Annotated in this window: 80 protein-coding genes and 1 pseudogene; 40 read left to right on the top strand and 41 right to left on the bottom strand. The window is 66.8% G+C overall.

Annotated elements, in window-relative coordinates; translation table 11 throughout:
- Nucleotides 1-95: 95 nt before the first annotated feature.
- The 11 genes and pseudogenes from VG543_RS18460 to ccmA all read right to left on the bottom strand — a co-directional run.
- Nucleotides 96-419, bottom strand: a pseudogene (locus tag VG543_RS18460) (DUF1294 domain-containing protein); the annotation flags it as partial.
- Nucleotides 419-1531, bottom strand: a complete 1113-nt coding sequence (metX, locus tag VG543_RS18455; protein WP_058981172.1) for a homoserine O-acetyltransferase MetX — start codon at nt 1529-1531, stop codon at nt 419-421. The gene metX and the pseudogene VG543_RS18460, both read right to left, overlap by 1 nt.
- Before the next feature lie 180 nt (nt 1532-1711).
- The gene (locus VG543_RS18450; protein ID WP_423178146.1) at nt 1712-2701 is read right to left on the bottom strand and encodes a c-type cytochrome biogenesis protein CcmI/CycH; all 990 of its coding nucleotides are present in this window, start codon (nt 2699-2701) and stop codon (nt 1712-1714) included.
- Entirely contained in the window at nt 2695-3144 is a 450-nt protein-coding gene (locus tag VG543_RS18445) for a cytochrome c-type biogenesis protein (protein WP_423178145.1), read from the bottom strand. Before VG543_RS18445 ends, VG543_RS18450 begins: the two co-directional genes overlap by 7 nt.
- A gap of 4 nt (nt 3145-3148) precedes the next feature.
- Nucleotides 3149-3766 (bottom strand): DsbE family thiol:disulfide interchange protein, encoded by a 618-nt coding sequence (locus VG543_RS18440; RefSeq protein ID WP_180832187.1) that lies wholly within the window; start codon nt 3764-3766, stop codon nt 3149-3151.
- An 8-nt stretch (nt 3767-3774) separates the two neighbouring features.
- Nucleotides 3775-5694, bottom strand: a complete 1920-nt coding sequence (locus VG543_RS18435; RefSeq protein ID WP_207049780.1) for a heme lyase CcmF/NrfE family subunit — start codon at nt 5692-5694, stop codon at nt 3775-3777.
- A complete protein-coding gene (gene ccmE, locus VG543_RS18430) occupies nt 5695-6156 on the bottom strand; it encodes a cytochrome c maturation protein CcmE (protein ID WP_100446247.1) in 462 nt (153 codons plus the stop codon).
- On the bottom strand, nt 6153-6341 hold the full coding sequence (gene ccmD, locus VG543_RS18425; protein ID WP_019660476.1) for a heme exporter protein CcmD: 189 nt from the start codon (nt 6339-6341) through the stop codon (nt 6153-6155). Before ccmD ends, ccmE begins: the two co-directional genes overlap by 4 nt.
- Nucleotides 6338-7108 (bottom strand): heme ABC transporter permease CcmC, encoded by a 771-nt coding sequence (gene ccmC, locus VG543_RS18420; protein WP_019660475.1) that lies wholly within the window; start codon nt 7106-7108, stop codon nt 6338-6340. The genes ccmD and ccmC overlap by 4 nt, the downstream gene beginning before the upstream one ends.
- A 43-nt stretch (nt 7109-7151) precedes the next feature.
- Nucleotides 7152-7847: a heme exporter protein CcmB gene (gene ccmB, locus VG543_RS18415; protein ID WP_006456616.1), complete on the bottom strand. Its 696-nt coding sequence runs from the start codon at nt 7845-7847 to the stop codon at nt 7152-7154.
- Nucleotides 7844-8473, bottom strand: coding sequence for a heme ABC exporter ATP-binding protein CcmA (gene ccmA / locus VG543_RS18410; RefSeq protein ID WP_171952839.1), 630 nt, complete (start codon nt 8471-8473; stop codon nt 7844-7846). The genes ccmB and ccmA overlap by 4 nt, the downstream gene beginning before the upstream one ends.
- Before the next feature lie 179 nt (nt 8474-8652).
- On the opposite strand from ccmA, the gene VG543_RS18405 reads away from it, so the two are divergent.
- From VG543_RS18405 to VG543_RS18395, 3 genes are all read left to right on the top strand, one after another.
- Nucleotides 8653-9801: a pyridoxal phosphate-dependent aminotransferase gene (locus VG543_RS18405; RefSeq protein WP_171952838.1), complete on the top strand. Its 1149-nt coding sequence runs from the start codon at nt 8653-8655 to the stop codon at nt 9799-9801.
- Between the two features lie 14 nt (nt 9802-9815).
- Nucleotides 9816-10622 (top strand): amidohydrolase, encoded by an 807-nt coding sequence (locus VG543_RS18400; RefSeq protein ID WP_171952837.1) that lies wholly within the window; start codon nt 9816-9818, stop codon nt 10620-10622.
- A gap of 103 nt (nt 10623-10725) precedes the next feature.
- Nucleotides 10726-11160 (top strand): hypothetical protein, encoded by a 435-nt coding sequence (locus VG543_RS18395; protein ID WP_423178144.1) that lies wholly within the window; start codon nt 10726-10728, stop codon nt 11158-11160.
- On the opposite strand, the gene VG543_RS18390 is transcribed toward VG543_RS18395, so the two are convergent.
- Together VG543_RS18390 and VG543_RS18385 are read right to left on the bottom strand one after the other, a co-directional pair.
- Nucleotides 11147-11440, bottom strand: coding sequence for a hypothetical protein (locus VG543_RS18390; RefSeq protein WP_019660470.1), 294 nt, complete (start codon nt 11438-11440; stop codon nt 11147-11149). The two genes, VG543_RS18395 and VG543_RS18390, sit on opposite strands and share 14 nt — an antisense overlap.
- Nucleotides 11441-11535: 95 nt before the next feature.
- Nucleotides 11536-12663 (bottom strand): MFS transporter, encoded by a 1128-nt coding sequence (locus tag VG543_RS18385; protein ID WP_423178142.1) that lies wholly within the window; start codon nt 12661-12663, stop codon nt 11536-11538.
- Between the two features lie 90 nt (nt 12664-12753).
- Here VG543_RS18385 and VG543_RS18380 point away from each other — a divergent pair, with 90 nt between their 5' ends.
- The gene (locus tag VG543_RS18380; RefSeq protein ID WP_423178141.1) at nt 12754-13542 is read left to right on the top strand and encodes an AraC family transcriptional regulator; all 789 of its coding nucleotides are present in this window, start codon (nt 12754-12756) and stop codon (nt 13540-13542) included.
- Between the two features lie 115 nt (nt 13543-13657).
- Here VG543_RS18380 and VG543_RS18375 read toward each other — a convergent pair whose 3' ends face one another.
- The 3 genes from VG543_RS18375 to VG543_RS18365 are packed head-to-tail and all read right to left on the bottom strand — an operon-like array spanning nt 13658 to nt 17073.
- Nucleotides 13658-15292 (bottom strand): pseudouridine synthase, encoded by a 1635-nt coding sequence (locus VG543_RS18375; RefSeq protein WP_021203003.1) that lies wholly within the window; start codon nt 15290-15292, stop codon nt 13658-13660.
- On the bottom strand, nt 15285-16154 hold the full coding sequence (gene scpB / locus VG543_RS18370) for an SMC-Scp complex subunit ScpB (RefSeq protein ID WP_019660466.1): 870 nt from the start codon (nt 16152-16154) through the stop codon (nt 15285-15287). The genes VG543_RS18375 and scpB overlap by 8 nt, the downstream gene beginning before the upstream one ends.
- Before the next feature lie 13 nt (nt 16155-16167).
- On the bottom strand, nt 16168-17073 hold the full coding sequence (locus VG543_RS18365; protein ID WP_019660465.1) for a segregation and condensation protein A: 906 nt from the start codon (nt 17071-17073) through the stop codon (nt 16168-16170).
- Nucleotides 17074-17446: 373 nt separating this feature from the next.
- On the opposite strand from VG543_RS18365, the gene VG543_RS18360 reads away from it, so the two are divergent.
- The 10 genes from VG543_RS18360 (at nt 17447) to VG543_RS18315 (ending at nt 31296) form a co-directional block, all read left to right on the top strand.
- Nucleotides 17447-17746 carry a YciI family protein gene (locus tag VG543_RS18360; protein WP_026347072.1) on the top strand — a complete coding sequence of 100 codons (300 nt, stop codon included), beginning with the start codon at nt 17447-17449 and terminating at the stop codon, nt 17744-17746.
- Nucleotides 17747-17766: 20 nt separating this feature from the next.
- Complete coding sequence (locus VG543_RS18355; RefSeq protein WP_032953611.1) at nt 17767-18018, top strand: BolA family protein; 252 nt, start codon at nt 17767-17769, stop codon at nt 18016-18018.
- A 149-nt stretch (nt 18019-18167) separates the two neighbouring features.
- Nucleotides 18168-19205 (top strand): LacI family DNA-binding transcriptional regulator, encoded by a 1038-nt coding sequence (locus tag VG543_RS18350; protein ID WP_019660462.1) that lies wholly within the window; start codon nt 18168-18170, stop codon nt 19203-19205.
- Between the two features lie 76 nt (nt 19206-19281).
- Nucleotides 19282-22338 carry a TonB-dependent receptor gene (locus VG543_RS18345; RefSeq protein WP_423178138.1) on the top strand — a complete coding sequence of 1019 codons (3057 nt, stop codon included), beginning with the start codon at nt 19282-19284 and terminating at the stop codon, nt 22336-22338.
- Nucleotides 22339-22581: 243 nt separating this feature from the next.
- A complete protein-coding gene (locus VG543_RS18340) occupies nt 22582-24186 on the top strand; it encodes a glucoamylase family protein (RefSeq protein ID WP_019660460.1) in 1605 nt (534 codons plus the stop codon).
- Between the two features lie 4 nt (nt 24187-24190).
- Complete coding sequence (locus tag VG543_RS18335; protein WP_423178349.1) at nt 24191-25531, top strand: sugar ABC transporter substrate-binding protein; 1341 nt, start codon at nt 24191-24193, stop codon at nt 25529-25531.
- On the top strand, nt 25528-26409 hold the full coding sequence (locus VG543_RS18330) for a carbohydrate ABC transporter permease (RefSeq protein ID WP_197605883.1): 882 nt from the start codon (nt 25528-25530) through the stop codon (nt 26407-26409). Before VG543_RS18335 ends, VG543_RS18330 begins: the two co-directional genes overlap by 4 nt.
- Complete coding sequence (locus tag VG543_RS18325; protein WP_111097843.1) at nt 26406-27242, top strand: carbohydrate ABC transporter permease; 837 nt, start codon at nt 26406-26408, stop codon at nt 27240-27242. Before VG543_RS18330 ends, VG543_RS18325 begins: the two co-directional genes overlap by 4 nt.
- On the top strand, nt 27239-30406 hold the full coding sequence (locus VG543_RS18320) for a discoidin domain-containing protein (protein ID WP_423178136.1): 3168 nt from the start codon (nt 27239-27241) through the stop codon (nt 30404-30406). Before VG543_RS18325 ends, VG543_RS18320 begins: the two co-directional genes overlap by 4 nt.
- Before the next feature lie 2 nt (nt 30407-30408).
- A complete protein-coding gene (locus VG543_RS18315) occupies nt 30409-31296 on the top strand; it encodes an endonuclease/exonuclease/phosphatase family protein (protein ID WP_019660456.1) in 888 nt (295 codons plus the stop codon).
- A 117-nt stretch (nt 31297-31413) separates the two neighbouring features.
- On the opposite strand, the gene rne is transcribed toward VG543_RS18315, so the two are convergent.
- Nucleotides 31414-34701 carry a ribonuclease E gene (rne, locus tag VG543_RS18310; protein ID WP_423178135.1) on the bottom strand — a complete coding sequence of 1096 codons (3288 nt, stop codon included), beginning with the start codon at nt 34699-34701 and terminating at the stop codon, nt 31414-31416.
- Nucleotides 34702-35108: 407 nt separating this feature from the next.
- On the opposite strand from rne, the gene VG543_RS18305 reads away from it, so the two are divergent.
- Entirely contained in the window at nt 35109-36083 is a 975-nt protein-coding gene (locus tag VG543_RS18305) for an RluA family pseudouridine synthase (RefSeq protein WP_423178134.1), read from the top strand.
- Nucleotides 36084-36622: 539 nt separating this feature from the next.
- Here the strand turns inward: VG543_RS18305 and zupT are convergent.
- From zupT to VG543_RS18290, 3 genes are all read right to left on the bottom strand, one after another.
- On the bottom strand, nt 36623-37432 hold the full coding sequence (gene zupT, locus VG543_RS18300; protein WP_019660453.1) for a zinc transporter ZupT: 810 nt from the start codon (nt 37430-37432) through the stop codon (nt 36623-36625).
- A gap of 98 nt (nt 37433-37530) precedes the next feature.
- Nucleotides 37531-37947 carry an energy transducer TonB gene (locus VG543_RS18295; RefSeq protein ID WP_423178132.1) on the bottom strand — a complete coding sequence of 139 codons (417 nt, stop codon included), beginning with the start codon at nt 37945-37947 and terminating at the stop codon, nt 37531-37533.
- Nucleotides 37944-38294 (bottom strand): 4a-hydroxytetrahydrobiopterin dehydratase, encoded by a 351-nt coding sequence (locus tag VG543_RS18290; protein ID WP_279937567.1) that lies wholly within the window; start codon nt 38292-38294, stop codon nt 37944-37946. The genes VG543_RS18295 and VG543_RS18290 overlap by 4 nt, the downstream gene beginning before the upstream one ends.
- A gap of 90 nt (nt 38295-38384) precedes the next feature.
- On the opposite strand from VG543_RS18290, the gene VG543_RS18285 reads away from it, so the two are divergent.
- Complete coding sequence (locus VG543_RS18285; protein ID WP_233653948.1) at nt 38385-38984, top strand: NfuA family Fe-S biogenesis protein; 600 nt, start codon at nt 38385-38387, stop codon at nt 38982-38984.
- Between the two features lie 10 nt (nt 38985-38994).
- Complete coding sequence (locus VG543_RS18280; RefSeq protein ID WP_423178130.1) at nt 38995-40761, top strand: hypothetical protein; 1767 nt, start codon at nt 38995-38997, stop codon at nt 40759-40761.
- 102 nt (nt 40762-40863) lie between these two features.
- Here VG543_RS18280 and VG543_RS18275 read toward each other — a convergent pair whose 3' ends face one another.
- Together VG543_RS18275 and VG543_RS18270 are read right to left on the bottom strand one after the other, a co-directional pair.
- Complete coding sequence (locus tag VG543_RS18275; RefSeq protein ID WP_019660448.1) at nt 40864-41277, bottom strand: barstar family protein; 414 nt, start codon at nt 41275-41277, stop codon at nt 40864-40866.
- Nucleotides 41277-41729, bottom strand: coding sequence for a ribonuclease domain-containing protein (locus VG543_RS18270; RefSeq protein ID WP_423178129.1), 453 nt, complete (start codon nt 41727-41729; stop codon nt 41277-41279). The genes VG543_RS18275 and VG543_RS18270 overlap by 1 nt, the downstream gene beginning before the upstream one ends.
- Nucleotides 41730-41948: 219 nt before the next feature.
- On the opposite strand from VG543_RS18270, the gene VG543_RS18265 reads away from it, so the two are divergent.
- Nucleotides 41949-42560 carry a superoxide dismutase gene (locus VG543_RS18265; RefSeq protein WP_005410310.1) on the top strand — a complete coding sequence of 204 codons (612 nt, stop codon included), beginning with the start codon at nt 41949-41951 and terminating at the stop codon, nt 42558-42560.
- Between the two features lie 131 nt (nt 42561-42691).
- Here VG543_RS18265 and VG543_RS18260 read toward each other — a convergent pair whose 3' ends face one another.
- Nucleotides 42692-43540 (bottom strand): endonuclease/exonuclease/phosphatase family protein, encoded by an 849-nt coding sequence (locus VG543_RS18260; protein WP_021203014.1) that lies wholly within the window; start codon nt 43538-43540, stop codon nt 42692-42694.
- Nucleotides 43541-43703: 163 nt separating this feature from the next.
- Between VG543_RS18260 and VG543_RS18255 the strand changes: the two genes are divergently transcribed.
- Together VG543_RS18255 and VG543_RS18250 are read left to right on the top strand one after the other, a co-directional pair.
- The gene (locus VG543_RS18255) at nt 43704-45269 is read left to right on the top strand and encodes an oligopeptide:H+ symporter (RefSeq protein ID WP_423178127.1); all 1566 of its coding nucleotides are present in this window, start codon (nt 43704-43706) and stop codon (nt 45267-45269) included.
- Between the two features lie 7 nt (nt 45270-45276).
- A complete protein-coding gene (locus VG543_RS18250; RefSeq protein WP_180846708.1) occupies nt 45277-45903 on the top strand; it encodes a rhomboid family intramembrane serine protease in 627 nt (208 codons plus the stop codon).
- 39 nt (nt 45904-45942) lie between these two features.
- Here the strand turns inward: VG543_RS18250 and VG543_RS18245 are convergent, their stop codons facing one another.
- On the bottom strand, nt 45943-46104 hold the full coding sequence (locus VG543_RS18245) for a hypothetical protein (protein WP_167692790.1): 162 nt from the start codon (nt 46102-46104) through the stop codon (nt 45943-45945).
- Nucleotides 46105-46313: 209 nt separating this feature from the next.
- On the opposite strand from VG543_RS18245, the gene VG543_RS18240 reads away from it, so the two are divergent.
- The 4 genes from VG543_RS18240 (at nt 46314) to VG543_RS18225 (ending at nt 49573) form a co-directional block, all read left to right on the top strand.
- Nucleotides 46314-46616: a GNAT family N-acetyltransferase gene (locus VG543_RS18240; protein ID WP_005417588.1), complete on the top strand. Its 303-nt coding sequence runs from the start codon at nt 46314-46316 to the stop codon at nt 46614-46616.
- A gap of 37 nt (nt 46617-46653) precedes the next feature.
- Nucleotides 46654-47535: a DUF3298 and DUF4163 domain-containing protein gene (locus VG543_RS18235; protein ID WP_134732265.1), complete on the top strand. Its 882-nt coding sequence runs from the start codon at nt 46654-46656 to the stop codon at nt 47533-47535.
- A 19-nt stretch (nt 47536-47554) separates the two neighbouring features.
- Complete coding sequence (gene cfa / locus VG543_RS18230; RefSeq protein WP_329842219.1) at nt 47555-48670, top strand: cyclopropane fatty acyl phospholipid synthase; 1116 nt, start codon at nt 47555-47557, stop codon at nt 48668-48670.
- Between the two features lie 150 nt (nt 48671-48820).
- The gene (locus VG543_RS18225; RefSeq protein WP_134732269.1) at nt 48821-49573 is read left to right on the top strand and encodes a hypothetical protein; all 753 of its coding nucleotides are present in this window, start codon (nt 48821-48823) and stop codon (nt 49571-49573) included.
- A 63-nt stretch (nt 49574-49636) separates the two neighbouring features.
- Here VG543_RS18225 and VG543_RS18220 read toward each other — a convergent pair whose 3' ends face one another.
- On the bottom strand, nt 49637-51802 hold the full coding sequence (locus VG543_RS18220; protein ID WP_019660438.1) for a M3 family metallopeptidase: 2166 nt from the start codon (nt 51800-51802) through the stop codon (nt 49637-49639).
- 130 nt (nt 51803-51932) lie between these two features.
- Here VG543_RS18220 and VG543_RS18215 point away from each other — a divergent pair, with 130 nt between their 5' ends.
- A complete protein-coding gene (locus VG543_RS18215; protein WP_423178125.1) occupies nt 51933-52412 on the top strand; it encodes a glutathione peroxidase in 480 nt (159 codons plus the stop codon).
- Nucleotides 52413-52506: 94 nt separating this feature from the next.
- Here the strand turns inward: VG543_RS18215 and VG543_RS18210 are convergent, their stop codons facing one another.
- The 4 genes from VG543_RS18210 to VG543_RS18195 all read right to left on the bottom strand — a co-directional run bounded on the left by VG543_RS18210 (nt 52507) and on the right by VG543_RS18195 (nt 57041).
- Nucleotides 52507-53286 (bottom strand): ferredoxin--NADP reductase, encoded by a 780-nt coding sequence (locus tag VG543_RS18210; RefSeq protein WP_019660436.1) that lies wholly within the window; start codon nt 53284-53286, stop codon nt 52507-52509.
- An 80-nt stretch (nt 53287-53366) separates the two neighbouring features.
- Entirely contained in the window at nt 53367-55238 is a 1872-nt protein-coding gene (locus VG543_RS18205) for an ABC transporter ATP-binding protein (protein ID WP_423178123.1), read from the bottom strand.
- A 420-nt stretch (nt 55239-55658) separates the two neighbouring features.
- Nucleotides 55659-56108, bottom strand: a complete 450-nt coding sequence (locus tag VG543_RS18200; protein ID WP_423178121.1) for a carboxymuconolactone decarboxylase family protein — start codon at nt 56106-56108, stop codon at nt 55659-55661.
- A gap of 36 nt (nt 56109-56144) precedes the next feature.
- Entirely contained in the window at nt 56145-57041 is an 897-nt protein-coding gene (locus VG543_RS18195) for an RNA polymerase sigma-70 factor (protein ID WP_180876618.1), read from the bottom strand.
- Nucleotides 57042-57189: 148 nt separating this feature from the next.
- On the opposite strand from VG543_RS18195, the gene VG543_RS18190 reads away from it, so the two are divergent.
- From VG543_RS18190 to VG543_RS18175, 4 genes are all read left to right on the top strand, one after another.
- Entirely contained in the window at nt 57190-58707 is a 1518-nt protein-coding gene (locus tag VG543_RS18190) for a fumarate hydratase (RefSeq protein WP_019660432.1), read from the top strand.
- 117 nt (nt 58708-58824) lie between these two features.
- Nucleotides 58825-59220 (top strand): hypothetical protein, encoded by a 396-nt coding sequence (locus VG543_RS18185; protein WP_423178120.1) that lies wholly within the window; start codon nt 58825-58827, stop codon nt 59218-59220.
- Between the two features lie 74 nt (nt 59221-59294).
- Nucleotides 59295-59630, top strand: coding sequence for a hypothetical protein (locus VG543_RS18180; RefSeq protein ID WP_019660430.1), 336 nt, complete (start codon nt 59295-59297; stop codon nt 59628-59630).
- A 56-nt stretch (nt 59631-59686) separates the two neighbouring features.
- On the top strand, nt 59687-60322 hold the full coding sequence (locus tag VG543_RS18175) for a glutathione S-transferase family protein (protein WP_423178119.1): 636 nt from the start codon (nt 59687-59689) through the stop codon (nt 60320-60322).
- A 100-nt stretch (nt 60323-60422) separates the two neighbouring features.
- Here the strand turns inward: VG543_RS18175 and arsC are convergent, their stop codons facing one another.
- The 3 genes from arsC to VG543_RS18160 form a co-directional block, all read right to left on the bottom strand.
- On the bottom strand, nt 60423-60764 hold the full coding sequence (arsC, locus tag VG543_RS18170) for an arsenate reductase (glutaredoxin) (protein WP_019337377.1): 342 nt from the start codon (nt 60762-60764) through the stop codon (nt 60423-60425).
- On the bottom strand, nt 60764-61918 hold the full coding sequence (locus tag VG543_RS18165) for a phospholipase A (protein WP_019660427.1): 1155 nt from the start codon (nt 61916-61918) through the stop codon (nt 60764-60766). Before VG543_RS18165 ends, arsC begins: the two co-directional genes overlap by 1 nt.
- A 119-nt stretch (nt 61919-62037) precedes the next feature.
- Nucleotides 62038-62523: a DUF456 domain-containing protein gene (locus tag VG543_RS18160; protein WP_019660426.1), complete on the bottom strand. Its 486-nt coding sequence runs from the start codon at nt 62521-62523 to the stop codon at nt 62038-62040.
- Between the two features lie 236 nt (nt 62524-62759).
- On the opposite strand from VG543_RS18160, the gene VG543_RS18155 reads away from it, so the two are divergent.
- Nucleotides 62760-62969 carry a cold-shock protein gene (locus VG543_RS18155; RefSeq protein ID WP_005410290.1) on the top strand — a complete coding sequence of 70 codons (210 nt, stop codon included), beginning with the start codon at nt 62760-62762 and terminating at the stop codon, nt 62967-62969.
- Between the two features lie 73 nt (nt 62970-63042).
- Here VG543_RS18155 and VG543_RS18150 read toward each other — a convergent pair whose 3' ends face one another.
- Complete coding sequence (locus tag VG543_RS18150) at nt 63043-63537, bottom strand: glycine zipper 2TM domain-containing protein (RefSeq protein WP_005410289.1); 495 nt, start codon at nt 63535-63537, stop codon at nt 63043-63045.
- 136 nt (nt 63538-63673) lie between these two features.
- On the bottom strand, nt 63674-64108 hold the full coding sequence (locus VG543_RS18145) for a hypothetical protein (protein WP_423178117.1): 435 nt from the start codon (nt 64106-64108) through the stop codon (nt 63674-63676).
- Nucleotides 64109-64187: 79 nt separating this feature from the next.
- Between VG543_RS18145 and VG543_RS18140 the strand changes: the two genes are divergently transcribed.
- Complete coding sequence (locus VG543_RS18140) at nt 64188-65015, top strand: tRNA threonylcarbamoyladenosine dehydratase (RefSeq protein WP_312544330.1); 828 nt, start codon at nt 64188-64190, stop codon at nt 65013-65015.
- 70 nt (nt 65016-65085) lie between these two features.
- Here VG543_RS18140 and VG543_RS18135 read toward each other — a convergent pair whose 3' ends face one another.
- Nucleotides 65086-65859: a TatD family hydrolase gene (locus tag VG543_RS18135; RefSeq protein WP_423178115.1), complete on the bottom strand. Its 774-nt coding sequence runs from the start codon at nt 65857-65859 to the stop codon at nt 65086-65088.
- A complete protein-coding gene (locus VG543_RS18130; protein ID WP_019660422.1) occupies nt 65856-66074 on the bottom strand; it encodes a DUF6116 family protein in 219 nt (72 codons plus the stop codon). The genes VG543_RS18135 and VG543_RS18130 overlap by 4 nt, the downstream gene beginning before the upstream one ends.
- A gap of 163 nt (nt 66075-66237) precedes the next feature.
- Between VG543_RS18130 and VG543_RS18125 the strand changes: the two genes are divergently transcribed.
- The 9 genes from VG543_RS18125 (at nt 66238) to VG543_RS18085 (ending at nt 75859) form a co-directional block, all read left to right on the top strand.
- Nucleotides 66238-67080 carry a glycine zipper 2TM domain-containing protein gene (locus tag VG543_RS18125; RefSeq protein ID WP_026347069.1) on the top strand — a complete coding sequence of 281 codons (843 nt, stop codon included), beginning with the start codon at nt 66238-66240 and terminating at the stop codon, nt 67078-67080.
- 123 nt (nt 67081-67203) lie between these two features.
- Entirely contained in the window at nt 67204-67746 is a 543-nt protein-coding gene (locus VG543_RS18120) for a GNAT family N-acetyltransferase (protein WP_019660420.1), read from the top strand.
- A 176-nt stretch (nt 67747-67922) separates the two neighbouring features.
- Entirely contained in the window at nt 67923-68579 is a 657-nt protein-coding gene (locus VG543_RS18115; protein ID WP_423178114.1) for a glutathione S-transferase family protein, read from the top strand.
- Between the two features lie 62 nt (nt 68580-68641).
- Nucleotides 68642-70921, top strand: coding sequence for a thiamine pyrophosphate-dependent enzyme (locus VG543_RS18110; protein WP_346473884.1), 2280 nt, complete (start codon nt 68642-68644; stop codon nt 70919-70921).
- Nucleotides 70922-70924: 3 nt separating this feature from the next.
- Nucleotides 70925-72868 carry an asparagine synthase (glutamine-hydrolyzing) gene (gene asnB, locus VG543_RS18105; protein ID WP_171952823.1) on the top strand — a complete coding sequence of 648 codons (1944 nt, stop codon included), beginning with the start codon at nt 70925-70927 and terminating at the stop codon, nt 72866-72868.
- 66 nt (nt 72869-72934) lie between these two features.
- Nucleotides 72935-73495: an NADPH-dependent FMN reductase gene (locus VG543_RS18100; RefSeq protein WP_423178113.1), complete on the top strand. Its 561-nt coding sequence runs from the start codon at nt 72935-72937 to the stop codon at nt 73493-73495.
- 212 nt (nt 73496-73707) lie between these two features.
- Entirely contained in the window at nt 73708-75138 is a 1431-nt protein-coding gene (locus tag VG543_RS18095) for a replicative DNA helicase (RefSeq protein WP_019660415.1), read from the top strand.
- Nucleotides 75139-75401: 263 nt separating this feature from the next.
- Complete coding sequence (locus VG543_RS18090) at nt 75402-75614, top strand: hypothetical protein (protein ID WP_021203037.1); 213 nt, start codon at nt 75402-75404, stop codon at nt 75612-75614.
- Entirely contained in the window at nt 75611-75859 is a 249-nt protein-coding gene (locus VG543_RS18085; RefSeq protein WP_134735836.1) for a hypothetical protein, read from the top strand. Before VG543_RS18090 ends, VG543_RS18085 begins: the two co-directional genes overlap by 4 nt.
- A gap of 145 nt (nt 75860-76004) precedes the next feature.
- Here the strand turns inward: VG543_RS18085 and lpdA are convergent, their stop codons facing one another.
- The 5 genes from lpdA to VG543_RS18060 all read right to left on the bottom strand — a co-directional run bounded on the left by lpdA (nt 76005) and on the right by VG543_RS18060 (nt 84088).
- On the bottom strand, nt 76005-77441 hold the full coding sequence (gene lpdA / locus VG543_RS18080; RefSeq protein ID WP_423178112.1) for a dihydrolipoyl dehydrogenase: 1437 nt from the start codon (nt 77439-77441) through the stop codon (nt 76005-76007).
- Nucleotides 77442-77504: 63 nt separating this feature from the next.
- Entirely contained in the window at nt 77505-78704 is a 1200-nt protein-coding gene (gene sucB, locus VG543_RS18075) for a dihydrolipoyllysine-residue succinyltransferase (protein ID WP_019660411.1), read from the bottom strand.
- A 41-nt stretch (nt 78705-78745) separates the two neighbouring features.
- Nucleotides 78746-81577, bottom strand: coding sequence for a 2-oxoglutarate dehydrogenase E1 component (locus VG543_RS18070; protein ID WP_019660410.1), 2832 nt, complete (start codon nt 81575-81577; stop codon nt 78746-78748).
- 187 nt (nt 81578-81764) lie between these two features.
- Nucleotides 81765-82661 carry a GNAT family N-acetyltransferase gene (locus tag VG543_RS18065; protein WP_423178111.1) on the bottom strand — a complete coding sequence of 299 codons (897 nt, stop codon included), beginning with the start codon at nt 82659-82661 and terminating at the stop codon, nt 81765-81767.
- An 11-nt stretch (nt 82662-82672) separates the two neighbouring features.
- Nucleotides 82673-84088 carry a JmjC domain-containing protein gene (locus VG543_RS18060; RefSeq protein WP_423178109.1) on the bottom strand — a complete coding sequence of 472 codons (1416 nt, stop codon included), beginning with the start codon at nt 84086-84088 and terminating at the stop codon, nt 82673-82675.
- Nucleotides 84089-84373: the final 285 nt, after the last annotated feature.

Raw genomic sequence — 84373 nt, 5'->3', positions numbered from 1 at the left:
ATCACCAAGGCGCAGGTTCTCGGCCACGCTGCCGGCAAACACCGGCGCGTTCTGCGGCAGCCACGCCAGTTGCCGGTGCCAGTCAGCCTGGGCGAAATCACGCAGATCGAGGCCACGTTGGCCAGCACGCACAACCAGAACACCCACTGGAACGCGGCCTTGCGGTGCTTGTGGCGGAACAGCGCCTGGCCCAGCAGCGCGCCCGGCCAGCCACCGGCAAAGGCCAGCAGCTGCAGGGTGCGTTCGGGAGTGCGCCACTGCTTTCGCTGCGCCGCGCGCTTGTCCTGGCCGTACAGCGCGAACGACACCGCGCTGGCCAGCATGCACCAGCCACCCAGCCACAGCGGCAGCACACCGCTGACCATCAGCGCGATCAACGCACCGAACGCGGCGAGCGCCAGGTTGCGCTGCCAAGCCACTACAGCGCGTCGAGGAAGCCGCGCACGGCCGGGCCGAAACGCTCGAAATCGACGAGGAAGGCGTCGTGGCCCTGCGGCGATTCCAGGCCGATGAAGTGCGCATCGGCACCGCCGGCTCGCAGGCCATCGGCAACCTGTTGCTGCTGCTGCACGGGGAACAGGATATCGGTGTTGGCGCCGATCGCCAGCGCCTTCTCCACCCGGATCTTCGCGAGCCCGGCCAGCACGTCGCCGTCGGCATACTCGGCCAGGTCGAACCAGTCCATCGAGCGGCTCAGGTACAGGTAGCAGTTGGGATCGAAGAAACGCACGAAGCGTCGTGCATGGCCTTCCAGGTAGCTTTCCACCTGGAATTCGAGGCCGAACGGATCGTCGTCGGTCTGGTCCGAATCCAGCCGCACGCGGCCAAAGCGGCCATCCCATTCCAGTGCCGAACGGTAGGTGATTACGCCCAGCTTGCGCGCCATGCGCATGCCGGACTCGGGATACGCGTCGTCGTCGTAGTGGCCGCCATTCCAGCGTGGATCAAGGCGGATCGCTTCGCGCTGCAGCGAGCGGATCGCGATGGAGAACGGCAGCGCCTGCGCGCTGCCGGAAATGTTGACGTGGCTGCGCGCAATGCCCGGGTGCAGCATCAGCACGGCCAACGCGGTCATGCCGCCCATCGAGTTGCCGACCACGCAGGCCAGCTGCTCGATGCCCAGCGCACGCACGACTTCGATGGCGGCGCGCGCGCCGTCTTCGATCGACAGCTCGGGGAAGTCGAGACGATACGGCTGGCCGGTGGCCGGGTTGAGCGAGGCAGGACCGGTCGAGCCCTTGCAGCTGCCCAGCGAATTCACGCACACCACGAACCAGCGGTTGGTATCGATGGGTTTGTCGGGGCCAACCATCGCTTCCCACCAGCCCGGTGCCGGGTTGGCCTCGTTGGCCGCTGCATGCGCGTCTGGGGACAGGCCGGTCACGATCAGGATCGCATTGCTGGCATCGGCCGCTAGCGTTCCCCAAGTCTCGTAGGCCACGCGCGCGCCGTGCAGGGCGCCACCGCGCTTGAACGGGAAGGGCGAAGGCAGGGCGTGGAAGCGGGTGCCGGGCGGGATGAATTCGGTCATGCAGCCATTCTAGCGGGGCCGCATGTGCAGCTGGCGACACGCTGGATTCCAGCAGCGGGTGGACGCGGACCGGACCGTCGTATCCACGCATGGCGTGGATCTGCTGTAGAGCCGAGCCGATGCTCGGCTGGCGGGCGCCGGCAAGCCAATCGCAGCCGAGCGTGGGCTCGGCTCTACAAGTCAGGGAAACCGCAGCTCAACCACGCCGTCATGCGGCAGCGTCACCCGCACCACGTCGCTTTGCAGGTCGCCCTCGCTGCGGTTGGCGCTGCCGGTGCGTGAGATGCGTGCCAGCACTTCCACTTCGCGATGGGCCGACAGCGGTGCGGTTGGCATCGGACTGTCACCGTCGCCCAGCCCGACCGTGTCCGGGAATCCGCTCAGCGGCAGCTTGCGAGCGGCCACCGGCATCGGCGGGCCGCCGACGGCACGGGCCAGCACGAACACCCGGGTGCTGGCGGGCCACTCGTCGTTGTTCAGTGCCGGCAGCTGCACGCGCACCTGCAGCAGCGCCGGTGGCGCCGCAACGCCAGCATCGGGCGCATGGCCGGCGGCCTCGCGGGCAATCGCGATCTGCGCCTGCAGCGCCTGCGCGGCACCCGGTTCCAGTCGCGGCAGCAGGCCGCTCCACACGTCCGCAGCCTCGGCATTCCTTCCGCGTTGCCGCAGGGCGATGCCCAGCAGCCAGCTGGCGCGCTCGGCGTCGGGGGCCTGTGTACGTGCCTGCTGCAACCAGGCCATCGCGGTGTCATCGAACTGCTTGCCGGCATCAGCCTGCGCGCGCGCCTGCGCGGCTTCCACCAGCACGCCCGGATCATCCGGTGCCAATTCGGCGGCCTTCGCGAAGGCGTCTGCCGCAGCTGAGGCATTGCCCAGTTCGGCCTGCGAACGCCCGAGCAATGCCCAGCCATCGGCACGCTGCGGGTCGCGCTTCAACGCGTCCTGCAGGGCCTGCACGCCATCGCGCAATGTCGCCACCGAGGGCGCCGGCTGCAGCTGTGCTGCACGCGGGTCACCAACCAGCAGATACAGGCAGGCGCCGGCCACGCCGAGCGCAAGCACACCCACCGCGAAACCGCGACGACCGTGGTGGCGCAACGGCCACAGCACCAGTGCTGCCATCAGCGCAGCAACCAGGCCGGCCAGCACCGGCAGCCAATGGTTCACCATTCGTCTCCTTCATCGGCCTTGCCGGCCGGCGCCGCGCCGACGATGCGTCCACGTCGGCGGACGATGCCCAGCACCACCAGTGCACCGGCGCCGAGCACCAGCAGGGGGCCACCCCACAGCAGCCAGGTGCCCGGCTGCAACGGTGGTTGATAGAGCACGAACTCACCGTAGCGGGCGACCAGGAACTGCTTGATCTGTGCGTCGTCGTGGCCCTGCTGCATCAACTGCAGCACCTCCCGGCGCAGGTCCTGGGCGATCTGCGCGTTGGAGTCGGCCAGCGACTGGTTCTGGCACTGCACGCAGCGCAGCTGCGCGGCCAGGTCATGGAAGCGGCGTTCCTCGGCACCATCGCGGAACTGCAGCGGCTGCGGATCGTGCAGCGGCTGCTGGGCCAGCGCGGCCAGCGGCAGCATCAGGAGCAGCAGCGCCAGCAGCCAGCGCATCGGCTCAGGGCGCCGTATGCAGGGTGTTGCCGGCACTGCCCTGGGCCTTCTCGATCTTCTCCAGTGCCGGGATCAGCTTCTCGTCGACCACGCGCTGGGTCATCGCTCCGCTGTACTTCCAGCGCACGATGCCACTGCCATCAACCAGGAAGGTTTCTGGCGCAGCGGTCACGCCCCAGTCGATCGCGGTGCGGCCCTCAACATCGCTGAGCACCACCATGAACGGGTTGCCCAGCTGCTCCAGCCAGTGCAGCGCGTCCTTCGGATCATCCTTCCAGTTGTAGCCGATCACGCGCACGCGCTTGCTTTCCGCGAAGCGGGTCAGCACCGGGTGTTCCTCGCGGCAGGCCGCGCACCAGCTGCCCCAGACGTTCAGCAGGTAGGGCGCACCGCGCAGGTCGTCGCTGTGCACGATCATCTCCGGATCGTGCAGCACCGGGAGCGCGAACGCGGGTGCCGGCTTGTCGATCAGCGCAGACGGCAGCACGTCGCGCTGCGGGTCACCCGATTTCATCACCCCGTAGATCATCAGCCCGAGCAGGCCGAAGAAAAACAGCACGCCGATCACGATGGCTACCGGCGGCAGCGGGCGGGAGGGGCGCGGGGCGGGGGACTCGGACATGGAAACTCCTACGGACGACGGAAACGGCGGTCGGCGGCGGCGATGAATCCGCCCAGGGCCATCAACAGCGCGCCCAGCCAGATCCAGCGCACGAACGGCTTGATGTGCACCCGTACCGCCCATGCATTGTTGCCCAGCGGCTCGCCCAATGCCACGTAGACATCGCCGTCGAAGCGTGCATCGATGCCGGCCTCGGTCATCACCTGGCCGCCGCTGGCGTACTGGCGCTTCTCCGGGTGCAGCAGGGCCAGTTCGCGGCCGTCGCGGAACACCCGCAGGTGACCGCGGTCGGCGATGAAATTGGGGCCTTCGCGATGGTCCACGCCCTCGAAGCGCACTTCGTAGCGACCGACCACCAGATGCTGGCCCGGTGCCAGCGCCACTTCACGCTGCACGTTCAGCGCTTCGACCAGCAGCGCGCCAGCCAGGAACACGGCGATGCCGGCGTGGGCGACGATCATGCCGAGCATCTCGGCGGTGAAGCGGCCATTGCCGCGCAGGCGCTGCCAGACGAAGCGTGCGGTGCCGAGTGCGACCCAGGCCGCAGCGGCGACGCCGATGCCGGCCTTCCAGCCGTTCTGCGGCGCCTGCCACCAGGCCAGCGCGCCCAGCAGCACGGCCAGCCCCAGCCATGGCGCCAGCAGCGCGAATGCACGCGAAGTTTGGTCGCGCTGCCACTTCACCAGCGGGCCGAACGGCAGCAGCAGGATCATCGGCGCCATCAGCAGCAGGAACAGACTGCCGAAGTAGGGCGGGCCGACCGAGATCTTGCCCAGCGACAGCGCATCGGCCAGCAGCGGGTACAGCGTGCCCAGCAGGACCATCGCGCAGGCGGTGGCCAGCAGCAGGTTGTTGGCCAGCAGCAGGGTCTCGCGCGAGGCGGCGGTGAAGCCACGGCGCGGATCGTCGGCGTCCACGCTCAGCTGGCTGGCGCGCAGCGCGTACAGCAGCAGGCTGCCGCCCACCAGTACCGACAGGAACACCAGGATGAACAGGCCGCGCGACGGATCGGCGGCGAACGAATGCACGCTGGTCAGCACGCCCGAGCGCACCAGGAAGGTCCCGAGCAGCGACAGCGCAAAGGCGGCGATCGCCAGCAGCAGGGTCCAGCTGCCGAACGTGCCGCGCTTTTCAGTGACGGCCTGCGAATGGATCAGTGCCGCACCGACCAGCCATGGCATGAAGCTGGCGTTCTCCACCGGGTCCCAGAACCACCAGCCACCCCAGCCCAGCTCGTAGTAGGCCCACCAGCTGCCCAGCGCTATGCCAAGAGTCAGGAAGCCCCAGGCGACGTTGGTCCAGGGCCGCGTCCAGCGCAGCCAGCGGGCGTCGACGCGGCCTTCCAGAAGCGCGGCCACCGCGAACGCGAACGGCACCGCGAAACCCACGTAACCGATGTACAGCATCGGCGGATGGATGATCAGCCCCGGGTCCTGCAGCAGCGGGTTGAGGTCGCGGCCTTCCAGCGGTGCCGGGTTCAGGCGCAGGAACGGATTGGAGGTGAAGATCAGGAAGGCGAGAAAGCCGACGCTGACAATGCCCATCACCGCCAGTACGCGCGCCTGCACCGGTGCTGGCAGGTGCCGCGAGAACAGCGCCACCGCGCCGGTCCACAATGCCAGCACCAGCGCCCACATCAGCAGCGAGCCCTCATGCGCACCCCACACCGCCGAATAGCGGTAGATCATCGGCAGCAGCGAATTGGAGTTCTCGGCCACGTAGCGCACCGAGAAATCCTGCTGCACGAACGCGGCGGTCAGCACCGCGAACGCGCCGGCCAACAGCAGCAGCTGCGCGAAGGCGGCAGGCCGCGCCACTGCCATCCATGCCGCGTTGTTGCGATGCGCACCGACCAGCGGCAGGCCGGCCTGCAGCAGCGAGGCCAGCAACGCACACAACAGCAGGATCTGACCCAGTTCGGGCAGCACTCAGCGCACCTCGGGGGCCGTCACCGGCACGTCGTGCTTGCGATGGGCATCGCCCATCTTGTCGGCCACTTCCTTCGGCACGTACTTCTCATCGTGCTTGGCCAGCACTTCGTCGGCGACGAAGACACCGTCCTGCAGGCGGCCACTGGCGACCACCGCGGTGCCTTCGGCGAACATGTCCGGCAGGATCCGCGAGGTGGTCACCGCCAGCTGTGCATCGCCGTCGGTCACTTCGAAGCGCGCCTCCAGCGAGCCGACCGGGCGGTTGAAGGAGCCCTTCACCACCATGCCGCCCAAGCGGAAGCGCGACTGCGCATCGACATCGCCGCGCAGCACTTCCGAAGGGGTGTACAGGTAGGCGATGTTGCGCTCCAGTGCCATCGCCACCAGCGCGGTGGCCAGGCCGGAGGCGAGCAGTGCCAGCAATACCCAGGCCAGGCGGCGGCGTTGTACCGGCGTCATCGTTCCAGCTCCGTCGACAGCGGCGTCGCTGCGTCCTGCCTGCCCGCCCGGGTCTGCTGGCGTTGCTGGCGGGCCAGTGCCAGCCGGCGTGCCACGCGCAGTCGCAGCCACGAACCGATGGCATCGGCGCCGAGCACCAGTACGAACACGGCGTAGGCGCCGATCACATAGGGAAGGTGGGTCATGGCTGGGCCTCCGGGACAGGGCGTTCGGCACCGACACGTCCACCGACCCAGGCCTTGCCGGCCTCGCGGTCGAGATTGTCAGAGCGCGCCTTGGCCAGCACCGAACCGGCAAACCAGAACTTGGTGCCGATCACCATCCACCACAGCGGCGCGATCATCGCGCTGCTGATCGCCGATTCACCGAACACGTTGATGGACTGGCGCTGGTGCAGGCCGCCCCACCAGTCCACCGAATAGCGGATCACTGGCAGCAGGCTGACACCGACGATGGCCAGCAGGCCGGCCGCGCGTGCGGCGCTGCGGCGGTCCTCGATGGCGTGGTACAGGCCGATCACGCCCAGGTACAGGAACAGCAGCACCAGCTCGCTGGTCATGCGCGGGTCCCAGTCCCACCAGGTGCCCCAGGTGCCCTTGCCCCAGATGCTGCCGGTCAGCAGGGTGATCAGGGTGAAACCGGCGCCCATCGGCGCGCAGGCCATGGCAAGGATCTCGCAGACCTTGATCCGCCAGATCAGCGCGATGGCGGCATACAGCGCCATCAGCGCGAACACGAACAGGCTCATCCAGGCACTGGGCACGTGGATGTAAAGGATACGGAAGCTGTCCAGCTGCTTGGCTTCCGGCGGAACCACCAGCAGCGCCTGCCACATGCCGACCAGCAGCACCGGCACTGCGGCGAGGTAGAACACCCGCGACCAGCGGGCGGCGAAACGGTCGAACGTGGGAGGCGAACCGAGTTGGTGGAACCAGCGGACAATCGGATTCATGCGTGGCGGCTATCCAGCAGGGGTGGATTGGCTCTCAGCTCGGTCAACTCAGAGAAATACGTATTGCAGCAGCAGTGGCCAGCGGAGCCAGCACCAGCGCGACCAGCAGGCCAGCGCCCAGCATCAGCAGCGCACCGACCGGATCCTGCCCGCGCCCGGCTGCCGCCAGGCTGCCTGCGCCGAACACCAGCACGGGCACGTACAGCGGCAACGACAGCAACGCCACGAGAATACCAGAGCGCCGGATGCCGACGGTCAGTGCAGCGACCACGCCACCGATCAGGCTCAGCAACGGCGTTCCCAGCAGCAACGATGCCAGCAACATCGGCAGCTGGTCATGCGGCAGATGCAGCATTTCGGCCAGCAGCGGGCTGACCACGATCAACGGCAGGGCGGTGGTGGCCCAGTGCAGCAGCACGCGTACCAGCACCAGCCAGGCCAGCGGCACCGGCGCCAGCAGCCATTGTTCCAACGAGCCGTCTTCGGCATCGGAACGGAACAGCGAATCCAGCGACAGCTGTCCCGCCAGCAGCACGGCCAGCCACAGCACCGCGCCGGCGGTGGCGGCCAACAGCTGTGGCTCGCGGCCCTGCGCCAGCGCGAACAGCACCACCACCAGCACCGCAAACAGCAGCGGCTGCAGTGCATCGCCACGGCGGCGCCAGAGCAGGCGCAGGTCGCGCTTGAGCAGGGCGCCTGCGGTCTGCCACAGGCCCGGTTCGGTACCCGGCGCGATCATGCGGCACCGCCGAGGTCGAGCTGGCGGGTACGCACCGGCGGTGCGGCATAGGCGCCGTGGGTGGTGACCAGCGCAGCGCCACCGGCGCGCAGGTGCGCCGAAATCATCCGGTTGACCAGGGTGATGCCCTCCAGGTCGAGGTTGGCATAGGGCTCGTCCAGCAGCCACAGCGGCGCCGGCGACAGCCAGATGCGCGCCAGTGCCAGCCGCCGCCTCTGCCCGGCCGACAGATGCCGCACCAGGGTGTCCTCGTAGCCGGCCAGGCCGACGATCGCCAGTGCGTTGCCGGGCATCTGCCGGGCACGCCGGCCATGCAGGCCGCACAGGAAGTGCAGGTTCTCCAGCGTGTCCAGGTCTGGCTTCAGGGCCGGCAGATGGCTGAGGTAGGCCACGTAGCGTGCACGTTCGGCGTTGCTCGCCGGCTTGCCGTCGATCCGCACCTGGCCGGCGCCGGGCCGGGCCAGGCCGGCCAGCACGCGCAGCAGGGTGGTCTTGCCGGCGCCATTGCCGCCCTGCACCAGCAGGGCTTCGCCGGCGTCCACATGGAAGTCCAGCGGGCCGAACACCGGCTCGTCATTGCGGGAGAAGCTCAGGCCGCTGGCGGCCAGCAATGCAGGGGTGTTCAAGGGGCAAAGGTCTTCATGCCGGAGTGCGATGGCAATTGTAGCGGTGAATTCACATGGTAGTGCCGGCCGCTGGCCGGCAATTTCGCCATCTGCCAGCCGAGGTTGCCGGTCAGCGGCCGGCACTACCGACGCGCGGATTGCGTAAACTCGGGGGCCCTTGTTCTCCACAGTCCAGGCCGATGCAACCCACCACCAAGCTGCCCAAGGTCGGTACCACGATCTTCACCGTGATGTCCCAGCTCGCTGCCGAACATGGCGCGGTCAACCTGGGCCAGGGGTTCCCGGACTTTTCCGCGCCGCAGCGCCTGATCGATGAAACGGCCAAGGCGATGGCTGCCGGCCTCAACCAGTACCCGCCGATGACCGGCGTGGCGCCGCTGCGCCAGGCCATCGCACAGAAGTCGCTGGACCTGTACGGCGCCACCATTGATCCGGACACCGAAATCACCGTCACCAGTGGCGCCACCGAGGCCATCTTCAATGCCATCCACGCGGTGGTGCGCGCCGGCGAGGAAGTCATCGTGCTCGACCCGGCCTATGACTGCTACGAGCCGGCGATCGAGCTTGCCGGTGCCAAGGCCGTGCACGTGCCGCTGGACCCGCAGACCTTCGCTGTGGACTGGGACCGCGTGCGCGCGGCAATCACCCCGCGCACCCGCATGCTGATGGTAAACACCCCGCACAATCCGTCCGGTGCGATGCTGGACGAGGCTGACATGCAGGCGCTGGCCGAGCTGCTGCGCGGCACGCAGATCTACCTGGTCTCCGATGAGGTGTACGAGCACATCATCTACGACGGTCGCCGCCATGAGTCGGCGCTGCGCTATCCCGAACTGCGCGAGCGCACCTTCGTTATCTCCAGCTTCGGCAAGACCTACCACTGCACCGGCTGGAAGATCGGCTACGCCGTGGCGCCGCCATTGCTGACCGCTGAATTCCGCAAGGTGCACCAGTACAACACGTTCACCAGCTTCGGCCCGGCCCAGTACGGCTTCGCCGCGATGATCCGCGACGAACCCGAACACCACCTGGAACTGGGCGCGTTCTACCAAGCCAAGCGCGACCGTTTCCGCGAGCAGCTGACCGGTACCCGCCTGAAGGCGCTGCCGGTCCCGGGCGGCTACTTCCAGCTGGTCGACTACTCGGCCATCAGCGACCTGCCGGACCATGAGTTCGTGAAGTGGCTGACCATCGAGAAGGGCGTGACCGCCATCCCGCTGTCGCCGTTCTACGAGACGCCGCCGGCCGGCCAGCGCCTGGTGCGCCTGTGCTTTGCGAAGAATGAAGCAACGATGGACGCGGCGATCGAACGCCTGCGCCTGCTCTGAGCGGAGGCGTGAACATGCAGGACCTGCGCATTTCCCTCGTCCAGGGTGACACCCGCTGGCACGATCCGGCCGGCAACCGCGCCTACTACGGCGCGCTGCTCGCACCGCTGGCCGGCACCACCGACCTGGTGATCCTGCCGGAGACCTTCACCAGTGGCTTCTCCAATGACGCCATTGCCCAGGCCGAAGGCATGGACGGCCCGACCGTGGCCTGGGCGCGCGAACAGGCCCGGGCCCTGGGTGCGGCGGTGATCGGCAGCGTGCAGCTGCGCGACGGCGAGGGCGTGTACAACCGCCTGCTGTTCGCCACCCCCGATGGCAACCTGCAGTACTACGACAAGCGCCACCTGTTCCGTTACGGCGGCGAGCACGAGCGCTATGCCGCTGGCCGTGAGCGCCTGAGCGTGGAATGGAAGGGCTGGCGGATCAATCCGCAGGTCTGTTACGACCTGCGCTTCCCGGTGTTCTGCCGCAACCGCTACAACGTCGAACGCCCGCAGCAGCTGGATTTCGACCTGCAGATCTTCGTGGCCAACTGGCCGTCGGCGCGCGCCTATGCGTGGAAGACCCTGCTGCGTGCGCGCGCGATCGAGAACCTGTGCTTCGTGGCGGCGGTAAACCGCGTCGGCGTGGACGGCAACCAGCTGCACTACGCCGGCGACAGCGCGGTGATCGACTTCCTCGGCCAGCCGCAGGTGGAGATCCGCGAACGCGAACAGGTGGTGACCACCACCATTTCGGCCGAAGCACTGGCCGCACATCGTGCGCGCTTCCCGGCGATGCTCGATGCCGATGCCTTTCGCCTGGACGAACAGGCCTGAGCCACGGCCTGAACACCGCCGCACCAGCGCGCGCGCCTGCATCCAATCTGCACGCGCGCGCTGCTAGATTCGCCGGCAGTCCGACCGAACTGGAAGTGCCGCCATGAACAAGCCTCTCTCCCTGCTGCTGGCCCTGTCTGCTGCAACGCTGGCCCCAGCTGCACACGCCGCCGGCAATCTCGATTGCCAGCTGCGCTACAACCTGTCCGGTTGGTCGCTGATCTACAAGACCGCTTCCGGCACCGGCACGGTCACCTGCGCCAATGGCGCCAGCATGCCGGTGCGTATCGAAGTGAAGGGCGGGGGCCTGACCGTGGGCAAGTCGAAGATCACCAATGGGCGTGGCAGCTTCACCGGTGCGGTCAGCGTCAACGAACTGCTGGGTACCTACGCGTCGGTGGGTGCGCATGCGGGTGCGGTGAAATCCAGCAACGCGCAGGTGATGACCAAGGGCGACATCTCGCTGGCCCTGTCCGGTACCGGCAAGGGCTGGGACCTGGGCGTGGACGGCGCCGCCTTCACCATCAGCCGGCGCTGAGGCGCGTCGGCTGGGCAGTTCCCCAGCTGATGCGGATGTAGTGCTGTTCGGAATCGCTCAACAGCCGTTCGACATCGAAACCATTTTTCAGCAATTGTGCGACCGCGTCTTCGACGAGCTGCTCGCTGGCCATTACCTGGCTGAAGCCGAACACGATGTAGCGACGGCCATTTTCCGAGCCGGCCTGGATGGCGTTGTCGAGGTCGCGGTAGAACAGTTCGATCGGGCGCTTGGCGGCGTCAGCGTTGGCGCGGGCCTGTTCGGCGGTGATGGTGATCATGGGCATCGGTCTTGTGTGGGACAGCGCGCACGATAGCCAGCGAATCAAAGCCGTTCCCGGAAGCCGCGCACAGTGCGCTGTTTTTGCAGCAATTCCTAGGTCGCAGCGGGACGCCGCCGCTGCAGCCAGAAGGCCAGCAGGCCACACACGATGAGCGTCGGGGCCAGCAGCTGCACTGCACCGACCAACGCCATTGCCGCACCGATCAACAGGTAGTAGAGCAGGCCGAACAGTGCGCCTGCGCTGCCAAGACAATGTGGGTAGCCGCGCAGGGCCTGGCCCAGCACATTGGGAATGGCAAGGCCGAAGCCCGTCACCACCGGCACCATCGCCGCGATCACGGCAGGGTGATCATGCAGCAGCGCAGCCAGCAGGCCTCCCGTCAGAACCAGGCCTGCGGCGGTGCGGATGCGCGTGGCCGCGGCAACGCCGGCACGCAACAGGCGGCCATTGCCCCATGCACCCAGTGCCGAGCCCAGTGCCAGCAACGCGCCGCTGGCGCCGAACCAGGCGGCGGGCCAGTGCAGGCGCGCAAATACGAAAGGACCGAGCGCGTACCAGCTGTACATCGCTACGTTGAAAGCCATCACCAGCAATGCGTGTGACCAGATCCAGCGATCGCACAGCAGTTGCCGCAGCAGCGGCAGCATGGGCGTGTGCGGGATATGTGCAGGGCGGCTTTCGCGCAGGCCAGCCAGGCATGCGACTGCCAGCACGACAGCGGTCAGCAGCAGGCCGGACTGTACGCCGACATAGCCATGGACGGCGACCAGCAGCGTGCCCAGTGCAAGGCCGATGGCCGGGCTCAGGGCCAGGGCCATGCCGATCCAGGAGAATGCCTGCGCCAACGCGGGTCCCTGCAGGTGGTCGCGCAGCACGGTCTGGGTGACCACCGAAGCGGCGGCGGCGCCAACCGCGGCCAGCGCTTGGGCCAGCAACACCTGGCCGAAGCTACCAGCGAGCAGGCCGCCCAGTGCAGCCACGGCAAAGACGCCCAAGCCACATAGAAGGGCCGGGCGACGACCGATACGATCGGCCAGGCGCCCCCACAGCAGCACGCCTGCAGCGAAGCCGAACAGATACAGGCTCATGGCCTGGCTGGCGGTACCCGGCGGCAGGGCGAAGCGTTTGGCCAGATCGGCCAGGGCCGGGCTGTACAGGGTCTGTGCCAACTGCGGAAACATCAGCAGTGCAATGGTGAGCAACAACAGGCGGCGCGACATGCGGGCGCTCCAGAAACGGGGCTGCGCATTGTGGTCGCGACTGCAATGACGCACCCTGTCTATCCTGTCATCGAATGTATGAAATCAGACATGGCCTGGTTGCAGCCGCACACGCACTTCGACGCCGATGCCTGGAGCGCTCCGGTGCTGGGGATCGCAGCCTCACTGGCGGATCACGACTCGGGTTGGCACCAGCATGCACGCGCGCAACTGCTCTACACCCGGCAGGGCTGCACGCGCCTCACCTACGGTGATCGCATCAGCCTGCTCCCGCCCGCGCGCGCCGCGTGGATTCCCGGTGGGCTACGCCATCGCGCGCAGATGCGCCAGGCGGTCGACTACCGTTCGTTGTACTTCGACGCCACCCTGTCAGCCCAGCTGCCCCGGCAACCAGCGATCATCGGCGTGGGGCCGCTGCTGCAGGCCTTGCTGGAGCCGATTGCGCAGGCGCCGTCCGACCATGACTGGCAGTCGCCGCGCGCGCACCACCAACTGGCGTTGTGCGTGCTGGAAATCGCTGCTGCACCGGTGGCGCCGATGGACCTGCCTTTGCCGCGTGATCCGCGCATTGCACGTTGCCTGCCGTTGGCCGAACAGCTGCCGCCCGAACTGCACGAACTGGCCACGCGTACCGGCCTGAGCGCGCGTACGGTTGGCCGGTTGATGCAACGCGATACAGGCATGGGCTATCAGGCCTGGCGCCAGCAATGGCGCCTGATGCGGGCCATGGAGCTGCTGTTGCTCGGTCATCGCGTCGTGCATGTGGCCCAGGACACCGGCTTCTCCGCCGAGAGCCCGTTCATCGCCTTCTTCCGCGGCATGACCGGCACCACGCCCGCCGCGTTCCAGCGCCACGCAAAAGGGGACGGAGGGGATTAAGTCGCTTTCGCCCCTTTGATACAGGCCGTGGCAAAAACGACTTAATCCCCTCCGTCCCCTTTTCAAAGAAAAACCCCGGCCGGAGCCGGGGTTTTCATTTCAGTCGTGCCGGTGATCAGCCGCCGCGCGGGCCGCTGCGGCGCGGGCCGCCCGGTCCGCGGTTGCCACCGGGGCCGCCCGGACCACGGTTCCCACCCGGGCCGCCAGGGCCGCGATTGCCGCCCGGGCCACGGTTGCCGCCGCCCGGACCACGACCGCCCGGACGCGCACCGTGCGCCGGCTTCGGGCTGCCGTAGGGGTTGAAGCCCGGCGTGGCGTGGTCGGACGGGAAGCTTGGGGCATTGCCCGGATGGCCGTACGGGTGCCTGTTGCCCTGGCCCTGCGAGCGGTTGCCGGCACCGGCCGGACGACCCTGGCCGCCTGCGCCGCCACGGCCTTCACCGCCGAAACCGCCACGGCCCTGCCCGCCACCGGCGCCTGCACCCGGACCCTTCGGCTTGCCATACGGACGGCCCTGGCCGCCTGCACCCGGACCACGGGCACCGGGGCCGCGCGCGCCCGGACCGGCGTTGCGATGGCCGCTCGGGCCGGTGCTCACGCCATCCGGCACGTACCAGGTGCGGAATGCCGCCGGATTGCCTTCCGGCAGCGAGCGATCATTCTTCGGGGCGCGCTGCTTGAACGGCTTCTGCGACTGCTTGGCTGCCGCTTCACCGCTGACCGTCAGGCCGCCCTTGAAGCCGCCACCCTTGCCGCCGCGACCACGGCCGCGGTCTTCGCGGACGTTGTCGAAACGGCGCAGCTCGCGACCTTCGTCAGCGGTGTTGTGGCCATTGACGTAGGCATTGCCGCGGCCACCTTCGCGCACGCGCACGGTGGTCTTGGCGGCGCGGCGCTGGCCGATCACCGGCTGCAGCGTCAGCGCCGACGGTGCGCCTTCTTCCAGCTTCAGCTGCGCACGCAGGGCTTCAACCTGGGCGGTGCCCAGTTCCACCGAATGGCCACGGGCCAGTTCGCGCGGCAGGCTAACCTTGCCGTAGCGGGTGCGCTTCAGGCGGCTGACCTGGCAGCCCTGCGATTCCCACAGGCGGCGCACTTCGCGGTTGCGGCCTTCCTTCACCACGACGCGGAACCAGTCGTGCGAATCGGTGCCGCCGATGCGTTCGATCTCATCGAACTTGGCCGGACCGTCCTCCAGCGCGACGCCACGGCTGAGGCGGTCGACGATGGCGTCGGAGACCTTTTCCTCGCCTTCCGGCGCACGCACGCGCACCACGTACTCGCGCTCGACCTCGAACGACGGGTGCATCATGGCGTTGGCCAGTTCACCGTCGGTGGTGGCCAGCAGCAGGCCGGTGGTGTTGATGTCCAGGCGGCCGATGGCGATCCAGCGCGCGCCCTTCAGCGGCGGCAGCGATTCGAACACGGTCGGGCGGCCTTCGGGATCTTCGCGGGTGGTCACTTCGCCTTCAGGCTTGTTGTAGACCAGCACGCGCGACGGTTCGGACAGGGCGGTGGCGACGAAGCCGCGACCGTCCAGTTCGATCCTGTCGCCGCTCTTGACCGACATGCCGGTCTGCGCGACTTCACCGTTGACCTTGACCAGGCCCTCGGCAATGCGCTGTTCCAGCGCACGGCGCGAGCCGAGGCCGGCCTGGGCCAGCACCTTGTGCAGGCGCTCTTCCAGCTTGAACTGTTCGGAGGTGGCTTCGCGCTTCAGCGAGAGCTTGTTACGGGGGGTGTCACTCATCAGTTTTGCTCCGGCCGACGGTTTCGAGGTCGGCCTCTGGTTCGGAATCGGCTTGGTCAACAGCCACGGTCGTCATCGCGACGGCGTTGTCTTCGCGTTCGTTCAGGGGCACCGCGCGCTCGCCCGGCGCGGAATCGGGGTGCCCATCATCGAGGGGCGAAGGTGCTTGCTCATCGGTGGCCGACGCAGGCGCTGCATCGGCGGAATCGGGGGTGTCACTGCCGGCCAGGCCGGCGTCGTCGTTGGCGGCAGCGCCGTCGGCCGAGACGTCCGGGCCGTCGGCGCCGGCAACGGCCGGAGCATCGCGGTCCAGCGCCAGCTGCGGTTCCAGCTCGCCCAGGTCCTTCAGTTCCGACAGCGGCGGCAGTTCGTCCAGCCGCTTCAGCCCGAAGTAGTCCAGGAAGCCCTTGGTGGTGCCGAACAGTGCCGGCTTGCCGGGCACGTCGCGGTGGCCGACCACGCGGATCCATTCGCGTTCTTCCAGTGCCTGGATGATGTTGCTGCTGACCGCCACGCCGCGCACCTGTTCGATCTCGCCGCGGGTGATCGGCTGCCGGTAGGCGATCAGCGCCAGGGTTTCCAGGGTGGCACGGGTGTAGCGGGTCTTGCGTTCGGTCCACAGCCGGCTGATCCAGCCATGCACTTCGCTGGTGACCTGGTAGCGGAAGCCCGAAGCGACCTCGACCAGCTCCACGCCGCGTCCTTCGCAGGCCTCGCGCAGCCGTTCCAGCGCACGTTCGATGCTGCCCGGCGGTGCGGGCTCATCTTCCGGGAACAGGTCCTTCAGCTGGGCCAGGGTGAGCGGCTGGCTGGAGGCCAGCAGGGCACCCTCGACAATGCGGTCGATCAGCGATTGATCCATCGGCACTCAGCGCTCACTCATTCGCATTGGCGGCGTCGTTGTCGTCAAACTCGCTGCTGAACTGCAGCGGGGCGTTGGTGTTGCCGGCCGCCAGCGACTTGACGTAGATCGGCGCCAGCGGTTCTTCCTGGACGATGTCCAGCAGCTGTTCCTTGGCCAGCTCCAGCACCGCCAGGAACGTGACCAGCACGCCCAGCTTGCCTTCTTCGGCCGTGAACAGCCCTTCGAAGCGATAGAACCTGCCGTCTTCCAGGCGGCCGAGTACCTCGCCCATGCGTTGCCGCACGCTCAGTGCCTCGCGCTTGATGGCGTGGCCGCTGAACAGCTCGGCGCGCTTGAGCACGTCGTGCAAAGCCAGCAGCATTTCCTTCAGGTCCACCGGCGGCGGCAGCTTCACCGTGGCGCGTTCGGGCATGAAGGCATGCGCCACCGTGGTGTCGCGGTCCTGACGGGGCAGGGCGTCGATGTCCTCGGCGGCCTGCTTGAAACGTTCGTACTCCTGCAGCCGGCGCACCAGTTCGGCGCGCGGGTCGGCCTCATCGCCTTCCTCGCTGACCGGGCGCGGCAGCAGCATCCGCGACTTCACCTCGGCCAGGATCGCGGCCATCACCAGGTACTCGGCCGCCAGCTCGAAGCGCAGCTCGCGCATCACGGTGATGTATTCCACGTACTGCCGGGTGATTTCGGCCACGGGAATGTCCAGCACATCCAGGTTCTGGCGGCGGATCAGGTACAGCAGCAGGTCCAGCGGGCCTTCGAAGGCGTCCAGGATGACTTCCAGCGCGTCCGGCGGGATGTACAGGTCCTGCGGGATCTGCAGGACCGGTTGCCCATGCACCACGGCCAGCGGCATTTCCTGCTGCTGGGGGGCGGGCGGCCGGGTTGGCGGGTTCGCGTCAAGCGCGAGTTCGGAAGTCATCTAATGGACATCAGGATTGCAACGGACCAGTCGCGGCACCGGGTTCGCCGGGCCAACGCCACGGCGCCCCAGGGCACCAGACACGCCGGGATCGGCGCGATTCCACACATATCAAACAGCAGGACGCGCCGCAGGAGACGGCAGCGACAGAACTACGGGGAGGTCGTCTACGTGGCCCGGCCGGATGGTCCGGTTTGAAGCAGCGGGACGGTCGTCGGGGGCTGCGTTGGCCGCAAAACCGACGGGCTGCTGCATCCACCACGTGCAATGGAGTCTAGGGTAAGCCTTTGTCGCGCCAGTGTCCAGCCGGGCCGGGGCAGGGAGCGCATTGGCTAGAATCTGCGCACCCGACAACGCAAGCGAGGAAATGCCGGTGTGGTATGTGATCGAAGGGTATGACGGCCAGGATGTGCTGGCGCAGCGGCTGCAGGCGCGGCCGGAACACCTGGCGCGCCTGCATGCGCTGCGCGACGAGGGGCGCCTGCTGCTGGCCGGGCCGTGCCCGGTGGTGGACAGCGAAGACCCGGGCCCGGCCGGCTTCAGTGGTTCGGTGGTGATTGCACAGTTCGAGTCGCTGCCGCAGGCCCAGGCCTGGGCCGATGCCGACCCGTACGTCGCCGCCGGCGTATACACCCATGTGCAGGTGCGGCCGTTCCGCAAGGTCCTGCCGTGAACGCGGAGCGGATCGAGCGGATGCGTGACGCACTGCAGCAGGCGCTGGCCCCCAGCGTGCTGGAAATCGAAGACGACAGCCATCGTCACGCCGGTCATGCCGGTGCACGCGATGGCCGCGGCCATTTCAACGTGCATGTGGTCAGTGAGCGCTTCGCCGGGCTGGGTCCGCTGGCCCGGCACCGCGCGGTCTATGCCGCGCTGGGGTCGATGATGGAGACCGATATCCACGCGTTGTCCATCCGCGCGCAGACCCCGTCAGAACAGGGCTGAGCCCTTGTCCCACGCTGCCCTGGCGGGTCCGTCATGGGCCTCGCCACGGACAGGTTTTCATGTCCATTTCGGGACATTCGCCTAACGGACTGTTTACAAGCCCAGATGGAAACGCTTACATTCCGCGCCAATGCTGGTAGGTCCAAGCCGTGGAGGGCGGCTTCGTGAACAAGGCAGCTATCACAATCAAAGACGTCGCACGCGAAGCCCGGGTCTCTGTGGCCACGGTTTCCCGCGCGCTCAACGGGCATGAAAATGTCGCCGAACCGGTCCGCCAGCTTGTGCTGGAGGTGGCCGCACGGTTGCGTTACACCCCGCACGCCGCCGCCCGCAGCCTGAGCAGCCGCCGCACCAATACGGTGGGCGTGGTGCTGCCTGACCTGTATGGCGAATTCTTCTCCGAGTTGATGCGCGGCATCGACGGCGTGGCCCGCAACCGCCGCCAGCACCTGCTGGTGTCCAGCTACCACGGCGACCAGGAACAGCAGGGCGCGGCCCTGCGTGCCATGCGCGGCCGCGTCGACGGCCTGCTTGTGCTCTCGCCCTACGCCGAGAGCCCGGGCTTCCTGACCGACAACCTGCCGCAGTCGCTGCCGACGGTGTTGATCAATACCTATCTGCCCGGGCAGGACCACCCGGTGCTGAGCATCGATGACCACGCAGGTGCGATGGCGATGACCCGCCACCTGCTGGACGCCGGCCACCGTCGCATCGCTTTCATTTCTGGCCCGGATCTCAACTTCGACGCGCGCGAGCGCCTGCGCGGCTTCCGTGACGCGCTGGTGGCTTTTGGCGGTGGCGCCGAAGGCATCGAGTTGCCCGGTGATTTCGACGAAGCTTCCGGCCATCGTGCCGGTCAGGAGTTGCTGGCAGCCGGAGCGCTGCCCGATGCCGTATTCGCCGCCAACGACATGATGGCCCTGGGGTGCCTGTATGCATTCACCCAGGCCGGCGTCCGTGTGCCCGCCGATGTTGCCTTGGCGGGTTTCGATGACATTCCACTGGCGCGTTTCGTCCACCCGTCGCTGACCACCATGCAGGTCAGCATCGCCGAGCTCGGCGACCGGGCCATGACGCGTCTGATGCAGTTGATGGACGGCACCTCCACGGATGGGGCAGGGGACAAGCAGACCCTGGTTCCCCGCTTGATTGTTCGCGATTCCACCACTCCGCCATCCGGCCGTTGAAGCCAGAGGCGTTCCTTCTTTTTTGATTGATCGCAGGGACCGCGCAAGCGGTTACCGCCACCCGGAGATTGAGTTGATGATGCATACCACCTTCCGCATGCCGGCGCGCCGGCTGCTGAGCACCGCACTGGTCAGCTGCCTGATGCTGGCTGCCGCCCCCAACGTCATGGCGCAGTCGGCCAACGCCAGCCTGCGCGGCCAGGTTGCCGGCGCCCAGGCAGGCACCGAAGTGACCGCCACCAACGTGGCCACCGGTACCGTCCGCCGTGGCACCATCCGCGCCGACGGCAGCTACTCGCTGATGGGCCTGGATCCGGGCACCTACAACGTGGTCGCCAACGGCCAGACCCAGAAGGTCACCGTCACCGTGGCCTCGACCGCGACGCTGAACTTTGCCGGTGCCGCCAGCAGCACCCAGGGTTCGACCGCGGCCACCAACCTGGACACCGTCAACGTTGTTGCGCCGACCCTGCTGCAGGAAGTGCGCACCTCCGAAGTCGGCAAGACCGTCAGCCTGCAGCAGATCCAGACCACCCCGCAGGTGTCGCGCAACTTCCTGGAGTTCGCCGACGCGGTGCCGGGCCTGATCTTCACCCGCGACGCCAAGGGCAACACCTCGCTGCGCGGCGGCGCCACCAATGCCGATGGCACCAATGTGTACATCGACGGCGTGGGCCAGAAGAGCTACGTCAAGGGCGGCGGCGTGGCCGGCCAGTCCGGCAGCGCCGGCAACCCGTTCCCGCAGCTGGCCATCGGCGAATACAAGGTCATCAGCGGCAACTACAAGGCCGAGTATGGCCAGGTGTCGAGCGCCGCGGTGACGGCTGCAACCAAGTCCGGCACCAATGAGTTCAAGGGTGAGGCGTTCTACCGCTACACCGATGAAGACATGCGTGCCAAGACCCCGGCCGAGCGCCAGGGTGGCAAGGAGAAGATGGTCTCGGCCGAGAAGGAATACGGCTTCGCCCTGGGCGGCCCGATCGTCCAGGACAAGGCGCACTTCTTCGTGACCTACGAAGCCAAGCGCTTCGACCTGCCGGTCACCATCGCGCCGGATGGCGCGGTCACCGGCGCTGCCGGTCTGCTGCCGCCGGCCGGCGCCGCCGGCCTTGGCCCGGCCAGCCAGCCGTTCCAGCAGGACCTGATCTTCGGCAAGATCGACTTCGAGCCGACCGACAACGACCGCATCGAGCTGACCTTCCAGGACCGCGACGAAACCCAGTCGCAGTTCAGTGGCCAGACCTCGCCGGAAGCCGGCCGTGAAGTGGTCAACACCGACCGTCGTTACGCCCTGCGCTGGAACCACAGCGGTGAGCGCTACTACAACGAGTTGATGGTCACCCACGAAGACTCGTTCAACAACCCGACCCCGCTGACGCTGGCCAACGGCATCACCTACACCGCACCGGACGGCCCCGAAGACCGCACCATCGTGAAGATCGGTGGCGCCTCGGCACTGGATTCGCAGGTGAAGGGCCAGAAGGGCTGGTCGATCGAAGACAACCTGACCCTGGATGGCATCCAGTGGGCCGGTGACCACACCATCAAGATGGGCGTGAAGTACAAGGCGATCGATCTGTACGCATCCGATGCGGCGCAGATCAACCCGACCTTCACCTACTCGCTGGGCGATCCGGACTTCCCCGATTCCATTCCGTACAAGGCGCAGTTCGTCAAGCCGGTGACCGGCGTGACCGGCGTGTCCGGCGAAGTGCGTTCGAAGTCCAAGCAGTACGGCGTGTTCATCCAGGACGACTGGCAGGTCAACGACCACCTGCAGCTGAACATCGGCCTGCGCTGGGACTACGAGAAGACCCCGTCCTACCTGGACTTCGTGACCCCGCAGCAGGTGGTCGACGCCATCTATTCGCAGGATCCGCGCGCCCCCGCCGGCCAGACCTATGCCGATTCGCTGGCACTGGGCGGCCTGGACATCAGCGACTACATCAGCAACGGCCACAACCGCAAGGCATTCAAGGATGCCTGGCAGCCGCGCCTGGGCTTCTCGTATGACATCAATGCCGACGAGCAGCACGTGATCCACGGTGGTGCCGGCCGTTCCTACGACCGTGACCTGTTCGACAACCTGCAGCTGGAAACCACCAAGCTGGCCCTGCCGCAGCCAACCATCTACTTCCGCAACCCGGCCACTGGCGCCTGCATCAACGGCCAGGCCGCCTGCTATGACTGGAACCCGAACCTGCTCAACGGCATCGGCAACCTGCAGGCACTGGTCGGCGCGACCAGCAATGCCGGGCTGGAGGTTGACCTGCTGAACAACAAGCTGAAGGCGCCGTACTCCGATCAGTTCAGCCTGGGCATGAGCAACCAGATCGGCGACTGGCTGACCGATGCCACCATCGCTCGTACCCTGAGCTACGACGGCTTCGCCTTCACCCTGGGCAACCGCTACCCGACCGGCCAGTTCTTCGATGATCCGCGCCTGTGCGGCGGCACCTCCGCAGGCCTGAGCCAGGCCTGGAGCTGCAACGTGCCGGGCTTCGGCAGCCTGATCATCGGCCAGCAGGGCATCAAGACCCGCGCCACCCAGGTCCTGTTGTCGGCACAGAAGCCGTTCACCAAGGAAAGCGGCTGGGGCACCTCGATCGCCTATACCTGGACCACTGCGCGCCATAACCGCGACATCAACGAGAAGTATGCGTTCGATCGCGGCCTGATCGGTGACTACCCGACCATCCGCTCCAACGGCGCGCCGCGCCACCGCCTGGTGGTGACCGGTTCCTACGCGGGCTTCTGGGGCATCACTTTCGGCGGCAAGATCACCCTGGCCACCCCGACCGCCGTCAACGACTGGTACCCGGTGATGCAGGCCAGCGGCTACACCCTGCCGACCCCGCAGGCGGCCGTGCCCAACGCCACCGGCAAGTTCCTGGTGGGTGGCAAGATCTTCGGCTACCGTTCGGTCGACCTGCAGGCGACGAAGACGTTCAAGCTGGCGGGCAACACCGAGCTGTACGCCCGCCTGGACATCATCAACGTGTTCAACTTCGACAACTTCTCCACCTACAACTACGTCAAGACCAACGGCAAGCTGCAGGCCAGCTACAACGAGACCGGCGACATCATCGGTACTCCGCGCCAGGTCAAGGCCGAAGTGGGCTTCCGCTTCTAAGCCCGGGCGGTGATGCATGACCCGATGCCGCCGGCTCGCTGGCGGCATCGGTCAAAACGGCAATGGCCGGCCCTGTGCCGGTCCATTGCCCACGCCGCTGCCGGCCAGGGGGCAGCGGCGTGGGCAATGATCGCGGTGTCAAGCCACGTTTTTCGTGGTTTTTTAAGAACGCACCTTGTAAACGATTTCAGATCATTGGACGTTATGCTTTCCCATCGATCAGACCACCGGAGGAACCGCGCCATGCAGGCACGCCATCTGTTGTCCGCCGCAGCGCTGAGCCTGGCCGTGGCCGCCTGCCAGCCGGCCCAGCAGGAACCTGCCAAGCCCCGCCCGCCGGTGATCCTGATCGAGGCCGACGCACCGCCGCGGCCGATGAAGCCGGAGCTTCCGCCGCTGTTCGATGACATCGAACGCCGCACCTTCCAGTTCTTCTGGGACACCACCAACGAAGTGAACGGCCTGACCCCGGACCGCTACCCGTCACGGCCGTTCGCCAGCATCGCCTCGGTCGGTTTCGCGTTGACTGCCTATCCGATCGGCATAGAAAACGGCTGGGTCAGCCGCAACCAGGCCATCGACCGCACGCTGACCACGCTGAAGTTCTTCCGCGATGTGCCGATGGGCCCGCAGCGCACCGGCAAGGCCGGCTACAAGGGCTTCTACTACCACTTCCTGGACATGCAGGAAGGCCGCCGCTACGACAGCTGGGTCGAACTGTCCTCGGTGGATACCGCACTGCTGATGATGGGCGTGCTGTTCGCGCAGTCGTACTACGACGGCGATGATCCGCGCGAGAAGGAGATCCGCCAGATCGCCGACACCTTGTACAAGAAGGTGGACTGGCCGTGGCTGCAGCAGCGTGCGCCGCTGATCTCGATGGGCTGGTTCCCCGAGAGCGGCTTCATCGACCACGACTGGATGGGCTACAACGAGGCGATGATGGTCTACATCCTTGCCCTGGGGTCGCCCACGCACCCGGTCAGCCCGGATGCGTGGACGGTGTGGACGCGCACCTACGACAACGACTGGGGTGTTTACCAGGGCCAGGAATACCTGTCCTTCGGCCCGCTGTTCGGCCACCAGTACAGCCACGTCTGGATCGACTTCCGCGATATCCAGGACGCATACATGCGCGAGCGCGGCAGCACTTATTTCCTCAACAGCCGCTCGGCTGCGCTGGCCCAGCGCGAATACGCCATCGCCAACCCGATGCAGTGGAAGGAGTATGGCGAGAATGTGTGGGGCCTGACCGCCAGCGATGGCCCGCAGAACACCACGCAGGAGTACCGCGGCGAGCAGCGCCAGTTCCGCCATTACTCCTCGCGCGGCGCTGGGCTGCGCGAGAATTTCGATGACGGCACCATTGCCCCGACTGCTGCGATCGCCTCGGTGGTGTTTGCGCCGGAGCAGGTGATCCCGGCCACGCTGGAAATGCACAAGCGCTACGGCGACTACATCTATTCCAGCTACGGCTTCCTGGATTCATTCAACCCCAGCTTCAACTACGACATCCCGATCAAGACCGGCCGCCTGGTGCCGGATCGCGGCTGGGTCGCCAGCGATTACATCGCCATCGACCAGGGACCGATCCTGACCATGATCGCCAACTACCGCAACGATTTCGTGTGGGAGGTGATGAAGAAGAACCCCTACATCCGCAAGGGACTGGAGCGGGCAGGGTTCAGCGGTGGCTGGCTGGCGCCGGAAGGCGCGTTCCAGCCGCTGGAGCTGCAGAAGGACGAAAAGGCCGCGGCGGCACGCGCGGTGGGTATCGCCGAATCACGCGCGGCTGCCGCGCAGGAACAGAAAAACAATGCCAACCGCAACACAGGGCAGGGGAAGTAACCCGGTGCCGAACTGGATCGACCGCCTGCGCCGCTGGGCTCTGCCCGCCCTGGCCGCTTTGGCCGTGGCCGGCTGCGCCCGCACCGAGCCTGGAACCACTACCGTGCGCTTCTGGGCGATGGGTCGCGAAGCCGAGGTGGTCAGCGAGCTGATCCACGAGTTCGAGGCCGAGAACCCCGGCATCAAGGTGGATGTGCAGAACATCCCGTGGACGGCAGCGCACGAGAAACTGCTGACCGCATTCGCTGCCGATGGCCTGCCGGATGTCTGCCAGCTCGGAAACACCTGGGTGCCCGAGTTCGCCGAGCTCGATGCGCTGACACCGCTGCAGCCGTTCGTCGATCACTCGGCGGTCGTTGATGAAAAGGACTACTTCCAGGGCATCTGGGATACCAACGTGATCCACGGCGAGCTGGTGGGCGTGCCGTGGTACGTCGATACACGCCTGATCTACTACCGCAAGGACCTGCTGGCCAAGGCCGGCTACGACCACCCGCCGCGTACCTGGGCCGAGTGGGACGAGCAGATGGCGGCGATCAAGCGCATGCAGGGTCCGAACCGCTATGCGGTGCTGATGCCGATCAACGAGTTCGAGCAGCAGTTGTCCTTGGCGCTGCAGCAACCCGATCCGCTGCTGCGCGACGATGACACCCGCGGCAATTTCGCCAGCCCGGGGTTCCGCCGCACGCTGGCCTTCTACGCCAACATGTTCGAGCAGGGCTGGGCGCCGAAGATGTCCGAGACGCAGATCTCCAACGTCTGGGACGAGTTCTTCCGCGGCTTCAACGTGTTCTACATCTCCGGCCCCTGGAACATCCGCGAGTTCAAGAAGCTGCAGCCGAAGGAACTGGAAGAGCAGTGGGGCACCGCGGCGCTGCCGGGTCCGGACGGCCCCGGCGCCGGCATCGCCGGTGGTACCAGCCTGGTGATCTTCCGCAAGTCGCAGCAGAAGGAAGCGTCGTGGAAGCTGATCGAGTTCCTGTCGCGGCCGCAGATCCAGGCGCGTTTCCATTCGATCATCGGCGACCTGCCGCCGCGCCGCAGTACCTGGAGCGCCCCGTCGCTGGCCAACGATCCGCTGGCAGCGGCATTCCGTGACCAGCTGGAGCGGGTCAAGCCGACGCCGAAGGTGCTCGAATGGGAGCGCATCGTGCAGGAAATGCGCATCGTCACCGAGAAGGTGGTGCGCGGTGGCCTGCCGCAGGACAAGGCCGTGGAAGAACTGGACCAGCGCGTGGACAAGGTGCTGGCCAAGCGCCGCTGGATGCATGAACAACAACGCCTGCAGCAGCGCGCACCGTCGTCGCAGTCCAGCAGTGCCGTAGCCGCCGGGAGCGCGCAATGAAACGTACTTCGCTTGCCGGCTGGATCTTCGCCGGGCCCTCGTTGATCGTGCTGGGCGTGTTCTTCGGCCTGCCGGTGGCTTCGGCGCTGGCGCTGAGCGTGACCGACTTCGACCTGTATGCCCTGGCTGACAGCAGCAACCTGCGGTTTGTCGGCCTCGGCAATTACATCGACCTGCTGCAGACACCGATGTTCTGGAAGTCGCTGTGGAATACCACCTACTTCGTGTTGATCGGTGTGCCCTTGTCGATCAGCGTGTCGCTGGGCGCGGCGATGCTGCTGAATGCACCGGCCGCGCGCTTCAAGGCGCTGTTCCGCACCGCGCTGTTCGCGCCGGTGGTGACCACGCTGGTGGCGGTGGCGGTGATCTGGCGTTACCTGTTCCACACCAGCTACGGCCTGGTGAACTACGGCCTGGGCCACCTGGGCATCAGCCCGATCGACTGGCTGGGCGATCCCAACTGGGCGATGCCGACCATCATGCTGTTCGCGGTGTGGAAGAACTTCGGCTACAACATGGTGATCTTCCTGGCCGGCCTGCAGGCGATCCCGCATGACCTGTACGAGGCTGCGCGCATCGACGGCGCCTCGCGCTGGAAGCAGTTCCTGCACATCACCCTGCCGATGCTCGGCCCGGTGCTGCTGGTGGTCGGGGTGATCACCGTGTCCGGCTACTTCCAGCTGTTCGCCGAGCCGTATGTCATGACCCGCGGCGACCCGCTGCAGAGCACCGTCAGCGTGCTGTATTTCATGTTCGAGGAAGGCTTCAAGTGGTGGAACCTGGGACGCGCCTCCGCCGTGGCGTTCCTGCTGTTCCTGATCATCCTGGCGGTGACCACCGTGATGCTGCGTTTCGGCCGCAAGAGGCAGTTGGTATGAGTCGTGAAATCGGCCAGTCGCGCTGGTACCCGTGGTTGATCAATGGTGCGTTGCTGGTGCTGGCCCTGGTCAGCCTGGCACCGCTGTTGTGGATGCTCTCGGTCTCGTTCATGCCGCAGGGCGAGGCCAGCCATTTCCCGCCGCCGCTGCTGCCTTCCAGCATCACCACGCACAACTACCATGAGCTGTTCGCGCGCACTGGCATGGGCGGCAACTTCGCCAACAGCCTGCTCGTCTCGCTGGCGATCACCTTTGGCTCGCTGTTGCTCAACACCATGGCCGGCTATGCGTTCGCCAAGCTCAACTTCGTCGGCCGCGAGCGCCTGTTCCAGGTGCTGATGGCGGCGCTGGTGATTCCAGCGCAGGTGGCGATGCTGCCGCTGTTCCTGCTGATGAAGCAGCTGGGCCTGGTCAACAGCTTCGGCGGCGTGATCGTGCCGGCGCTGGCCAGCGTGTTCGGCATCTTCCTGGTGCGCCAGTACGCGCGTTCGATTCCGGACGAATTGCTGGAAGCGGCCCGTATCGACGGGGCAGGGGAGCTGCGCATCTTCTTCCAGATCGTGCTGCCGATGCTCAAGCCGGTGCTGGTGACCCTGGCGATCTTCACCTTCATGGGCGCATGGAACGATTTCATGTGGCCGCTGATCGTGTTGACCGATCAGGAGCACTACACTTTGCCGGTGGCGCTGGCCACCCTCTCGCGCGAGCACATCATGGACGTGGAAATGATGATGGCCGGCGCGGTGGTCACCGTGGTCCCGGTGCTGGCGCTGTTCCTGGTGCTGCAGCGGTACTACATCCAAGGTCTGTTGCTGGGGAGCGTCAAGGGATGAAGCGAGCGATCGCCGTTGGACTGGGCCTTTTGTGGACTTCCCTGGCGATCGCCGCACCACCGGCACTGCCGGCGCCGAAGGTACTGGACGATTTCGACGACATCGGCGCCTGGAAGCTGGTGCTGTCCGACCAGGTCAGCGGTTCGCTGCGGCCGGTCAGTGGCGCTGGCGGCGGCCGCGCGCTGTGCCTGGACTATGACTTCCACGATGTCTCCGGCTACGTCGGCATCCGCCGCGCGCTGAACATCGAATACCCGGTCAATTACCGTTTCGGCTTCCAGTTGCGCGGTGATTCACCGGGCAACGACCTGCAGTTCAAGTTGATCGATGCCAGCGGTGACAACGTCTGGTGGGTCAATCGTCCCGGCTACAGTTTCCCCAAGGGCTGGACGCCGGTCGAGTACCGCCGCCGCCAGATCGACAAGGCGTGGGGTCCCTCGCCCGAGAAGGAGATGGCGCGCAGCGCCGCAGTCGAGTTCACGATCTACAGCAAGGTCGGCGGCCGCGGCACCGTATGCTTCGACAGGCTGACCCTGCAGGGGCTGCCACCGCAGGATGATTCGGCGCTGGTGCCGTCGGTGATTGCCGATACCGCCACCGCGCTGCAGGACCGCATGATCGACGGCAAGAGCGACACGTTCTGGATCAGCGGTGGCGTCAAGCAGCAGACCATCAGCCTGGACCTGCACAAGAGCCGCGAGATCGGCGGTGTCGTGATCGATTGGCTGCCGAACCTGGAAGCCAATCGCTACACCGTGCGGACGTCCGAGGATGGCCGGGATTGGCGCATCGTGCGCGAAGTGACCAGCGGTGCCGGTGGCCGCGACTGGCTTGCCCTGCCGGATACCGACGCGCGCTACGTGCGTTTCGATCTGCGCGATGGCCCGAACTGGCGCTATGGCATCCGTGACATCGCACTCAAGCCGCTGGCGTTCGCCGCCACGCCCAATGCCTTCCTGTCCTCGGTAGCCGCCGATCTGCCGCGCGGTTCGTTGCCGCGCGCGTATGTGGGCGAACAGCCCTACTGGACCCTGCTCGGCCTCGATGGTGGCCAGGAGCAGGCGCTGATCAGCGAAGATGGCGCGCTGGAGCCGGCCAAGGGCAGCTTCAGCATCGAGCCGTTCATCCGCCTGGACGGCAAGCTGCTGGACTGGTCGAAAGTGGCTATCACCCAGTCGCTGCAGGATCACTACCTGCCGATCGCCACCGTCGACTGGGTGCATGAGAAGGCCGGACTCTCGGTGACCGGTTTCGTGCAGGGCACGCCCGAGCGTGCGCAGCTGATCGGCCGCTACCGGCTGAGCAATCCGGACAAGGTCGCGCACGAATACACCCTGGCACTGGCGATACGGCCGTGGCAGGTCAATCCGCCCACCCAGTTCCTTAATACCGTCGGAGGCTTCAGCCGGATTGATGCCCTGGATGTAGGTGAGCAGCTGGTTCGGGTCAACGGTGAGCCGCGGATCTATCCGCTGCAGGTACCGGACGCGCGCTTTGCCAGTACGTTCGATGGCAAGCTCGATGCGATGCATCTGGAAAGCGGCACGTACCCGGCGACCACGGCGGTGAAGGACAGCACCGGCATGGCGTCGGGTGCGCTGGTGTACACGATCAGGCTGGAGCCCGGGCAGAACCGTGAGGTGGCGGTGGTGCTGCCACAGACCGGTGGCTGGGCGCCGCAGGCGCTGGATGTGGCCAAGGCGCAGGCGCAGGTGGCCGAGCAATGGCGGCAGAAGCTGGGCGTGGTTTCGCTGCAGGTGCCTGCTGCAGGCCAGCCACTGGTCGACACCCTGCGCACGGCGGTGGCGCACATGCTGATCTCGCGTGTCGGACCGCGCCTGCAGCCGGGCACGCGGTCGTATGCGCGCAGCTGGATCCGCGACGGCGCGATGATCTCCGAGGGCCTGCTGCGCATGGGGCGCAGTGATGCGGTGCGCGATTACATCAACTGGTATGCGCCGTACCAGTTCGAAAACGGCAAGGTGCCGTGCTGCGTCGACGCGCGCGGCAGCGACCCGGTGCCGGAGAACGACAGCCATGGCGAGTTGATCTACAGCATCGCCGAGTATGGGCGCTACACCGGCGACAGCACGTTCACCGAGCTGATGTGGCCGCACGTGCAGGGCGCCTACAACTACATGGAGCAGCTGCGCGACAGCGAGCGCACCGAGGAAAACCGCGCGCGCAACCCGGCGTTCTACGGGATGATGCCGGCCTCGATCAGCCATGAAGGCTATTCGGCCAAGCCGATGCATTCCTACTGGGACAACTTCTGGGCGCTGCGCGGCTACAAGGACGCGGCGCTGCTGGCGACCCAGCTGGGCAAGGTCGAGGCGATGCAGATCGCCGAATCGCGCGACCAGTTCCGTGCTGACCTGCAGGCCTCGCTGCTGTCGGCGATGCAGCAGCACAACATCGATTACCTGCCGGGCTCGGCCGAGCTGGGCGACTTCGACGCGACCTCCACCACGATCGCGCTTGCCCCCGGCGGCGAGCAGGGCCGGCTGCCGCAGCAGGCGCTGGAGGTGACCTTCGAGCGCTACTGGAACGAGTTCGTTGCCCGTCGCGATGGCAAGCGCGAGTGGAAGGACTACACCCCGTACGAATGGCGCAACGTGGCAGCGTTCGTGCGCCTGGGCTGGCGCGAGCGCGCCTGGCAGGCCACCGAGTTCTTCTTCAGGGACCGCGCGCCACAGGCCTGGAACCAGTGGGCCGAAGTGGTCTCGCGCACGCCGCGCAAGCCGTTCTTCGTCGGTGACCTGCCGCACGCCTGGGTGGCTTCGGACTTCGTGCGCTCTGCGTTGGACATGTTCGCTTACAACCGTGATCTGGACGATGCGCTGGTACTGGCCGCTGGCGTGCCGACCGCGTGGCTGCAGGGCGAGGGCATTGCCGTGCAGGGCCTGCGGACGCCGCAGGGGCAGTTGAACTACCGCCTGCAGCGCAGCGACAAGCAGCTGGTGCTGGAGGTGCAACCGGGCCTGGTGCCGCCGGTCGGTGGTGTGGTGCTGCCGTGGCCGTATGCTGGCGACCCGGGCGAGGCGAGCATCAACGGTGAAGCGGCCCAGTGGGTCAACAGAGAACTGCACGTGCACCAGCTGCCGGCGCGGATCGAGATCGACGTGCCGAGCGCAGTGCGCCGCGCCGAACGCAAGGGGCAGTAACGATGAAGCAGCAGCGGGCGAAGGTGCGCACGTCGGTGCGCGCCCTGGGGCTGGCCATTGCAATGGCATTGCCGGGCGTGATGATGGCGGCTGAACCGGCTGGCACGACTGTGGCGCCCGACGTTGCCAGCGCGCCGGGCATGAGCATGGTCACCTTCAACCTGCACCACGACCGCGAAGACTGGCCGAGCCGGCGCCGCACCATCCTGGCCGAGCTCAAGCGCCTGCAGCCGGATGCGGTTGCCCTGCAGGAAGTGATCCAGCGCCGCAACGTGCGAAACCAGGCGCAATGGCTGGCCGGCCAACTCGGCTACAGGTATGTGTTCGTGTCCACCGATCCGGTCGCGGCACCCAAGCGCTACGGCAATGCGCTGCTGACCCGGCGGCCGATCCTCGCTCAGGGCGATCATCTGCTGCAGCCGCTGGACGACTACCGCACCGTGGCCCACCTGCGCATCGACGTCGACGGCACGCCGGTAAACATCTACGCCACGCATCTGAACGAGCGCAGCGACGAGAACGGGCAGCGCATCCGTCGCACCCAGGTCGAAGACCTGCTGCGCTTCATCACTGCAACCTCGGCCGGTGCACCGGTGGTGATCGCCGGCGACTTCAATGCACTGGTGGATGCCGGCGACCTGAGCGAGCTGCGCAGCCACTACGGCGACAGCTACGGCAGCGTGCATGTCAACACCGATCTGTCCGCGGTCAGTACGCTCAACCGTCACTATTACCAGGCGCCGTCGCGGATCGACCACATCTTCTTCCAGCAGGACGAGATGGTCGCACGCGAGGCGAAGATCCTGTTCGACCAGCCCGATGACAGCGGTCGCTGGGCCTCGGACCACTACGGCGTGTGGACCCGCCTGCAGTTCGCGCCGAAACCCTGACGCAGGCACGCTTGGGTAGGTGCCAACCTTGGTCGGCACGGTTCGGCCCGACGCACAAACAAAAACGGCGGGGATCATTGATCCCCGCCGTTTCGTTTTCACGCTATCAAGGCGCGATCAGTTCGACGGAGGCGTGCGCTTGGCGGCCTCTTCGTCTTCTTCATCGGCCCTGGCTTCTGCAGCCTGCGCTGCGGCGCCGGCATGGCCATCGGCGACCGGATCGATCGACGGCGTCACCACGGCTTCGGCGACCGGGGCAGCGGCCTCGATCGGCGCGGCTTCCACCGCCACCGGCGCGACCGGCTGTTCCACGATCGGCGCAGTCTCGACGACCGGCGTGGCTTCAACGGCCGGGGCGGCCTCCACCACCGGGCCACTCTCACTGGCCACCGGCTTGGTTTCAACCACCGGGGTTGCTTCAACCACCTGCGGCTTCGATTCCACGACCGGCGCGGCCTCGACCGCGACCGGCTTCGTTTCGATCACCGGAGCGGCTTCAGCCACTGCGGTCGTTTCAGCCACAACCGGCTTTGCTTCGATCACCGGCGCGGCAGCGTCCACCACCGGAGTGGCGTCGGCGACCGGCTGAACCGGGGTCGCAGCGTCGATGGCATCGAGCATGCTGGTCTGCACCGGCGAGGACACCGTTTCAGTTTTCGCAGCAGCCTCGGCCGGCGCCTGCGCTTCAGCCGCGACGGGGGCGGCGACTTCGACCACGGCGCTGCTCACCACCGCAACCGGTGCGGAAACCGCAGCGGCGGCAGCGCGGGCCGGCTTCCCGGCTTCGATGGCGATCGGCTCGACTTCGTCATCGAAGTCGAACTCCGGCTGCGAACGGACCGGCTGCACCGCAGCAACCGGAGCGGTTCCGGCGGTGTTGTTGACGCTCGGCTCGGCGCCGTCGGTGTCTTCACCGTCATCACCATCGTCCTGGTCATCGCCCAGGGCGTCGCTGCCGACGGCATTCTCGGTGCCACCGCGACGACGGCGACGGCCACCACGACGGCCACGACGACGGCGGGTTGCGCCTTCGCCTGCCTGCTCGCCATTGGTGTCGGTTGCAGCCTCCTCGCCGGCAACCGCAGTCACCTCGGCCGCGCTGCCAGCGTTGGCAGCGGTGTCGGCCGACGCAGCGGCTTCCACCGGAGCGGCGGGTGCCGGAGCAACCGGCGTCACCGGCGCGGTGGCTTCCAGCGCGTTCACCCCGTTGGCGGCGACGGCCGTAGCGGCTACGGCTGCCGCTGCGGTCACGGCTTCGGCAGCTGCTTCGGCGGCATTGCGCTGCGGCTTCTCGGCCGGCTTGTCACCGTCCTGCTGCTGCGGGCGCGGCTGCTTGGGCTGCTTCAGCTTCGGCTGCTGGTTCTGGTTCTGGCCCTGCTGCTCGTTGCGCGGCTTGTTCTGCTGCTGCGGCTGCTGCTGGCCATCCTTGTGCTGCGGCTCCTTCTGCTTGCCCTGCTGCGGCTGCTGCTGCGCATTGCCGTTGTTGCCGTTGCGGCCGTCCTTGCGCTGCTCGCCGCGGTCCTTGCGGTTGCCGCCATCCTTCTGCTGCTGCGCGTTGCCATTGCCACGACTGTCGTCGCGACGGTCCTTGCGGTCCTTGTTGCGATCCTTGTTGCGGTCCTTGCGGCCACCGTCCTGCGACTGACGCGCCGCCGGAGCGGCCGGCGCCGGCGCCGGGGCCGGCTCGCCACCGAACACGCGCTTGAGCCAGCCGATCACGCCGCCGCTGGGGGCCGGGGCCGTCGGTGCGACCGCGACCGGGGCCGGGGCTGCCTTGGCCGGCTCAACTTCCTCGCGAACCGGGGCGGGCGAGGTGTGCTTGACCTGGGTCACCGCCGGCGGCGGGATGTTCAGCTGGCCCTTGGTCAGCGCGTGCACCGGCAGCTTGCGCGGGGTGCCCCGCTGGTAGCTGGGCTTGCTGCTTTCTTCACCCAACTCGTTCTCGCGCAGGCGGGTGACGGTGTAGTGCGGGGTATGCAGCTGCTCGTCGGCCACGATCACGATCGGCGCCTCGTGGCGCTGCTCGATCTCGCGCAGGGCGCTGCGCTTCTCGTTCAGCAGGTAATTGGCGATCTCCACGGGGGCCTGCACCAGCACCTGCCCGGTGTTCTCCTTCATCGCATGCTCTTCGGCGACGCGGATGATCGACAGCGACAGCGACTCGACGCTGCGCATGCGGCCGTGGCCGTCACAGCGCGGGCAGACGATCTGGCTGGACTCGCCCAGGCTCGGGCGCAGGCGCTGGCGGCTCATTTCCAGCAGGCCGAAGCGCGAGATGCGGCCGACCTGGACGCGGGCCCGGTCGTACTTCAGCGCGTTGGCCAAGCGGTTCTCGACCTCGCGCTGGTGCTTGTTGGAGGCCATGTCGATGAAATCGATGACCACCAGGCCACCCAGGTCGCGCAGGCGCAGCTGGCGGGCCACTTCCTCGGCCGCTTCCAGGTTGGTCTGGAACGCGGTGTCCTCGATGTCGCTGCCCTTGGTGGCGCGCGAGGAGTTCACGTCGACTGCGGTCAGTGCTTCGGTCTGGTCGACCACGATCGAGCCGCCCGACGGCAGGCGCACGTTGCGCTCGTATGCACCTTCGATCTGCGACTCGATCTGGAAGCGGTTGAACAGCGGGATGTCGTCCTTGTAGTGCTTGAGCTTGCGCAGGGTCTGCGGCATCACCTGCTGCATGAACTCGCGGGCGTGCTCGTACATCTCCTCGGTGTCCACCAGGATCTCGCCGATGTCGGCGCGCAGGTAGTCACGCAGGGCGCGCACGATCAGGCGCGACTCCTGGTAGATCAGGAACGGAGCGGGCTTGCTCAGCGCGGCTTCGGCAATGGCGCGCCAGACGTTGAGCAGGTAGTCCAGGTCCCACTGCAGTTCTTCCGCATCGCGGCCGACGCCGGCGGTACGGATGATCACGCCCATGTCGTCGGGAATGTTCAGCTTGTCCAGCGCGTCCTTCAGCGCGGCCCGGTCTTCGCCCTCGATGCGGCGGGACACACCACCGGCGCTGGGCGAGTTCGGCATCAGCACCATGTAGCGGCCGGCCAGCGAGATGAACGTGGTCAGGGCGGCGCCCTTGTTGCCACGCTCTTCCTTGTCGACCTGGACGACGATCTCCTGGCCTTCCTTCAGCAGTTCGCGGATGCCGGCCTTGTTGTGGTCGACGCCGGCCTGGAAGTAGTCGCGGGAGATTTCCTTCAACGGCAGGAAGCCATGGCGGCCACCGCCGTATTCGACGAAGGCCGCTTCCAGCGAGGGCTCGATGCGGAAGATCCGGCCCTTGTAGATGTTGGACTTCTTCTGTTCCTTCGACGGCTGCTCGATGTCGATGTCATACAACGACTGGCCATCCACGATGGCAACACGCAGCTCTTCAGCCTGCGTTGCGTTGATCAGCATTCGCTTCATTGTTGCGTTCCTCGCAAGCGGCTACCGCGCGGAACGCCATGGGGTTTCGCCTCTGGACACGGCTCGCCGCCCATTCGCGCAAGCGCGGGGAGGGCGGCTTGGGTTTCCAGCGCTACGACACCACGGCAGGCCGCGGGAGCGCTTCACTCTTATGGGTTTTGGGTGTTGCAGGGCCGCAGGCAGCTGTCAGCCAGGCTGGAGCGCCACGCGGGACATGTTCAGCACGGTTGCGTGTCAGGCATCCGGCGATGGCCGGGAAGGCCGGTGAGCCGCTAACATGGCCGCCCCGCGGGCGGTGGTCGCGCACTGTGCCGGATTCGTCGGAAGCTGGGCTTCTGGCCCTGAGTAACTTCCAACGAAATCAATCCCTTATCTCGCCCCCCGAGTGTAACAGAATAAACAGCCTGATGACCGCCCAAGACCCCACCAAGCCCGCAGGCGACAAGCCTTCCGTGCGCATGATCACCGTTCCCGCCGACCGCGCCGGCCAGCGCCTGGACAACTTCCTGCTCGGCCAGCTGAAGGGGGCCCCGCGCAGCCTGGTCTACAAGCTGGTGCGCAGTGGCCAGGTGCGGGTCAACGGCGGTCGCGCCAAGGCCGAGCGCAAGCTGGAGGCGGGCGATGAGGTGCGTGTACCACCCGTGCGTCTCAGCGAGGAGGGAGACAAGTCTGGTCCACCTGAGGCGTTCATGCGCCGCCTGGAGCAGGCCATCGTGTTCGAGGATGCCCGCCTGCTGGCCCTGAACAAGCCCTCTGGCGTGGCCAGTCATGGCGGCAGCGGCATCAGCTTCGGGGCGATCGAGACCCTGCGTGCGCTGCGCCCGGGGCAGACCTTGGAGCTGGTCCATCGGCTGGATCGCGACACCTCCGGCCTGCTGATCGTGGCCAAGAAGCGCTCGGCGCTGAGTGAACTGCAGGCCCTGCTGCGTGAAGACCATGGCGCCGGCATCCGCAAGCGCTACCTGACCCTGCTGGCCGGGCGCATGCCCGATGGCGTGATGACTGTGGACGCGCCGCTGCACGTGGGCCTGCGCCAGGGCGGCGAGCGCCATGTGCAGGTCAACGCGATCGGCAAGGAATCGATCAGCCACTTCCGGGTGCTGGAGCGCCGCGGCGGCCATTCGTACTGCGAGGTGCGCATCGAGACTGGCCGCACCCATCAGATCCGCGTGCACGCCCAGCATCTGGGCCACCCGGTGGCCGGTGACGACAAGTACGGCGATCCGGCGGTGAACAAGCGGCTTCGTGAGCAGATCGGGCTGAAGCGCCTGTTTCTGCACGCGGCTTCGCTGGAGTTCGCGCTGGATGACGGCAAGAGCCCATACGTGCTGAACGCGCCGCTGGCCGATGAGCTGGTTGAGGCGCTGGACCACCTGCGCTGACGGCGGTTCGGCGGCGCCGGGTGCTTGGTCGGCGCCGTCGCTTCCCTGCGATGAGTGGGCTCGTCACTTTCTTTGCTCGTGCAAAGAAAGTAACCAAAGAAACACGCCGCCATCCGCGAGCCGGCGCTGCGCGCCGGTACCCTGCGCTCCTCGGTCCGCCGAGGGGCGGCGCGGAACTCGCTGCGCTCAGACACCCGCGCCTCTTCGCCCTCGCCGGACCTGCGGTGCTCGGCTCGCTACAAGGCGGACCTGACAGCCGCAGCGTAGACCCATACCCGCACGCAGCCCTTGTAGAGTCGAGCCACGCTCGACTCACGCGCGCAGCGCGGGCTTCGCTTTTTCATTCTTTCATCGCGCGGCTGGCACGCCTATAGCCTGTCAGAGGCCGGGCGAGGTGGGTTTGCGGGAGTGTAAGCGCCATGGATGGCGCGCCCAAGCCCCCAAGGTGAAGTGACCCCCGCAAACCCACCTCGGCCGGCCCAACCCGGAATGTCGCTCCGCCAGCCGCGAGGGGGCTCAGCCCGTTGGCCGGGAACCCCTCACCACTTGAACAACACCAGGCTGATCGCCAGGGTGCCCATGCCGGCCACCAGGCCATACACGGTTTCGTGGCCCTTGGCATAACGCTTGGCCGCCGGCAGCAGCTCATCCAGCGCAAGGAACACCATCACGCCGGCGATCAGTCCGAACACCCAGCCAAACGTGGCGTGCGACAGCGATCCTGACAGCAGCCAGTAGCCCAGCGCCGCGCCCACCGGCTCGGCCAGGCCGGACAGCAGGCTGGCACTGAATGCATAGGCCTTGTTCTGGGTGGCGAAGTACACAGGCACCGCGATCGCGATGCCCTCGGGGATGTTGTGGATGGCAATGGCAAAGGCCAGCGGCATGCCCACCGACGGGCTTTCCAGCGTGGCGAAGAAGGTCGCCAGCCCTTCCGGGAAATTGTGCGCTGTGATCGCGACCGAGGTCAGCAGCGCGACCCGCTTCAGGTACTCGCGGCTGTTTTCGCGGAACGCGGGGTCCTGCTTATCCAGGCTGTCATGCGGATTCGGAATGAAGTGATCGATCAGCACGATGACGATCACGCCCAGCAGGAACGCCAGGGTGCCGTAGGTGAAGCCGCTGCGCTCGCCATAGGCCAGGGCGAACGATGCGATGGACTTGTTGAGGATTTCCGATAGCGACACGTAGACCATCGCGCCGCCGGCGAAGGCCAGGCCAAAGGCCAGCAGGCGCGGGTTGGGGCGGCGCGAGAACAGCACCAGCAGGCTGCCGATGGCGGTGGCCAGGCCGGCCGCGAGGGTGACCGCCAGTGCGATCCAGACATTTTCGGGGGGAATCTGCAGCATGTACCGACGCGGTCCTGGTCAACAGACAGCCGCCCCGGATGAGCCCGGGGCGGGGAGGGCGAGGCGGGCGTCGGCTGGCCTCGTCGGGGCGCGCGCGATCAGCCGCCGCGGCGCAAGCGTTCTTCGATCGCGAAGCACTGATCGGGCTTCGGCTGCGGCGGGTTGAAGCTGACCGGCACCTGGATGGTGGCCGGCACGGCAGCGCCGTTACGGGTGGCAGCCTTGAACTGCCAGCCCTGAACGGCCGTTTTGGCCAGTTCGTCCAGCTGCGGGTTGCCGGCGCCGGTGAGCAGGGCGACCTCGCTCGGCTTGCCGTCGGTGCCGATGGTCACCTTGAACGTGCTGGTGCCACCCACGCCCATGCAGGCCAGTTCAAGCGGGTACTGCGGCGGCGGCGTCTTCACCGCGGCCACCTCGGTCGGCGCGGTCGCTGGCGGCGCCGGCGGCTCGGAGGCACCACAGCCGGCCAGGCCGGTCGCAGCGATCAGGGACAGGCTCAGCAAACGAATGTTCATGGCAGTTGCTCCGTCAGGGCCGAAGTCTTTGCCGCGCAGATGAAGTCGTTCTCGCTCAGGCCGCCCACATCGTGGGTGGAGAAGCGCACCACAGCGCGGTCGTAGTGCACGCCCAGGTCCGGATGGTGGTCCTCGCGGTGAGCAATCCAGGCCAGCGCGTTCACGAAGGCCATGGTGGCGTAGTAATCCTTGAAGCGGAAGGTGCGTGTCAGGGCCTGGCTGCCCTCGCTCAGCTCCCAGCCGGGAACCTGCGGCAGCAGTTCGGCCAGGCGGGCCTCGCCGAGCTTGTGGTCACTGCCTTTGCGTGGCACGCAACGGGCCTGGGCCAGTGGAATCAGGTCGGCCATGGGAATCTCCACCTCGTGTTGACTGAACAATGCGCCGGACGGTGTATAAACCGAATGAGCGGCTGACGCGTACTTGGCTAGAATAGCCTGATGATCCAGATCTCCGACACTGCCCAGACCCACTTCCGCAAGCTGATCGAACGCGAGGGCGTGCCCGGCATGGGCGTGCGCCTGAGCGCGGTCGACCCCGGCACCCCGCGCGCCGACGCCCGGCTGGAGTTCGCCGAACCGACCGACCTGCTCGGCGATGAGTGGGCGGTGGACTGCGAAGGATTCACCCTGTACGTCGATGCCGGCAGCGTCGGCTGGCTGGACGGGGCCGAGATCGACATCGTCGCCGGCAGTGCCGGTACCCAGCAGCTGACCATCAAGGCGCCGCGCATCAAGGGTGAAGCGCCCGGTGATGCGGCCTCGCTGGTCGAGCGCGTGCACTGGGTGGTGGAGAACGAAGTCAATCCGCAGCTGGCCTCGCATGGCGGCAAGGTGGCCGTGCAGGAAGTCTCGGCCGACGGCGTGGTACTGCTGCGCTTCGGCGGTGGCTGCCAGGGCTGTGGCATGGCCGACGTGACACTGAAGCAGGGCATCGAAAAGACCCTGATGGGCCGCGTGCCGGGCGTGACCGCCGTGCGCGACGCGACCGACCACGACAGCGGCCACGCGCCGTACATCCCGCGCGACAACGTCGCCTGATCGCTGACGCGTGCCTCTGACCCGGGCCGAGCAACTCATCGATCTACTGCTGGCGCGCCAGCAGCCCCGCGCCGTCCTCGAGAAGACCACGCGCCTGCCTTATGGCTGGGCGCTGTGGCTGCGCTCGCTGGGGCCGCTGCCGCGACCGTACCACGCGCGCGACGTGATCGCGGTATTGCTGCCCCGACCGTTGCCGGGGCCACCCGGTCAATCGCCGCAGCTGTCGCCGTGGCAGGCGCTGCGCCGCTTGTTCTGGCAGGACTGGGATGCTGCGCCGCGCGACCAGCGCTGGATGCGTTGGGTCTCGGCCTTGGCCAGCGCGCTGCTGCATCTGCTGTTCTTCATGCTGCTGCTATGGGTGGCAGTGATCCGCACCTCGGCACCGGAAGAACAAGGCGCCGAGGGCGAGCGCGTGCAGGTGGAGTTCGTCGGTCGCGCTACCCAGGAAGGCGGCGGCGATCAGCCAGGTGCGGAAGCGGCGGCCGCTGCACCGCCGGGCCAGGTTGCAGCTGGCCAGAACGCAGGGGCCGCAACGGCGCCTGAGCCGCGTCCGGCGTCCGCGTCGGCAGCTGCGTCCGCACCCGCTCCGGCTGCAGTGGCCAGCGTGCCGCCGCCGCCCGCCGAATCCGAGCCGGCGCCGGTCGCGGCACCGCCGCCGTCTCCGGTGCAGGCCACCGAAGTAGCCGAGGCCAGTACGGATTTCGTGGTGCCACCTGTCAGCGTGCCGCGCACGGAGATCAGCATCGTGCCGCGCGACACGGTACCGACGGTGCGCGAGCGCAGTGTGCAGCCGGTGCAGGTGCCGCCGGCCCCGGCCGCACTGCGTGCGCCGGAGATCGCGGTGCGGACGCCGCAGCTGCGTGACATCCCGGTGCAGGAGCGTGAAATCAGTACGGTCGATGCACCGGCGATATCGCAGCCGCTGCGCACGGCCGATGTACAGGTCCGTGTGCCGCAGCGCGATGTGCAGGTGCGCGAGCGCGAAGTGCAGGCCGTGGTCGATCCGCAGGTACGGATGGCTGCTGTGGCCGGGCGCGAGCCGACCGTGCGAGCGCCGGCAGGCCGTGACCTGCAGGTGCGCGAGCGCGAAGTCGCGTCGGCACCCGCGGCGGCGCCTTCAACGTCCAGCGGCAGCGCGCCAGCGACAACGGCCGCGCCTGCGGCCAGTGGCAGTGCGCGCCAGGCCGAAAGCAGCACGCCACGGCCGTCCGCCTCCAGCACGGCACCGGCCCAGGCTGGAGCGCGCCCGGCCCCCGATCCGGGCAACTGGGCCACGCCCGCCAAGGGCGATGACTGGGGGGCGTCGAGCCGCAAACAGGACGGCGCCGACAAGGGCGCCCGCCAGGCCAGCGCCACCGGCAAGGGCAGTGGCCTGTTCAACGCCGATGGCAGCGTCCGCGTGCCGGGCCAGGAAGGCGATGGACGTGCCGAGCGCGGTGCGCCCGGTGGTGCCAACGATGGCTGGAGCAAGGAACGCATCGCGCAATCGGGCACCTGGTTGAAGCGACCGCCTTACGACTACACGCCCACGTCATTCGACAAATACTGGGTCCCGCAGGAATCGCTGCTGGCCGAGTGGGTGCGCAAGGGAATAAAGGCAATGGAGATTCCGTTGCCGGGTACCAATACGAAGATTTCCTGCGTGATCTCGATCCTGCAGGCCGGTGGTGGCTGTGGCCTTACCAATCCGAACATGCAGGACCAGCCGGCCGTGGCGCGGCCACCGCCGGACATTCCGTTCAAGAAAGAACTGCAGGAAGATAACGGGAGCCGGTAGGCTAGGGAGCGCGCCACGCCCTGGCAGGCTCGCTTGGGTAGGTGTCAATCTTGGTTGGCGCAGAAGCGCCGACCAAGGTCGGCGTCCACCACGGCAGTGACCTTACGCGCTCTGCGACAGGAACACCCAGAACGGGACGTCGCGGCCAAGCCAGTCGCGGCTGGTCTCGTCCATCACGTCCAGCAGGGTGTCGAAGTCTTTCTGCGCGGTGGCGCGCAGCGCGTCCACGTCGCACAGGAACAGTGCATAGCCGTTGGCTGGCAGCCATTGCAGGTCGCGTAGATTGTCCGACAGCGCATCCCAGTTGCCGCCGAAACCGGCCGGAAAATCCAGCTGCGCGGCCAGCCGTGCGAGCAGGGTGCGCTTGTCGGCCACCCCTTCCAGATCGATGCGGATCACCTTCAGCCCGGCATCGCGCATTGCGGCGGCCAGGGCGCCGATGTCGTCGCTGTCGATGGCGTAGACACCGGCATTGTTGATGTCGTGCAGGCCGAGGCCGAAATCGTCATGGCTCATCACTGCGCTCCCTGGGCCGGTACCGTGAAGCTGCGGAATGATTCGTAGTGGTCGTCGGTGTAGTACCACGCCTCCGGCGGATCGCCGCCGGTGACGATGCGGCGCGTGCCACGGGTGCGCGCGCCGGGGGTGTCCACGGTGTATTCGCGGTAGTAGCCGCGCGGACGCTGCGGCAACTGCTGTTCGCGGTTGCCGAACGTGCTGCCATCCTGGCGGTGCGGGAACGGCCCGCCGCGCTGGATCAGCGCGATCGTCTGCAGGGCTTCGGCGGGCAGGAACGCGGGGAGGCCGTTGTCCCGTCCGGGCGTGGCCGTGGCAGGCGCCCGTGCGGTCGGTGTTCCCTGCAGGTCCGGTGCGAACTGTGGCGCCGGCGGCCGCTGCAGGAAATGGTTGGCGACCAGGCCGAGCAGCAGCAGGGCGATGGCGGTGATCAGCAGCCGGGGGTTGCGCATGGGCAGGGGCGGGCGAGGGTGGTGCACGCACTGTAGCGCCTGCGCGCTGCATGGCGCATGAGGAGAGTGCCGCGTCACTGCTGCGTAACAATTGCCGTCGTGCTCACTGGCAGGACGCAATTTCCTTTACATCCCCCTTGGTAATCTGCGGGTCTGTCCCCATCATTCACGGCGCACCGCCCGACATCGTCGGGTGCCCTCGCAATCAGGAGATGCATCATGGCCTACACCCTGCCCAAGCTGTCCTACGCCTACGACGCGCTGGAGCCGCATATCGATGCGGCGACGATGGAAATCCATCACACCAAGCATCACCAGACCTACATCAACAACGTCAACGCGGCGCTGGAAGGCACCGAATACGCTGACCTGCCGGTCGAAGAACTGGTGAAGAAGCTCAAGTCGCTGCCGGAGAACCTGCAGGGTCCGGTGCGCAACAACGGTGGTGGCCATGCCAACCACTCGCTGTTCTGGACCGTGATGGCTCCCAATGCTGGCGGCAACCCGGTGGGCGACGTGGCCAAGGCCATCGACAAGGACCTGGGCGGCTTCGACAAGTTCAAGGACGCCTTCACCAAGGCGGCGCTGACCCGTTTCGGCAGCGGCTGGGCGTGGCTGAGCGTGACCCCGGACAAGAAGGTGGTGGTCGAAAGCACCGGCAACCAGGACAGCCCGCTGATGGAAGGCAACACCCCCATCCTCGGCCTGGACGTGTGGGAGCACGCGTACTACCTGAAGTACCAGAACCGTCGCCCGGAATACATCGGCGCGTTCTTCAACGTCATCGACTGGAACGAAGTCGAGCGCCGTTACCAGGAAGCGATCGCCTGATCGCGGTGATGGGATGAACGGAGAAGGCCGGGGAAAACCCGGCCTTTTCTGTTGCAGCAATCATTCGGTAGTGCCGGCCGCTGGCCGGCAATCGTGAGATCCCCGGGGAGCCGGCCAGCGGCCGGTACTCCCTATTCGGCGGTGGCCGTATTGCCTTGCAGGCGCAACGTGGCCATCACGCCCAGGCGCAGGCCGGGCAGGTCGCCGTCGGCCGGCAGCAGGATCGGCTGCTGGCGGATGCCGTCGAAATGCTTGACCTGGAAGAGCACATCCAGACCATGGCCAGTGCTGCCCCCGCCACTGGCCGCAGGCGCCTCGGCTCGGCCGCCGGGATTGCGCCGCGCCGGCTGGAAGCCCGGCGTGCTGCGCACCAGTTCCATCGTGTTGGCCGAGAAGTCGCCGGCGATCAGGCTGGGCATGCCCTCGGCGGTGGCACCAATCCAGGTCATCAGGTCGCTGGTCTGGTGCTGGCGTGCGGCGGCCTCGTCCGGGTCGGGGCGGAGCCGTGCCACATAGATGTTGACCAGCGCCTCGCCCAGCTTCAGCCGCATCATGCCGGCCGCGCTGAAGGTGCCGGGAGGATGCAGCAGGGTCACGCCGTCCTCGCTGACCGGCAGCCGGGTCAGCATCGCGTTGCCATGCCGCAATGTCTGGCTGGGTGGATCGGCGGTGACGAAGTCGCAGCTGTAACGCAGCCGGCTGGCCAGCCAGCAGGCCGGGTTGCGGCCCTGCTGCTGCAGCACCTGCTGCACCGAGATCACGTCCGGCTGCAGGTCGGTCAGCAACTGCGCGACCTGCTCGCGGCGCAACTTCCATTGCGCATCATCGTGGCTGGGCAGCTCCAGCGCGGCCACCGTCAGCTGGCGGGAGCCGCTTTCGCTGGCCGCCGTGGCCGGTGCCTGCGGCCGCGCCTGTGCCTGCAACGCCATCAGCAGCATCAGGCAACTGAGCAGGAGACGGGCGGGGGGGAGGGGGCGCATAACGATAAGTTTACGCTTTTGTCGTGCAGGTGCCGTGACTTCCGGCACGGAGCGCGGTTGCCTGCCATGGATGGGCACCGTTGTCATGCAGCCCTGCAGCGTGCTTCGCAAGGCCCGGTTCCGGTAACCTTGCGCCTTTCGCTTTGCAGGAATGCCTTACAGGATGAGCCACGACGCAGTTGCCCCCATCGCCGGCCAGGGAAAGATGCCGCGCCAGATCCCGTACATCATCGGCAATGAGGCCTGCGAGCGGTTCAGTTTCTACGGGATGCGCAACATCCTGGTGCAGTTCCTGATCACCTCGCTGCTGTTGCAGGAAATCACAGCCGAAGGCCGTGCCGGTGAAGCCAAGGACATCATGCACAGCTTCATGATCGGCGTGTATTTCTTCCCGCTGCTCGGAGGTTGGCTGGCCGACAGGTTCTTCGGCAAGTACCACACCATCCTCTGGTTCAGCCTGGTCTACTGCGCCGGCCATCTGTGCCTTGCCCTGTTCGAGAACAGCCGCGAGGGCTTCTTCCTCGGCCTGGGCCTGATCGCCCTGGGTGCCGGTGGCATCAAGCCGCTGGTGGCCTCCTTCATGGGCGACCAGTTCGACCAGAGCAACAAGCACCTGGCCAAGATCGTCTTCGACGCCTTCTACTGGATCATCAACTTCGGCTCGCTGTTCGCCTCGCTGCTGATCCCGCTGGCGCTGAAGAACTGGGGCCCGCAGTGGGCGTTCGGCATCCCGGGCATCCTGATGTTCATCGCCACCTTCGTGTTCTGGCTGGGCCGCAAGCGCTACGTGCTGGTGCCGCTGCCACCGAAGGACCCGCACTCGTTCGCCAACGTGGTGCGCACTGCGCTGACCGCACGCGTGGCCGGCCAGGGCCGCCCGGGCCTGGTGATCGCCGTGCTCGGCCTGGTGCTGGCAGCGGCGTCGTTCGGCCTGGTCGGTTCGCTCGGCATCGTGATCTGCCTGTGCCTGGCGCTGGTGGCCATTCTCGCCGGCATCGGTGGCGGCACCTGGTGGCAGCTGGACCGGGCCCGTGGCCAGCATCCAGCCGAAGCCGTGGAAGGCGTGCGCTCGGTGCTGCGCGTGCTGGTGATCTTCGCGCTGACCACGCCGTTCTTCTCGCTGTTCGACCAGAAGGCCTCGACCTGGGTCCTGCAGGGCCAGCAGATGCAGATGCCGAGCTGGTTCAGCGCCTCGCAGATGCAGGCGCTGAACCCGCTGCTGGTGATGATCCTGATTCCGTTCAACAACCTGGTGCTGTACCCGGCCCTGCGCCGCTTCGGCTTGGAGCCGACCGCGCTGCGCCGCATGACCGCCGGCATCGCCTTCAGTGGCCTGGCCTGGATCGTGGTCGGCGGCATCCAGGTGGTGATGGACGGCGGCAACGCTTTGTCGATCTTCTGGCAGATCCTGCCGTATGCATTGCTGACCTTCGGTGAGGTGCTGGTCTCGGCCACCGGCCTGGAGTTCGCCTACAGCCAGGCGCCGCAGGCGATGAAGGGCGTGGTGATGAGCTTCTGGAACCTGACCACCACCATCGGCAACCTGTGGGTGCTGCTGTCCAACGCTGCCGTGCGCAACGATGCGGTGACCCACAAGATCGCCAGTACGGGCCTGAGCGAGGCGGCATTCCTGATGTTCTTCTTCGCCGGTTTCGCCTTCGTCGCGGCGTTGGCCTTCGGTTGGTACGCGAAACGCTATCGTATGGTCGACAACTACCGTAGCGCCTGAGCCTGACATGACCCCCGTCAATCTGCTGTTGATCGCCATCACCGCCCTCCTGTCGTGGATGGCGTTCAACAACCGCAAGCTGGCCGACCGCCTGATCCTCTGGCCGCCGGCCGTCGACCGCCATCGCCAGTACGACCGGCTGGTGACCTATGGCTTCATCCACGCCGACTGGTCGCACCTGATCTTCAACATGATCACCCTGTTCTTCTTCGGGGGATTCATCGAGAGCGTGATGGTGCAGCTGACCGGCAGCTACCTGACCTACCCGGCGTTCTACATCGGTGCGCTGCTGGTCTCGATCCTGCCCAGCTACCTGAAGAACCAGAAGAACCCGAACTACCTCAGCCTCGGGGCATCCGGGGCGGTGTCGGCGGTGCTGTTCGCCTTCATCCTGATCAAGCCGTGGTCGATCATCCTGGTGTTCTTCATCCCGGCACCGGCCATTGTCTATGCCGCGTTCTACGTGGGCTACAGCATCTGGATGGACAAGCGCGGTGGTGATCGCATCAACCACAGCGCCCACCTGGCGGGCGCGGCGTTCGGTGTGATTTTCATGCTGGCCATGCAGCCGAGCATCTTCACCCACTTCCTGCGCGAGCTTTCCAACCCGACCTTCCGCCTCGGCGGCGGTTGAAGCGGGTAGCGGGGCGAATCGGTGACGATTCGCCCCGTTTCAGAGCGTGTGCTGCTGGCCGTAGGTATCCAGCAGGCGGGCGAACACTTCCTCGCCGATGCGCTGGAAATCCTGGTCTTCGGTCTGCCCTTCCACCGCAAGTTGCAGCAGGCCCTCCAGCAGGGCGCGGTCAGTATCTGAATGGGAATCGCTGGGGTGCATCGGAGCCTCCGCGGGGGTGCGCATGGTCAACGGTCGCAAGGGGCGTGCCAAGCTGGCCGTACCCCTCCACAGGCGATAGCGGCCGTCAGCGCTCCAGCTTGAGGGTCGCAAACTGACGTGAATGGATCAGACTTGCCCCTGTTCAGGCTTCACGCGATCATGGCGCCCGGCTGCGCACCATCCACGCAGTCGCCGCAGGAGACAGTTCCATGGCTTCGGTCACGCCCCCCGGTCTGGCCTATGAGGTCGAACACGACCTGGCCAACCATCGCTTCACCGCCCGTGTGCGTGGACAGCTGGCGGTGCTGGACTACCAGATCAAGCGCAAGCGCATGGTCATCACCCACACCGAGGTGCCTGAGCCGATCGCCGGCCGTGGGATCGCCGGTGAGCTGACCCGCGTGGCACTGCGTTTCGCCCGCGAGCAGAAGTACAAGGTGGTGCCGGCCTGTTCCTACGCCGAGGCTTTCCTGCAGCGGCACGAGGAGTACCACGACCTGCTCGTTGGCTGAGTGCCAGCGGGCCACGCTTCAGCCATGGCAGGCGATGATGTACAAACATGAACAGGGGATCCCGATGAAGATTGGAAACAACCGGCCACTGCGCGGCAGCGCGTTGGCCGGCGTGGTGGGCGTGCTGTTGCTGGCCGGTTGCCAGCGTGAAAGCGAGCCGGCACCGGCGGCTGAGGCGGCTCCCGCCGTCGAGGCCACCGCCGCAGCCGAAACGCCGGCCACGGAAGCGCCGCTGGACCTGCGCGACGTGATCGAGAACAACGAGCGCGAAGTGGTGGGCATCAGCTACCCGGCCGGCATCGACCGTTATCCGGGGTTGGCCCGTGCGCTGCAGAACTATGCGACGAGTGCGCGCAGTGACCTGCAACAGGCGTTGGACGGGCTCGGCAACGACAAGCCGACCATGCCCTACGAGCTGTCGCTGAGTTTCGAGAAACTGCTGGAAACCCCGCAGCTGGTGGTGGTCAGTGCTGATGGCAGCCGCTACACCGGTGGCGCCCACGGCGAACCGCTGGTGGCGCGCTTCGTATGGCTGCCGCAGCAGCAGCAGATGCTCAGTGCCGACAAGCTGGTGACCGATGCCAAGGGCTGGAAGGTGATCAGTGAGTTCGTCGCCGACCAGCTGCGCGAACGCGTGGCCACGCGGCTCAGCGGCGAGGACATGGACCCGGCCCAACTGCAGGAATCGCTGCGCAACGCATCGCGCATGATCGCCGACGGGACTGGCCCGCAGGCCGACAATTTCAGCCAATTCCAGCCACTGACCGACGACAAGGGGCAGATCACCGCGCTGCGCTTTGTTTTCCCGCCGTACCAGGTGGGTCCATACTCGGACGGCACCCAGACCGCCGATGTACCGGCGGCGGTGCTGTTGCCGCACGTGGCCAGGGACTACGTGGAGCTGTTCGCACGCGGTTGACCGCAGTGGAGGAGGTGGCGTGGATACAGGGTTGCAGGAGCGGGTCACCGGCCTGCTTCACGAAGCCGGGGTCCGCATCGGCGGTACCCAGCCGCAGGACATCCAGGTGCATGACCCGCGCTTTTTCGCGCGGGTCATGGCCCACGGCTCGCTCGGCCTGGGCGAGAGCTACATGGACGGCTGGTGGGATGCCAACGTCCTGGATGAATTCCTTGTCCATCTGATGCAGGCGCACCTGGATGAACGGGTGCACGGCTGGCGCGAAGTGGCCGATGCGCTGAAGGCGCGCCTGTTCAACCTGCAGGCCGGGCAGGGCAGCTACGAGGTCGGCCGCCGCCACTACGACCTCGGCAACGATCTCTACCAGGCCATGCTGGGCCAGCGTCTGGTCTACAGCTGCGGCTACTGGCGCAATGCCGATGATCTCGATGCCGCGCAGGAAGCCAAGCTGGACCTGGTCTGCCGCAAGCTGGGCCTGCGCCCGGGGCAGCGTGTGCTGGACATCGGCTGTGGTTGGGGCGAGGCACTGAAGTTTGCTGCCGAACGCTATGGCGTCAGTGGCGTGGGTGTGACCATTTCGCAGGAGCAGGCCGGGTTCGCGCGCGAACTGTGCGCCGGCCTTCCGATCGAGATCCGCCTGCAGGATTACCGGGAACTGGACGAACCGTTCGATGCGATCTTCTCGATCGGCATGTTCGAGCACGTCGGTGACAAGAACTACGCCAGCTTCTTCGAGGTGGCCAAACGCTGCCTGTCGCCGCGTGGCCTGCTGCTGTTGCACAGCATCGGCACCAACGTCTCCCGGCATCGCACCGACCCGTGGATCGCGCGCTACATCTTTCCCAACTCGATGCTGCCGTCGGCGGCGCAGATCACCCGGGCGTTCGAAGGCCGTTTCGTGCTGGAAGACTGGCACAACTTCGGCACCGACTACGACCTGACCCTGCAGGCATGGCGGCGCAACGTGGAAGCAGCGTGGCCACGGCTGGATGCGCGCTATGACGAGCATTTCCGCCGCATGTGGCGCTTCTACCTGGCCGGGTCGATGGCCACCTTCCGCTGCCGGCACGCGCAGCTGTGGCAGCTGGTGCTGTCGCCGGAAGGCGTGCCGGGCGGGTACGTGGCGCCACGGTAGTGTTGCGTCGGGAGAGAGGGATAGATCAGGCCTGATACGACACTCATTGACGTTGACTACGGGTATTGCACGGCCTGCTCTCCGCAAGGGTGCCGACGACGCTAAGCTGTCGGGTCGGCGGCATTACCGCATTCCTGAAGGCGTTGCAGCATGGGTTGGGACATCACCTACCATCCAGTCGCGGACTCGGAAATCCGTGGCCTCTATTTCCGTGCGCTGGAGGACGCGACGCTGGTTGAGCCGCTGCAGCAGCAATTCCGGATCGAGCCGTTCTACATGGAGCAGCTCCAGGAACGCATCGACGAGGCTCGCTCGATCAGCGCAGACGTGCCCTTCGAGAAGGGGCATGCTTTGTACCTGGCGATCGTGGCCGGTCACCTGCGCCGGTATCACTATCTTCGCGGGAGCGCCCTTTCGTTCTTCATCGACGATCCGGTGGTTGCCCGCTATTTCGCGGACTGGCGGCAACTGGTGCCGCCACAGTGGGCGGACGCCGCTGCAGGCAACCACCTGCGCGAAAACTACGGTGGTGGTGTGTTCATCACGCATGACCGGCTGAAGCAGATGCGCGCGGACTACGCCGGGGACAATGACCTGCGCGCGCGTCTGCACGAGCTGTTCTCCGATGGTCGACTGGCCGTGTTCTGGAGCGTTGTCGATGATGCCATCGGCAAGGGATGCGGATTGCTGGAAGCAAGCGAGGTGGTCGAGCCGAATCCGATGGACCTCAACGCATCGACCAGCATGAGCAATCTGCTCAACTGCGCCCCCGATGGCGCGTTGCTGTACGCAGAGGCCGTCGCGGCGCAGCTGGCGCAGTTCGTGCCGGAAACCCTGGATACGGATACGGCTCCGGCGGCAAACACGCAGAAACGATGGTGGGAACGATTGTTCCGGCGATGACCTCAACGAAAAAAACCGCCCGGTCTCCCGGGCGGTTTTCGTTTCACGCTAGCGCGCAGGCGATCAGTTGCCGGCGCCGGTCAGGCCACGCTTTTCCAGCAGCGGTTCGATCTGCGGCTCGTGGCCGGCGAAATCGCGGAACAGCTGCATCGCGTCGACGCTGCCACCCTTGGACAGCAGGGTGGCGCGGAAGTGGTCGCCGTTCTTGCGGCTCAGGCCACCGTTGTCCTTGAACCACTTCTGGGTGTTGGCGTCGAGCACTTCCGACCAGATGTAGGCGTAGTAGCCGGCCGAGTAGCCACCCATGATGTGGCTGAAGTACGGGGTCTTGTAGCGCGGCGGCACCGGCGCGTAGTAGATGCCGTCCTTCTCCAGCGCGGCGCGCTCGAAGGCCATCACGTCCTTGGCGGTCGGCACCTGGTCGGCACCGATCTGGTGCCAGCGCTGGTCCAGCATCGCTGCACCCAGGTACTCGGTGGTGGCGAAGCCCTGGTTGAACTTGGCCGCCGCCAGCACCTTGTCCAGCAGCGCCTGCGGCATCGCCGAACCGTTCTGGTAGTGCTTGGCGTAGTTCTTCAGGATGACCGGGTTGTCGGCCCACATCTCGTTCACCTGCGAGGGGAACTCGACGAAGTCACGCGGCACCGAGGTGCCCGAGAAGTACGGGTACTTCACATTGGAGAACATGCCGTGCAGGGCGTGGCCGAACTCGTGGAAGGTGGTGTTCACCTCGTCCCAGGTCAGCAGGGTCGGCTGGCCGGCCGGCGGCTTCGGGATGTTCAGGTGATTGGCGACCACCGGCTTGAAGCCGGTCAGCTTCGACTGCGAGACGTAGGAGTTCATCCACGCGCCGCCGCGCTTGGAGGCGCGTGCGTACGGGTCGAAGATGAAGATTGCCAGCTGGCTGCCGTCGGCGTCGAACACGTCGTAGACGGTCACGTCGTCGTGGTAGACCGGCAGGTCTGTGCGCTGCTTGAAGGTCAGGCCGAATTCCAGGTTGGCGGCATGGAACACGCCGTTCTCCAGCACGTTCTTCATTTCGAAGTACGGCTTCAGCTGCGACTCGTCGAAGTTGTACTTGGCCTGGCGCACCTTCTCGCTGTAGAAGGCCCAGTCCCACGGTTCCAGCTTGAAGGTCGGCTTGCCTGCGGCCTTCTGTTCCTGGTCGATCATCGCCTGCAGGTCGGCGGCTTCGCGCTTGGCGTTGGCCACCGCGGCCGGGGCCAGCTTGCCCAGCATCGCGTTGACCGCTTCCGGCGTCTTGGCGGTCTGGTTGGTCAGGTTGTAGGCGGCGAAGTTCGGGAAGCCCATCAGCTTGGCCTTGTCGGCACGCAGCTGCATGATGCGCGAAACCAGCGCGGTGTTGTCGAACTCACCGCCGCGGCTGCCGCGGCTGACCGACGCTTCGTAGATCTTCTGGCGCAGGGCGCGGTTGGCCAGGTTGGTCAGCGGCGGCTGGCCGGTGGTGTTGAGCAGGGTGATTACATACTTGCCTTCCAGGCCCCGGGCCTTGGCGGCTTCGGCGGCGGCGGCGATCTGCTCCTTGGACAGCCCGTCCAGTTCCTTGACGTCGTCGACGGTGATCGCCGAGGCGTTCACTTCCGACTGCACGTTCTGGCTGAACCTGGTGCCCAGGCTGGCCAGTTCGGCGTTCATCTCCTTCAGCTTGGCCTTGTCGGCCTCGGACAGCTTGGCGCCGGCGCGCACGTAGTTGTCGTAGTACTTCTCGACCAGACGCACGCCTTCGGCGTCCAGGCCCAGCTGGCTGCGGGTGTCATACAGCGCCTGGATGCGGGCGAACAGCTTGCCGTTCAGCGCGATCGCATCGCTGTGCGCGGCGAACTTCGCCGAGTAGTCGGCCTGCAGCTTCTTGCGGGTGTCATTGGTGTCGGCGCCGACCAGGCTGAAGAACACGGTGGTCGCACGGTCGAGGATGTCACCGCTCTTCTCCAGGGCGATGATGGTGTTGTCGAAGGTCGGCTTGGCCTTGTTGTTGGCGATCGCTTCCACTTCCTTCAGCTGCTGCGCCATGCCGGCGTCGAAGGCCGGGGCGAAGTCGCTGTCCTTGATCCTGTCGAACTGTGGGAAGTGCAGCGGCAACGGGCTTTCGGCGAAGAACGGATTGGCCTGCTGAGCGGTGCTGCTGGCGGCCGGGGCGGCGCCGGCCGAGAAGGCGGGCAGGGCAAGGCCGAGGGACATGGCCACGGCAAGGGCAAGGCGGGTGGTCAAGGCAGGAACTCCGGTAAGGCAAACAAGGGCCCGAGGGTAACCCGGCCGGCGGCGTCCGCACTTGTGTCAAAAGGCATGTTGCCGGGGCCGGGCGCGGGTACCATGCATTCACCGCCCACGGCCCGCCATCATGACCAGCGCCTACGATTTCAGTTTCCGTGACCTTGAAGGCCAGCCGCATGCGTTGGCCCGTTATCAGGGCCACCCGTTGCTGCTGGTGAACGTCGCCAGCCGCTGTGGCTTCACCCCGCAGTACAGGGGGCTGGAACAGCTCTGGCAGGACTATCGCGAGCGCGGCCTGGTGGTGATCGGCTTTCCCTGCAACCAGTTCGGTGCGCAGGAGCCTGGGGATGCGGCGCAGATCCGCCAGTTCTGTTCGCTGGACTATCCGGTCAGCTTTCCGCTGTCGGAGAAGATCGAGGTCAACGGCGAGGGGGCTGATCCGTTGTGGGCCTGGCTGTCACGCGAGAAGCGCGGCCTGCTTGGCAGTGCCCGTATCAAGTGGAATTTCAGCAAGTTCCTGGTCGATCGCCAGGGGCGGGTGGTGTCGCGGCATGCGCCCACCACCAGGCCGGAACAGCTGCGCGGCGCGCTTGAAGCGCTGCTGTAGAGCCGAGCCCACGCTCGGCTGCTTTTCCGGCTGACTCCGAGAGCGCGCGCCGCGCGCAAGCCGAGCGCGGGCTCGGCTCTACAGATACGATGGGTTATTTCTCGACGAACGCGCGCTCAAACACGTAGTGACCCGGCTGGCCGATGCGCGGCGAGACCTGGAAGCCGCGGGCGTCGAGCACGGTGCGCAGATCAGCCAGCATCTGCGGACTGCCGCAGATCATCGCACGGTCGTTTTCCGGGCTCAGTTCCGGCAGGCCGAGGGTGCGCTGCATCTGGCCGCTTTCCATCAGCGAGGTCAGGCGGCCCTGGTTGGCGAAGGGCTCGCGGGTGACAGCCGGGTAGTACAGCAGCTTGTCGCCGATCATGTCGCCGAGGAACTCGTGCTCACGCAGTTCCTTCTCGAAGTAATCGCGATAGGCCAGGTCCTTCTCGTAGCGCACGCCGTGGCACAGGATCACCTTCTCGAAGCGCTCGTAGGTTTCCGGGTCCTTGATCACTGACAGCCACGGCGCCAGGCCGGTGCCGGTGCCCAGCAGGTACAGGTTCCTGCCGGGGTGCAGGTCGCTGATCAGCAGGGTGCCGGTGGGCTTCTTGCCGACCAGCACCTTGTCGCCCGGCTTGATGTGCTGCAGGCGCGAGGTCAGCGGGCCGTCCTGCACCTTGATGCTGAAGAACTCCAGCTGCTCTTCCCAGTTGGCACTGGCGATGGAGTAGGCACGCAGCAACGGGCGCGCCTCGGTTTCCAGGCCGATCATCACGAACTGGCCGTTCTCGAAGCGGAAGCCGCTGTCGCGGGTGGTGGTGAAACTGAAGTAGGCGTCGGTCCAGTGGCGGACCTCAAGCACCGTTTCGGCGCCAAAAGCGGTGGACATGGGCGTATCTATCAAAAGTCGTCGGGGGTGATTCTATCTCAAATGAGACAGGTTCTCATTGGGCGGAGCGAGAGGCGTTCTCAGCGATAACCCGCCGCCTGCAGCTCGAACAGCTCGGCGTAGCGGCCACCCTGTGCCATCAGCTGCGCGTGGGTGCCGCTGGCCTCGATCCGGCCGTCGGCCAGGACCAGGATGCGGTCGGCCATGCGTACGGAGGAAAAGCGGTGGGAAATCAGCACTGCGGTGCGATTATCCGCCAGTTCCCTGAACCGCTGGAACACCTCGAACTCGCTGCGCGCATCCAGCGCTGCGGTTGGCTCATCCAGGATCATGACCTGCGCATCGCGCATCCATGCGCGCGCGATGGCGATCTTCTGCCATTGGCCGCCGGACAGGTCCACGCCCTGCTTGAAGCGCCGGCCGATCTGCTGGTCGTAGCGACCGGGCAGGTCCTCGATCACTTCCTCGGCCATGCCGCGCCTTGCGGCGTCGGCAATGCGCGCCTGGTCGTCCATCGCCTCGACCTGGCCAACGCCGATGTTCTCGCCCGCGCTGAGGTTGTAGCGCACGAAGTCCTGGAAGATCACCCCGAGGTTGGCGCGCAGGTCGTCCAGGTCGTAGTCGCGCAGATCGCGGCCATCGAGCAGGATCCGGCCTTCGTCCGGCTCGTACAGCCGTGCCAGCAGTTTCACCAGCGTGGTCTTGCCGGCGCCGTTCTCGCCGACCAGGGCCAGCACTTCACCTGCGTACAGCTGGAAATCCAGATGGCGCACCGCCCACTGTTCGGCATCGGGATAGCGGAAGCCGACGTTCTCGAACACGAAGCCCTGGCGGATTGGCTGCGGCACGCGCCCGGCGCCTTCACGCGAGTGGATTTCCGGCTCGATCTGGAAGAACGAGAACAGGTCATCCAGATACAGCGCCTGGCTGGCGACCTGCGAGAAGCCGATCAGCAGGCCTTCCAGCAGCTGGCGCAGGCGCAGGAAGCTGCCGGCGAGGAAGGTCAGGTCGCCGATCGAAAAGTCGCCGCGCACCGTGCGCCACGCGATGTAGGCGTAGGCGGTGTAGTACCCCAGCGTGCCCAGTGCAGCCAGCAGCGTGCCCCAGAACGCGCGGCGCCGGGCCAGTGCACGGTTGGCCTGGAACAGCGCCACCGACAGCCGCCGGTAGCGTTCCACCAGGAAGCGGTGCAGGTTGTAGATCTTCACTTCCTTGGCCGTTTCCACGCTGGCACCGAGCTGGCGCAGGTAGTCGAGCTGGCGGCGCTCGGGCGTCCACTGGAAGTTGAGGCTGTAGCCGGCCGCGTTGAAGTGCGATTCGCCGATGAAGGCCGGCACCAGTGCCAGCGCCAGCAGCAGGATCAGCCACGGCGCGTAGACCAGCAGGCCGACGGCGAGGCTGGCCACGGTGATCGCGTCCTGTACCTGGCCGAACAGCTGGCTCATCAGGTTCATCCGGCCCATTGTCTGGCGCCGCGCACGGTCCAGCTTGTCCTGCAGGTCCGGGTCTTCGAAGTCCTCCAGGTCCAGCGTTGCGGCGTGTTCCATCAGCCGGATGCTGGTGGCATTGGCGAACAGTTCCGAGAGCAGCGCATCGGCGTAGCTGACCAGCCGGCCGAGCAGGTCCGAGGCGATGGCCAGGCCGAATTCCAGCGCCAGCAGGCCCAGCAGTGGATTGAGCAGCCCGCTGGACAGCGCCTCGCCCAGTGGCGGGAAGCCGGCACCGTGCTGGCTCAGGTGCAGGGCGCTGTCGATGATCAGCTTGCCCACGTACAGCATCGCCACCGGCAGCAGCGCCCGGATCAGCCGCAGGCCAAGGCTGGCCAGGGTGAGCGCGGGGCTGGTTTTCCAGACCATGCGCAGGAACGGCGGCAGGTTGCGCATCGCCCTGAAGCGCTGGCGCAGGCTGGGTCTGTTCGCGGCGGCGGCGCCAGCGGTGGGGGTAGCAGGCATGCGCATATTGTGCGGCCTGATACGTGCAGAGGGGGTCAGTGCAGCCGTGTGGCCGGCACCGGGGTCCGATCCCTCTGCCACGCAACGGGCTCTGACCCCATCAGCCCGGATCGGGTCAGAGCCCATCGCGAAGCGAAGGGATCCGCCCCCCCCCGCATCCACGCATGGCGTGGACCTACCGTGTCGACCAAGGTCGACACCTACCAACAGCAGTAGAAGTCTGTCGAGGGCGGGGTGGGTCAGGTCGTAGGGGCGTGAGCCGCATGGATGCGGCGACCGAGCTTACATGGACGTACTTGCAGCGTCCCCTGCGACCTGCCCCACCCTGCCAACCCGCAGAAGAGCCAGCTTCTGCCGTTGCTCCAGCTGTTGCTCTGGTCTCTGCGGGTGCCGGGCGGCAGCCCGGCCAACAGGCCCCTTTTACGGCAGCGGCGGCAGCAACCCCGCACCCAGCCGGTTCCACGCATTGATCACCGCAATGCCCATGCTCAGGTCACTGATGCCCTTCTCATCGAAGTGCGGTGCCAGTGCATCGAACGCCGCCTGCGACGGCGCACCGTCAGTCAGCCGGGTCAGCGCCTCGGCCCAGCCCAGCGCCGCACGTTCACGGGCATCAAAGAAGCGGCTTTCGTGCCAGGCGGGCAGCGTATCGAGCTTGCGCGGCTCGATGCCGCCCTTGCGCAGCGCAGTGCCGTGCATGTCCATGCAGTAGCCGCAGCCGTTGAGCTGCGACACGCGCAGGAACACCAGTTCCATCAGGGTCGGATCGACCGAGCCGTCATGCACCGCCTGGCTGGTGGCCAGCAGGCCCTTGAAGGCCTCGGCGGCCAGGCGGGTGTAGGGGACGCGGGGAGAGGCATGGTTCGACATCGTGGGCTCCACGGCGGCCACAGTGGCCGCCTTTCACTACCAGGACGCCCTACCGTCGCCGCGCGTGACAACGTCCGGCAGCTTCTCCGGATTCAACACGCTGTACACGTTGGCGATGCGGCCATCGACCACTTCGATGGTGGTGATCGAGTGCAGGCGGTCGCCCTGGAAGCGCAGAATCGCCGGCTCGCCATTGACGCAGCCCAGGTGGGCCGGATGCACCGCGCCACGGCGGGCGATGGCCCAGAACAGGCGGCCGATGCGCTCGGCACCCAGCAGTGGGCGGATCGCTGCGGTAACCACGCCGCCACCGTCGGAGACCAGTTGCGCGTTGGCGTGCAGCAGGGCTTGGATCGCCTCGCTGTCGCCGCGCTGCGAGGCGTCCATGAAGCGCGCCAGCAGCTGCCGGTGCTGGCTGGCATCGGCGTTGAAGCGCGGCCGCCGGGCCTGCAGGCGTTGCCGGGCACGGTGCACCATCTGCCGGCAGTTGGCCTCGCTGTGACCGATCAGCTCGGCGATCTCGCGATAGTCGTGGTCGAAGGCCTCTTTCAGCAGGAAGGCGGCGCGTTCTTCGGGGCCGAGTTGTTCGAGCAAGGTCAGGAAGGCCACCGAGACATCGTCGGCCAGCGCATGCAGCTGGGCCGGGCCGGGCGCCGGGTCAGGCTCCAGCGTGACGGCCAGCGGCTCGGCCAGCCACGGCCCGACGTAGTGCGCGCGCTCGCGCTTGGCCGCACGCAGCCGGTCCAGGCCGAGCCGGGTGGTGGTGGTGACCAGCCAGGCCTCGGGGTCGCGGACGCCGGCCGGATCGGCGCCGGACCAGCGCAGCCAGGCATCCTGGACCACGTCTTCGGCGTCGGCGCGGCTGCCGAGCAGGCGATAGGCCAGGGCCATCAGGCGCGGGCGGTGGGTCTGGAAAGCGGTTTCGGCGTTCATGTGGGCAAGGACGCGCCAACGGGGCGGGGCGTGACAGGGCTTCTGGATCTGATCTTGCCGGCCAGCGCCCAGCACGACCACCCCGGGGCCGGGGGAGGGGGTAAAATGGGCGGATTACCCCCGCCAGCCTCGAGCAAGCGAGCAAGCCGTGACATCGATCAAGCAGGAAGACCTCATCCAGTCCATCGCCGACGCGCTGCAGTACATCTCGTACTACCACCCGGTCGACTACATCAAGAACCTCGCCGCTGCCTACGAGCGCGAGGAGTCGCCGGCCGCGAAGGAAGCGATGGCCCAGATCCTGATCAATTCGCGCATGTGCGCCGAGGGCCACCGCCCGATCTGCCAGGACACCGGCATCGTCACCGTGTTCCTGGAAATCGGCATGGACGTGCGCTGGGACGACGCCACCATGGGCGTGGAAGAGATGGCCAATGAGGGCGTTCGCCGCGCCTACATGCACCCGGACAACAAGCTGCGCGCCTCTGTGCTGGCTGATCCGGCCGGCAAGCGCATCAACACCAAGGACAACACCCCGGGCGTGGTCAACGTCAAGGTGGTGCCGGGCAACACCGTCGACGTGATCGTCGCCGCCAAGGGCGGTGGTTCGGAAGCGAAGACCAAGTTCGCCATGCTCAACCCGTCCGACTCCATCGTCGACTGGGTGCTGAAGACCGTGCCGACCATGGGCGCCGGCTGGTGCCCGCCGGGCATGCTCGGCATCGGCATCGGTGGCACCGCCGAGAAGGCGATGCTGCTGGCCAAGGAAGCGCTGATGGAGCCGATCGACATCACCGAACTGCAGGCCCGGGGCGCGTCCAACCGCATTGAAGAGCTGCGCCTGGAGCTGTACGAGAAGGTCAACGCGCTTGGCATTGGTGCGCAGGGCCTGGGGGGCCTGACCACCGTGCTCGACATCAAGATCAAGGATTACCCGACCCACGCGGCCAACCTGCCGGTGGCGATGATCCCGAACTGCGCGGCCACCCGCCATGCGCACTTCACCCTGGATGGCAGCGGCCCGGTGATGCTGGACCCGCCGTCGCTGGAAGACTGGCCGAAGCTGACCTATGACGCGTCCAAGGGCACCCGCGTGGACCTGGACACGATCACCCCGGAAGACGTGGCCAGCTGGAAGCCGGGCCAGACCCTGCTGCTCAACGGCAAGCTGCTGACCGGCCGCGACGCCGCGCACAAGCGCATGGTCGACATGCTCAACAAGGGCGAGGAACTGCCGGTGGATCTGAAGGGCCGCTTCATCTACTACGTCGGCCCGGTAGATCCTGTGCGCGACGAAGTGGTGGGCCCGGCCGGCCCGACCACGGCGACCCGCATGGACAAGTTCACCGAGCAGGTGCTGGCGCAGACCGGCCTGCTGGGCATGGTCGGCAAGGCCGAGCGCGGCCCGGCCGCCATCGAAGCTATCAAGAAGCACAAGTCGGCCTACCTGATGGCCGTTGGTGGTTCGGCCTACCTGGTGTCCAAGGCGATCAAGGCGGCCAAGGTGGTCGGTTTCGCCGACCTGGGCATGGAAGCGATCTACGAGTTCACCGTGCAGGACATGCCCGTGACCGTGGCCGTCGATTCCACCGGCGAATCGGTGCACAAGACCGGCCCGCGCGAATGGCAGGCCCGTATTGGCAAGATTCCGGTGGTGGTGGAGTAATCCTTCCGCCCAGTGTTCAGACAACGGCGCCCGTGTGGCGCCGTTGTTGTGTGCAGCCTGCCTGCGCGTGGCCTGCTCTGCTAACGTACTGGCTGGCGTTCTGGAAGGGAGTCCATCGTGCTGCAGTGGCCGCGTGTTTTCGTGTTGCTGGTCGCTGCGGTGGCGTGCAGCGCCTGCGGGCCACGTTACTTCGTCGAGCCTCCCACCCACGAAGCGGGGAAGATCTGCGCGTCGGTCTGCGAGAACCGGAAGGCAACGTGCGACTTCCACAACCGCGCCCTTGCCGAGTCGGATCAGCGCAGCTGCGAAAGCGAGAAGAGCCGGGTCATCAGCCGTTGCAGTGATATCGCCGATGACAAGCAGCGGCACAACTGCGAAGGGGGCAACGGTGCCGGCAACTACTGCGGTCCCCCGGTGCTTCCTTCATGCGGCGCTCCGTACGCCCAATGCCTGCTCTCCTGCGGCGGCACCGTGAATGACGTTCGCACCGACACCGGTGTTCCCGTGTACTGATCGGGGCGCGCGTCGGGCCTGCACGAGTAACCGTAGTCTGCTAGGGTTGGAACATCCCTGCACTGGATGTGCCCATGCGCCTGCATCGATCCGTCGCGACCGTGTTCCTGCTGGTCCTGGCCGGCTGCAGCACAACGTCCTCCTATGAAGGTGCGGATTTCTCCGCCTCCTCGCAGTGCCGCGTGCAATGCCAGGCCGATTATCGGAGCTGCATGGCGCGGGGGAGTATCGGCAGCAACGACTTCAGCTGCGAACAACAGATGGTGCCGGCGCCGGACAAACGCTGCAAGGACGTTGCCAATCCCGAACTGCGCCGTTCCTGTGAACTGAAGACACACGACTGCGCGATACGCACGCCGATCATGTCCTGTAGCGAAGGCCGCGATACCTGCATGAGCCGCTGCGGCTGAGCAACGATTGCCCGTGCAGGGCATAATCGGCCGATTCATCCACCCGGGACTTGCGCATGAGCACCACGCTGTATGGTTCGACCAGCACCGCCGCCCTGGTGGTGCACTGGCTGCTGATCGAACTCGGCATCGAGCACGAACTGGTGCTGCTGGATTTCGACGCACGCGAGCACAAGTCGGCCGAGTACCTGGCACTGAACCCTGCTGGCGTGGTGCCGACGCTGCTGATCGATGGCCTGGTACTGACCGAAGCGGCGGCCATTGCACTGTACCTGGCTGATCGCCATCCGGAAGCCCGCCTGCTGCCCCCGGTGGGTACGCCGCAGCGTGCCGACGCCTACCGCTGGATGTTCTGGTGTGCCAATACGCTGCAGCCGGCCTATCGTGCCTGGTTCTACCCGCACGAAATGGCGGGCGAGGCGAATATCGAGGCCAGCCGCGGGATGGCACGGCAGCGCCTGGAAGCAGCCTGGCAGCATGTGGCCACGCACCTGCAGGCGCAGGGACCGTACCTGCTGGGCGCCACGCCCTGCGTAGTTGACTACATGCTGGTGATGCTGATGCGCTGGTCGCGCAACATGCCGAGGCCCAGCGACACCTGGCCGGCGCTGAAGGCGCATGCCACGTCGATGAAGGCGCGCCCGGCGTTCGCCGAGGTGTATCGCCGCGAGGGCATCACCGACTGGCAGTAGCCCGTTCTGCAGCGCCGAGCCACGCTCGGCTGCATTCACGGGTGGCACGCGAGCAGCAGCCGGGCAGCAGCCGGGCGGGGCTCGGCTCTGGCAGTGCGGGTTACAGGATCTCCAGCACCGTTTCCGGCGGGCGGCACAGCCGCGTGCCCTTGGGCGTGCGCACCACGGGGCGGTTGATCAGGCGCGGGTGTTCGGCCATCGAGGCCAGCAGCGTGGCCTCGTCCGCATCTTCCAGGCCCAGTTCGGCGAACTGCGATTCCTTGCTGCGCACCAGATCACGCGCGCTCAATCCGGATTCGGCCAGCACCTGGCGCAGCGTGGCCACATCGGGGGGATTGCCGAGGTACTCGATCACCTCCGGCTCGAAGCCCGCATCGCGGATCAGCTTCAGTGCGCCGCGCGAGTTGCTGCAGGCCGGGTTGTGCCAGATCGTCACGTCCATCAGAACCACTCCAGCAGGGACACACCCACGCCCACGTAGGTGGCCTTGTGGTTGTAATCGATCAGGCTTTCGCCGTAGCCGTCGAAGACCTGCACATGGCCGCGCAGCAGGTTGCTGATCGGGAAGCCGTAATCCAGCTGCAGGGCGCCGTGCGAGCGGCTGCCGGTGCGCAGCGAATGGCGTGCCATCAACGAGACTTCGTGGCCGTTGCGGTTCCAGGTCAGGGTCGCGTCACCGCGGCCCATGTAATCCTCGATGTCCGGGTTGTTGTCATCGCTGCGGGTTTCCGGGATGCGGTACCAGGGGCGCAGCACCAGCGCCCAGTTCTCGCGGTCCAGGCCGATGTTGAGCATGACCCGGTTCCAGCTGCGCGACAGTGGGTCGGCCCGGCCATTGGACTGGTGGTTCAGCGCGATGCCGGTCATGCGCCCGCGCCAGCCACCGATCGAGTAGCCGTTGCGGAAGACCATCATCACTTCCGGTTCGTAATTGGTTTCGCGGAAGGGGCGCGAATCCTCGCTGTTGTAGGCCTGCCAGCGCGAGCTCTGGGTGTAGCCGGCCCAGATGTCGCCGTTGTCGCCGAACAGGTTTTCGGCGATCTTGGTCTTGAAACTGATCTGGAACTTCAGCTCGGCACTGTCCAGCACCTGCGGCGTGGTGACCGTGTTGGCCGGATTCGGCGAATGCGGTGTGGTGTTGCGGTCGCTGGTCCAGAACGCAGGCAGCAGGTACACCGGCTTGTAGGCGCGCAGCTGGAACGGGCCGAGCTTGGAGTCCTCGGCCAGTTCCCAGCGGCTGTCCAGCAGTGAGCCCCGGCCAGCGTTTGCCAGCGCGCTGTCGGGCTCTGCTGGGCGGAGCAGATCACTGACCCGCTCGCGCAGTTTCTCTTCGCCCTGGCTTACGCGTGCAGTCTGTCGTTCTTCGCGACGGGCCTGTGCTGCTGCCTCGGCGGCAGCGTCGGCCTCGGCGGTGGACTGCGCGGAGCGCCCGAACTGCCGGTCATAACAGGCCAGGCGGGCAGCGTCTGTGGTAATCGCCGCACATGCGGCCGGCGAGGCTTCGGCGCTGGGCGCGAACTCCTGCGCAGCGAGCGGAGCACTGGCCAAGGCCAGCGCCAGCGGTGCGAGGCGGGGAAGCAGCGGGGGGAGGGTCATTCCAGCAGGCCCTTCGGTGAATACGGGAGTCGCACAGTGTGGCGGCTGTACCGGGTCGCGGCCAGCCCCCACGGTTTATGCACGCCCACCGCGTGCGTGCGGCGTGAAGGCGGTGCCGATTACAGGAACCACGCGAAGGCGAACAGGCCAAGCATCGCGATCACTACGGCCAGTTTCAGCGCCAGGCCGAGCAGGATGCCGAGCCAGGTGGCCAGTCCCACCCTGGTCGAGCGGCCCAGCTCGCGGGTGTGCCAGTACTCGCCGAGCAGGGCGCCGAGCAGTGGGCCCGCAAACAGGCCGATGGGCATGAAGAACAGCCCCACGATGCTGCCGGCGAAGGTGCCCCACAGCGCCTTGCGGCTGGCACCCACCCGCTGTGCACCCACTACGGTCGCCAGCACGTCCGCCAGCAGCGAGAGCACGGTCAGTACGCCCAGCGCAACCAGGGTCGGCCAGCCGACGTGGACGAAGCCGTCCGCCCAGGCCGCCAGCAGCAGTCCGATGAACACCAGCGGGATGCCGGGCAGGGCCGGGAGGATGATGCCCGCGATGCCGGCGAGGACAAAAATGACCGCTAGCAGATACAAGATGAATGAGAGTCCCATGCTGTCCCGTATGGTGGCCGTTTTGGGGTTGACAGTGAAAGATTTTGCCAGTTGCTTTTTCGTTTTGGGCGGGTTAAGTTGCAGTCGCTGAGCTTGGCAAGGTCACCGTGGATCGTGGCCTGATGAAGCAAGATCTTCCCGATCCGCTGCATCGATGCACCTCGCTTCCCCCTTGCTTGTCAGCCGCCCACCAGGCGTTTCCAACAACAAGAGAGAGTCACCAGGGAGTTAGTGAGATGTCTGATCGCGAGACCGGTACCGTCAAGTGGTTCAACGATGCGAAGGGATTCGGCTTCATCAGCCGTGAAAACGGCGAAGACGTGTTCGTGCACTTCCGCGCCATCCAGACCCAGGGCTTCAAGAGCCTGAAGGAAGGCCAGAAGGTCACCTTCACCGTCGTGCAGGGCCAGAAAGGCCTGCAGGCCGACGCCGTGCAGCCGACCTGATCGCGCTGCAAGCCGTCGCATGAAAAAGGCCCGCGCAAGCGGGCCTTTTTCTTTGTGATCGGCCCGGTGCAGATCAGCGCAGGATGACCTTGCCGTTGACTACGCGCACGTAGGTGTTTTCGCGGATGCCGCCGAGGTCGCGCTGGTTGACCACGATGGTGCGGCCATCGTCCATGCGCACGCTGATGTCGTAGGTATCGCTGGTGACGTTCTTCTGGATCTGGTTGCCCGCCAGCGCGCCGCCGACCGCGCCCGCAGCGGCGGCGATGTTCTTGTTGCCACGGCTGCCGCCGGTGTGGTCGGAGATCTCGTGGCCAGCCACCGCGCCGACGATGCCGCCGAGGATCGCGCCGGTCGCGCTGGGCGCAGTGCGGCCCGAGGGCACGGTGTTGATGCGGGTGACGATGCCGCAGTCGGCACAACGGCCCTGGTTGTAGCCGCCGTTGTTGCCGTAGCCGCCGTTGTTGTAGCCGTTGTTGTAGCCGCCACCGCCATAGCCGGGGGAGGTGGCACAGCCAGCCAGGGCGAGGGTAGCGATGGCGCTGGCGGCGATGAGCTGGATCTTCATGGGGCGTCTCCTGGCCGTGAAGGCGGGTGCGTTGGGTGGTACTGCGTCGTGCAGCAGGGTGGACGAATCGTCCCCTTTTGAACGTGAACAAGGCGCCAACCGCGCAGCCCTTGCCCGGCTGCAGGATGAATGCGGCTCAGCGGAAGTCCTGGTGGCAGGCGCGGCAATCGGCCTGCACCGTTTCCACCACCTGCGCCAGGGCCGTGCAGTCGCTGGGCGGCGCGGCCAAGGCGGCATTGAGGCTGCCGCGCAGCTGGCTGGCATGCTGCTGGAACTGCGCGCTGTCCTTCAGCCCGGGGAAGGCAAGATCCAGGTCGTTGGACAGCAAGCGCATTGCCTGCAACCGCGGCACGCTGTCGGCCAGGCTGCAGCGGTTCTGCTGCTGGGCCTGCAGCAGCAGCTGCGACTGCCGTTGCATCACCTGCATCAGGCTGTCGGGGAACGGGTCGCGGCGGGACTGCAGGGCACGGCCGACCATCACCGTGGCGACCAGCCCGATCAGCAGGCCCAGGCCGAGCACGAACAGGTAACGGTAGGCAGCGGACGGGCGGCGTGGCGGGCTGGCGTTCATGGCAGGCTCTCCGGCGTGCAACGGTGGGTTCGATGCCGGCGCGCAGCAGGTGCCGGCAGGTGCACGTTAAAATAGCGGCATGAACGAACTGGTCAAACAACGCTTCGCCGGCATCGAACGGCTGTATGGCGTGGGCGCACTCGAGCGCCTGCAGGGCAGCCGCGTGGCGGTGGTGGGCATGGGCGGCGTCGGCTCGTGGGTGGTGGAGGCATTGGCCCGCTCTGCGGTCGGCCACCTGACCCTGATCGATGCCGATGACATCTGCGTGTCCAACACCAACCGGCAGCTGCCGGCGATGGAAGGCAACTACGGCCGCAACAAGGCCGAGGCGATGGCCGAGCGTTGCCGCGCGATCAACCCGGACATCGAGGTCGATGCCGTGCAGGCATTCCTGACCGTGTCGAACATGGCCGAGTTGCTGGACCGTGGCTTCGACTTGGTGATCGATGCCTGCGACAGCTTCCGGGTCAAGGTCGAGACGATCGCCTGGTGCCGTCGCCGCAAGCTGCCGCTGCTGACCGTGGGGGCTGCCGGTGGTCGCACCGATCCGACCCTGGTGCGCATCCGCGATGTCTCGCGCACCGAGCACGATGCCATGCTGGCACTGATCCGCAAGAAGCTGCGCAGCGAGTTCAACTTCCCTAGGAATGCCAAGCGCTACTTTGGCGTGCCGGCGGTGTATTCGCTGGAGAACGTGAAGTACCCGCAGGCCGATGGCAGTGTCTGCGGCATCCGGCCGAACCTGGGCGCCGATGCGGCATTGAAGCTCGATTGTGGTGCAGGCCTGGGGGCGGCGACCCACATCACCGGTGCGTTCGCCTTCGCCGCAGTGGGCAAGGCGCTGGAAATGCTGCTGGAGCCGAAGAAGGTGAAGGCTGAAGTGGTCGAGGATGACGCCGAGGCGTGATGGTAGTGCCGGCCGCTGGCCGGCAACTCCGGAATGATCGAATCAGCGCTGGTGCCGGCCGGCAGTACCGTTATAGCGCCGGCAGCGCGAACAGCCGCCGTGCGTTTTCCGTGGTGATCCGGGCCACTGCCTCCAGCTCCATCCCGCGCAGTGCGGCCACGTGACGGGCGATGGTTGCCAGGCGCGCTGGTTCATTGCGCTGGCCGCGGATGCCGGCGTCAGGCTGGTCGGGCGCGTCGGTCTCCAGCAGCAGCTGTTCCAGCGGCATCCCGCGCACCAGGCGCTGCAGCCGTTGCGCGCGTTCGTAGGTCAGCGGACCACCGAGACCGAGCAGGAAGCCCTGCCGGTGCAGCTGCGCAGCCTGTTCGGGGCTGCCGGAAAAGCTGTGCACCACGCCGCGCAGGCCGCCGATACGGCGGATCGCAGCGATCACCGCGTCCACCGCGCGTCGCGCGTGCACGATTACCGGCAGCTCGAACTCGCGGGCCAGTTGCAGCTGACCGATGAAATACGCCTGTTGCGCCTCCTCATCCAGCCCCTCGACGAAGAAATCCAGCCCGCATTCGCCGATCGCACACGGGCGTTCGCGCTCGATCCATTCGCGCAGCAGCGGCAGATGGTCGGGCCGGTGCTCGGCCAGGAACATCGGGTGCAGCCCGTAGGCCGGATGCAGCCCCGGCGCCTGCTGGCAGACCACGCGCAGCTTCGGCCAACTGGCCGCGGTCACCGCCGGCACCACCTGCAGGCGCACGCCAGCGGCCTGCGCGCGCGCGATCACGGCGCTGCGGTCACTGTCGAACTCGCCGGCATCGAGGTGGCAGTGGCTGTCGACCAGCGGGCTCAACGCTGTTCCAGCGACGGCGCAACCGTGGCAGCGTGGCGGCTTTTCCAGTTGGCCAGCAGCAGGGTGCCGAAGCCGAGCACCAGCTCATCGACGAACGGGATCGGGTCCGGGATGAACAGCGTCAGCACGAACAGGCCCGCTGTAAGCTTGAACAGGGTGGGGTAGCGCAGCCGGCGGGCCCATTGCAGTACCGGCAGCAGCATCGGGTTGGCCATGGCGGAAATCCTCGTGGGGAATATGCAAACGCTACCACGGGCCCAGCATTTCCCGATGCTGAATGGGTTACAGGAATGAGCAGGAAATGTGGAGATTCCGTTCAGGCAGCGCATGCTGCAATCTGGTTCGAGAACGTTGCGGATGGTCCGCAAGGAGCAGGTCATGAAAAGCACAACTACAACTGTCCTGGTCGCAGCGGGCGCGCTGCTGGTCGGTGGCATCGCCACCGCCGCCTTCATGAAGAGTGGCGACAAATCGCCCGATTCCATCAGCGCCACCACCCCCAATGGCGAGTCGCGCCTGGTCGACGGCAGTGCCACCGACGATGGCGCACGTGGTGACAGGCTCGACCCGTCTGCGCCGCGTGGGCTGGAATACGCCGACGTGCTGAAGGTCGACCCGATCACCGAGAAGCAGAAGGCCTACGCCACTGTGATCGGCACCGATCCCGTGCGCGAGACTTCCACCACCCAGACCCCGCACGAGGTGTGCCAGGACGTGACCGTGCAGGAACGCCTGCCGGAGCGTGATGGCAACGTCGGTGGCACCGTGGTCGGCGCCGTGGTCGGCGGCCTGCTCGGCAACCAGGTTGGCGGCGGCAACGGCAAGAAGGCCGCGACCGCCGCAGGCGCGGTGGCCGGTGGCTTCATCGGCAACCAGATCGACAAGCGCCACGTGGGTGGCCGCGTGGTCAACCGCACCGAGCGCCAGTGCCACACCGAGACCGCCACCTCCGAGTCGAGCCGTGTTACCGGCTACAACGTGACCTACCGCAACGAAGACGGCACCACCGGTACCATGCGCATGGCCAGCAAGCCGGGCAACCGCATCGCCATGGGCACCAATGACGTGGTGAAGGGCTACAACGTGACCTACCGCTACGACGGCGCCGAGAAGACCGTGCGCATGGACAACAAGCCGGCCAGCGATCGCCTGCCGGTGGTCGATGGCCAGCTGGTCACGCAGACCGCTGCTGCCGGCGCCACTGCGGCCACGCGCCAGTAATCCAGAATACGTGCTGTACCCGACGGGCCGGCGCATGCCGGCCCGTTTCGTTGCGAGCGCGGGCATTCATCCGTGTGGAGGCCGAATCCACCATCATGGTGGCCCCTTCGACATGGAGTCGGCATGAGCATCTTCGACCTGCGCCTGGAAACCGAGCGCCTGATCCTGCGCCCGCTGCGGCGCGAGGACTACGAACCCTATCTGGCGTTCTGCGCCGACGAGGAAACGATGCGCACCCTCGGTGGCGTGCAGCCGCCTTCGGTAGCCTGGCGCGGCTTCTGCAGCCTGGCTGGCGCCTGGCAGCTGTTCGGCTTCTCGATGTTCAGCGTGATCGAAAAATCCAGCGGGGACTGGATCGGGCGGATGGGCCCCTGGCAACCGCAGGACTGGCCGGGTACCGAGGTCGGCTGGGGCATCCGCCGCGCCAGCTGGGGCCGGGGCTATGCGCCGGAAGCGGCGGTCGCGGCGATCGACTGGGCCTTCGACACGCTGGGTTGGCACGAGGTGATCCATACCATCGCCGAGAACAACGACAACTCGCGGGCGGTCGCGCGCAAGCTCGGCAGCAGATTGCTGCGCATGGGCGAATTGCCGCCGCCTTACAACGACAAGCCGATGCAGATCTGGGGCCAGTCGCGCGAGCAGTGGCGGCAACGCGCGCGCTGAGCGTTGCCTGGTAGTGCCGGCCGCTGGCCGGCAACCATGTTGCGGCAGCATTCGTGCGATTGCCGGCCAGCGGCCGGCACTACCGGGGTGCCATGCTGCATCCGCGCTTGGCATTCCCTGGCGCACTTGCCAGACTGCACGCAGCCGGCCGCCGGCCGGATCCGATGGAGCAGGCAATGGTGGAAGAGCGCGTCCCGCTGACGGTGCATGGCATGTCGGTCTCGGGCAATTGCCACAAGGTCCGGCTGCTGCTTGAGCAGCTCGGGAGCCGTTACCGCTGGGTGGAAGTGGACAGTGCCCATGGCCAGACCCACACGCCCGAATTCCTTGCGCTCAACCCGAATGCCAAGGTGCCGCTGATCGTCCGCGACGACGGCCGCGTGCTGACCGAATCCAACGCGATCCTGTTCTGGCTGGCAGAAGGCACGCCCTACCTGCCCAGCGATGGCTGGGAGCGTGCGCAGGCGTTGAGCTGGATGTTCTTCGAGCAGTACACGCACGAGCCGTGCGTGGCGGTAGCGCGCTTCATCCGGGGCTGGACGGCGCCCGACTCGCCACGCCGTGCCGAACTGCCACGCCTGCACGAGCGTGCCGCCACCGCGCTGGCGGTGATGGAGCAGCACCTTCGCCAGGCGCAGTGGTTCACCGGCAGCAGCTACGGCATCGCCGATATCGCCCTGTTTGCCTACACCGACGTGGCAGGCGAGGGCGGCATCAGCCTGGAGCCATTCCCCGAGGTGCGCGCCTGGCTGCGGCGCGTGCGTGCGCAGCCGCGCTTCCTGCCGATGCCGGCGGTGACCGCCGAGGTGCGCTCGCGTTTCGAGGCGGCTTGATGCCCACAGGGTAGCGCCCGGTATTGCCGGGCGGAACGCAACAACGACACGGAGGGTGTTCGATGTTCGCTGTGGTTCCGGATCCGATTCCCGCACGCATGCGGGGGCTCAACCGCGCCGAGGTGTGCGACGTCAATTTCCTTGAGGCGGTGCGCGGGTGGCGCGGGACGCCGCGCCCGCGACCCGCGGCAGATGCTCCGATCCTGCCCGGCAGTACGCTCACCGCCGCCGCCTTCGATGAACTGTTCGACTCGCAGCTGGCCAGCCGCCAGCTGGACCTGATGGCGCGCGTGCTGCGCGTGCAGAACAAGGTCTTCTACACCATCGGGTCGTCCGGCCATGAAGGCAACGCGCTGCTGGCGCGGGCCTGCCGGCATACCGACCCCGCATTCCTGCACTATCGCTCCGGCGCCTTCATGGCCGAGCGTTCGCGCCAGGTGCCGGGCATCGACCCGTTGCGCGATGCTGCGCTTTCCTTCGCTGCCTGCGCCGATGATCCGGCCAGTGGTGGCCGCCACAAAGTGTGGGGCAGCAAGCCGCTGTGGGTGCTGCCGCAGACTTCGACCATCGCCTCGCACCTGCCGAAAGCGCTGGGCACCGCGCTGGCCATCGAGAGTGGCAAGCGGCTGGCGCAGGCGCTGCCGGTTCCCGCCGACAGTATCGTGCTCTGCTCGTTCGGCGACGCCTCGGCCAATCACGCTACCGCGCAGACGGCGTTCAACACCGCGATGTGGGCGGCCTACCAGAAACTGCCGGCGCCAATCCTGTTCGTCTGCGAGGACAACGGCCTGGGCATCTCGGTGAAGACCCCCGATGGCTGGATCGCCGAGCGCTTCAGCCACCAGCCGGGGCTGGACTATTTCTTCGCCGATGGGCTGGACCTGGCCACCGGGCACGCCCAGGTGCAGGCCGCGGTGGAACACTGCCGGCGAACGCGGCGACCGACTTTCCTGCATCTGCGCACCACGCGCCTGATGGGCCACGCCGGCACCGACTTCGAAGTGGAATGGCGGGCGTTGCCGGAGCTGTGCGCGGCCGAGGCGCAGGATCCGCTGCTGCGCTCGGCGCAGATCGCACTGGAGTCGGGCTGGATGGATGCGGCCGCGATCGAGACGGCCTACGAGACGATGCGTGCGCGCTGCATGGCCGCTGCCACCGAGGCTGAAGGCGGGGCGAAGCTGGGGTCGCTGCGGGAGGTGATGGCGCCGCTCGCACCGTACACGCCGGCAGCGGTGCAGGCCGAAGCGCAGCGCGAGGTCGCTGCCGAAGCGCGCGAGGCACTCTATGGTGGTATCGAGGCATTGCCCGAACGACAGGCGCCGCGGCATCTGGCGATCCAGATCAACCACGGCCTGCAGGAATTGCTGGCGAAGTATCCGCAGAGCCTGCTGTTCGGCGAGGACGTGGCCCAGAAGGGCGGTGTGTACACTGTCACAAAGGATCTGCTGCGCCGCTTCGGGCCACGCCGGGTGTTCAATACCCTGCTGGACGAAACCATGATCCTGGGCATGGCGCAGGGCCTGGCCAACATGGGCATGCTGCCGATTCCGGAAATCCAGTACCTGGCCTACCTGCACAATGCCATCGACCAGCTGCGTGGCGAGGCCTGTTCGCTGCAGTTCTTCTCCAACGACCAGTACCGCAACCCGATGCTGCTGCGGGTGGCCGGGCTGGGCTACCAGAAGGGCTTCGGCGGCCACTTCCACAACGACAACTCGATCACCGCCCTGCGCGACATCCCCGGGCTGGTGGTCGGCTGCCCGTCGCGCGGCGACGATGCGGTGATGATGTTGCGCACGCTGGCGGCGCTGGCCCGGGTGGATGGGCGCGTGGCCGTGTTCCTGGAGCCGATCGCGCTGTACATGAGCAAGGACCTGCATGAGCCGGGCGATGGCCAGTGGCTGTTCGACTATCCGGGCCAGGGCCGGGCACTGGTGCCGGGCGAAGGCCGTGTTTACGGGCCGGAGGCGGGCGATCTGGTGGTCTACACGTATGGCAACGGCGTGCCGATGGCGTTGCGCGCAGCGCGAGCCATCGGGCAGCAGCTGGGCTGGCAGGTGCGGGTGGTCGACCTGCGCTGGCTGGTGCCGCTGGATGCCGGCTTCATCGCCGCCCAGGCCGCCAGCGCACGGCGGGTGCTGGTGCTGGACGAGGGCCGGCACAGTGGCGGGGTGGGCGAGGGCGTGGTGACCGCACTGGTCGAGGCCGGTTTCGGCCATCTGCCACTGCGCCGGGTCTGCGGTGCCGATACCTACACCCCGTTGGCGGGGGCAGCAATGTTCGGGCTTCCAAGCGACAATGCGGTGATTGGCGCCGCCCTTGAACTGGCGCAGGAACCTTGATGCATGTGTGGATTGGCGGGAATGTTGTTGCCGGCGCCTGTGGCGTCGGCCGAGCTACTGCAGGCGCAGGTGCTGGCCATGGGCGAAGCGCTGCACCATCGCGGGCCGGATGATGGCGGCAACTGGGTCGATGCCGGTGCAGGCATCGCGCTGGCACACCGTCGCCTGAGCATTCTCGACCTGTCGCCGCTGGGCCACCAGCCGATGGCTTCGGCCGACGGCCGCTATGTGATGGCGTACAACGGCGAGGTCTACAACTTCGCTGCCCTGCGTGCAGAACTGGAGCCATTGGGGCATGTCTTCCGTGGTCACTCCGACACCGAGGTGCTGCTGGCAGCGATCCTGCAATGGGGCATGGAAGACACCCTGCAGCGCTGCAACGGCATGTTCGCCATCGCGCTGTGGGACCGCCAGCAGCAATGCCTGTGGCTGGCCCGCGACCGCGTTGGCAAGAAGCCGTTGTACTACGGCTGGGCCGGGGACACCCTGGTGTTCGGCTCCGAACTGAAGGCGCTGTGGCAGCACCCGGCCTTCGACAACGACATCGACCGTGACGCACTGACCCTGCTGCTGCGGCTGGACTACATTCCAGCCCCGCACAGCATCCACCAGCGCTGCTACAAGCTGATGCCGGGCCGCGTGCTGCGCCTGGATGCCGAAGCCGTGGCGGCGGGCGCTTCGGCGCATCGCCCGGAACAGGCGCAGCGCCCCTACTGGGATGCACGTGCACGCATGCAGGCGGCGCTGGCTGCGCCGTTCCAGGGCCGCATCGAGGAGGCCGAGGAGCAGCTGGACGGGCTGCTGCGCGACGCAGTGGCGCTGCGCATGGTGGCCGACGTGCCGGTGGGCGTGTTCCTGTCCGGGGGTACCGATTCGTCGCTGGTGGCGGCGCTGATGCAGGCGCAGAGCGGGCAGCCGGTGCACAGTTTCAGCATCGGATTTACCGATTCGAGCCACGACGAGGCGCCGCTGGCCAAGGAACTGGCCGCGCACCTGGGCTGTGACCACACCGAACTCTACGTGAGTGGCGCCGATGCACTGGCGGTGGTGCCGCAGTTGCCGGCGATGTTTGACGAACCCTTCGCCGATGCCTCGCAGGTACCGACCGCGCTGGTCGCCCGGCTGGCGCGGCAGGGCGTGACCGTGGCGCTTTCCGGCGATGGTGGCGATGAACTGTTCTTCGGCTACACCCGCTATGTGCGCGCGCTGCGCAACTGGCAGATGCTGGGGCGCGTGCCTGGGCCGCTGCGGCGCTGGATGGGCGCGCGCTCCCAGCAGCAGGGCGAGGCCTCGCGTACCGGCGGCCTGGCCGCGCTGTTGGCCGAGTCCGGCGCGCGTGGCATCGGTGACGTGTACCGCAACCGCATCTCGCGCTGGCGCGACCCGACAGCGGCAGTGCCGGGCGCGCAGGCTGCCGGCAGCTTCTATGATCTGGCCGATCCGTTGCACGGCGCCGGCACACCGGCCGACGCGATGATGCTGGCCGATTACCTGACCTACCTGCCGGATGATCTGCTGTGCAAGGTCGACCGGACCTCGATGGCGGTCAGCCTGGAAGCGCGCGCACCGTTGCTGGATTCACGCGTGGCCGAGTTCGCCTGGTCGCTGCCGCTGGGCTTCAAGCGCAGTGAGACCACCAGCAAGGTGCTGCTCAAGCGCGTGCTGGGCCGTTATGTGCCGCAGTCGATGGTGCACCGTCCCAAGCGCGGTTTCGGCGCACCGGTCAGTGACTGGCTGAAGGGCGACCTGCGGCCGTGGGCCGAAGACCTGTTGCAGGCGGCACGGCTGGAGCGGGAGGGCGTGCTGTCGGCGGCCGCCATACAGCCGCTGTGGCAGCAGTTCCTCGGCGGCCAGCGCAAGTGGCATACCCATCTGTGGAACGTGCTGATGTTCCAGGCGTGGCAGGCGCATTGGCGGCAGGTGCGCGCGGGCGTGACGGGCGGCTGATCTTCACCGGCCTGCAAGGGCCCGGCGACTAGGCTGGTGCTCCCGCACCGTGAGGAGTATGTCCCGATGTCCGTCTCCACCATCGCCGTGTTCGTTGGCAGCCTGCGCAAGGATTCCTGCAACCGCAAGCTGGCCCATGCGCTGGAGAAGCTCGCCGGTGATCGCGCGCGCTTCCAGTATGTGCAGATCGGCGATCTGCCGTTGTACGACCAGGATTTCGACGCCGATTATCCGCCGCAGGGCACCCGGCTGAAGGACCAGGTGCGCGCCGCCGACGCGGTGCTGTTCGTGACACCCGAGTACAACCGGTCGGTGCCCGGCGTGCTCAAGAACGCCATCGATATCGGATCGCGCCCGTATGGTGACAGTGCGTTTGCCGGCAAGCCGGCGGCGGTGATCGGCGCCTCCATCGGCCAGATCGGCACCGCCGTGGCCCAGCAGCATCTGCGCAACAGCCTGGCCTTCCTGGACATGCACGTGCTCGGCCAGCCAGAGGCATTCATTCATTTCAAGGACGGCCTGATCGATGCCGACGGCACGGTCCACAACGAGGGCACGCAGAAATTCCTGCAGGGCTATATGGACCGGTTCCTGGCGCTGATCGCGGTGCACGTCAAGGGCGATTGACGCCAGCGGTCGACACCCCCATCTGCGATAATGCGTGCTCGGGCGCCGCAACGGCGCCCGTCGCAGGCAGTGCGACGCTCCCACGCCAGTCTGGCCAGGTACCGGCGGATATCCCCCGTTTTCCCACGGTTTATCCACAGGCTTGTCCATCGCCGCCGGGGGCGGCACATGCCTACACTCGTCTCGCCCACTTTTGCAGGAAACATCGCAGCATGTCCGCTCGCCCCGGCTTCCGTTCCAACCGCAGAGAGCGCGGTGATGGCTTCGATCGCGAACGCGACGAGTCGCGCATCGACCAGCTGCGGGTACCGCCGCATTCGGTGGAAGCCGAGCAGGCGGTGCTGGGTGGCCTGATGCTGGCCCCGGAGGCCTACGACCGGGTCAATGACCAGCTGACCGAAAGCGACTTCTACCGCCGCGACCACCAGATGATCTATCGCGCAATCCGTGAGCTGTCCGAGCGCGAGCGGCCGTTCGATGCGGTGACCTTGGGCGAGTGGTTCGAATCGCAGGGCAAGATGGAACTGGTGGGTGATGGCGCCTACCTGGTCGAGCTGGCCAGTACCACGCCGTCAGCCGCCAACATCGTGGCCTATGCCGAGATCGTGCGTGACAAGGCGGTGCTGCGGCAGCTGATCCAGGTCGGCACGGATATCGTCAACGACGGCTTCCAGCCCGAAGGGCGTGACAGCAGCGAGCTGCTGGCCTCGGCAGAAAAGAGCGTGTTCGCCATCGCCGAACAGGGCGCACGCGGCCGTACCGATTTCGTGGCGATGCCCGGTGCACTGAAGGATGCCTTCGAAGAGCTGCGCAGTCGTTTCGAGAACGGCGGCAACATTACCGGCCTGCCGACCGGTTATACCGATTTCGACGCAATGACCTCCGGCCTGCAGCCGACCGACCTGATCATCCTTGCCGCGCGCCCGGCCATGGGCAAGACCACCTTCGCACTGAACATCGCCGAGTACGCAGCGATCAAATCGAAGAAAGGCGTGGCCGTGTTCTCGATGGAAATGTCGGCCGCGCAGTTGGCAATGCGCCTGATTTCCTCCAATGGCCGCATCAACGCGCAGCGCCTGCGTACCGGCCAGCTGGAAGACGAGGACTGGAGCCGTGTCACCAGCGCGATCAAGATGCTGAAGGAAACCAAGATCTTCATCGACGACACGCCCGGCGTGTCGCCTGAAGTGCTGCGTTCCAAGTGCCGCCGCCTCAAGCGCGAGCATGACCTGGGCCTGGTGGTGATCGACTACCTGCAGCTGATGAGCGTGCCGGGCAACAGCGAGAACCGCGCGACTGAAATCTCGGAAATCTCGCGTTCGCTGAAGGGCCTGGCCAAGGAACTGAACGTTCCAGTGATCGCGTTGTCGCAGCTCAACCGCTCGCTGGAAACGCGTACCGACAAGCGCCCGGTGATGGCCGACCTTCGCGAATCGGGCGCAATCGAGCAGGACGCGGACATGATCGTCTTCATCTACCGCGACGATTACTACAACAAGGAAAATTCGCCAGACAAGGGCTTGGCCGAGATCATCATCGGCAAGCACCGTGGTGGCCCGACCGGTTCGTGCAAGCTGAAGTTCTTTGGCGAATACACCCGATTCGACAACCTGGCCCACGATTCGGTCGGTTCGTTCGAGTAACCGTCGTGCCGGCCGTTGGCCGGCAACCGCCATCGGGCGCTGTAGAGCCCAAGGCAGCGGCAGGAGCCGCTGTCAGCGCCCCCGTGCAGCGCCGGTTCCATGCGGTCGCCACGAAGCGCAGCCGGGCATGGGCTCGGCGTTGCACCGGCGCTGGGTCGGTTTCATCGCCCCCAGCCCGGTTTCGTCGCAAACCGTTTGCGCGCGGCAAGGGCAGGGCGCCAACGTGTCGGCAGGCGGCAAGGTGCCGCCACAAGGAGACCGTGATGAAGACCCTGTTCGCGCTCGGTGTGTGGTGCGTGCTGTTCGTGCTGTGCTGGCCGCTGGCGGTCCTCGCCCTGATCGCGTGGCCGTTTGTCTGGTTGCTGAGCCTGCCGTTCCGCTTGGTCGGCATCACGTTCTCGGCGCTGTTTGCGTTCCTGCGCGCGCTGTTCATGCTGCCCGCGCGCCTGCTCGGCGGCGGCCCGGTGGCGGCATGAGGGCGGTGATGCTGGTCGCGCTGGCATTGCTTGCGGGGCCGGCACCGGCCACACCGGTGTCACCGTCGTCCGCATGGCTGGAACGACAGCAGGCCGCCGCTGCCGATGAGGCGGATGCTGCAGCGGCCAGGGCGGTCAAGCCCAGGGAGCGCTGCCGGGTGGTGAAGGAGTGGAAGGCGGGTGGAACCGTGGTCCAGCACCGCATCTGTGACGATCCGCCGAAGAAGCCGGCCGGAAAGGTGTAGCGCCGAGCCCAATGCTCGGCGGCCTGTGCAGGGCAGCCGAGCGTGGGCTCGGCACTACAGGGAAATGAGCAACAAAAAACCCCGCCGAAGCGGGGTTCCTTGCATCCGGCCATGCCGGCCAGCGGCCGGCACAACCCGCGAACGATCAGTTCGCCTTGTGGATGGCGCGCTTGCTGACCGCCATCGCCGCGTCGTGGATCACTTCCGACAGCGACGGGTGGGCGTGGCAGATGCGGGCCAGGTCGTCGGCCGAGCCGCTGAATTCCATGGTCAGCACGCCTTCGTGCACCAGCTCGGAGACGTTGGCGCCGACCAGGTGCATGCCGAGGATGCGATCGGTTTCGGCATGGGCCAGGATCTTCACGAAGCCCGCCGGCTCGATCATCGCCACGGCACGGCCGTTGGCGGCGAACGGGAAGCTGCCGGCCTTGTACGGAATGCCCTCGGCCTTCAGCTGGGCTTCGGTCTTGCCGACCCAGGCCAGTTCCGGCTCGGTGTAGATGACCCACGGAATGGTGTCGAAGTTGACGTGGCCCGGCAGGCCGGCGATCAGCTCAGCCACCGCGATGCCTTCCTCGAAGCCCTTGTGCGCCAGCATCGGGCCGCGCACGCAGTCGCCGACCGCCCACACGCCGTCGACGCCGGTGTGGCAGTGCGCATCGACTTCAATCTGGCCGCGCTCGTTGACCTTGACGCCGGTGCCTTCGGCCAGCAGGCCCTTGGTGGCGGCGCGACGGCCCACGGCCACCAGCAGCTTGTCCACGGTCAGGGTCTTTTCGCCTTCGGCGTCGGTGTAGGTGACGATGACTTCCTTCTTCTTGCCCTTGCCGGTGATCTCGGTCCTGGAAACCTTGGCATTGAGCTTGATGTCCAGGCCCTGCTTCTTGAACTCCTTGGCAGCGGTCTTGGCCACTTCGGCGTCAGCAGCGGCCAGGAACTCCGGCATGGCTTCCAGGATGGTCACTTCAGCGCCCAGGCGCTTCCACACGCTGCCCAGTTCCAGGCCGATCACGCCGGCGCCGATCACCGCCAGGCGGTTCGGCACTTCGGTGAAGTCCAGGCCGCCGACGTTGTCGACGATGGTCTCGCCGTCGAACTTGGCGAACGGCAGCTCGATCGAATCCGAACCGGCCGCGATGATGACGTTGGTGCCCTTCAGCTCGACTTCCGAACCGTCGTGCTGCTTCACCTTGACCACGTTGCCTGGCTGCAGCTGGCCGAAGCCGTAATAGGCGGCGACCTTGTTGGCCTTGAACAGCATGCCGATGCCGCCGGTGAACTGCTTGACGATCTTGTCCTTGCGGCCAATCATCGCCTCGACGTCGATCTTGGCATCCTTGAAGCTGATGCCGTGGTCGCCAAAGATGTGGCCCATGTTCCAGAACTGGCGCGAGGAATCCAGCAGCGCCTTGGACGGGATGCAGCCCACGCGCAGGCAGGTGCCGCCGAGGGCCGGCTTGCCGTCCTTGCCCAGCGCTGCGTCGATGCAGGCGGTCTTCAGGCCCAGCTGGGCCGCGCGGATGGCAGCGTGGTAACCGGCCGGGCCGGCACCGATGACGACGACGTCGAATTGTTCAGCCATTGAATTATTCCTTGATGCATTACCAGAACCCCTCCGCGCAGGCGCGGAGGGGCGGGAGGTTTCTTACAGGCCGAACAGCATGCGGCCCGGGTTTTCCAGCTGGTTCTTGATGTCCACCAGGAACTGCACCGAGTCCTTGCCGTCGATGATGCGGTGGTCGTAGGACAGCGCCAGGTACATCATCGGCGCGATCACGACCTGGCCGTTCTGGGCGATCGGGCGCTCCTTGATGGCGTGCATGCCCAGGATGGCGCTCTGCGGCGGATTGATGATCGGGGTCGACAGCAGCGAACCGAAGGTGCCGCCGTTGGTCACGGTGAAGGTGCCGCCCTGCAGTTCCTCCAGGCCCAGCTTGCCGTCACGTGCCTTCTTGGCGTAGTCGGCGATGGTCTTCTCGATGTCGGCGAACGACATGCGCTCGACGTTGCGCAGGACCGGCGTGACCAGGCCCTTTTCGGTCGAGACGGCGATCGAGATGTCCGAGTAGCCGTGGTAGATGATGTCGTCGCCGTCGATCGAGGCATTGACCAGCGGGAAGCGCTGCAGCGCGTTGGCGGCGGCCTTCACGAAGAAGCTCATGAAGCCCAGCTTGATGCCGTGGGCCTTGACGAACTCGTCCTGCAGTTCCTTGCGCGCGGCCGAAACCTTGGACAGGTCGACTTCGTTGAAGGTGGTCAGCATGGCGGTGGAGTTCTTCGACTCCATCAGGCGCTCGGCAATGCGCTTGCGGATGCGGGTCATCGGCACGCGCTCTTCCGGACGTGCGCCACCGGCCTTGCCGGCGCCGCCGTTGCGGGCGAAGTTGACGATGTCTTCCTTGGTCACCGCGCCACGACGGCCGGTGCCGTCGACGTCGGCCGGGTTCACGCCTTCGGTGATGGCGGTGAAGCGGGCGCCCGGCGGCAGCGCGTCGGCGGCCGACTTGGCAGCCGGGGCCGGCGCAGCGGCAGCGGCCGGAGCAGCGGCGGCCGGTGCGGCTTCAGCCTTCTTCTCTTCAGCGGCCGGGGCCGGAGCCGCAGCTACGGCGCCTTCTTCGATGATCGCCACGACCTGGCTGGAGGTCACGGTATCGCCTTCCTTGAACTTGATTTCCTTGAGCACGCCGTCAACCGGCGACGGCACTTCCAGGACGACCTTGTCGGTTTCCAGGTCAAGCAGGTTTTCGTCGCGCTTGACGGCGTCGCCCACCTTCTTGTGCCAGGTGGCGATGGTGCCGTCGGCGACGGATTCGGGCAGTACCGGGGCTTTGACTTCGGTGGCCATTGCGGGAGCTTCCTGGTTTGTCTTCTAAATAGGGGGGAGAGTTATTCAGCGACCTGGTCGTTGAACGGGTTGACCAGTGCGTCGGCGATCAGCTGCTGCTGCTCGCGGACATGGTCAGCCATGTGACCGGCAGCCGGCGAGGCCGAACGTGCGCGACCGGCGTAGTGCAGGTTCTGGCCATCGGCCAGGCAGAACTGCAGGTGGTGGCGGATCTGGTACCACGCACCCTGGTTCTGCGGTTCTTCCTGTGTCCACACCACGTCGGTGGCCTTGCCGTACTTCTTCAGTTCGGCAGCCAGCAGTGCACGTGGGAACGGATACAGCTGCTCCACGCGGATGATCGCCACGTCGTCCTGGCCACGCTTGGTCTGGTCCTCCAGCAGGTCGTAGTAGACCTTGCCCGAGCACAGCACCACGCGCTTGACCTTCTTGGCGTCGGCATTGGCGTCGCCGATCAGGTGCTGGAACTCGCCGTTGGCCAGCTCGTCGAGGGTCGACACCGCCAGCTTGTGGCGCAGCAGCGACTTCGGCGACATGACCACCAGCGGCTTGCGGGTGGTCATGTGCAGCTGGCGACGCAGCATGTGGAAGGCCTGGGCCGGAGTCGACGGCACGACCACCAGCATGTTCTCCAGCGCGCACAGCTGCAGGAAGCGCTCCAGGCGCGCCGAGCTGTGTTCGGGGCCTTGCCCTTCATAGCCGTGCGGCAGCAGCAGGGTCAGGCCGGAAATGCGGCCCCACTTGGCTTCACCGGCGGCGATGAACTGGTCGATCACCACTTGGGCGCCGTTGGCGAAGTCGCCGAACTGGCCTTCCCAGATGCACAGCGTGTTCGGATCGGTGGTGGAGAAGCCGTATTCGTAGGCCATCACCGCTTCTTCGCTCAGCAGCGAGTCGATGACGGTGGCCTTCTCCGGCGAATCCACCAGCTGCCGCAGCGGCATGTAGTAGTTGTCGGTCTTCTGGTCGTGCAGGATCGCGTGGCGGTGCGTGAACGTACCGCGGCCGACGTCCTGGCCGACCAGGCGCAGTGCATGGCCTTCGTCGAGCAGGGTGGCGTAGGCCAGGTTCTCGGCAAAGCCCCAGTCGCCCGGAATCTCGCCGGCGGCCATCTTGCGGCGGTCGTCGTAGACCTTGGCCACGCGCGAGTGCAGCTGCACTTCGTCCGGGATGGTGTTGATCAGCCTGGCCAGTTCGACCAGCTTGTTCTTCTCGACCTTGGTCGAGACCGGGTCGGACAGCTTGCCTTCCAGCAGCTTCGGCCAATCGACGAACAGCGGGCTGCTCGGCGGGGTCTTCTCGACCTTGGCCAGTTCGGTGGTCACTTCACCGGCGTCCAGCTTCTCGCGGTAGGCATCGACCATCGCCTTGCCGGCACCGGCGGCGATCACGCCTGCCTTCTCCAGCTGCTCGGCGTACATCTCGCGGGTGGTCGGGTGCTTGCGGATCACCTGGTACATCAGCGGCTGGGTGATTGCCGGTTCGTCGGCCTCGTTGTGGCCCCAACGGCGGTAGCACATCAGGTCGATGACCACGTCCTTGGCGAACTTCTGGCGGAACTCGAAGGCCAGCTGCGCGGCGAACACCACCGCTTCCGGATCATCGCCGTTCACGTGCAGTACCGGCGCGGCGATCATCTTCGCCACGTCGGTGGCATAGCGCGTGGAGCGCGTATCCAGCGGGTTGGAGGTGGTGAAGCCCACCTGGTTGTTGACCACGATGTGCACGGTGCCACCGACGGCGAAGCCGCGGGCCTGCGACATCTGGAACAGCTCCATGACCACGCCCTGGCCGGAGAAGGCCGCGTCGCCGTGGATCAGGATCGGCATCACCTGCTTGCGGGCGGTGTCCTTGCGGCGCTCCTGGCGCGAACGCACGGAACCGGCCACGACCGGGTCGGCGATTTCCAGGTGCGACGGGTTGAACGCCAGCGCCAGGTGCACCGGGCCGCCTTCAGTGGCGACGTCGGCGGAGAAGCCCATGTGGTACTTCACGTCGCCGGCCGAAGCGTGCTCGTCGTGCTCGAACTTGCCCTCGAACTCGTCGAACAGCTTGCGCGGGTTCTTGCCCAGGGTGTTGACCAGCACGTTCAGGCGGCCGCGGTGGGCCATGCCGATCACCACGTCCTTGACGCCATCCTTGCCGGCGCTGCGGATGATGGTGTCCATCATCGGGATCAGCGAGTCGCCGCCTTCCAGCGAGAAGCGCTTCTGGCCGACGTACTTGGTGTGCAGGTAGCGCTCCAGGCCTTCGGCCGCGGTCAGGCGCTCCAGGGTGCGGCGCTGGGTGTCAGCGTCCAGCTGGTAGTTGCCACCGGCCGCTTCCAGCTTCTTGTAGATCCACTGGCGCTGCTCGACCTCGGAGATGTGCATGAACTCCGCACCGATCGAGCCGGTGTAGGTCGCCTTCAGGCGTGCCAGCAGGTCGCGCAGCTTCATGCGCGGCTGGCCGCCGACGCCGCCGGTGCTGAACTCGCTGTTGAGGTCGGCATCGGACAGGCTGTGGAACGGCAGGCCCAGGTCCGGGGTGTTGACCGGTGCGGCCAGGCCCAGCGGGTCCAGGCGGGCGTCGAGGTGGCCGCGGGAGCGGTAGGCGGTGATCAGACGACCGACATTGCGCTCGCGCTCGTCGCCCGCACCGCTGCCGGTGCCAGCTTTCAGCGCATCCTTGGCCGCGTCCGCGATGTGGGAGATGACGGCCGAGTGCGGAATGTCACCTGCTTCACGGCCCTTGAAGCCATCGAAGTAGGTTTTCCATTTGGGATCGACACTATCCGGGGAGACCAGGTACTGCTCGTACAGGTCCTCGACATAGGAGGCGTTTCCGCCGGCGAGTTGCGAAGATTGCGCAAACTGCTTCAGTTGATTGTCCACGATGGAGGGTGTTGATTCGCTTTGTGGGGTATGGCTTCAGAAGGACCCGGCAGGAATGATGAATAGCCCTGCGCGGGCGCGTTCAAACAGCCAAATTGTACCCCCAACGGGCCACGAAGGGGCATTGCCGCAGGCAACCCGCGTCCCCGGGTGCCGGTTCCAGACAGGTTGGGTCGGCGGCGCCGGCTCAGATGCCGAGCGCGCGCAGTTCGCTGCAATCGCGCGAACGGTCCCAGACACGCAGCAATTGCTGCTCGAACGGCTGCGAACGTGCAGGCAGTGCGATGCCGGCCTCGCCGTCGAGGCGATGGCCGATCAGACGAAAGTAGAAGTCGCCCGCATCGTTGAGCAGGCAGGCCGAGGCCAACGCACGGTCGACCGGATCGCTGACCTCGCGGAACCGGACCACGCTGGGCAGGCGCTGGGCCAGCGCCAGCAGTGGGGCGCCGGCAGCGGCGATCGCAGCGGCATCGTGCACGATCACCCGCAGCTGCTTGTCGTGGCGGGCAGTGACGAAGCGGCGCAGCGCGGCCTGCACCGTAGGCGTGTCGAGCAGGCCCGGGTCGAGCTGGCGGCTGTGCAGCCACAGCTGGCGACGGGCGCGGTGAATGACGGCGGTAGTGGCCGCCACGGCCTCGGCGCGGCTGTCGATGGCGCTGGCCGCGCCCAGCCGCCGCCGCATCTGCTGGTGGCCGATGCCGGCCTCCTCGAACACCTCGCCCTTGGGCAGGAAGCCCTGGCGGGCATAGAAGTCGCGGGCGGGCAGCTGGGCGTGCAGGTGCAGTTCGGCCAGGCCGAGCCGGCGCCCGGCCTCCACCAGTGCCTCCAGCAGGGCCTCACCGACGCCCTGGCTGCGATGGTCGGCCAGCACCGCCATGCGACCGATGCGGCCATCGGGGGCCAGGCGGCCGGTGCCGACCGGCAGGCCTTCGGCGTCCAGCGCCAGCACATGGGCGCTGACCGGGTCCAGCGCGTCGCGTTCCAGTTCGGCGGCGATGCCCTGTTCCTGCACGAACACGCGTTGGCGCACGTCGTGGATGGCAACGTGGGCGTCGGCGTGGCTGACCTGCTGGACCCGGACCATGGCGGCAGGGCTCAGGCGCGACCGTCGTCGCTGTCGTCTTCGTCGTGATCCTCGAAGTTTACGATGACCTCGATGCCGTCGTCGTGCACGGTCACGGTGTGGACATCGTCGGACACCGCGTCGGCGTCGATCGCGTCGACACGGTCACGGCCTTCAACCACTTCGCCGAGCACCACGGCGTCTTCGCCGTCATCCTCATCTTCAGCGTCATACACCTCGTTCGGATCGATCAGCTGGAACACGCCACCGGCCAACAGCTGCTGGACCACCGCGCGGCCCTTGTCGGACAGCCCGCGATAGGCGGCGGCATCGAGCTGCTCGGCGCCGGCCAGGCGCTGCGCGTCCTTCACCGGCAGCGCGAAGTCCTGGCCGCTGACGTACAGGCTGGCGCCACGCTTGGCCCGGCGCCAGGCCAGGCGCGCCCAGGGGTGACGCTGCAGCAGCAGGCCCGAGGCCAGGGCCTGGACCACTTCCTCCGGTGCGGGAGCGGCCTGGTGAGCCATCACTTCGCCGGCGGCGCGGTAGGTGGTTATGAAACGGCCGAACCAGTCACCCAGCTTGTCCGGGTCGTTCATGCGGATGGCGTTGAGCGCGGTGATCACCCGCGCCATCGCCACCGTGTCGATCTCGTTCGGGTCGGCCGGCACCTTGAGGTCGGCATCCTGGTAGCGGATGTTCTCGTCGGCATCGGCGATCAGGGTGTCCAGATAGTCACTGATCAGCTCGGCCGAAGAGGGCGCGCGCATGCCGAAGGAGAAGGTCAGGCAGGGGTCTTCGGCGACGCCGTGGTGCGGCACGTTCGGCGGCAGGTAGAGCATGTCGCCCGGCGCCAGCACCCAGTCGTGGGTGGGCTTGAACACCTTCAGCAGCTTCAGCTCCACGTCCGGGCGGAAGCCCAGCGGCGGCTGCCTGCCCTTGATCGATTCGCTGGCATCGATCTGCCAGCGGCGATGGCCGTGGGCCTGCAGCAGGAACACGTCGTACTGGTCGACATGGGCGCCGACCGAGCCGCCGGTGGCGGCGAAGCTGATCATCACGTCATCCATGCGCCAGCGCGGCAGGAAGCTGAAGTGCTCGATCAGGGCGCGCACGTCCGGGTCCCACTTGTCCACGTCCTGCACCAGCAGGGTCCAATCGTGGTCGGGCAGGGCGGGGAACACGTCTTCCTGGAACGGGCCGGTACGCACGCGCCAGTCGTCCTGGGTCTTGTCGTGCTCGATCAGGCGCGCCAGCACGCCTTCCTCGCAGGCCAGCCCGGCCAGGTCTTCCGGCTGCACCGGGGTCTGGAAATTGGGGAAGGCGTTGCGGATCAGCAGCGGGCGCTTCTGCCAGAAGTCGCGCAGGAAGGTGGCCGGCGCGATGCCCAGCGGCTGGCCGGGGCGGGCGGTGACTTCGATCAGGGGGGCGGAGGACTTGCGGGCGGCCATGGGGGAATCCTTGCAGCGGAAAGCGGGAGGGGCGGCGTGGCGGGCCGCCAAGGGTTCCATTGTCCGCCGTTCGTCGGGATTGCGCACGTGCGGTGGTTTGTCGCGGGGTGTCCGGCCAACGGCGGAGCCCCTCGTGGCGACAGCTTGGTAGGGTCGACTGTTAGTCGACCGGCTTCATGGGCTTGGCCGGGCGGGTGGGCTGCGCGGAGGACGCTGCAAGTACGTCCCTGTAAGCTTGGCCGCCGCATCCATGCGGCGGCCAAGCTTACAGGGACGTACTTGCAG

Origin of the sequence: Stenotrophomonas sp. CASM101 (assembly GCF_049384845.1) — a bacterium.
Lineage (GTDB): Bacteria > Pseudomonadota > Gammaproteobacteria > Xanthomonadales > Xanthomonadaceae > Stenotrophomonas > Stenotrophomonas hibiscicola.
Note: the sequence above shows the minus strand (reverse complement) of the source record. Positions and strands in the feature narration are given on the sequence as shown.

Bases quoted from the DNA above. Each gene is read 5' to 3' on its own strand.
- metX (WP_058981172.1), bottom strand. From the start codon at position 1,531: ATGACCGAATTCATCCCGCCCGGCACCCGCTTCCACGCCCTGCCTTCG.
- VG543_RS18450 (WP_423178146.1), bottom strand. From the start codon at position 2,701: ATGGTGAACCATTGGCTGCCGGTGCTGGCCGGCCTGGTTGCTGCGCTG.
- VG543_RS18445 (WP_423178145.1), bottom strand. From the start codon at position 3,144: ATGCGCTGGCTGCTGGCGCTGCTGCTCCTGATGCTGCCGCTGGCCGCG.
- VG543_RS18440 (WP_180832187.1), bottom strand. From the start codon at position 3,766: ATGTCCGAGTCCCCCGCCCCGCGCCCCTCCCGCCCGCTGCCGCCGGTA.
- ccmE (WP_100446247.1), bottom strand. From the start codon at position 6,156: ATGACGCCGGTACAACGCCGCCGCCTGGCCTGGGTATTGCTGGCACTG.
- ccmD (WP_019660476.1), bottom strand. From the start codon at position 6,341: ATGACCCACCTTCCCTATGTGATCGGCGCCTACGCCGTGTTCGTACTG.
- ccmC (WP_019660475.1), bottom strand. From the start codon at position 7,108: ATGAATCCGATTGTCCGCTGGTTCCACCAACTCGGTTCGCCTCCCACG.
- ccmB (WP_006456616.1), bottom strand. From the start codon at position 7,847: ATGATCGCGCCGGGTACCGAACCGGGCCTGTGGCAGACCGCAGGCGCC.
- VG543_RS18405 (WP_171952838.1), top strand. From the start codon at position 8,653: ATGCAACCCACCACCAAGCTGCCCAAGGTCGGTACCACGATCTTCACC.
- VG543_RS18400 (WP_171952837.1), top strand. From the start codon at position 9,816: ATGCAGGACCTGCGCATTTCCCTCGTCCAGGGTGACACCCGCTGGCAC.
- VG543_RS18395 (WP_423178144.1), top strand. From the start codon at position 10,726: ATGAACAAGCCTCTCTCCCTGCTGCTGGCCCTGTCTGCTGCAACGCTG.
- VG543_RS18390 (WP_019660470.1), bottom strand. From the start codon at position 11,440: ATGATCACCATCACCGCCGAACAGGCCCGCGCCAACGCTGACGCCGCC.
- VG543_RS18385 (WP_423178142.1), bottom strand. From the start codon at position 12,663: ATGTCGCGCCGCCTGTTGTTGCTCACCATTGCACTGCTGATGTTTCCG.
- VG543_RS18380 (WP_423178141.1), top strand. From the start codon at position 12,754: ATGGCCTGGTTGCAGCCGCACACGCACTTCGACGCCGATGCCTGGAGC.
- VG543_RS18375 (WP_021203003.1), bottom strand. From the start codon at position 15,292: ATGAGTGACACCCCCCGTAACAAGCTCTCGCTGAAGCGCGAAGCCACC.
- scpB (WP_019660466.1), bottom strand. From the start codon at position 16,154: ATGGATCAATCGCTGATCGACCGCATTGTCGAGGGTGCCCTGCTGGCC.
- VG543_RS18365 (WP_019660465.1), bottom strand. From the start codon at position 17,073: ATGACTTCCGAACTCGCGCTTGACGCGAACCCGCCAACCCGGCCGCCC.
- VG543_RS18355 (WP_032953611.1), top strand. From the start codon at position 17,767: ATGCGTGACGCACTGCAGCAGGCGCTGGCCCCCAGCGTGCTGGAAATC.
- VG543_RS18345 (WP_423178138.1), top strand. From the start codon at position 19,282: ATGATGCATACCACCTTCCGCATGCCGGCGCGCCGGCTGCTGAGCACC.
- VG543_RS18340 (WP_019660460.1), top strand. From the start codon at position 22,582: ATGCAGGCACGCCATCTGTTGTCCGCCGCAGCGCTGAGCCTGGCCGTG.
- VG543_RS18330 (WP_197605883.1), top strand. From the start codon at position 25,528: ATGAAACGTACTTCGCTTGCCGGCTGGATCTTCGCCGGGCCCTCGTTG.
- VG543_RS18325 (WP_111097843.1), top strand. From the start codon at position 26,406: ATGAGTCGTGAAATCGGCCAGTCGCGCTGGTACCCGTGGTTGATCAAT.
- VG543_RS18320 (WP_423178136.1), top strand. From the start codon at position 27,239: ATGAAGCGAGCGATCGCCGTTGGACTGGGCCTTTTGTGGACTTCCCTG.
- VG543_RS18315 (WP_019660456.1), top strand. From the start codon at position 30,409: ATGAAGCAGCAGCGGGCGAAGGTGCGCACGTCGGTGCGCGCCCTGGGG.
- rne (WP_423178135.1), bottom strand. From the start codon at position 34,701: ATGAAGCGAATGCTGATCAACGCAACGCAGGCTGAAGAGCTGCGTGTT.
- VG543_RS18305 (WP_423178134.1), top strand. From the start codon at position 35,109: ATGACCGCCCAAGACCCCACCAAGCCCGCAGGCGACAAGCCTTCCGTG.
- zupT (WP_019660453.1), bottom strand. From the start codon at position 37,432: ATGCTGCAGATTCCCCCCGAAAATGTCTGGATCGCACTGGCGGTCACC.
- VG543_RS18295 (WP_423178132.1), bottom strand. From the start codon at position 37,947: ATGAACATTCGTTTGCTGAGCCTGTCCCTGATCGCTGCGACCGGCCTG.
- VG543_RS18290 (WP_279937567.1), bottom strand. From the start codon at position 38,294: ATGGCCGACCTGATTCCACTGGCCCAGGCCCGTTGCGTGCCACGCAAA.
- VG543_RS18285 (WP_233653948.1), top strand. From the start codon at position 38,385: ATGATCCAGATCTCCGACACTGCCCAGACCCACTTCCGCAAGCTGATC.
- VG543_RS18275 (WP_019660448.1), bottom strand. From the start codon at position 41,277: ATGAGCCATGACGATTTCGGCCTCGGCCTGCACGACATCAACAATGCC.
- VG543_RS18270 (WP_423178129.1), bottom strand. From the start codon at position 41,729: ATGCGCAACCCCCGGCTGCTGATCACCGCCATCGCCCTGCTGCTGCTC.
- VG543_RS18265 (WP_005410310.1), top strand. From the start codon at position 41,949: ATGGCCTACACCCTGCCCAAGCTGTCCTACGCCTACGACGCGCTGGAG.
- VG543_RS18260 (WP_021203014.1), bottom strand. From the start codon at position 43,540: ATGCGCCCCCTCCCCCCCGCCCGTCTCCTGCTCAGTTGCCTGATGCTG.
- VG543_RS18255 (WP_423178127.1), top strand. From the start codon at position 43,704: ATGAGCCACGACGCAGTTGCCCCCATCGCCGGCCAGGGAAAGATGCCG.
- VG543_RS18250 (WP_180846708.1), top strand. From the start codon at position 45,277: ATGACCCCCGTCAATCTGCTGTTGATCGCCATCACCGCCCTCCTGTCG.
- VG543_RS18245 (WP_167692790.1), bottom strand. From the start codon at position 46,104: ATGCACCCCAGCGATTCCCATTCAGATACTGACCGCGCCCTGCTGGAG.
- VG543_RS18240 (WP_005417588.1), top strand. From the start codon at position 46,314: ATGGCTTCGGTCACGCCCCCCGGTCTGGCCTATGAGGTCGAACACGAC.
- VG543_RS18235 (WP_134732265.1), top strand. From the start codon at position 46,654: ATGTACAAACATGAACAGGGGATCCCGATGAAGATTGGAAACAACCGG.
- VG543_RS18225 (WP_134732269.1), top strand. From the start codon at position 48,821: ATGGGTTGGGACATCACCTACCATCCAGTCGCGGACTCGGAAATCCGT.
- VG543_RS18215 (WP_423178125.1), top strand. From the start codon at position 51,933: ATGACCAGCGCCTACGATTTCAGTTTCCGTGACCTTGAAGGCCAGCCG.
- VG543_RS18210 (WP_019660436.1), bottom strand. From the start codon at position 53,286: ATGTCCACCGCTTTTGGCGCCGAAACGGTGCTTGAGGTCCGCCACTGG.
- VG543_RS18205 (WP_423178123.1), bottom strand. From the start codon at position 55,238: ATGCCTGCTACCCCCACCGCTGGCGCCGCCGCCGCGAACAGACCCAGC.
- VG543_RS18200 (WP_423178121.1), bottom strand. From the start codon at position 56,108: ATGTCGAACCATGCCTCTCCCCGCGTCCCCTACACCCGCCTGGCCGCC.
- VG543_RS18195 (WP_180876618.1), bottom strand. From the start codon at position 57,041: ATGAACGCCGAAACCGCTTTCCAGACCCACCGCCCGCGCCTGATGGCC.
- VG543_RS18180 (WP_019660430.1), top strand. From the start codon at position 59,295: ATGCGCCTGCATCGATCCGTCGCGACCGTGTTCCTGCTGGTCCTGGCC.
- VG543_RS18175 (WP_423178119.1), top strand. From the start codon at position 59,687: ATGAGCACCACGCTGTATGGTTCGACCAGCACCGCCGCCCTGGTGGTG.
- arsC (WP_019337377.1), bottom strand. From the start codon at position 60,764: ATGGACGTGACGATCTGGCACAACCCGGCCTGCAGCAACTCGCGCGGC.
- VG543_RS18165 (WP_019660427.1), bottom strand. From the start codon at position 61,918: ATGACCCTCCCCCCGCTGCTTCCCCGCCTCGCACCGCTGGCGCTGGCC.
- VG543_RS18160 (WP_019660426.1), bottom strand. From the start codon at position 62,523: ATGGGACTCTCATTCATCTTGTATCTGCTAGCGGTCATTTTTGTCCTC.
- VG543_RS18155 (WP_005410290.1), top strand. From the start codon at position 62,760: ATGTCTGATCGCGAGACCGGTACCGTCAAGTGGTTCAACGATGCGAAG.
- VG543_RS18150 (WP_005410289.1), bottom strand. From the start codon at position 63,537: ATGAAGATCCAGCTCATCGCCGCCAGCGCCATCGCTACCCTCGCCCTG.
- VG543_RS18145 (WP_423178117.1), bottom strand. From the start codon at position 64,108: ATGAACGCCAGCCCGCCACGCCGCCCGTCCGCTGCCTACCGTTACCTG.
- VG543_RS18140 (WP_312544330.1), top strand. From the start codon at position 64,188: ATGAACGAACTGGTCAAACAACGCTTCGCCGGCATCGAACGGCTGTAT.
- VG543_RS18130 (WP_019660422.1), bottom strand. From the start codon at position 66,074: ATGGCCAACCCGATGCTGCTGCCGGTACTGCAATGGGCCCGCCGGCTG.
- VG543_RS18125 (WP_026347069.1), top strand. From the start codon at position 66,238: ATGAAAAGCACAACTACAACTGTCCTGGTCGCAGCGGGCGCGCTGCTG.
- VG543_RS18120 (WP_019660420.1), top strand. From the start codon at position 67,204: ATGAGCATCTTCGACCTGCGCCTGGAAACCGAGCGCCTGATCCTGCGC.
- VG543_RS18115 (WP_423178114.1), top strand. From the start codon at position 67,923: ATGGTGGAAGAGCGCGTCCCGCTGACGGTGCATGGCATGTCGGTCTCG.
- VG543_RS18110 (WP_346473884.1), top strand. From the start codon at position 68,642: ATGTTCGCTGTGGTTCCGGATCCGATTCCCGCACGCATGCGGGGGCTC.
- asnB (WP_171952823.1), top strand. From the start codon at position 70,925: ATGTGTGGATTGGCGGGAATGTTGTTGCCGGCGCCTGTGGCGTCGGCC.
- VG543_RS18100 (WP_423178113.1), top strand. From the start codon at position 72,935: ATGTCCGTCTCCACCATCGCCGTGTTCGTTGGCAGCCTGCGCAAGGAT.
- VG543_RS18095 (WP_019660415.1), top strand. From the start codon at position 73,708: ATGTCCGCTCGCCCCGGCTTCCGTTCCAACCGCAGAGAGCGCGGTGAT.
- VG543_RS18090 (WP_021203037.1), top strand. From the start codon at position 75,402: ATGAAGACCCTGTTCGCGCTCGGTGTGTGGTGCGTGCTGTTCGTGCTG.
- VG543_RS18085 (WP_134735836.1), top strand. From the start codon at position 75,611: ATGAGGGCGGTGATGCTGGTCGCGCTGGCATTGCTTGCGGGGCCGGCA.
- lpdA (WP_423178112.1), bottom strand. From the start codon at position 77,441: ATGGCTGAACAATTCGACGTCGTCGTCATCGGTGCCGGCCCGGCCGGT.
- sucB (WP_019660411.1), bottom strand. From the start codon at position 78,704: ATGGCCACCGAAGTCAAAGCCCCGGTACTGCCCGAATCCGTCGCCGAC.
- VG543_RS18065 (WP_423178111.1), bottom strand. From the start codon at position 82,661: ATGGTCCGGGTCCAGCAGGTCAGCCACGCCGACGCCCACGTTGCCATC.
- VG543_RS18060 (WP_423178109.1), bottom strand. From the start codon at position 84,088: ATGGCCGCCCGCAAGTCCTCCGCCCCCCTGATCGAAGTCACCGCCCGC.